Annotated in this window: 95 protein-coding genes and 1 pseudogene (1 of these 96 running past the window's edge); 48 read left to right on the top strand and 48 right to left on the bottom strand. The window is 66.5% G+C overall.

The features are described from left to right. On the top strand, positions 1-1,137 hold the 3' portion of the coding sequence (locus AB0N05_RS06310) for a DUF222 domain-containing protein (RefSeq protein WP_364688211.1). Its footprint begins 366 nt before the window's first position; only the last 1,137 of its 1,503 coding nucleotides appear in the window; the start codon falls outside the window, past its left edge; its stop codon occupies positions 1,135-1,137. Positions 1,138-1,841: 704 nt separating this feature from the next. Further along, positions 1,842-2,222 carry a hypothetical protein gene (locus AB0N05_RS06305; RefSeq protein WP_364688209.1) on the top strand — a complete coding sequence of 127 codons (381 nt, stop codon included), beginning with the start codon at positions 1,842-1,844 and terminating at the stop codon, positions 2,220-2,222. Between the two features lie 17 nt (positions 2,223-2,239). Here AB0N05_RS06305 and AB0N05_RS06300 read toward each other — a convergent pair whose 3' ends face one another. Continuing rightward, on the bottom strand, positions 2,240-3,838 hold the full coding sequence (locus tag AB0N05_RS06300; protein WP_364688207.1) for a PucR family transcriptional regulator: 1,599 nt from the start codon (positions 3,836-3,838) through the stop codon (positions 2,240-2,242). A 228-nt stretch (positions 3,839-4,066) separates the two neighbouring features. Between AB0N05_RS06300 and AB0N05_RS06295 the strand changes: the two genes are divergently transcribed. The 8 genes from AB0N05_RS06295 (at position 4,067) to AB0N05_RS06260 (ending at position 14,233) form a co-directional block, all read left to right on the top strand. Beyond that, complete coding sequence (locus tag AB0N05_RS06295; protein ID WP_364688205.1) at positions 4,067-5,557, top strand: CoA-acylating methylmalonate-semialdehyde dehydrogenase; 1,491 nt, start codon at positions 4,067-4,069, stop codon at positions 5,555-5,557. 12 nt (positions 5,558-5,569) lie between these two features. After that, entirely contained in the window at positions 5,570-6,934 is a 1,365-nt protein-coding gene (locus tag AB0N05_RS06290) for an aspartate aminotransferase family protein (RefSeq protein ID WP_364688203.1), read from the top strand. Positions 6,935-6,981: 47 nt separating this feature from the next. Continuing rightward, positions 6,982-8,469: a gamma-aminobutyraldehyde dehydrogenase gene (locus AB0N05_RS06285; protein ID WP_364688201.1), complete on the top strand. Its 1,488-nt coding sequence runs from the start codon at positions 6,982-6,984 to the stop codon at positions 8,467-8,469. A 221-nt stretch (positions 8,470-8,690) separates the two neighbouring features. Further along, positions 8,691-9,872 (top strand): spermidine/putrescine ABC transporter substrate-binding protein, encoded by a 1,182-nt coding sequence (locus tag AB0N05_RS06280; RefSeq protein ID WP_364688199.1) that lies wholly within the window; start codon positions 8,691-8,693, stop codon positions 9,870-9,872. 2 nt (positions 9,873-9,874) lie between these two features. Then, on the top strand, positions 9,875-10,960 hold the full coding sequence (locus tag AB0N05_RS06275) for an ABC transporter ATP-binding protein (RefSeq protein ID WP_364688197.1): 1,086 nt from the start codon (positions 9,875-9,877) through the stop codon (positions 10,958-10,960). Further along, entirely contained in the window at positions 10,960-11,859 is a 900-nt protein-coding gene (locus AB0N05_RS06270; protein ID WP_364688195.1) for an ABC transporter permease, read from the top strand. Before AB0N05_RS06275 ends, AB0N05_RS06270 begins: the two co-directional genes overlap by 1 nt. Before the next feature lies 1 nt (position 11,860). Then, positions 11,861-12,679: an ABC transporter permease gene (locus AB0N05_RS06265; RefSeq protein WP_364688192.1), complete on the top strand. Its 819-nt coding sequence runs from the start codon at positions 11,861-11,863 to the stop codon at positions 12,677-12,679. Positions 12,680-12,817: 138 nt separating this feature from the next. Further along, positions 12,818-14,233 carry an FAD-dependent oxidoreductase gene (locus tag AB0N05_RS06260; protein ID WP_364688190.1) on the top strand — a complete coding sequence of 472 codons (1,416 nt, stop codon included), beginning with the start codon at positions 12,818-12,820 and terminating at the stop codon, positions 14,231-14,233. A 44-nt stretch (positions 14,234-14,277) separates the two neighbouring features. Here AB0N05_RS06260 and AB0N05_RS06255 read toward each other — a convergent pair whose 3' ends face one another. Continuing rightward, complete coding sequence (locus AB0N05_RS06255) at positions 14,278-14,850, bottom strand: DUF2867 domain-containing protein (RefSeq protein ID WP_364688188.1); 573 nt, start codon at positions 14,848-14,850, stop codon at positions 14,278-14,280. 98 nt (positions 14,851-14,948) lie between these two features. Between AB0N05_RS06255 and AB0N05_RS06250 the strand changes: the two genes are divergently transcribed. The 3 genes from AB0N05_RS06250 (at position 14,949) to AB0N05_RS06240 (ending at position 17,620) form a co-directional block, all read left to right on the top strand. After that, positions 14,949-15,611: an AraC family transcriptional regulator gene (locus tag AB0N05_RS06250; protein WP_364688186.1), complete on the top strand. Its 663-nt coding sequence runs from the start codon at positions 14,949-14,951 to the stop codon at positions 15,609-15,611. A gap of 19 nt (positions 15,612-15,630) precedes the next feature. After that, complete coding sequence (locus AB0N05_RS06245) at positions 15,631-16,107, top strand: Lrp/AsnC family transcriptional regulator (protein ID WP_364688184.1); 477 nt, start codon at positions 15,631-15,633, stop codon at positions 16,105-16,107. 121 nt (positions 16,108-16,228) lie between these two features. Continuing rightward, complete coding sequence (locus AB0N05_RS06240; RefSeq protein ID WP_364688182.1) at positions 16,229-17,620, top strand: aspartate aminotransferase family protein; 1,392 nt, start codon at positions 16,229-16,231, stop codon at positions 17,618-17,620. Positions 17,621-17,876: 256 nt separating this feature from the next. Here AB0N05_RS06240 and AB0N05_RS06235 read toward each other — a convergent pair whose 3' ends face one another. Then, entirely contained in the window at positions 17,877-18,503 is a 627-nt protein-coding gene (locus AB0N05_RS06235; RefSeq protein ID WP_364688180.1) for a metal-dependent phosphohydrolase, read from the bottom strand. Between the two features lie 162 nt (positions 18,504-18,665). On the opposite strand from AB0N05_RS06235, the gene AB0N05_RS06230 reads away from it, so the two are divergent. Then, a complete protein-coding gene (locus AB0N05_RS06230; RefSeq protein WP_364688178.1) occupies positions 18,666-19,583 on the top strand; it encodes an SMP-30/gluconolactonase/LRE family protein in 918 nt (305 codons plus the stop codon). Here the strand turns inward: AB0N05_RS06230 and AB0N05_RS06225 are convergent. Then, complete coding sequence (locus tag AB0N05_RS06225; RefSeq protein ID WP_364689536.1) at positions 19,580-21,046, bottom strand: MFS transporter; 1,467 nt, start codon at positions 21,044-21,046, stop codon at positions 19,580-19,582. The two genes, AB0N05_RS06230 and AB0N05_RS06225, sit on opposite strands and share 4 nt — an antisense overlap. A gap of 53 nt (positions 21,047-21,099) precedes the next feature. Next, a complete protein-coding gene (gene cobA / locus AB0N05_RS06220; protein WP_364688176.1) occupies positions 21,100-22,356 on the bottom strand; it encodes a uroporphyrinogen-III C-methyltransferase in 1,257 nt (418 codons plus the stop codon). 175 nt (positions 22,357-22,531) lie between these two features. Here cobA and AB0N05_RS06215 point away from each other — a divergent pair, with 175 nt between their 5' ends. Further along, the gene (locus AB0N05_RS06215; protein WP_364688174.1) at positions 22,532-23,506 is read left to right on the top strand and encodes a hypothetical protein; all 975 of its coding nucleotides are present in this window, start codon (positions 22,532-22,534) and stop codon (positions 23,504-23,506) included. A 9-nt stretch (positions 23,507-23,515) separates the two neighbouring features. Here the strand turns inward: AB0N05_RS06215 and AB0N05_RS06210 are convergent, their stop codons facing one another. Next, positions 23,516-24,853 carry a DoxX family protein gene (locus AB0N05_RS06210; protein ID WP_364688172.1) on the bottom strand — a complete coding sequence of 446 codons (1,338 nt, stop codon included), beginning with the start codon at positions 24,851-24,853 and terminating at the stop codon, positions 23,516-23,518. Positions 24,854-25,150: 297 nt separating this feature from the next. On the opposite strand from AB0N05_RS06210, the gene AB0N05_RS06205 reads away from it, so the two are divergent. Further along, positions 25,151-26,284, top strand: a complete 1,134-nt coding sequence (locus tag AB0N05_RS06205) for a phosphotransferase family protein (protein WP_364688170.1) — start codon at positions 25,151-25,153, stop codon at positions 26,282-26,284. Between the two features lie 6 nt (positions 26,285-26,290). Further along, positions 26,291-27,397 carry a hypothetical protein gene (locus tag AB0N05_RS06200; protein ID WP_364688168.1) on the top strand — a complete coding sequence of 369 codons (1,107 nt, stop codon included), beginning with the start codon at positions 26,291-26,293 and terminating at the stop codon, positions 27,395-27,397. 152 nt (positions 27,398-27,549) lie between these two features. Here AB0N05_RS06200 and AB0N05_RS06195 read toward each other — a convergent pair whose 3' ends face one another. The 8 genes and pseudogenes from AB0N05_RS06195 to mqo all read right to left on the bottom strand — a co-directional run. Next, positions 27,550-27,705, bottom strand: a complete 156-nt coding sequence (locus AB0N05_RS06195; protein ID WP_364688166.1) for a hypothetical protein — start codon at positions 27,703-27,705, stop codon at positions 27,550-27,552. Between the two features lie 69 nt (positions 27,706-27,774). Next, entirely contained in the window at positions 27,775-28,137 is a 363-nt protein-coding gene (locus AB0N05_RS06190; protein ID WP_364688164.1) for a cobalamin biosynthesis protein, read from the bottom strand. Between the two features lie 323 nt (positions 28,138-28,460). Continuing rightward, complete coding sequence (locus AB0N05_RS06185) at positions 28,461-29,900, bottom strand: cobyrinate a,c-diamide synthase (protein ID WP_364688162.1); 1,440 nt, start codon at positions 29,898-29,900, stop codon at positions 28,461-28,463. Positions 29,901-29,946: 46 nt separating this feature from the next. Further along, the gene (gene cobO, locus AB0N05_RS06180) at positions 29,947-30,567 is read right to left on the bottom strand and encodes a cob(I)yrinic acid a,c-diamide adenosyltransferase (protein ID WP_364688160.1); all 621 of its coding nucleotides are present in this window, start codon (positions 30,565-30,567) and stop codon (positions 29,947-29,949) included. A 204-nt stretch (positions 30,568-30,771) separates the two neighbouring features. Next, positions 30,772-30,939 (bottom strand): hypothetical protein, encoded by a 168-nt coding sequence (locus tag AB0N05_RS06175; protein ID WP_364688158.1) that lies wholly within the window; start codon positions 30,937-30,939, stop codon positions 30,772-30,774. 2 nt (positions 30,940-30,941) lie between these two features. Then, positions 30,942-33,062, bottom strand: coding sequence for a magnesium chelatase subunit D family protein (locus tag AB0N05_RS06170; RefSeq protein WP_364689534.1), 2,121 nt, complete (start codon positions 33,060-33,062; stop codon positions 30,942-30,944). A gap of 343 nt (positions 33,063-33,405) precedes the next feature. Then, on the bottom strand, positions 33,406-33,855 hold the full coding sequence (locus tag AB0N05_RS06165; RefSeq protein WP_364688156.1) for a GNAT family N-acetyltransferase: 450 nt from the start codon (positions 33,853-33,855) through the stop codon (positions 33,406-33,408). Between the two features lie 18 nt (positions 33,856-33,873). Next, positions 33,874-35,418 (bottom strand): annotated as a pseudogene (mqo, locus tag AB0N05_RS06160) (malate dehydrogenase (quinone)); the annotation flags it as partial. A 203-nt stretch (positions 35,419-35,621) separates the two neighbouring features. On the opposite strand from mqo, the gene AB0N05_RS06155 reads away from it, so the two are divergent. Then, positions 35,622-36,620 carry an alpha/beta hydrolase gene (locus AB0N05_RS06155; protein WP_364689531.1) on the top strand — a complete coding sequence of 333 codons (999 nt, stop codon included), beginning with the start codon at positions 35,622-35,624 and terminating at the stop codon, positions 36,618-36,620. On the opposite strand, the gene AB0N05_RS06150 is transcribed toward AB0N05_RS06155, so the two are convergent. From AB0N05_RS06150 to map, 3 genes are all read right to left on the bottom strand, one after another. Further along, complete coding sequence (locus AB0N05_RS06150) at positions 36,600-37,163, bottom strand: alpha/beta hydrolase (protein WP_364688154.1); 564 nt, start codon at positions 37,161-37,163, stop codon at positions 36,600-36,602. The two genes, AB0N05_RS06155 and AB0N05_RS06150, sit on opposite strands and share 21 nt — an antisense overlap. A gap of 64 nt (positions 37,164-37,227) precedes the next feature. After that, positions 37,228-38,742, bottom strand: coding sequence for a cobyric acid synthase (locus tag AB0N05_RS06145; protein WP_364688152.1), 1,515 nt, complete (start codon positions 38,740-38,742; stop codon positions 37,228-37,230). Next, the gene (map, locus tag AB0N05_RS06140; protein WP_364688150.1) at positions 38,739-39,602 is read right to left on the bottom strand and encodes a type I methionyl aminopeptidase; all 864 of its coding nucleotides are present in this window, start codon (positions 39,600-39,602) and stop codon (positions 38,739-38,741) included. The genes AB0N05_RS06145 and map overlap by 4 nt, the downstream gene beginning before the upstream one ends. Positions 39,603-39,735: 133 nt before the next feature. Between map and AB0N05_RS06135 the strand changes: the two genes are divergently transcribed. Next, positions 39,736-40,749, top strand: a complete 1,014-nt coding sequence (locus AB0N05_RS06135; RefSeq protein ID WP_364688147.1) for an LLM class flavin-dependent oxidoreductase — start codon at positions 39,736-39,738, stop codon at positions 40,747-40,749. 60 nt (positions 40,750-40,809) lie between these two features. Here the strand turns inward: AB0N05_RS06135 and AB0N05_RS06130 are convergent, their stop codons facing one another. Then, positions 40,810-41,427, bottom strand: coding sequence for a TetR/AcrR family transcriptional regulator (locus AB0N05_RS06130; protein ID WP_364688145.1), 618 nt, complete (start codon positions 41,425-41,427; stop codon positions 40,810-40,812). 111 nt (positions 41,428-41,538) lie between these two features. On the opposite strand from AB0N05_RS06130, the gene AB0N05_RS06125 reads away from it, so the two are divergent. Beyond that, entirely contained in the window at positions 41,539-42,768 is a 1,230-nt protein-coding gene (locus AB0N05_RS06125; protein ID WP_364688143.1) for an alpha/beta fold hydrolase, read from the top strand. A 25-nt stretch (positions 42,769-42,793) separates the two neighbouring features. Here the strand turns inward: AB0N05_RS06125 and AB0N05_RS06120 are convergent, their stop codons facing one another. Further along, positions 42,794-43,510 carry a GntR family transcriptional regulator gene (locus tag AB0N05_RS06120; protein WP_364688141.1) on the bottom strand — a complete coding sequence of 239 codons (717 nt, stop codon included), beginning with the start codon at positions 43,508-43,510 and terminating at the stop codon, positions 42,794-42,796. A gap of 96 nt (positions 43,511-43,606) precedes the next feature. On the opposite strand from AB0N05_RS06120, the gene AB0N05_RS06115 reads away from it, so the two are divergent. From AB0N05_RS06115 to mraY, 7 genes are all read left to right on the top strand, one after another. Next, entirely contained in the window at positions 43,607-44,722 is a 1,116-nt protein-coding gene (locus tag AB0N05_RS06115; RefSeq protein WP_364688139.1) for a TIGR03364 family FAD-dependent oxidoreductase, read from the top strand. A gap of 28 nt (positions 44,723-44,750) precedes the next feature. Continuing rightward, positions 44,751-45,437 (top strand): phosphonatase-like hydrolase, encoded by a 687-nt coding sequence (locus AB0N05_RS06110; protein ID WP_364688137.1) that lies wholly within the window; start codon positions 44,751-44,753, stop codon positions 45,435-45,437. Between the two features lie 98 nt (positions 45,438-45,535). Continuing rightward, positions 45,536-46,570, top strand: a complete 1,035-nt coding sequence (locus tag AB0N05_RS06105) for a 2-aminoethylphosphonate ABC transporter substrate-binding protein (RefSeq protein ID WP_364689528.1) — start codon at positions 45,536-45,538, stop codon at positions 46,568-46,570. Positions 46,571-46,594: 24 nt separating this feature from the next. After that, the gene (locus tag AB0N05_RS06100) at positions 46,595-47,779 is read left to right on the top strand and encodes an ABC transporter ATP-binding protein (RefSeq protein WP_364688135.1); all 1,185 of its coding nucleotides are present in this window, start codon (positions 46,595-46,597) and stop codon (positions 47,777-47,779) included. Beyond that, complete coding sequence (locus AB0N05_RS06095; RefSeq protein WP_364688133.1) at positions 47,776-48,672, top strand: 2-aminoethylphosphonate ABC transporter permease subunit; 897 nt, start codon at positions 47,776-47,778, stop codon at positions 48,670-48,672. The genes AB0N05_RS06100 and AB0N05_RS06095 overlap by 4 nt, the downstream gene beginning before the upstream one ends. Before the next feature lie 3 nt (positions 48,673-48,675). Continuing rightward, positions 48,676-49,473 carry an ABC transporter permease subunit gene (locus AB0N05_RS06090; protein ID WP_364688131.1) on the top strand — a complete coding sequence of 266 codons (798 nt, stop codon included), beginning with the start codon at positions 48,676-48,678 and terminating at the stop codon, positions 49,471-49,473. A 157-nt stretch (positions 49,474-49,630) separates the two neighbouring features. Next, complete coding sequence (gene mraY, locus AB0N05_RS06085; protein WP_364688129.1) at positions 49,631-50,707, top strand: phospho-N-acetylmuramoyl-pentapeptide-transferase; 1,077 nt, start codon at positions 49,631-49,633, stop codon at positions 50,705-50,707. A gap of 92 nt (positions 50,708-50,799) precedes the next feature. On the opposite strand, the gene AB0N05_RS06080 is transcribed toward mraY, so the two are convergent. Beyond that, positions 50,800-51,174 (bottom strand): hypothetical protein, encoded by a 375-nt coding sequence (locus AB0N05_RS06080; RefSeq protein WP_364688127.1) that lies wholly within the window; start codon positions 51,172-51,174, stop codon positions 50,800-50,802. A 273-nt stretch (positions 51,175-51,447) separates the two neighbouring features. Beyond that, positions 51,448-51,891, bottom strand: coding sequence for a DUF4254 domain-containing protein (locus AB0N05_RS06075; RefSeq protein ID WP_364688125.1), 444 nt, complete (start codon positions 51,889-51,891; stop codon positions 51,448-51,450). Between the two features lie 178 nt (positions 51,892-52,069). On the opposite strand from AB0N05_RS06075, the gene AB0N05_RS06070 reads away from it, so the two are divergent. The 8 genes from AB0N05_RS06070 to AB0N05_RS06035 all read left to right on the top strand — a co-directional run bounded on the left by AB0N05_RS06070 (position 52,070) and on the right by AB0N05_RS06035 (position 70,534). Next, positions 52,070-52,933, top strand: a complete 864-nt coding sequence (locus tag AB0N05_RS06070; RefSeq protein ID WP_364688124.1) for a helix-turn-helix transcriptional regulator — start codon at positions 52,070-52,072, stop codon at positions 52,931-52,933. Positions 52,934-53,080: 147 nt separating this feature from the next. Continuing rightward, the gene (locus AB0N05_RS06065) at positions 53,081-53,476 is read left to right on the top strand and encodes an AMP-binding protein (protein ID WP_364688122.1); all 396 of its coding nucleotides are present in this window, start codon (positions 53,081-53,083) and stop codon (positions 53,474-53,476) included. 37 nt (positions 53,477-53,513) lie between these two features. After that, entirely contained in the window at positions 53,514-66,785 is a 13,272-nt protein-coding gene (locus tag AB0N05_RS06060) for an amino acid adenylation domain-containing protein (RefSeq protein ID WP_364688120.1), read from the top strand. After that, positions 66,782-67,861, top strand: a complete 1,080-nt coding sequence (locus AB0N05_RS06055) for an ATP-binding cassette domain-containing protein (protein WP_364688118.1) — start codon at positions 66,782-66,784, stop codon at positions 67,859-67,861. Before AB0N05_RS06060 ends, AB0N05_RS06055 begins: the two co-directional genes overlap by 4 nt. Continuing rightward, positions 67,858-68,706, top strand: coding sequence for an ABC transporter permease (locus tag AB0N05_RS06050; protein ID WP_364688116.1), 849 nt, complete (start codon positions 67,858-67,860; stop codon positions 68,704-68,706). The genes AB0N05_RS06055 and AB0N05_RS06050 overlap by 4 nt, the downstream gene beginning before the upstream one ends. Before the next feature lies 1 nt (position 68,707). Next, positions 68,708-69,529: an ABC transporter permease gene (locus AB0N05_RS06045; RefSeq protein WP_364688114.1), complete on the top strand. Its 822-nt coding sequence runs from the start codon at positions 68,708-68,710 to the stop codon at positions 69,527-69,529. 84 nt (positions 69,530-69,613) lie between these two features. Then, positions 69,614-70,114 (top strand): peroxynitrite isomerase, encoded by a 501-nt coding sequence (locus AB0N05_RS06040; protein ID WP_364688112.1) that lies wholly within the window; start codon positions 69,614-69,616, stop codon positions 70,112-70,114. A gap of 222 nt (positions 70,115-70,336) precedes the next feature. Next, positions 70,337-70,534: a hypothetical protein gene (locus AB0N05_RS06035; protein ID WP_364688110.1), complete on the top strand. Its 198-nt coding sequence runs from the start codon at positions 70,337-70,339 to the stop codon at positions 70,532-70,534. Positions 70,535-70,547: 13 nt separating this feature from the next. On the opposite strand, the gene AB0N05_RS06030 is transcribed toward AB0N05_RS06035, so the two are convergent. The 3 genes from AB0N05_RS06030 to ispG all read right to left on the bottom strand — a co-directional run bounded on the left by AB0N05_RS06030 (position 70,548) and on the right by ispG (position 74,535). Then, positions 70,548-72,338 carry a penicillin-binding transpeptidase domain-containing protein gene (locus tag AB0N05_RS06030; protein WP_364688108.1) on the bottom strand — a complete coding sequence of 597 codons (1,791 nt, stop codon included), beginning with the start codon at positions 72,336-72,338 and terminating at the stop codon, positions 70,548-70,550. An 85-nt stretch (positions 72,339-72,423) separates the two neighbouring features. Next, the gene (locus AB0N05_RS06025; protein WP_364688106.1) at positions 72,424-73,287 is read right to left on the bottom strand and encodes a GNAT family N-acetyltransferase; all 864 of its coding nucleotides are present in this window, start codon (positions 73,285-73,287) and stop codon (positions 72,424-72,426) included. A gap of 90 nt (positions 73,288-73,377) precedes the next feature. Continuing rightward, positions 73,378-74,535 carry a flavodoxin-dependent (E)-4-hydroxy-3-methylbut-2-enyl-diphosphate synthase gene (ispG, locus tag AB0N05_RS06020; RefSeq protein ID WP_364688104.1) on the bottom strand — a complete coding sequence of 386 codons (1,158 nt, stop codon included), beginning with the start codon at positions 74,533-74,535 and terminating at the stop codon, positions 73,378-73,380. 231 nt (positions 74,536-74,766) lie between these two features. Between ispG and AB0N05_RS06015 the strand changes: the two genes are divergently transcribed. Continuing rightward, positions 74,767-75,396 (top strand): endonuclease V, encoded by a 630-nt coding sequence (locus tag AB0N05_RS06015; RefSeq protein WP_364688102.1) that lies wholly within the window; start codon positions 74,767-74,769, stop codon positions 75,394-75,396. A gap of 28 nt (positions 75,397-75,424) precedes the next feature. Here AB0N05_RS06015 and AB0N05_RS06010 read toward each other — a convergent pair whose 3' ends face one another. The 3 genes from AB0N05_RS06010 to dxr all read right to left on the bottom strand — a co-directional run bounded on the left by AB0N05_RS06010 (position 75,425) and on the right by dxr (position 79,648). After that, positions 75,425-77,074 carry a TerD family protein gene (locus AB0N05_RS06010; protein ID WP_364688100.1) on the bottom strand — a complete coding sequence of 550 codons (1,650 nt, stop codon included), beginning with the start codon at positions 77,072-77,074 and terminating at the stop codon, positions 75,425-75,427. Between the two features lie 209 nt (positions 77,075-77,283). Continuing rightward, positions 77,284-78,486, bottom strand: a complete 1,203-nt coding sequence (locus tag AB0N05_RS06005) for a M50 family metallopeptidase (RefSeq protein WP_364688098.1) — start codon at positions 78,484-78,486, stop codon at positions 77,284-77,286. 22 nt (positions 78,487-78,508) lie between these two features. Next, positions 78,509-79,648, bottom strand: a complete 1,140-nt coding sequence (dxr, locus tag AB0N05_RS06000; protein ID WP_364688096.1) for a 1-deoxy-D-xylulose-5-phosphate reductoisomerase — start codon at positions 79,646-79,648, stop codon at positions 78,509-78,511. A 130-nt stretch (positions 79,649-79,778) separates the two neighbouring features. On the opposite strand from dxr, the gene AB0N05_RS05995 reads away from it, so the two are divergent. Further along, entirely contained in the window at positions 79,779-80,063 is a 285-nt protein-coding gene (locus tag AB0N05_RS05995) for a DUF2631 domain-containing protein (protein WP_364688094.1), read from the top strand. A 61-nt stretch (positions 80,064-80,124) separates the two neighbouring features. Here the strand turns inward: AB0N05_RS05995 and AB0N05_RS05990 are convergent, their stop codons facing one another. From AB0N05_RS05990 to AB0N05_RS05980, 3 genes are all read right to left on the bottom strand, one after another. Further along, the gene (locus tag AB0N05_RS05990; RefSeq protein ID WP_364688092.1) at positions 80,125-80,844 is read right to left on the bottom strand and encodes a hypothetical protein; all 720 of its coding nucleotides are present in this window, start codon (positions 80,842-80,844) and stop codon (positions 80,125-80,127) included. A 256-nt stretch (positions 80,845-81,100) separates the two neighbouring features. After that, positions 81,101-81,781 (bottom strand): hypothetical protein, encoded by a 681-nt coding sequence (locus tag AB0N05_RS05985; RefSeq protein WP_364688090.1) that lies wholly within the window; start codon positions 81,779-81,781, stop codon positions 81,101-81,103. A 262-nt stretch (positions 81,782-82,043) separates the two neighbouring features. Continuing rightward, the gene (locus AB0N05_RS05980; protein WP_364688088.1) at positions 82,044-82,226 is read right to left on the bottom strand and encodes a hypothetical protein; all 183 of its coding nucleotides are present in this window, start codon (positions 82,224-82,226) and stop codon (positions 82,044-82,046) included. Between the two features lie 184 nt (positions 82,227-82,410). Here AB0N05_RS05980 and AB0N05_RS05975 point away from each other — a divergent pair, with 184 nt between their 5' ends. After that, a complete protein-coding gene (locus tag AB0N05_RS05975; RefSeq protein WP_364688086.1) occupies positions 82,411-84,363 on the top strand; it encodes a heavy metal translocating P-type ATPase in 1,953 nt (650 codons plus the stop codon). Positions 84,364-84,421: 58 nt separating this feature from the next. Here the strand turns inward: AB0N05_RS05975 and AB0N05_RS05970 are convergent, their stop codons facing one another. Beyond that, positions 84,422-85,654: an acyl-CoA desaturase gene (locus tag AB0N05_RS05970; RefSeq protein WP_364688083.1), complete on the bottom strand. Its 1,233-nt coding sequence runs from the start codon at positions 85,652-85,654 to the stop codon at positions 84,422-84,424. 24 nt (positions 85,655-85,678) lie between these two features. Further along, positions 85,679-86,338, bottom strand: coding sequence for a TetR/AcrR family transcriptional regulator C-terminal domain-containing protein (locus AB0N05_RS05965; protein ID WP_364688081.1), 660 nt, complete (start codon positions 86,336-86,338; stop codon positions 85,679-85,681). 193 nt (positions 86,339-86,531) lie between these two features. Here AB0N05_RS05965 and AB0N05_RS05960 point away from each other — a divergent pair, with 193 nt between their 5' ends. Continuing rightward, positions 86,532-88,055, top strand: coding sequence for an alkaline phosphatase family protein (locus AB0N05_RS05960; RefSeq protein ID WP_364688079.1), 1,524 nt, complete (start codon positions 86,532-86,534; stop codon positions 88,053-88,055). On the opposite strand, the gene AB0N05_RS05955 is transcribed toward AB0N05_RS05960, so the two are convergent. The 5 genes from AB0N05_RS05955 to AB0N05_RS05935 form a co-directional block, all read right to left on the bottom strand. Then, positions 88,048-89,211, bottom strand: a complete 1,164-nt coding sequence (locus AB0N05_RS05955) for a low temperature requirement protein A (RefSeq protein ID WP_364688077.1) — start codon at positions 89,209-89,211, stop codon at positions 88,048-88,050. The genes AB0N05_RS05960 and AB0N05_RS05955 overlap by 8 nt on opposite strands. A 126-nt stretch (positions 89,212-89,337) precedes the next feature. After that, positions 89,338-90,114, bottom strand: coding sequence for an NAD(P)H-binding protein (locus AB0N05_RS05950; RefSeq protein WP_364688075.1), 777 nt, complete (start codon positions 90,112-90,114; stop codon positions 89,338-89,340). 120 nt (positions 90,115-90,234) lie between these two features. Beyond that, positions 90,235-91,362: a serine hydrolase gene (locus AB0N05_RS05945; protein ID WP_364688073.1), complete on the bottom strand. Its 1,128-nt coding sequence runs from the start codon at positions 91,360-91,362 to the stop codon at positions 90,235-90,237. 72 nt (positions 91,363-91,434) lie between these two features. Next, positions 91,435-93,093 (bottom strand): hypothetical protein, encoded by a 1,659-nt coding sequence (locus tag AB0N05_RS05940; RefSeq protein WP_364688071.1) that lies wholly within the window; start codon positions 93,091-93,093, stop codon positions 91,435-91,437. Positions 93,094-93,217: 124 nt separating this feature from the next. Beyond that, positions 93,218-96,694, bottom strand: a complete 3,477-nt coding sequence (locus AB0N05_RS05935; protein WP_364688069.1) for a protein kinase — start codon at positions 96,692-96,694, stop codon at positions 93,218-93,220. A 188-nt stretch (positions 96,695-96,882) separates the two neighbouring features. Here AB0N05_RS05935 and AB0N05_RS05930 point away from each other — a divergent pair, with 188 nt between their 5' ends. Beyond that, entirely contained in the window at positions 96,883-98,442 is a 1,560-nt protein-coding gene (locus AB0N05_RS05930) for an HD domain-containing phosphohydrolase (protein ID WP_364688067.1), read from the top strand. 54 nt (positions 98,443-98,496) lie between these two features. Further along, positions 98,497-98,925, top strand: coding sequence for a nuclear transport factor 2 family protein (locus AB0N05_RS05925; RefSeq protein ID WP_364688065.1), 429 nt, complete (start codon positions 98,497-98,499; stop codon positions 98,923-98,925). Between the two features lie 161 nt (positions 98,926-99,086). On the opposite strand, the gene AB0N05_RS05920 is transcribed toward AB0N05_RS05925, so the two are convergent. After that, positions 99,087-100,019 carry a helix-turn-helix transcriptional regulator gene (locus tag AB0N05_RS05920; protein ID WP_364688063.1) on the bottom strand — a complete coding sequence of 311 codons (933 nt, stop codon included), beginning with the start codon at positions 100,017-100,019 and terminating at the stop codon, positions 99,087-99,089. Positions 100,020-100,227: 208 nt separating this feature from the next. Here AB0N05_RS05920 and AB0N05_RS05915 point away from each other — a divergent pair, with 208 nt between their 5' ends. The 3 genes from AB0N05_RS05915 to AB0N05_RS05905 all read left to right on the top strand — a co-directional run bounded on the left by AB0N05_RS05915 (position 100,228) and on the right by AB0N05_RS05905 (position 102,687). Beyond that, complete coding sequence (locus tag AB0N05_RS05915; protein WP_364688061.1) at positions 100,228-100,770, top strand: hypothetical protein; 543 nt, start codon at positions 100,228-100,230, stop codon at positions 100,768-100,770. A 44-nt stretch (positions 100,771-100,814) separates the two neighbouring features. Beyond that, a complete protein-coding gene (locus AB0N05_RS05910) occupies positions 100,815-101,660 on the top strand; it encodes a hypothetical protein (protein WP_364688059.1) in 846 nt (281 codons plus the stop codon). Positions 101,661-101,904: 244 nt separating this feature from the next. Then, a complete protein-coding gene (locus tag AB0N05_RS05905; protein WP_364688057.1) occupies positions 101,905-102,687 on the top strand; it encodes a hypothetical protein in 783 nt (260 codons plus the stop codon). On the opposite strand, the gene AB0N05_RS05900 is transcribed toward AB0N05_RS05905, so the two are convergent. From AB0N05_RS05900 to rlmN, 4 genes are all read right to left on the bottom strand, one after another. Beyond that, on the bottom strand, positions 102,672-104,837 hold the full coding sequence (locus tag AB0N05_RS05900; RefSeq protein WP_364688055.1) for a hypothetical protein: 2,166 nt from the start codon (positions 104,835-104,837) through the stop codon (positions 102,672-102,674). The two genes, AB0N05_RS05905 and AB0N05_RS05900, sit on opposite strands and share 16 nt — an antisense overlap. 31 nt (positions 104,838-104,868) lie before the next feature. Then, positions 104,869-105,309 carry a nitroreductase family deazaflavin-dependent oxidoreductase gene (locus AB0N05_RS05895; protein WP_364688053.1) on the bottom strand — a complete coding sequence of 147 codons (441 nt, stop codon included), beginning with the start codon at positions 105,307-105,309 and terminating at the stop codon, positions 104,869-104,871. A 45-nt stretch (positions 105,310-105,354) separates the two neighbouring features. After that, complete coding sequence (locus tag AB0N05_RS05890; RefSeq protein ID WP_364688051.1) at positions 105,355-106,062, bottom strand: hypothetical protein; 708 nt, start codon at positions 106,060-106,062, stop codon at positions 105,355-105,357. 146 nt (positions 106,063-106,208) lie between these two features. Further along, a complete protein-coding gene (gene rlmN / locus AB0N05_RS05885; protein ID WP_364688049.1) occupies positions 106,209-107,321 on the bottom strand; it encodes a 23S rRNA (adenine(2503)-C(2))-methyltransferase RlmN in 1,113 nt (370 codons plus the stop codon). A 174-nt stretch (positions 107,322-107,495) separates the two neighbouring features. On the opposite strand from rlmN, the gene AB0N05_RS05880 reads away from it, so the two are divergent. Together AB0N05_RS05880 and AB0N05_RS05875 are read left to right on the top strand one after the other, a co-directional pair. After that, positions 107,496-107,816: a lipopolysaccharide assembly protein LapA domain-containing protein gene (locus tag AB0N05_RS05880; protein ID WP_364688047.1), complete on the top strand. Its 321-nt coding sequence runs from the start codon at positions 107,496-107,498 to the stop codon at positions 107,814-107,816. A gap of 188 nt (positions 107,817-108,004) precedes the next feature. Beyond that, a complete protein-coding gene (locus AB0N05_RS05875; protein WP_364688045.1) occupies positions 108,005-108,307 on the top strand; it encodes an SAV_915 family protein in 303 nt (100 codons plus the stop codon). Positions 108,308-108,335: 28 nt separating this feature from the next. On the opposite strand, the gene AB0N05_RS05870 is transcribed toward AB0N05_RS05875, so the two are convergent. The 4 genes from AB0N05_RS05870 to AB0N05_RS05855 all read right to left on the bottom strand — a co-directional run bounded on the left by AB0N05_RS05870 (position 108,336) and on the right by AB0N05_RS05855 (position 111,738). Next, positions 108,336-109,214 (bottom strand): phosphatidate cytidylyltransferase, encoded by an 879-nt coding sequence (locus AB0N05_RS05870; RefSeq protein WP_364689525.1) that lies wholly within the window; start codon positions 109,212-109,214, stop codon positions 108,336-108,338. 156 nt (positions 109,215-109,370) lie between these two features. Continuing rightward, entirely contained in the window at positions 109,371-109,928 is a 558-nt protein-coding gene (gene frr, locus AB0N05_RS05865) for a ribosome recycling factor (protein ID WP_364688043.1), read from the bottom strand. A gap of 49 nt (positions 109,929-109,977) precedes the next feature. Next, positions 109,978-110,712 carry a UMP kinase gene (gene pyrH, locus AB0N05_RS05860; protein ID WP_364688041.1) on the bottom strand — a complete coding sequence of 245 codons (735 nt, stop codon included), beginning with the start codon at positions 110,710-110,712 and terminating at the stop codon, positions 109,978-109,980. A 141-nt stretch (positions 110,713-110,853) separates the two neighbouring features. Beyond that, positions 110,854-111,738, bottom strand: coding sequence for a helix-turn-helix transcriptional regulator (locus tag AB0N05_RS05855; protein ID WP_364688039.1), 885 nt, complete (start codon positions 111,736-111,738; stop codon positions 110,854-110,856). A 107-nt stretch (positions 111,739-111,845) separates the two neighbouring features. Between AB0N05_RS05855 and AB0N05_RS05850 the strand changes: the two genes are divergently transcribed. Together AB0N05_RS05850 and AB0N05_RS05845 are read left to right on the top strand one after the other, a co-directional pair. Continuing rightward, entirely contained in the window at positions 111,846-112,730 is an 885-nt protein-coding gene (locus AB0N05_RS05850; RefSeq protein WP_364688037.1) for an NmrA/HSCARG family protein, read from the top strand. 10 nt (positions 112,731-112,740) lie between these two features. Then, positions 112,741-113,268 (top strand): cupin domain-containing protein, encoded by a 528-nt coding sequence (locus tag AB0N05_RS05845; protein ID WP_364688035.1) that lies wholly within the window; start codon positions 112,741-112,743, stop codon positions 113,266-113,268. A gap of 86 nt (positions 113,269-113,354) precedes the next feature. Here AB0N05_RS05845 and tsf read toward each other — a convergent pair whose 3' ends face one another. Together tsf and rpsB are read right to left on the bottom strand one after the other, a co-directional pair. Beyond that, a complete protein-coding gene (gene tsf, locus AB0N05_RS05840; RefSeq protein ID WP_364688033.1) occupies positions 113,355-114,179 on the bottom strand; it encodes a translation elongation factor Ts in 825 nt (274 codons plus the stop codon). Between the two features lie 98 nt (positions 114,180-114,277). Beyond that, on the bottom strand, positions 114,278-115,165 hold the full coding sequence (gene rpsB / locus AB0N05_RS05835; protein WP_364688031.1) for a 30S ribosomal protein S2: 888 nt from the start codon (positions 115,163-115,165) through the stop codon (positions 114,278-114,280). Positions 115,166-115,343: the final 178 nt, after the last annotated feature.

Below are 115,343 nucleotides of genomic sequence, written 5' to 3'. Positions count from 1 at the left end.
GCCGCCGGGGAGATTTCCGCTGATCATGCGCGGGTGATCGCGAAGATCACCGACCGGATCCCGCACCTGATCCCGCGTGAGGACCGCGAAGCCGCCGAGCAGATCCTGGTCGAGTTGGCGCGTTCGGCGTCTCCGGATGACTTGGTGAAGGTCGGTGCGCGGATCCTCGATCACCTGGACCCGGACGGCAAGCTCACCGACGACTCCGACCGTGCTCGCCTGCGCGGGGTGGTGATCGGGCGCCAGCGTGCCGATGGGATGTCCCCGATCAAGGGTGAACTCACCCCGACCCTGCGCGCGCTGCTCGACCCCGTGTTCGCGAAGCTGGCACGCCCGGGCATGTGCAATCCGGAGGATCCGCAGAGCCCGTGGGTGGCCGATGATTCGGTGCCGCGCGAGCAGGTCGAACAGGCCGCCAAGCGCGATCACCGCAGCGCCGCACAACGCAATCACGATGCGTTGCAGGCATTGCTGCGCCCGGAAATGGGACCCACCGAACTCGGCTCCCACCGCGGACTGCCGGTCTCGACGGTGATCACCATGTCCTTGGCCGAGGTGGAGTCCGCCGCCGGGGTCGTCACCACCGCTTCCGGTGGCACGGTGTCGATTCCGGCCGCGCTGAAGCTCGCGGAGAAGGCGCTGCCGTTCCTGGCCCTGTTCGATCATGCGGGCATGCCGCTGCACCTCGGGCGTGGGCAGCGTCTGGCCAACCCCGCGCAGCGGCTCGCGTTGATCGCTGCCGAGCGGGGCTGCACCCGGCCCGGCTGCAACGCCCCCGCCACCCTCACTGCCGTGCATCACGTTTCGGAGTGGGCCGACGGCGGAAACACCGACATCGAAAACTTGACGCTCGCGTGCGATCACTGCCACGCATTGGTCAACGACGGCCCGGACGGCTGGAAAACAGTGAAGCTGGGCAAGGATTCACCGTTCCCGGGCCGCACCGCCTGGATCGCACCGGCGCATATCGATCCGACCGGTACACCGCGCGTGAATCACCGCCACCACTCCAAAGAGCTGCTCGCCCTGGCGAAAGCTCGAATCCGGGTGCGTGAGGAACGCGATGCGCGTGCGGCGTGGTTCCACCGCCGCACTACCGCGCACCGCACCGCCGCGCTGGCCTGCGCCAATATCTGAACACCCTCCCAACGTCACCGCCCGTGACGCCGACACACCCTGTCGGCGGCACGGGCGTTCGTGGTTCGTGTGTCGGCTCGGCCTTCGGCCATCGCTGTCATTAACTGCACCGGTCAAAACCAGCGTCTCGGCCGCTCGTGTCCCAAGCGCACGGCAGTACGGATATAGCGTGGTGGCGCCGCCTGCCGTACCCGACGTTGGCTCCCCAGCCAGGAGCCGTCACCTCTCGTCCCAGCCTGGCTGGAAGGTTGTGGTCCCGTTCCGGGACCAAACCCCAAAAGACAAGAGATACAAGACAAAAGACAAGGGCGCCTGGACGAGAAAGAGAGGAAAGAACTCGAGAACAAGACTCGAGATACCTCAGCCAGGGACACAGGGGGCGGGCATCGGCGTGTCGCAGCGTGTCGACCCGGCCTGTTCATCGAAGGGGGACATGAGCCGGGGTTTTGTCCGTTTACACCAGCCTCATGTCCCCCCTCGATGAGTTCCGCCCCGCGCGCTGGGCGTGTCGGGCGGACGGTGGGGCCATGCCGGGCATTTCGGGGCTGCTCGTTGGGGTTGGTCTTTGTTCTTTGGTCTTTGTTCTTATCTCTTTCTTGTCCAGGCGCCCTTATCTTTTGTCTTTAATCTCTTGTCTTGTTCTCTAAAAGGCACCAACGGCGAGTCGAACGATGGTTCCGGGGTGAGGAACCGAGGATGGTGCGATGGCGATCGATTGGTCGTGGTATGTGCCGAGGTCACTGGTGGGGAAGGCCGTGCTTCGTGGCGTGCTCACCGCTAATCTCGCGGCGCCATTGGCTGCGGCCGTGGTCGCGAGCGTGTATAGGTTCCCGCTTCCGCTCATTGGTTATGGCTATGGCATCTCCAATGCCGTTAACGCGGCATTCGCGAGTCTCTTCTATCTCATCTTCGGCGGTGCACTGGTGCTCGCTGCCCTGGGAGCCGTGGGTGGCCTGGTGGCGGTTCGTATCGCGGCACCCGATGCCGGACGAGTCGCTCGCCTCACGACCGCCATGGCGATCGTTGTGGCACTGCTGGGCGCAACCGTGTTGGCCACGGCGGAATTGATCGTCGATGGTAGGTGAAAGACGCTCTGCGGGGGCTAGAGCTCGCCCGGGACGGTGAGGTCTCGGATTAGGAGGGCGGTGTGTAGGGAGGTTCTGGTTTCGCCGGTGTCCAGGTCTACGTCGAGGATTCGGGAGATTCTGGCTAGGCGGTCGTAGAGGGTGGGGCGGCTTATGTTGAGGCGTTTGGCTAGTTCGGTTTTGTTGCCTGCCAGGTCCAGGAAGTGGCGGAGGGTGCGGGTCAGGTCTGTGGCGTGGTGGATGTCGTGGCGGAGTAGGGCGGAGAGTTCGGTTTCGGCGAAGCGTTGGACGCCTGGTTCGTCGCGGATCAAGGACAGGAGGCCTCGGAGGCGGACGTCGCCGCTGCGGTAGAAGGGGCGGGGGGTTGAAGTGGTCAGGGAGAGGGCTACTTCGGCTACGTGGGCGGCTTGGGCTAGTTCTCGGGCGGCGTCCAGGAGGGAGTCGGATTCTGCGCTTACTCCTATGACGGCCTTGTCTATGCCTGCTACGCGGCGGATTTCGCTGAGGATGGCCGTGCAGACCGTGGTTAGGGACTCGTCCAGGTTGCCGGTTTTCGGGAGGGCGAGGATGAGGATTACTCGGTTGCCGTGGTCGGGGGCGGAGAGGGCTGTTGCCTTGGTCAGGCCTACTCCATGCATTGCCGCGTCCAGGAGAGCGGCGGTGCGGCGTTGGTGGGCTACGGGGTCGGATTCCGTTGCGGCGGAGACGTCTATGGCCAGGGGGAGGTAGCGGGAGCGGCGGGCCAGGCCGAGGGTGGCGGCCAGGGCCAGGGCGTCGCGTTCGTCGGTCAGGCGGCCGGTGATCATGTCGTCTATGAGGCCGGTTTGAGCCTGGCGGTGCAGGCCGAAGCGGTCTCGTTCGATCATTCGGTGCAGGGTGAGGGTTTGGGCTGCGCGTTCCAGGACCATGCGGGCTCGGGTGGTGGGGACACGGTTCGAGCGCAGGATGAGGCGGCCCCAGCGTTGGGTGTGGGGGCCCACGGGGACGACATTCGCGTCGTGGTCTGGGAGTAGGCGGGAGTAGGTCTCCCAGTGGTCCAGCAGGGTTGAGGTGGCGGCGTGGCGGGCTGTCAGGGCCAGGACTCGGTGGGTGAGGTCTTCGAGGACGACTGAGGCGTCGAGCATGCCTGCGGCGGTTTTGACGATTTCGGCGAGGGAAGCGCGACGGACGCTCAGGGCGGTGAAGGTTTCGTGGACGGTGCGGGCGAATTCGAGTTCGGCGTATTGGTCGGCCACGATGACGCGGTGTACTGCCTCGGTGACCTCTACGAAACGGACCACTCGGCCTAGCGCGATCACCGGCAGCTGGAGACGGTCGGCGGTCTCCCCCACTATCGGTGGTAGTTCGTGCACGTAGGTGCCCAGTTCCACGACCAGGCCCGAAACTCCGGCGGCGGACAGGGATTCCAGGTACTCGACGGTGGCGCAATCGCCGGTGGACAGGGCCTGGCCGGTGGTAAGAATCAGTTCGCGACCGACCAGCAGTTTCGCTACGTCGGGGAGTTCGCTGACGTGGACCCAGCGGACCGGGCGGTCCAGCGGGCCACCGCCGATCACCTCGGGCTGACCGGCGCGCACCACCGGCATCGCGAGGACATCGGCGACGGAGAGGAGCACCGACGAATCGTAATACGAAATCCGGAATCGCGTACAGATCGTCGGGGTGTAAATCGGCTGCCATGGCGCAGAGTGGGGAGCGGGCCACCGCAGTCCCGCCCCCGCAACCCCTCCCCGACGGGGCAGGCTCCGACCGCGCCCTCCTCAGAGGTCCGTCCCCGTCGTGCCGGCGCACGGGGGCGGACTTTCCTCTCGCGGCACCCGTCACATCCATCGAATCGAGGAGATATGCAGACCATCGCACACTGGCTCGACGGCAAGCCCTTCGCCGGCGACTCCAAGGCCACCGCACCCGTGACCAATCCGGCGACGGGCGTGGTGACCGGACAGGTCGCGCTCGCGAATGTCGCCGACGTGCGGACGGTCGTCGATGCGGCCGTGGCGGCCTTTCCTGCCTGGCGGGACGCCTCGCTCGCCAAGCGGACGCAAGTGCTGTTCCGGTTCCGTGAGCTGTTGAATGAGCGCAAGGAAGAACTGGCCGCGATTGTCACCTCCGAGCACGGGAAGGTGCTCTCCGACGCGCTGGGCGAGGTGAGCCGCGGGCTGGAGATCGTCGAATTCGCTTGTGGGATACCGCATCTGCTCAAGGGCGGCTATACCGAGAATGCTTCCACCAAGGTGGATATCTTCTCGGTGCGTCAGCCGCTCGGGCCGGTGGCGGTGATTTCGCCGTTCAATTTCCCGGCCATGGTGCCGATGTGGTTCTTCCCGGTCGCCATCGCGGCCGGAAATACCGTGGTGCTCAAGCCGAGTGAGAAGGATCCGTCGGCGGCGCTGTGGATCGCGGCGCTGTGGCGGGAAGCCGGGCTTCCGGACGGCGTCTTCAATGTGGTGCAGGGCGACAAGGTCGCGGTAGATGAACTTCTCGAGAACCCGGCCATCAAGTCGGTCTCGTTCGTGGGGTCGACGCCGATCGCCAGGTACGTGTATGAGCGCGGGACCGCGCATGGCAAGCGGGTACAGGCGCTCGGCGGCGCGAAGAACCACATGGTGGTGCTGCCGGATGCGGATTTGGATCTGGCCGCCGATGCTGCCGTGAATGCCGGATTCGGGTCGGCGGGTGAACGGTGTATGGCGATCAGTGCGCTGGTTGCGGTCGGGCCGATCGCGGATGATCTGGTGGCTCGGATCAGTGAGCGGGCCAAGACCATTCGCACCGGGGATGGCACTCGGGGCACGGATATGGGGCCGCTTGTTACCAAGGCGCATCGGGACAAGGTCGCGTCCTACATTGACGCGGGTGAGGCCGATGGCGCGACGGTCGTGCTCGACGGCCGCACGGTCGACGCCGACGGAGAGGCCGATGGATTCTGGCTTGGGCCTACGATTCTCGATCATGTCGGCACCGAGATGAGCGTCTACACCGATGAGATCTTCGGGCCGGTGTTGTCGATGGTCCGCGTCGACACCTATGACGAGGCGCTCGCGCTCATCAACTCCAACCAGTACGGCAATGGCACCGCCCTGTTCACCAATGACGGCGGCGCGGCGCGGCGGTTCCACAATGAGGTCGAGGTCGGCATGGTGGGCATCAACGTCCCCATTCCGGTGCCCATGGCCTACTACAGTTTCGGTGGCTGGAAGAACTCACTCTTCGGCGATTCGCATGCGCACGGCATCGACGGCGTGCACTTCTTCACCCGGACCAAGGCCGTCACCACGCGCTGGCTCGATCCGAGTCACGGCGGCCTGAATCTCGGGTTCCCGCAGAACCACTGAACGGAGCCTGTGATGACGCTACCGAACGGCCTTACCCCAGAAGCGGCCCGCGAACAGGCAGCCCGCGCTTATGAACTGGATCGTAAGCACGTCTTTCATTCCTGGTCGGCGCAGGCCTCGCTGAAGCCTATGACGATCACCGCCGCGCAGGGCTCCTATGTGTGGGACGGCGACGGGAATCGGCTGCTCGACTTCTCGTCGCAGATGGTGAACACCAATATCGGGCATCAGCATCCGAAGGTCGTCGCGGCCATTCAGGAGCAGGCGGGGATTCTGTGCACCATCGCGCCGCCGCATGCCAATGCCGCGAGAAGTGAAGCGGCGCGGCTGATCTCGGAGCGTACGCCCGGCGAGTTGAACCGGATCTTCTTCACCAATGGCGGGGCGGATGCCGTCGAGCATGCGGTGCGGATGGCTCGGTTGCACACCGGGAAGTACAAGGTGCTGTCGCGGTACCGGTCGTATCACGGCGGCACCGAGACGGCGGTCAACCTCACCGGTGACCCACGGCGGTGGCCGAACGATCACGGGAATGCCGGGATCGTGCACTTCTTCGGGCCGTTCCTGTATCGGTCGCAGTTCCATTCGAGTAATGAGGCCGAGGAATGCCAGCGGGCCTTGCAGCATCTCGAGCAGACCATCGCCTTCGAGGGGCCTGGCACTATTGCGGCCATCATTTTGGAGTCGGTGCCGGGGACGGCTGGGATCATGGTTCCTCCGGCGGGGTACCTCGAGGGTGTGCGTGAGCTGTGTGACAAGTACGGGATCATCTTCATTGCCGATGAGGTGATGGCGGGGTTCGGGCGGACCGGAAAGTGGTTCGCGATACAGCATTTCGATGTGGTGCCGGATCTGATCACCTTCGCCAAGGGGGTGAACTCGGGGTATGTGCCGCTGGGTGGGGTGGCGATCAGTCCTGAGATCGCGGCTACCTTTGATGATCGGGCTTATCCGGGCGGGTTGACCTACTCCGGGCATCCGCTCGCGACTGCTGCGGCCGTTGCGACGATCAATGCCATGGAGGAAGAGGGCATTGTCGATAATGCCGCCGATATGGGTGAGCGGGTGCTCGGGCCTGCCTTGCGCGAATTGGCGGAGCGGCATCCGAGTATTGGTGAGGTTCGGGGGCTTGGGGTGTTCTGGGCGCTCGAGCTGGTGAGTAATCGGGAGACTCGGGAACCGCTCGCGCCGTACGGCGGCACCAGTGCGGCCATGATCGAGACTGTCGCTGCTGCCAAGGCCGCGGGGCTGCTGCTGTTCGTGAACTTCAATCGGCTGCATGTTGTTCCGCCGTGCACGATTACCGAGGGTGAGGCCAAGGAGGGTTTGGCGATTCTCGACCAGGCCCTGACTGTGGCCGATAGTCACCTCGGCTAGCGCGTGTGGTGAAGCCGTGGTGAACTCGACGCAAACATAGGAGCGCAGTGAGTCAGCAAGAACTGCAATTCATCGGCGGTGCACGGCGGGCCGGGTCGGGTGAACTGTTGTCGATCACCGCACCGGCTAGCGGTGAGGTGATCGCTTCGGGGCTCGGGGCGGGGCCTGCCGATGTGGAGGCCGCTGTGGCGGCGGCCCGAGAGGCGTTTCCGGGCTGGGCCGGGTCGACTCCCGGTGAGCGGTCCGACATCATGCATCGGTGGGCGCAGGTTCTGCGGGAGCGGGCCGACGAGCTGGCTGCGGTCGAAAGCCGGAACGCGGGCAAGCCGATTCGGCTGGCGCGGGAATTCGATGTGCCGGGGACGATCGATAACACGGCGTTCTTCGCCGGGGCCGCGCGGAATCTGGAGGGGAAGGCTTCGGCTGAGTACTCCGGGGATCACACGTCGTCGATTCGGCGTGAGGCGCTGGGTGTGATCGGGTCGATCTCGCCGTGGAATTATCCGTTGCAGATGGCGGCGTGGAAGATATTGCCCGCTGTGGCGGCGGGGAACACGATCGTGCTCAAGCCTTCCGAGTTGACGCCGTTGACATCGCTGCTGTTCGCGGAGGCCGCTGCCGAGGCGGGCGTCCCGGCCGGAGTGATCAATGTGCTGACCGGCACGGGTCCTCTTGCGGGGCAGGCACTGGTCGCGCATCCGGATGTGGCGATGGTGTCGTTCACCGGGTCGACCGTTGTCGGCCGTCAGGTTGCGGCTACTGCGGCGGGTGCGGCGAAGCGGGTGCATTTGGAGCTTGGCGGTAAGGCTCCGTTTGTCGTCTTCGATGATGCCGACCTGGAAGCCGCGGCGCGTGGCGCGGTGGCCGGGGCGCTGATCAATGCCGGACAGGATTGCACGGCCGCCACCCGGGCTTATGTGCAGCGGCCGCTGTTCGACGAATTCGTCGGGCGGGTCGCCGATCTCATGGATCAGGTGACGCTGGGGCCGGTGGAGAATTCGGAAACCGATATGGGACCGCTGATTTCGCTGCCGCATCGGGACAAGGTCATCGGCATGGTCGATCGGGCTCGGGAAGCCGGGGCGAAAGTTGTTCGCGGCGGGCGCATTCCCGAGCACACCGATGCGGGCGGGGCGTACTACGAGCCGACGCTCATCACCGGTGCGGCGCAGGATTCCGAGATCGTCCAGCAGGAGGTCTTCGGCCCGGTGCTGGTGGTGCTGCCGTTCGATACCGATGACGAGGCCATCGCTTTGGCCAATGACACGGTCTATGGGCTGGCGGCTTCCGCTTGGTCTCGCAATGTGTATCGCACGCAACGAGCGAGCCGGGAAATCAAGGCCGGTTGCGTGTGGATCAATGATCATATTCCGATCATCAGCGAAATGCCGCACGGCGGTTACAAGGCGTCGGGATTCGGAAAGGACATGTCCACCTACGCATTCGACGAGTACACCAATGTCAAGCATGTCATGTCGGATATCACCGCGGCCGCGCACAAGCCGTGGCATGACGTGATCTTCACGGCCGATTAGCGCGCTCGCCAACGGCCCTTTGAGGGCGGATACCGATACCCATCGGCGTCCGCCCTCAAACGCATGTACGTAGCAGATCCTCATCGCGACAACTGAATTCGTTGCGTAACGCGGAATTTTCAATGGAATCGCTTGTTTCGTAACAGGTTTGTGGGAATATCACTTGGACGCCGCGGCAACGCTGCGCTCTTCGTTCTCCGTCCTGGTGAAGGTGCGACCCCATGAACAACGTGATATCCGCCCGGCCCACCCGCCGCGGCCTCTTCCGCGCCGGTGGCTTACTCGCCGTCGGCGGCGCGCTCGCCGCCTGCGGCACCAAGGGCTCGTCCAAGAATGGCGACCTGGCCTGCGACATCCCCGCCGACACCTCGTCGAGCGAGAAGAAGCTGAACTTCAGCAACTGGCCCGGCTACCTCGACGAAGCCCCCGGCAATGCCGAAATGCACCCCACCATGGCGGAATTCACCGCCAAGACCGGCATCAAGGTCGACTACGTCGCGGATATCAATGACAATAATGAATTTTGGGGCAAGATCGGCGCACAGCTGGCCTCCTGCAAGAACATCGAACGCGATATCACCGTCTTCTCCGATTCCACCGCGGTGCGCATCGTCCGCCAGGGCTATACGCAGCAGCTGGATCCGGCCAAGATGCCGAATTTCGTGAAGAACCTGCACCCCATGCTGCGCGGGCAGTCCATCGACCCGGCCAATAATCATCTGGTGCCGTGGCAGTCCGGCCTCGTGGGCATCGGCGTGAATACCAATGTAACCGGCGAAATCCGCACCCTCGACGAGCTTCTCACCCGGCCCGACCTCAAGGGCAAGGTCACCTGCCTCACCGAAATGCCCGACACCATGGGGCTCATGCTGCACGCCATCGGCAAGAGCGCCGCGCAGTTCTCCGACGACGATTTCGACAATGCGCTGGCCAAGCTTCAGAAGGCCGTGCAGTCCGGGCATGTGCGCAAGTTCACCGGCAATGACTATGTGCAGGATCTGGCCAAGGGCGATATCGCGGCCTGTATGGCCTGGTCCGGAGACGTCATTCAGCTCACCGCGCAGGATCCGAAGATCAAGTTCGTGATGCCGAGCGAGGGCCCGGTGCTGTACTCGGACAATGCCATGATCCCGGTGACCTCCGCGCACGCCGGCAATGCCATGGCGCTGCTGGACTACTACTACGACCCGGCCATCGCGGCGCGGCTCTCGGCCTTCGTCAACTACGTGTGCCCGGTCGCCGGTGCGCAGGAGGAGATGGCCAAGTTCAATCCCGAACTCGCGCAGAACCCGCTCATCTTCCCGACCGCCGAGGCGCAGAAGACCATGCAGGTCTTCATGTCGCTGACCGAGGCCAAGGAGAAGGATTACGAAGCGAAGTTCCAAGCCCTGACGGGGGCGTGATAATGAGCGATCAGGATCTGCGCATCGAAGGCGTCACCAAATCCTTCGGCGAGTTCACCGCGGTCGAGGATCTCACCCTGACCATTCCGGACGGGTCGTTCTTCGCGGTGCTCGGGGCATCCGGGTGCGGGAAGACCACCACGCTGCGGATGATCGCGGGGTTGGAGGAACCTACCAGCGGGCGAATCATGCTGGGTGAGAAGGACATCACGCATCTGCGGCCGTATCGGCGGCCGATCAATACTGTGTTTCAGAGTTATGCGTTGTTTCCGCATTTGAGTGTCGAGGACAATGTGGGATACGGGTTGCGGCGCAAGGGTATTGGGAAGGCCGCCGCGCGGACGCAGGCCGAGCAGATGTTGAAGCTCGTGCAGCTGGAGGGGTTCGGGGCGCGTAAGCCCGCGCAGCTGTCCGGTGGGCAGCAGCAGCGGGTTGCGCTGGCTCGCGCGCTGGTCAATCATCCCGAGGTGCTGCTGCTCGACGAACCGCTCGGCGCACTGGATTTGAAGCTGCGAAGACAGATGCAGGTCGAACTCAAACGGTTGCAGACCGAGGTGGGCATTACCTTCGTGCACATTACGCACGATCAGGAAGAGGCCATGAGCATGGCCGATTCGGTGGCGGTGATGAACGGCGGGCGGCTGGAGCAATTCGGTGCGCCGCAGGATATTTATGATTTTCCGGCTTCGGCGTTCGTGGCCAATTTTCTTGGGCAGTCGAATCTGATCGAGGCGACGGTGACCGGCAGTGGGGAGTCGGTGACTGTGGACGCGCAGGGGCATCGGCTGTCCGTGCCTGCTGAGCGGGCTCGGGTCAGCAGCGGCGAGGCGCTGCTTGGGGTGCGGCCGGAGAAGCTTGGTCTCGCAAGCGATCCCGATCAGGTTCCGGAGGGCCGGGCTCACATCACCGGCACTGTCACCGACACGATTTTCCTGGGTGTGTCCACGCAGTATCTCGTGCAGGCCGGCTGGGGTCAGGAAATGTGCGCGCATGTGCCTAATGCTGGTTCCGGCGAAACGATCCGGCCCGGGGCGCAGGTGGCACTGCACTGGAATCCGGAGCATGCCTTCCTACTCGGGCGGCCGTGATGGCGGCAGTCATTCACACCGGGATCAATACCGCACCGGTCACCACACCGCGTGGAAAGCGCGGCGTCACACCGTATTTGCTGCTGGCACCGGGCATGGTGTTCCTGCTGGTGTTCTTCGCGATACCCACCGTGCAGCTGCTCGCGGCCAGCATGTACGACCGTACGGGGTCCATCGAAACCGGGTATTCGCAGACGTTCTCGCTGGACAACTTCAGCTATGCCTGGAATCTGTATCAGCCGCAGATCTTGCGTTCGCTCGGCTATTCGCTGATCTGCACCGTGCTGTGTGTGCTGCTCGGCTATCCGCTGGCCTATGCCATCGCGCTCAAGAGCGGGCGGTGGAAGAACCTCATGCTGATCGCGGTCATCGCGCCGTTCTTCACCAGTTTTCTGGTGCGGACGTTCGCGTGGAAGGCGATTCTCGCCGATACGGGGCCACTTGTGAGTGTGCTCAAAGCGATTCATTTGCTCGGGCCGGACGGGCGGCTGCTGGCTACGCCATTCGCGGTGATCGCGGGGCTGGTTTACAACTTCCTGCCGTTCATGGTGCTGCCGTTGTACACCAGTCTGGACAAGCTCGATCCGCGGTTGCTGGAGGCTTCGGCGGATCTCGCGCACGGGCCGATGCGGACCTTCGCGCGGGTGACCTTGCCGTTGACCATGCCGGGCATTGTGGCGGGGACGCTGCTGACCTTCGTGCCCGCGACCGGTGACTATGTGAACGCGCAACTGCTGGGCAATACGAATACGACCATGATCGGCAATGTGATTCAGTCACGGCTGCTGGTGGTCAAGGATCTGCCGGTCGGTTCGGCGCTGTCCGTGGTGTTGATGGTGGCGATTCTCGTGCTGGTGCTGCTGTACCTGCGCAAGACCGATACGGATGAGGTGGTGTGAGATGAGCCGGTGGTTGCGCGCCAACGGCGTGTTGATTCTCGGAATTGTGATCTTGGCCTATCTGCTGGCTCCGATCGCGGTGGTGCTGCTGCTGTCGTTCAATCAGCCCGGTAGCCGCAATACGACCTATGTGCTGGACGTGCATGACTTCCACTTCACGTGGCACAACTGGACGAATATGTTCGACCCTGCGGGACTGCGGGATTCGCTGGTCATGAGCCTGATCATCGGGGCCCTCGCGGCGATCATCGCGACCGCGCTGGGCACGGGAGTGGCGTTCGCGCTGGCTCGTTATCGCTTCACGGGGCGCTCCGCGGTGCAGGCGCTCATCTTCCTGCCGATGGCGACGCCCGAGATCGTGATGGGTTCCTCGCTGCTGACGCTGTTCCTGGGTTTCGGTATCCCCTTGGGTTTCTGGGCTATTCTCATCGCACACGTCATGTTCTGCCTGTCGTTCGTGGTTGTCACCGTGAAAGCACGACTGGCGGGACTCGACCCTAGGCTGCAGGAGGCGGCCATGGACCTGTATGCGACGCCCGTGCAGGCGTTCCGGTCCGTAGTGCTGCCCTTGGTGTGGCCGGGCATCATGGCCGCCGCGCTACTCGCGTTCTCGCTCTCGTTCGACGATTTCGTCGTCACCAATTTCACGGCCGGCACGGATCAGACCTTCCCCATGTATGTCTGGGGCATCAATCTGCGTGGCATTCCGCCGCAGGTGAATGCGGTCGCCAGTGCCACCTTCCTGATTTCGCTGGTCTTCGTCATCGCCGGTCAGCTGCGCATGCGCCGCCGCTCGGACGATCGCGCCGCCACCAGCTGATTCACCTCTGAGCCGCCGGGTTCGGGTCACCTTTTTCGGGTGATCCACCGGCGGCTTTCGCACACCCAAGGACCACATATTCCCCCAATGGGGCTGGGCGGCTGGACCGCACAGCAAGAGAGAAGGAGTTGATCGGCCATGCAGGCCAAGGGAAGCAAACTGTGGGCGTCGGCCTTGTCGGAGGCAGCGCCGACGCCGTACTGGACCGACCGGCCGGACCGCCCCACCCCGCTCGAACCGCTCACCACTGCCACCGATGCCGATCTCGCGGTCATCGGCGGCGGCTACAGCGGACTGTGGACGGCGTTGCTGGCCAAGGAGAGAAATCCTGGCACCGACGTAGTACTGATCGAATCGGCCATGTGCGGGCACGCCGCATCCGGCCGCAATGGCGGCTTCTGCGCCGCCAGCCTCACCCACGGCCTCGCCAATGGCGTGGACCGATTCCCCGATGAGATCGACGATCTGGAACGGCTCGGCCGCGCCAATCTCGACGCCATCGAGGACGCCGTGAACCGCTATGGCATCAATTGCGATTTCGAGCGGACCGGCGAAATGGAGGTCGCCATCGCGCCGCACGAAGTCGAATGGCTACAGGAGAGCCATGATTCGGCCGTCTCACTCGGCTATCGCAGCGACCTTTTCGACGCCTCCGAGGTGCAGAATCACGTGCACTCGCCCACCTACCTCGGCGGCTGGTGGGACCGCGACGGCGTCGCCATGCTGGATCCGGCGCGGCTGGCCTGGGGATTGCGGCGCGCCTGTTTGGAATTGGGGGTGCGGATCTATGAAGGCACACCCGTGCAACGCATTTCGAAGTCGGGTAATGGTGCGCTGACACTGCATACACCCCACGGTGAGGTGCGTGCGCCGCGAGTCGCGTTGTGCACCAGTGCGTTCAATGGGCCGCTGGCGAAGGTCTCGCGGCATGTCGTGCCGGTGTACGACTATGCGCTCATGACCGAACCGCTGACGGCGGAGCAGTTGGACTCCATCGGGTGGAAGAATCGCATGGGGCTCGGGGATGCCTCGTATCGGTTCCACTATTACCGGCTCACCAGCGATAATCGCATTCTGTTCGGTGGGTATGACGCGATCTATCACTTCGGGAACAGGATTGCGCCGGATCTGGAGTACAACGAGGCCACGTTCGAGACTCTGGCCCAGCATTTCTTCCAGACGTTTCCGCAGCTGGACGGATTGCGGTTCACGCATCGATGGGGCGGGATCATCGACACTTGTGGTCGGTTCTGCGCGTTCTTCGGGTCGGCGTACAAGGGGCGGTTGGTTTATGCCGCCGGGTATACCGGGCTCGGCGTCGGCGCGACCCGCTTCGGGGCGGAGGTGATGTTGGATCAGCTGTATGGGCTGGATACCGAGCGCACCAGGTTGCGGCTGGTTCGTTCGCGGCCGCTGCCGCTGCCGCCGGAGCCTTTGCGGTCGGCTGGGATTCAGCTGACGCGCTGGTCGCTGGCTCGGGCCGATGCGCATCAGGGGCGACGGAATCTGTGGTTGAAGGCCATGGACTACACGGGCCTGGGCTTCGACAGTTAGACGATGACGGCCCGGCTTCCGCTGGAGCCGGGCCGTTCGTCCGCTCAGGCGTCGGCCAGACGCCAGTCCTTACCGATCGACCGGAGCAGCGCGGGCATGACCACCGCGCGCCGAAGAGGTTGGATGGCAGTCATATAGAACTTTCCGAACAGGCCGTTCGGCTTCACCAGGGAGGTCATCTGGCCGTAGTAGCCGCCGTTTCCGTCCTGGACCCAGCCGACGTGCATGAGCGCGTGCACCGTTCGATTGGCCATCTCGGCGACGTATTCGGTGTCGGTCAGGTACACGGCCTTGAAGGGGACCGACGCGAAGTCCGGACCGCGGGCGGACCGCAGATCCTCGGGTAGGCGATCTCGCAGCGAGGGGACGCGCGCGCCGACGGCGGAATCCGGCTTGTCCAGGCCGAGTAGCGCGCCGAGCTTGAAACGCAGGGTCAGCAGGGAACGGACGATCGGGTTGGCCACGTCGTCACCGGCGGTGAATTGAGTCACGAAGCGCGCCAGACCGTCCGGGCCGCCGGGGGTCGGCATGGCCCACACATCCTCGACTTCGAAGTCGGGCGCGATCTCATGGATGCGCCAGGGGCGGTCGGTGTAGGCGGTATCGGGGAGTCTCATCTGTGGACCTCCAGGCGTTCCGGTGCGAGCATGGATTGATGATCGATCGGCCGAGGTCGTTCTGTATTGAACGAAACGGCAATACCGTGTTCGCCGCTGTGGGTGACGAATTCACCTGTTATGCCGAGACTTCCAGCCCTGCTGGGATGCGGCATCAAAGCCCTGCATGGCAGGTGTTGCTGTCGTGGGACGGGCCGGTGACGGCGGTCGATGAGCGGGGACGGGTGACCAGCGGTGCGGGAGTGCTGGTTCCGCCTCGGCTGCGGATCGCGGATCGGAACGCGGGTGGGATCACCGTGCTGTGGATCGACCCGCACGGTCTTGTGGTTCCGCGGGAGCCGCGAATTCACGCGCTCGAGCGCACTCAGGTGCGACGGTTGCTCGCTGCTACCGACGGGGATCTCGATCCGGCGAGAGTGCGCGGGACGGTGCGACGGGTGCTGGGTGGGCCGGTGAGGCTGGATCCGCGGCTGCGGCGGGTGCTGGACGTGCTCGACGAGGACGTCCCTATAGAGGCGCTGGCCGACGTGGCTGGGATCTCGCCGCGGCGGTTACGGCAGTTGGCCGCACCGGCTTTCGGTGGGTCGCTCACCATGCTGCGGCGGTGGCATCGGCTGCGGGAGGCGGGGTTGCGGCTGCCGTTCACGGCCGCTGCCGAAGTTGCCGCGCAGACCGGGTTCTCGGATCAGGCGCATCTGATCCGCACGTCGGTGGCATTGTGCGGGCGCACGCCCGGCTCGTCGGCGGCGCGGCGCGCATGAACCTGCGAGGATTGCGGGCGTGAGCGATCTGAACGCAAACCGGGGAACTCCGGTGCTCGACGACATCTCCAAGAAGATCATCGCCCAGTTGCAGGAGGACGGGCGGCGGGCGTACGCGTCCATCGGGAAAGCGGTCGGGCTGTCGGAGGCGGCGGTGCGGCAGCGGGTGCAGAAGCTGGCCGACGCGGGGGTCATCCAGATTGTGGCGGTGACCGATCCGCTGCAGGTCGGGTTGTTCCGGCAGGCGATGATCGCGATCACCGTGGATGGGCCCGTGCAGCCGGTGGCGGATTCGCTGGCCACCATCGATGAGATCAACTACGTGGTGGTGTGCGCGGGGCGGTACGACATTCTGTGCGAGGCCGTGTGTCCTGATGACGAGGCCTTGTTGGATCTGGTGTCGAACCATATTCGGGCGCTGGCCGGGGTGCGGCATGCGGAGATCATGGTTTATCTGAAGCTGCGGAAGCAGACGTACAAGTGGGGCACTCGCTAATCAACAACACAGTGGCATTCAACGAAATCCGTTGATGATCAACTTGTAACAACGAAATCGGTTGCTGTGCTGGCTCTCGCATGGGATAACCGAAGGTACACACCACTTCGAGGAGTCCCTGATGACTGCCACCGCCCAGCCCCGATCCGTGACTCCGGACGACGCCTCGCGCGTCGTGCGGGATCACCTGTGGATGCATTTCGCGACACACAACGGGGTTGACGAAGCAGAAGCGCCGCTCATCGTTCGAGGGGAGGGCGCATATCTCTTCGATGCCCGGGGCAAGCGCTACCTGGACGGGCTCGCGGGCCTGTTCGCCGTGCAGGTCGGGCACGGGCGCGAGGAACTGGCCGAGGCGGCGGCGCGGCAGATGCGGGAACTGTCGTACTTCCCGCTGTGGGGGTACTCGCATCCGCCGGCCGTCGAACTGGCCGAGCGACTGGCGAATTCGGCTCCCGGGGACCTGAATCGGGTGTTCTTCACCGTCAGCGGCGGCGAATCCGTGGAAGCGGCATGGAAACTCGCGCGGCAGTACTTCAAGCTGGCCGGGCAGCCCACCAAGCACAAGGTGATCAGCCGGAATATGGCGTATCACGGGACTTCCATGGGGGCCTTGTCGATCACCGGGATTCCGGGTGCGAAGTCGATGTTCGAACCGCTGGTGCCGAGCACACAACGGGTGCCGAACACCAACTTCTATCGGGCCACCGAGCACGCGGATGACTATGAGGCGTACGGGCTTTGGGCCGCTGACCGGATCGAGGAGGCCATTGTCTTCGAAGGGCCCGAGACCGTGGCCGCCGTATTCCTCGAGCCTGTGCAGAACACCGGTGGGTGTTTCGTGCCGCCGCCCGGGTATTTCCAGCGCGTGCGCGAGATCTGCGACCGGCACGATGTGCTGCTGGTGTCCGATGAGGTGATCTGTGCGTTCGGGCGGCTCGGATACGCCTTCGGCGCAGAGCGTTTCGGCTATCAGCCGGACATGATCACCACCGCCAAGGGACTGACCTCCGGCTACTCCCCGCTCGGCGCGGTGCTGATCAGCGACCGGCTCATGGAACCGTTCCAGCGCAATGACACTCCGTTCATGCACGGCTCCACCTATGGCGGACACCCGGTTTCGTGCGCGGTCGCCCTGGCCAACCTCGACATTATCGAGAACGAGGGCCTCTACGAGCACGTCCGCACCAACGAAGACGTCTTCCGCACGACGCTGGAGAAGCTGACCGACCTCCCCATCGTCGGCGAAGTCCGTGGCGCGGGCTACTTCTGGGCCGTGGAACTGGTCAAGGACAAGGCGACCCGCGAACGCTTCACCGCCGAGGAATCCACCCGAGTCCTGCGCAACTACCTCTCCAAGGAACTCTTCGACAACGGCCTCTACTGCCGAGCCGACGACCGCGCCGAACCCGTCATCCAGTTCTCCCCACCCCTCATCTGCGACCGCACCCACTTCGAAGAAATGGAACAGATCCTGCGCGGCGCGCTGACGGGGGCGTGGAAGCTGCTCTGACCGGGTGCTGGTCCAGGCGGCGGGCGTGGGCGTGAATCGTGCTGTGCCACCCCGGGAATTGGGCGATTCCGGACCGATCGAGGTATTCCGAACACGATTTCGAGCACGGCCTCTAACGTGGCGCATGTAGTTCCTGCACTCCAAGCGTCGGTGTGGGACACGGTCCAACCCTCGCCACCTGGTGGCCGGGGTAGCCGTGACACACGTACACCCCGTACTGGCTGCCCAAACAGACAGTACGGGGTCTACGTAGACGCTATTCCGCAGTGAGCTCCGCGAGCTCGGTTGCCAGGTTGGCTCGGGCTGCGGACTCGTAGCGGGCTTGCGCGGTAGGGGTACGGAACAGGTGCTCCTGCTGTGCGAGGCCCTGGAGGACCGCGGCGCGGCCCGGCCGGAACAACTCGTCCGGAACATGGGCATACTCCGCACGGACCGCGGAAGTATATGCGGCGTAACCGGATTCGTCGGCGGCCAGAATCGCCAGGTCCGCGTCGCAGAGGACCGCGCCATTGTTGTCGCCCGGATCGGGATGGTGGCCTGCCGTGAGTCGGACCAGACGCGCCACCTCGGTCACCAGCTCCGGGTTGACGCCCAACGCAGGCAGCATGCGCTCCGCGAGCTGGGCGCTGGCTTCCTCATTATCGGACCGGTCCACGGCGTAGACGGCGTCATGGAAGAAGGCGGCGTAGCGGACCGCGTCGGCATCGGTTGCGTCGGCGGCCAAGTCGTCGATGACGGCGAGCATGGCGGCCAGGTGTTCCACGGTGTGGTATCGGCGGTGCGGTTCCCGATAGCGGTGCACCAGGTCCTCCCCCACCGCGCTCACCAGCGGTCCGGCCAGCTTTGTCCAGCGGTCCAGCAGGTCTGCGTCGAGATTCCCCATTTACGCAGTCTGCCGAATCGGGCGACCGCGCAACAGCCCTCGGCGGCAGTGCTTTTCACCACTGCGCCCGTTATGCCCCGGTTACAGTGAGCCATGCAGCCACGCCGTTGGACGCCACCCCAGGCCACACCCCGCGCCCGCCAAAAGCACAGCGTCCCACCGATGCCACCGCTGCGGCTGCTGAAGTTGCCGGGTGTCGGGCCGGAGGATGTGGTGATCGGGGCCGACGGGCGGGTGCTCACCGGGACTCTTGACGGGTCGATTCTGGCGGTCGATCCGGGGACGGGTGCGGTGGAACAGATCGGTCACACCGAGGGGCGGCCGCTCGGGCTGCACGTCTGCGGCGATGGCTCGCTGCTCATCTGCAATGCCGGGCAAGGGCTACTGCGGCTGGACAAGCCGGGCGGCACGATCGAGGTGCTGGTGTCGGAGGTGGAAGGCGAGCCATTGACCTTCCCCAGCAATGTGATCGCCGCCGACGACGGGACCATCTACTTCTCCGCGTCATCACGACGCTGGCCTGTGCAACAGTGGATGGCGGACCTGCTCGAACATTCCGGCACCGGCCGCCTGCTCCGCCGCGATACCGAAGGCCGGGTCGAAATCCTGGTCGACGGACTGGATTTCGCCAATGGCGTGGTGCTCGCGCCGGACCGCTCCTGCGTGCTGGTCGCCGAGACCGGCGCATACCGGATCACCCGCTATTGGCTGTCCGGCCCGAAGGCGGGAACCTACGACCGGCTCGTGGAGAACCTCCCCGGTTTGCCCGACAATATGTATCTCGGCAGCGACGGCCTGGCCTGGGTGTCGATACCTGCACCGCGAAACCGACTGCTGGACACCCTGCTTCCGCTGCCCGGCATCCTGCGCAGGATCTCCTGGGCGATCCCCGAACAGCTGCAACCGAAGCCGGAGCGGACCGTGTGGGCCATGGCCTTCGACTTCGACGGCACGCTTGTGCACGACTTGCAGCGCGAGGGAACCGATTACGCGATGGTCACCTCGGTCGCCGAACAAGAGGGCGTGCTGTACCTCGGCAGCCTCACCGAATCGGCGATCGCGGTGACGAGCGCGGGTTAGAGGGCGGACTTCTGGGCTTCGTCCTGGGCGTGCTGGGCCTGGGATACCTGGGCCGGGGTGTAGCGCAGGGTCAGGGCGAGGACACCCATGACCGCTGTGCCGATAGCGCAGAGCAGTAGGACGAGGGTGTAGCCGCTGCCCAGGGCGGCGATCTCCAGGGCATTCATATCGGTGACCTTGCCCGTGGTGCCACCCAGCGACAGGGTGCGCGAGAGGGCGACCGGGCTGAGGAGGCCGACGGCGAAGGGGGTGCCCATGTTCATGAACATCTGGCCGACCGCGGAGAGCGGGCCGATGTGGGACATGTCGACGCCGACCAGCACGCACAGAGGCAGGATCACGATGCCGAAGCCGACCGAGCAACCCACCACCAGCAGCAGGATGAGCAGGGTGGGGAAGTATTCGACGGAACCGTCGATGGTGGAACCGAAGTAGAGACTGGCCGACAGCACGGCCGCGGCACCGAACAACAGCCAACGCGGCTGAACGAACTGCACGGCCTTGGAGGCGATGGCGGTGCCGACGCCCGCGCCGAGCGTGAAAGGAATGCTCGCCAAACCGGCCATCAGCGGGCTGTAACCGAGCACATTCTGAATGAAGAGCGCCACGAAGAACGTCGTCGCACCCAGCACGCCGGAGGTCAGGAAGATGGCGATGAAGGAGATCACCCGATCGCGGCTGTCGAACAATGACCACGGCAGCAGCGGGTTCGCGACATGACGTTCCGCGAAGACGAAGACGATCAGCAGGACGAACCCACCCACCAGCGCACTGATGATGAACGGGCTGTCCCAACCCATTTCGGGTCCCTCGGTGGCGCCGAACACAATGGCCACACACGCCAGCGTGCCCAGCACGGCACCGCGGATATCCAGCGAGATGCGGTGGTGCACGGTGTCGCGTAGCTCGTAGATGGCGCCGACCACGATGAGAATGCCGATCGGGACATTGATCCAGAAGATCCAGCGCCAGTCGACCTGGGTCAGCGCACCGCCGACCACCAGACCGCCGACCGAGCCGACACCGACCATGGAACCGAGAATGGCGATGGCCTGATTGCGGACCGGGCCGGGCGCGAAGGTGGTGGCCACCAAGGCGAATGCCGTCGGGGCAGCAATGGCCGCACCCGTGCCTTGCAGCGCGCGAGCCGCGATCAGCCAGGCCTCGTTCTGCGCGGTACCGCACAGCGCGGACGCCAGCGTGAATAGCGCGACACCGGCGATCAGCATGCGCTTGCGGCCGAAGGAGTCGCCGAGCCGACCGCCGAGCAGCATGAGCCCCGCGAACGGGAGGCCATAGGCGGTGACGGTCCACGCGCTGCCCGCGCTGGACAGATTCAGCTGCTCCTGGACTCGGGGCAGCGCCAGAATCATGACGGTGCCGTCGAGCACCACCATCAGTTGGAGCCCGCTCAAGACGAGGATCGCGAGCCCGAACGCCCGCTTGGTCACCGGATACTGCATCGTCGCAGCGGGGTTATCGAGCACGCAGCCACTGTAATGGACACGAGCACGGGTCACTCGGCGGCGGGAGCGCCGGCGGTGAAGGCGGCGGTGGGGCCGATGACGACAATGGCGGGCGGGCGGATGGCTTCCTCGCGGACGCGCTCGGCGACCGTGGCGAGGTCGGCTCGCAGAATGCGCTGGGTGCGGAGGCTGCCTTCTTGAACGACCGTGACCGGGGTGTCGGCGGCACGGCCGCCTTCCATCAGGGCGGCGGCGAACTTCTCGATGCGTTCCACGGCCATGAGCAGGACGATGGTGCCGCGCAGGCGGGCCAGGGCGGGCCAGTCGACCAGGGAGTCCGGGTGGTCGGGGGCCACATGGCCGCTGACGACGACGAATTCGTGGGTGACGCCGCGGTGGGTTACGGGGATACCGGCCAGGGCGGGGACCGAGATGGCGCTGGTGACGCCGGGGACGACCGTGACCGGGATGCCCGCCTCGACGCACGCCTCGAGTTCCTCGTAACCGCGGCCGAAGACATAGGAGTCGCCGCCCTTGAGGCGGACCACGAACTTGCCCGCCTTCGCGCCCTCGATGAGGGTGGCGTTGATGTGCTCCTGGGCCATGGCGCGGCCGTAGGGGATCTTGGCGGCGTCCACGACCTCGACATCGGGGCCGAGTTCGGCGAGCAGCTCGGGCGGGGCGAGACGGTCGGCGACAACGAGATTCGCGCGGGCCAGCAGGCGGCGGCCGCGCACGGTGATGAGGTCCGGGTCGCCTGGGCCGCCGCCGATGAGGGCGACGCCGGGGGCGGCGGGGGCCGAATCATCGGTCACGACACCGGATTGCAGGGCCTCCAGGAAGGCCGTGCGGACCGCGGCGGAACGACGATGCTGACCACCGGCGAGCACGCCCAGGGTCATGCCGTCATAGCGGGCGGTGGCGGGGGTGACCGCGGTGCCGAGGCGGGCATTGTCGGCGCGCACGCAGAACACGCGGCGGCGCGACGCCTCCTCGACCACGGCGGCATTGGTTTCGGGTTCGCTGGTGCAGGCCATGGCGTACCAGGCGTCGGCCAGATCGCCGTCGGCATAGGCGCGCAATTCCAGGGTGATCTGGCCGGAGGTGGCCATGCCCTCGACGGCGGGAGTGGCCTCGCGGCTGATCACGTGCACATCCGCGCCGGAGGCGATGAGCAGTCCGAGCCGCCGCTGCGCGACGGTCCCGCCACCCACCACGACCACGCGGCGGCCACTCAAATCGAGCCCGACCAGGTAGTTCGGGTCGCCCACGGGCTGGTCTTCGGCTGCGGCTGACGTGTTCTGCACAGTTTTCGAGCCTACGGGTTGCGGGTGCGCGGTCCACAATCGCCTGGCTTCCGTTCGGCAACCGATATGGAGTTCACGGGAGGATGCGGGAGTCGGCGCGGTCCGCGTAACAGTGTCAGAACCCCTCGGCCGGTTTCCCCGGATCACCGAACGAAGCTTTCTATGCTTTTCGATTATGAAGCGCCGCGCCGTGTCCGGAATGCTTGCTGTGGTGGCGATTCTGCTGCTGCCCTTTGCCATCGACGCTACGGCCGCGGCCGATCCGTATGTTCCGGCTGCGGGGGTGGAGACGACCTACTCGGGGCCGGGGCCCTGGGCGGTGACGGAGGAGCAGGGTTTCGGCTGCTGCGATTCCACCGGGGCGGCCTATGACATCTGGTATCCGGCGAACTTGGGGGCGGGCGGGTTCCGGCATCCCATCGTCACCTGGGGTGATGGCACCAATGCTCATCCCGGGCAGTACACCTATCTGCTGAATCATCTGGCCTCCTGGGGATTCGTGGTGATCGCCACCGAGAACGCTCAGACCGGTTCGGGTGTCGATATCGCCGGCGCGGTGGATTACCTGCTGCAGCGTGCGGAGGATCCGGCCAGTCCGTTCCACGGCACGCTGAATCCGGATGCGGTGGGGGCCATGGGGCATTCGCAGGGCGCGACAGGGGTGCTCAATGCCCTGCGGCTCTCGGGCGGACGGATCAAAACCGCTGTGCCGCTGGAACTTCCCATTCAGATCTGGTGTGCGACGGGGTCCTGGTGCCCGGACACCCGGCGGCTGGTCGATGGGTCGGTGTTCCTGGTGAATGGCTCGGAGGATTCGATCATCGCGCCGTCGGAGCAGGCGTTGCCCACGCAGGTTGTCGGGTTGCAGTCGATTCGGGCTTACTACGAGGCGATTCCGTCGAGGATCCCGAAGGTGTGGGGCACCTTGGTCGGCCCGAATCACAATGACGTGCAAGGGCAGCCGGATTGCGCCCAGGCGTCGTGGCCCTGCACGACCGGTGTGTATGGCTATCTCGGGTATCCCACCGCGTGGCTGGCTGCCCGACTCATGAACCGCGCCGATGCCCGGCAGGCGTTCGTGCCGGGCTCGGGCGAGTTCTTTCAGGCGAATCCGAACTGGGTCAATCAGATCGGCGATTCCACCGACTGACGGCGGGACTCAGTTGAACCCGGGGTAGTCCTGGATGAGGTGAGTTCCGTTATGCCGCAGCGGCCATTGACTCTCATTGATGAGTTCGAGCGAGATGCTCACCGGACGGCCGTCGAGCTCACCGATCAGCACCAGCCGATCGGTGGCGGGACGATCGAAGGCGAAGGTCGCCACGGGCTTCCCGGTCTTGGGTGACTGCAGGACCACGGTGTTCGCAATGGTGTCGAACTGTGCCGTCATGGGCGCTAGCGCACCGTCCATACGCTGCGCGAAGGCCCGTTCGGGCTCCTCGAAAACAACTCTCCGCCAGCGTGTTTCATCCGTCAGCAGCGGTGGCACCGACTGGCCGTCCCGAGTGAACTCGGTGACCTGCCAGATGCCGTACAGCTCGGACTTGGGGCGACCCGGACCCCATTCGTGATATGCGCGATTGGCCATCATGATTTCCGCCGCACCGAACCAGCACAGCAGAGCCACCTGCGCGATGGCCAGTATGCGCAGCCCGCGCCGACTTCGCACCGGCTCGGGCGTGTCCGATGGTCCGGTTGCGCGACCGGTCAGGAATGCGGTCAGGCGGCGTAGTTCCGGCGCGAGCAGCACCAGGCTCAGCAGCAGGAGATGGCCCGACAGCAGTTTCACCGGAACGTCGAAACACATGTTCAGGATCCACACCTGGGCCATGCTCACCAGGCTGAGCAGCACCCCGGCCATGGCGGTGCGCGGCAGCAGCAACAGCACACCGGCGAGCACCTCCGCCGAGCCCAGCAGCATTTCGTATACCGGCGAGCTTCCCACCTGCATCCACAGCATCGAGGTGGTCGATAGGGAGCCGAGCGGCCGGAGCAGCATGCTCAGCGGCGGCTCGGGCATCTGGTTCGGAACCAGCTTGGCGAAGCCATAGAGCAGCATCTGCCCGGCCAGGACGAACCGGATGAAGAGCAGAAACCAGCCCGCGAGCCTGCGGTATTCGGTGCGCCGCCGGTCCAGGATGGTCCACACCAGCGTGCCGATGACCGAGACGACCAGGATGACGAAGACCAGCATCCACATATAGACCTGGTCGCCACTGCCGGAATCCGTCCGGATGGTGGCATCGGCGTCGAATACGGTGCGACCCACCCAATGCACCAATGAACTCGGCCAGGTCGCGTACTTGTACACCGCGTCGTCCGGCAGCCATTGCCTGAGCGGGCCCAGGAACGAGAACAGCGGCTGCGGGTAGATCAGGCAGAAGAGTCCGAAGTACAGAAAGCTGACGCGGAAGAGAATCCGGGTGGCCGGGTTCCACTTAGGTGCCGGTTCGCCTGTCCGCTGATCGAGATCCGGCTCGGCCACGACCGCACCCATACCTGTCCCACCCTCTCGTCGTCGAAATCGCTTTCTCAACAGTAGGAATCGCGTGATCCCCCGCCATCCAGGATGCCCCTGAGACGGCCCCTGACAAGAGATCGGCGAAAAATACATCCGGGGAATTACGTACTGGCACGAATGAATCCCCCAAAAGTTGGACAAGGCGCCATCCCGGTCACTGGAACTCGCGAAATACGTTCGCCGAATCGCTTCCCGACCCAACTAGAACGCGTTACATTTCACCCACTGTGCCAGCGGGAATCCGGCGCGCTTACCACATTCAGGAGGATCCACATGACGTCTGCCGACGCCGACCCGAACCAGCGACGGCAACTCACCATCTCGGAACGCGACCTCGATGTGCTCGCCACCGACCTGGCCGAGTGGCTCGCAGGCAAGGTCGAGGCCGACGACCATCCGAAGGTCGGCTCGATCACCCGCCCCCAGGCGGGCGGCATGTCCAGCACCACACTGCTGTTCGATGCCGAATGGACCGAGAACGGGCAGCCCGCCGGGGGATCCTTCGTGGCCCGGCTGGCTCCGGAGGACAGTTCCTTCCCGGTGTTCGAGACCTACGATCTCGAGACGCAGTTCAAGGTCATGGCCGGAGTCGCCGAGGCTACCGACGCGCCGCTGCCGCCGCTGTGCTGGCTGGAGACCGATCCGAGCGTGCTCGGCTCGCCGTTCCTCGTCATGCGACGGGTGGATGGCCGTGTGCCCGAGGACAATCCGCCGTATGTGTTCCTCGGCTGGCTGTTCGACTCGACCGCCGAAGAGCGGTATCGACTGACCCGCAACACGGTCGAGGTCATCGCCAAGATCCACACCATCGAGAACCCGGCCGAGAAGTTCCCCATGCTGGCCTGCGAGGGATCCTCGCTGCGCAAGCATTTCGAGGATCAGAAGGCCTGGTACAACTGGGCGCTCGCGAACGACGGATTCCGAATTCCCTTGCTGGAGCGCACCTTCGAGTACCTCGAAGCGAACTGGCCCGCCGATACCGGGGCCGACGTGCTCAGCTGGGGCGATGCGCGGCCCGGCAATATCATCTTCGACGAATACGCTCCGGCCGCCGTGCTCGACTGGGAGATGGCCGCGCTCGGGCCGCGGGAACTGGATGTGGCCTGGCCCATCCTGATTCACCGGTTCTTCCAGGACATCGCGACCCGCTTCGATCAGCCCGGACTGCCGGACTTCTTGCGGCGCAGCGATGTCGAGAAGCTGTACGAGGAATTCACCGGGCACGCGCCGCGGGATATGGACTGGTACCTCACCTATGCCGCGCTGCGGCACGGCATCGTGATGGCCCGCGTCAAGCGCCGCATGATCCACTTCGGCGAGGACACCGACACCGCCGACCGCGACGACTACGTGATGCACCGGCCGCTGCTGGAAGCTCTGCTCGACGGCACCTACGACTGGGATTGAGAGACAATGTCATTGATCGGTCCGCTGGACGAATACCCGATTCATCAGACACCGCTGCCGATGGCTCGCGTCGCCTCCAGCGACAAGAACTTCTACGATCGCAGCTACTTCAATGCCTCCGACCGTGACGGCGGCACCTTCCTGGTCACCGGGTTCGGGGTGTACCCGAACCTCGGTGTCACCGATGCGTTCGCGACCGTGCGGCGGGGCGATGAGCAGCGCGCGGTGCGATTCTCCGATGCGCTCGGGGACCGCAGCACCGATCTTCAGGTCGGCGGCTACCGGCTGGAGATCATCGAGCCGCTGCAGAAGATCCGGGCCATCTGCGAGCACGAGGATCTGTCCTTCGACATGACCTGGGAGGGTGCCTTCCCGATCGTGCAGGAGCAGCCGCACACCATCATCACAGGGCTGAACCGGCCGATCATCGATGCGCAGCGCTTCGCGCAGGTCGGCTCGTGGGCGGGCACCCTGAATGTGGACGGCACCGACTTCACCCTCGACCCCGCCGTCTGGACCGGCACCCGCGACCGCTCCTGGGGCATCCGCCCCGTCGGCGACTCCGATCCCGCCGGGCGCGTGGCGGACGAACCGTCCGAAGGCTTCTGGTGGCTCTACGTGCCGCTGCGCTTCGACGACTACTCCATTATCGTCATCGTGCAGGAGGAGCCCAACGGCTTCCGCACACTCAACGACGCGACCCGGATCTTCCACGACGGCCGCATCGAGCAATTGGGCTGGCCCCGAGTGCATCTCACCTACAAGCCCGGCACCCGCATCCCCACCGCGGTCCGCCTGGACCTCACCACCCCCGACGGCAAACCCCTCGAGGTCGAGGTGGAAGCAGGCACCTTCGTAGCCCTCAACGTGGGCAGCGGCTACGGCGGCGACCCCGACTGGCAACACGGCCAATGGAAGGGCCGCAACTGGTCCGAAAGCGTCCTCTACAACCTCACCGACCCCGCCATAGCCGCCCGAATCCCCTTCGGCGTCGTAGACCACGTAGGCAAAGCCCGCTGCGGCACCGACGAAGGCTGGGGCCTCTTCGAACACGGCACCATGGGCCGCCACGACCCCACCGGCTTCGCCAACTGGGGCTCCGTAGCCCCGTAGCCCCTCAACTGCGAATCCCCTCCCCCACAAGGCAATTCGCCCAGGCCGCCGAGCCCCGCCGACCCCAACCACCGGCCGGGCCCGGCGGCCTTTTCAAGATCAGGGAGCACTGGTGGTGGGAATTCGTCCCAATTCCCACCACCACAGCTCCCTCACCGATCGGGACCGCCCCAGGCGGACTGAATCCCGAGCGCGGTCTCGGCAAATCGCGGCCACTCCTTGGCCCGCTCATGCGGGATCGCCACCCAATCCTTGAACGGCCGCCCTTTCCCCGACGGGTCGAAGAGCTCAGCCCCCGGCAGCGACACCGGCAGACGCGAGCTCCTCAGCAATCTTGTCGAACAGGTCATCCGGAGCAGCCATAGCAGGGTCCTCTCCTAGCTGTTCGGGTCCTCACGACGAATCACAGCAGCAGCCACGGTAACTCCCCCAACCACAATCTTGGGGACCTCGAGCCACTCACTCCGAGCGGCAAGAAGGGCGGCGGCCTCGGCGACGCTGGACGTCCCGAGCGCCACGGCGGTGCGCATCGAGGGGTTGGGCACCGCCACCCCCGCCAACTCCTCCGGCGTGAATACGGTGACGGATACACCGAGCTGCTGCGCCGCCGCCACCAGCCCCGGCTCCCCCGCCCGCCGATCCACGGTCGTGAGTTGTCGAATAACCCTGTTCCCCACCACTTCTCGCACGGCGGCCACAATCGATTCGGCCGCCACCCCCGCCCGCATGCCCACTCCCACCGCCAACTCCCCAGCGGCCGACGCCGACCCTGCTCCACACTCTGGATCTACAGAGGACGCCCGGCTTCCTCTATTGCCCGCCTCGGGTGTGTTGCCGCCCAACGTCGTAGCAGTTGCCACCGACCGCCCGTCACCCGACGTAGCCAACTGAACTCGGTCCCGCGCTGCGACAACCAGCGCCGGTTCGCCCAGCTCGTCGGTCGTGGGCGACATGGCCAACTCGCCACAGGCCGAGCTCATCTGGATGGGATCATCAACCCCGTCACCAGACTGGGGAGGGCTGGGATGCGGCCAATCGTCGCCGGGTGAGGCGGGGCGCAGGGTCACACCGGGGCCTGGGTGTTCGCGTGATTGGCGGCGACGGAGACGAAACGGGCTATGGCGGAGGGGTTTCCGGCGGGGTGGGTGTGGAGGTAGGAGGCGTGGACGTTGTGGAGGGTTGTGCCTTCGCGGACCGTTTCGCCGGAGGGGGCACGCCAGGCCCAGGCTTGTGGATCTGAGGCGGGGGTGGTTAGGCGGGTGCGGTGGAATTCGTGGCCGCGGACTCGTTCGCCGGGTTGCCAGAGAGGGGAAGCGGTGAGGGCGACTGCGTCTCGGTAGCCGAGGGTCAGGCGGGGGCCGAATTCGGCTTCGGCGTTGATTACACCGGCCATTCGATGGCCGTCCAAGGAGCGGGTCAGGTAGAGGAGGCCTGCGCATTCGGCGTGGATGGGGATGCCTCGGGCCGCTTGGTCGGCTATCGCGGTCAAGAGGGGGGTGTGGGCGGCCAGGTCGGCGGCGTGCTCCTCGGGGAAACCGCCGGGGATTACCAGTCCGGCTGTGCCGGAGGGGAGTTCGTCGCGCAGGGGGTCGAAGACTGCTACGCGGGCGCCTGCCGCGGTCAGTAGTTCGCGGTGTTCTGCGTAGCCGAAGGTGAAGGCGGGGCCGCCTGCGATGGCGATTACGGGTGCCGTTTCCGTCGCGGTGCGGGCGGGGTCGGCCAGGTCGGCCGATTGCTCCGCTGCAACGGCGATCGCGGTGTGCAGTTCCTCGGCGGGGTCCCAGGATGGGCCTTGAATGTTTGACGCGGCCAGGGCGGCCAGAGCGGCCAGATCCAGGTGTGCGGCAACGAGATCGGTCATTGCTTCGACTGCCGAGTGGGCGGCGGAGCCGTGTTCGACTGCGGGGATGAGGCCGAGATGCCTTGAAGGGACTTCCAATTCGCTCAGGCGGGGTAGCGCGCCCAGGACCGGGAGGCCTACTCGGGCGCAGGCTGCGCGCAACACCTGTTCGTGGCGTTCGCTGCCGACTCGGTTGAGAATCACTCCGCCGAGGCGGATTCCGGTGTCGAAGGTGGCGAAACCGTGCAGGAGGGCGGCGAGGCTTTGGCTGTGGCCGCGGGCGTCTACCACCAGGATTACGGGTGCGCCGAGCATGGCGGCGATTTGGGCGGTGGAGCCCTCGGCTACGGGGCCGGTGTTGTTTTCGTCGATGCGGCCGTCGAACAGGCCCATGACGCCCTCGACCACGGCGAGGTCGCAGCCTTCGCTGCCGTGACGGTAGAGGGGGACCACGCGGTCCGCGCCGACGAGTACCGGATCCAGGTTGCGGCCGGGGCGGCCGGCGGCGAGGCCGTGGTAGCCGGGGTCGATGTAGTCGGGGCCCACCTTGAAGGGGGCGACGCGGTGGCCGGCTCGGCGCAGTGCGCCGATCAGGCCCGTCGCCACCGTCGTTTTGCCGCTGCCCGAGGCGGGGGCGGCGATCACGATCGCGGGCGTGCTCATCGCGCCGCGCTCGGTTCGGGGAGCCCGGCGGAATTGCTCGCGCGCATCACCATTCGATGCCGCGCTGGCCCTTGCGGCCCGCGTCCATGGGGTGCTTCACCTTGGTCATCTCGGTGACGAGGTCGGCGGCGTCGATGAGGGCTTGGGGAGCGTCGCGGCCGGTGATCACGACGTGCTGGTTGCCGGTGCGGTTGCGGAGCGTGTCGACGACCTCGTCCACGTCGACCCAGCCCCACTTGAGCGGGTAGGTGAATTCGTCCAGCACATAGAAGCGGTGCTCTTCGGCCTTCAGGCGGCGCGCGATCTCGTGCCAGCCGGCGAGCGCGGCCGCGGCATGGTCCTCATCGCTGCCTTGCTTGCGGGTCCAGGACCAGCCTTCGCCCATCTTGTGCCATTCGATCGCACCGCCGACGCCGGTGTCCTCGTGCAGCTTGCCGAGCGTGCGAAAAGCGGCTTCCTCCCCGACTTTCCACTTGGCGCTCTTCACGAATTGGAACACCGCGACATCGAAGCCCTGGTTCCAGGCCCGCAATGCCATCCCGAACGCGGCGGTCGACTTGCCCTTGCCGGGGCCGGTGTGCACGGCCAGCACCGGCAGATTGCGACGCTGACGTGTGGTCAGCCCGTCATCCGGAATGCTGTCCGGCAGTGGCACGCCCTGGGGCATCGTTGCGCTCCTTTTCTTGCCGCGCTGGGGCGCAGGCTTGGAACCACGGTGCCATATGGGTGTGGAGGCTCGGTTCCCGGCCTAGCCATGCACTTTTCGGCCCCGAATGGCGGGAAACTGCCCGCAGGCGGTCCACAGTGCATGAAAATCCCGGACCCACCCCACGACCCCGAGGGAGGCGGCCGGCAGATGGAGACCGCAGACTCACGTCAACGCGTGCACGAGTGCTCTGACTGCCGCGATCACACCTCGGAAGACCCCCTCGACCGCCACGTCAGCCACGGTGTCGACAGCGACATCCTTGGCCGTCTCCTTGGTCTTCTCGGACTTCTCGCTCTTCGTCTTCCACTTGTTGCGGCGAAACAATCTCATACCTATGCCACTCTGCTCGCACGGACCACACCCGCCACCATATCGCCGGTCAGTTCCGCCAATTGCAGGTAGCCGCCGCGCAATTCGCGGGACAGGTCGCGGGCGAGACCGAGCCGGATCATGCCGCGTTCGCAATCCACGACCATGGCGGTGACCGAATCACGAGCCAGCAGTCGGGCGGCGGCGCGAGCGCGCGGCACCGGGTCGCTGCCACCGGTGGCGCGGCCATCGGTGAGCAAGACCACCAGGGGGCGGCGGTGCGGGTCGCGGACGCGTTCACGCTGGACCACCTCGCGGGCCTTCAGAAGTCCCTGGGCGAGTGGGGTTTTGCCGCCGGTACGCATATCGGCCAGGCGGCGAACCGCGATGTCCACCGAAGACGTCGGAGGGAGTACGAGTTCGGCCTCCTGCCCGCGCACGGTGATCACGGCGACCTTGTCGCGGCGTTGATACGCGTCGCGCAGCAGGGCGACGACCGCGCCGGTGACGGCGGAGAGGCGGTCGCGGGAGGCCATGGAGCCGGAGGCGTCGACCACGAAAACCACCAGATTGCCTTCGCGGCCTTCGCGATACGCGCCGCGCAGGTCTTCGGCGAGGAACTCGATGGGGCCGGTGAAGCGGCCACGGGCGCGCTGGTGCGGGGCCGCGGCGAAGATCGTGCCGAGCAGGTGCAGGCCGGTGCCGGTTTCGGGGGTGGACCGCACGACTCGGCCCTGCCGGGTGCGGGCACGGGAGCGGCGGCCGGGTGCGCCTTCACCTACGCCGGGTACTTCCCAGCGCGGCGGTTTTGCCATCGACTGGGCGGGGGCGCCGACACCGCGTTCCCGCGCGGACTGCTTGTCGCCATGAGACTCCGGGCTATCCGATGCGTTGGTCGGTGAATCCTGCCCAGCCCCAGGTGGATTCGATCCATCGTTGGGGAAGTTCGGATCATCGCTGGGCGAATCCGGACCGCCACTCGGGAGATCGTGATCACCTCCGGGTGAGTCCACGCCGCCTCCCGGGGAGTCCGGTCCTTCGCCGGGCCCATCCGGATCATCGTCGGGCGCAGGCCCTTCCGACTCGGCTGAGCTCTGGTCCTGCGGTCCCGCATCATCCTGCGGGACCGCTTCACCTTTTCCCAGGTCGTCGGCACCGCCATCCACATCCGCGCGGGCAGCTTCCTCGGCCGCCTGCTCCATGGCCTGGTCCAGCTGTTCCTCGCTGATCCCCGGTTCATCGAACGGATCTCGCCGACGCCGGTGCGGCAGTGCGAGTTCCGCCGCCACCCGCACATCGTCCTCGGTCACCACGGGACTCCCCCGCCACGCGGCATGCGCTGTCGCGGTACGCGCCACCACCAGGTCCGCACGCATCCCGTCCACATCGAAAGCCGCACAGAGCGCGGCGATCCGGCGCAATTCCACATTGTCGAGCTCGACATCGGAGATCCGATCGCGAGCAGTCAGAATGCGATCCGCCACTTCACGATCCGCCGCGGCATAGCTCTTCGCGAACCCAGCCGGATCCGCCTCATAATCGAGCCGACGCCGCACCACGGCCATCCGCACATCCACATTCCGCGAGGCGACAACATCAACGGTGAGCCCGAACCGATCCAGCAGCTGCGGCCGCAGCTCACCTTCCTCGGGATTCATGGTGCCCACAAGCACGAATCGCGCCGGGTGCGAATGGGATACGCCATCCCGCTCGATGTGCACTCGCCCCATGGCCGCGGCATCGAGCAGCACATCAACCAAATGGTCATGCAGCAGATTCACTTCATCGACATAGAGCACGCCATGATGCGCCGCAGCCAGCAGACCAGGCTTGAACGCCTGCTCCCCATCCCGCAGGACCCGTTCCAAATCCAGCGACCCGACAACCCGATCCTCGGTAGCGCCGACAGGCAACTCCACCAACTTGGCCGGCCGAGCCCCCCGCTCATCCACCACAGGCGGCAACAACTGCGCCAGCGCCCGAACCACAGTCGACTTCGCGGTCCCCTTCTCCCCGCGCACCAGCACCCCACCGATCCCCGGATGCACCGCACACAGAATCAGCGCAAGCTGCAACCGTTCCTGCCCCACCACAGCAGAAAACGGAAACCCGGCTTCACCACCGGACGCCCCACCAGCCTGCACGGACCCGGAATACGCAGCTACAGAGGAAACCGACACGCCCCAACTCTATGCGCGCCACCCCAAACCCCCTCAGCTGCCCTGCACAGAACCCTCGCTCCCCCTCCGCCCTTCGCCATACGCGGGCCGCGTGAATGAAACCAGGCCGCCCCCTCGGCGAGCCCCTGCTCTCACGTACCGAGCCGAACCGTTCCCCATCGAAGCTGGGCCACGGCCATCCCGCACGGCGCAATCATGGTCGCCACGCTGCACCTTCGCGTGCAATCCCCGAAGCGCCCGCTGTGGGTTGCACAGCGGGCGCTTCGGGGATTGGGGGGATATGGGGATATGTCGAGCGGGTGGAGGGTCAGCCTCGGCGCATGGGGATGTGGGGGATGCCGTCTTCTACGTACTCTGGGCCGTCGATTTTGAAGCCGTGTTTGGTGTACATGTCGACGAGGTAGGTCTGGGCGTTGAGGCGGACTGTGGCTGAGCCTGCTTCGGCCAGGGCGGCTTGCAGGAGGCGGGTGGTGTAGCCGTGGCCTCGGGCGGGCGGGGTGGTGCAGAGGCGGCCTATGCGGAAGGACTTGACGCCGTCCTCGTGCTCTTCGAGCAGGCGGAGGGTGCAGATGACCTCGCCCTCGTCGTCGAGCCAGAAATGGCGGGTTTCGGGACCGAGGTCAAGGCCGTCGAGTTCCGGGTAGGCGCATTTCTGCTCGACGACGAATACTTCTACGCGAAGTTTCAACAGCCTGTACAGCGTCGAGGTGTCCAGATCCTGGGCCCACGACCTTTTGAGAGCAACCGTTGACATCATCGAGTCTTGCTATCACAACTACGCGTGAGATGAAACCCCAGCGTGCTTCGGCGTGTTGGCATCCTCCAGGTGAAGGGCCTTATTCGACCACTCCCAGACCTCCTTGTAGAGGGCCTGGTTCTCCGAGAGCTTGTTGCCCAGCGACGGCACCATTTCCTTCAGCTTCGGCTCCCACGAGGCGAATTCGCGGGGGAAGCAGCGCTTCATGACGTCGAGCATGGCGCTCACACAGGTCGACGCACCCGGAGACGCGCCCAGCAGACCGGCGATGGTGCCGTCCTCGGCCGCCACGACCGCGGTGCCCAGCTCGAGCACGCCGCCCGCGCCCTTGCGGCGGATGACCTGCACGCGCTGACCGGCGATGATCAGCTCCCAATCCTTGCCGTCGGCGCGCGGGATGAATTCCTCCATCACGTCCACCCGACCGGCCTGGTTCTTGAGCAGTTCGGACACCAGGTAGTTGACCAGGCTCATCTCGGTCACGCCGACGCCGAGCATGGAGAACAGGTTGTTCGGCTTGACCGACTTGAACAGGTCGGTCATCTTGCCGTCCTTGAGGAACTTCGGCGTCCACCCGGCGTACGGGCCGAACAGCAGACCCTTCTCACCATTGATGACGCGAGTGTCCAAGTGCGGCACCGACATCGGCGGCGCACCGACCGAGGCCTGGCCGTACACCTTGGCCCCGTGCTGGGCGATCAGTTCCGGGTTGGTGGCGCGCAGGAACAGACCCGACACCGGGAAGCCACCGAAACCGGAGATCTCCTTGATGCCCGACTTCTGCAGCAGCGGCAGCGCGCCGCCGCCCGCGCCGACGAACACGAACTTGGCATTGATGACGCGGCTCTTACCGCTGCGCAGGTTCTTCACCTTCAGCAGCCAGGAACCATCGGACTGCTTGGTCACATTGCGGACCTCATGCCCGAAGGCGATATCCGCGCCGGACGCGCCCAGGTAGGCCAGCAGTTCCTTGGAGAGCTCACCGAAGTCGATATCGGTGCCGGAATCGGTCCAGTTCAGCGCCACCGGATCGGCGAAGTCACGGCCCTTGGCCATCAGCGGTAGTCGCCGCGCGAACTCGTCGGCGTCATCGATGAACTGCATGCCCTCGAACAGCGGATGCCGCGACAGCGCCGCATGGCGCTTGCGCAGGTAGTCGACGCCGTTCGCACCGTGCGTGAAGCTCACGTGCGGAATCGGGTTGATGAAGTTCGACGGGTTCGCCAGCACACCATTCTCGACGGCATACGACCAGAACTGGCGCGACACCTGGAAGCGCTCATTGATGTCGATGGCCTTGGTGATCTCCACCGAGCCGTCGGCATTCTGCGGCGTGTAGTTCAGCTCGCACAGCGCGGAATGGCCGGTACCGGCATTGTTCCAGGGGTCGGAGCTCTCGGCGGCAGCGGCTTCGAGACGCTCGAAGACGGTGATCGACCAGTCCGGCTGCACCTGTCGGAGCAGAGCGCCCAGAGTGGCGCTCATGATGCCGGCACCGATGAGGACTACATCGGTCTTTTCAATCGTGGCAGCGTTCGGCACGGTGTTGATCGACTTCCTTGTCTTATCTACGGCAACCCAGCGGCAGTTAGGTTACCCGTCGTTCACCTTGGGCCAATTGTGCCCCGCACAACGTGGAAAGACCGCCACGAAAATCCCGAATGTGAGAGATACCTCCCGGCTGTGTCACAGCGGGAAGGGATTACCTTGGGTAGGTGACCTCTGATACGTCGTCCGCAGCCAGCTCGCCCGCTCCCGCCCAGGCCATCGCCGGGTGGCAACCCGATGTGCTGGGCACGGACTATCAGCAACAGACCCTGGCGCTGGGGCCGGATCCGGACGGTGAGGGCGATGCCTTCGCCACGCTGATCCGCTACACGCCCGCCGACGCGCCGGTCGCGACACGCGCTGTCCTGTATGTGCACGGGTTCACCGATTACTTCTTCCAGGAGCACCTGGCCGAGCACATGGCCGCGCAGGGGTATGCGTTCTACGCGCTGGATCTGCGTAAATGCGGTCGCTCCACGCGGGCCGGGCAGACGCCGCACTTCGTCACCGATCTGGCGCTCTACGACGTGGAGCTGAACCGATCGCTGAAGATCATGCGCGAGGAGACCGGGCTGCCGGTGCTGATCATGGGGCATTCCACGGGCGGGCTGGTCACCTCGCTGTGGCTGAGCCGGGTCAATGCCTCGGGTGACGCTGCGGCGCAGGGCATTACGGGGCTGATGCTCAATAGCCCGTGGTTCGATCTGCAAGGGCCGTCGTACTACCGCTCGGTGGGCACGCCGGTGCTGGAGGGCCTGGGCCGGTTGCGGTCCATGATGCGGCTGCCGCTGGGCGAGATCTCGACCTACGGAGACAGCCTGCACCGCAATGCCTCCGGTGAATGGGATTACAACCTGGATTGGAAGCCGTTGGCCGGCTTCCCCGTTCACGCGGGCTGGCTGCGCGCCATTCGCCGCGGGCATCGGCGGCTACACCAAGGCCTGGATATCGGAGTGCCCGCCCTGATCCTGCGGTCGAAGGTGACCAAGTTCATGAGCAAGTACGGCCCGGCCGCCGATGTGGCGGATGTGGTGCTGGATGTGCGGCAGATTCAGAAGTGGTCGGGCTGCCTGGGTGATCGCACCAATATCGTGCCGATCGAGGGCGCGCGGCACGACGTCTTCCTGTCGTCGGAGGAGCCGCGCACCCAGGCGTTCAGCGAATTGGATTCCTGGCTGAAGTGGCTGGACGCCACCTCACCAGAAGCTGGTGCGTAGCACGATCTCGGTGGCGAGTTCGTGCCCGGCTTCCCCGGCCACGTTCGCGACATCCACCGGTACCAGCCGGAATTCGCCGTAGACGAAGCGGCTGGATGCCTCCGCCACAGTGCGCGGCAGGCGCTTGGTGGCCAGCAGGGTGGTGGGGATCTCCACCGGCGGGCAGGTCGCGTCCGCGATGGTGCCGTCCGCACCCGGTGCGGCGGGATGCCCGCCACCGGCGGCGATCAGGCTCATGAAGCGGCCGAAACCACGCGCGGCCAGCAGCCAGGCCAGGTCCGCACCCGTGCCGCAGCCGACCAGGTTGGCCCACGGCACCTTCAACTCGTCGAGGATGGCGAGGACGGTCTTGGTGTCCAGCCCGTCCTGCGGCTCGATGACGATGGTGTGCAGGTCCGAGGTCTGCAAGCGGGTGCAGACCTCGTCATATACGTCGGCCGGATCGCCCGCATCGGGGAGCAGGAGGACGTGGTGCCGGGACTCAGGTCCTCCGGTTCGCACGGTCCAGATGCGGTCACCGACCGTGATCCGCCGAGATTCCATACGGTCACGCTACATGGCGCGCGGAGGGTCCGAATGCGTCTCGGGTGAACTTATGTGACCGTCGTCACTGGTGAACAGTGAGCGTCGGCAGATCGACGGGAGCGCCGCGGGTGATGAGGCGCTCGAGGGCGTCTTGATCGAGGTGCTTTTCCATCAGGTCGGCCAGCAGATCGAGCTGTTGATTGCGGATATCGGCCACCGAAACGTCGTCGGCGACAAGGAAATCAGGGCGGTTCGCGTGAGCCGCTACTTCTCGGAGCCAGGAGCGGCGGAACTCGTCGGATTCCAGTGCGCCGTGCAGGTGGGTGCCCCAGATCGGGCCGCGCACACTGCCTTCGGGGGTGCCGTTCAGGTGCAGCCAGGGGCGGTCGCCGGTGGCGCGGACTCGGCCGTGGTGAATCTCGTAGCCGTGCACCGGGACAGGACCGGCGGTGCCCTCGGAGCGGCGCAGCACCTTCGGGTCGTCGAATTCGATCTCGAGGTCGAGCAGGCCCAGGCCTTCGACGGTGCCCGCGGCGGATTCGATGCGGTCGTCGATGGTGCGGGCGAGCATCTGGTAGCCGCCGCAGATGCCGAGGATCGGGCCGCCGGTCGCCGCTCGGGCGGTCAGGGCGTCGGCGATTCCGGTGCGGCGCAACCATTCCAGGTCGCTGACGGTGGATTTACTGCCGGGGAGGACTACGAGGTCGGCTCCGGCCAGGCGGGACGGGTCGGTGACCCAGCGGACCGCGACGCCGGGTTCGCAGGCCAAGGCCTCGACGTCGGTGGAGTTGGAGATGCGCGGGAGCCGGATGGCGGCGACGGTCAGCCAGTCGCCACGCAGGGGCGGGCGCGGGCGGCCGACGGGGGCATCGGCGATCGTGCCGAGCGAGTCCTCGGCGTCGATCCACAGCTCCTCGGCGAAGGGGATGACGCCGAGCGTGGGGCGGCCCGTCAGCTCGGCGAGCTGGTCCAGGCCGGGCTTCAGCAGATCCACGTCGCCGCGGAACTTATTGATGATGAAGCCGGAAATCAGCTGCTGGTCTTCGGGTTCCAGGATCGCCACGGTGCCGAAGAGGTGGGCCAGCACGCCGCCGCGATCGATATCGCCGACCACGACCACGGGCAGGTCGGCGGCGCGGGCCAGGCCCATATTGGCCAGATCCGTTGCCCGCAGATTGATTTCGGCGGGCGATCCGGCACCCTCACAGATCACCACGTCGAATTCCGCACGCAGGGAAGCCAATTCCTCGGCCACGATCGAGCGCAGCGCTTGGCGGTGCCGGAAATAGTCCTTGGCTCCGACAGTGTCGACGGCCTTGCCGCGCACGACCAGTTGCGAACGGCGGTCACTGCCGGGCTTGAGCAGCACCGGATTGAATCGCACGCTCGGTTCGAGGCCGCAGGCGCGCGCTTGCAATGCCTGCGCGCGGCCGATCTCTCCGCCGTCCAAGGTGACGACGGAGTTGTTCGACATGTTCTGCGCCTTGAACGGCGCGACCCTGATGCCGCGCCGGGCCAGCATGCGGCAAAGCCCGGCTACGACAACGCTTTTCCCGGCATCGGAGGTAGTGCCCGCGACCAGGAGGGCACCCTTCACGGCAGGGTGAGGATCTCGACGCCGTCGTCGGTCACGACCATGGTGTGCTCGAACTGGGCCGTCCACTTGCGGTCCTTGGTGACCACGGTCCAGCCGTCGTCCCAGATCTCGTAGTCGATGCCGCCGAGATTGATCATGGGCTCGATGGTGAAGGTCATACCCGTCTCGATGACCGATTCCACGGCGGGCTGGTCGTAATGCAGGATCACCAGGCCGCTGTGGAAGGTGGGGCCGACGCCGTGGCCGGTGAAATCGCGCACCACGCCGTAGCCGAAGCGATTGGCGTAGGCCTCGATGACGCGGCCGATCACATTGAGCGCGCGGCCCGGCTTGACCGCCTTGATGGCGCGGGCGGTGGCCTCCTCGGTGCGCTCGACCAGCAGGCGCACCTCCTCGTCCGGGGTGCCCGCGAAGTAGGTCTTATTGGTGTCGCCGTGCACGCCATTGATGTAGGCGGTGACGTCGATATTGACGATGTCGCCGTCCTCGATCACGGTCGAGTCCGGGATGCCGTGGCAGATGACCTCATTCAGCGAGGTGCAGCAGGACTTGGGGAACCCCTTGTATCCCAGCGTGGACGGGTAGGCGCCATTGTCGATGAGGTATTCGTGCACGATGCGGTCGAGCTCATCGGTGGTGACGCCGGGCGCGACCGCTTTACCGGCCTCTTCCAGCGCCTGCGCGGCGAGCTTGCTCGCCAGCCGCATCTTCTCGATGGTCTCCGGGGTCTGCACCCAGGGCTCATGCCCCTCGTTGGCAGTCTTCTTCCACACGTACTCCGGCCGCTCGATGGACTTCGGCACCTCACGAATGGGCGACTGCGTGCCGGGAACGAGAGGTTTGCGGGTGCGCACTGACATGAGGACCAGACTATCCGCCCGAGCCCGCGCCCTCTCCCCCAGCGGGGCAGCTCGCGACCGTGGAATGTTTCCGGACCATGGTCCGTTTAACCGTCTGGTTGACTTGGAAACAACTTCGAGAGAGGCACGCGCTGTGGAACTGGGACTCACGACATTCGCCGAAACGCATCCGGTGGGCGGCGACGGCCCCGTGCCGACCGCGGGCGAACGCCTGCGCCAGGTGGTCGAGGAAGCCGTGGCCGTCGAACAAGCGGGCCTGGACGTCTACGGCGTAGGCGAACACCACCGCAAGGACTTCGCCGCCTCCTCCCCCGCGGTGGTCCTCGCGGCCATCGCCTCCCGCACCGACCGCATCCAACTGACCAGCGCCGTCACCGTGCTGAGCTCCGCCGATCCGGTTCGCGCCTACCAGGATTTCGCCACCCTCGACGGCCTCTCCAACGGCCGCGCCGAATTGATGGCCGGGCGAGGCTCTTTCACCGAATCCTTCCCTCTATTCGGATACAACCTCGCCGACTACGACGAGCTGTTCGAAGAGAAGCTGGCTCTGCTCTTGAAGATTCGCGAGGAAGGCCCGGTCACGTGGTCCGGCAACTTCCGCGCCCCGTTGAATGACGCTGTGGTGTACCCGCGCACCGAGAATCGGCCGCTGCCGGTCTGGATCGCGGTGGGCGGCAGCCCCGAATCCGTAGTCCGCGCAGGCCTACTCGGCCTCCCCCTGGCCATCGCCATCATCGGCGGCCAACCCGCCCGCTTCAAGCCCCTGGTAGACCTCTACCACCGTGCCCTCGACCAAGGCGGCCACGAACCGCAGCCGGTGGCGGTCCACGCCCACGGCTACATAGCCGAAAGCGACGAACAAGCCGTCGCGGACTTCTACGCCCCCTACGCCGCAGCCATGAGCGGCATAGGCCGCGAACGAGGCTGGGGCGCGATGACCCGAGACCAGTTCTCCGCCTTGCGTTCCCAGAGCGGTTCGCTCTTCGTAGGCACCCCCGACTACGTGGCAAGCAAGATCGCCGATATCCGAGACACCCTCGGCCTCGACCGCTTCATGCTCCACACCAGCGTAGGCACCCTCCCCCACGAAAAGGTCCTCCGCAACATCGAACTCCTCGGCGAGAAGGTAGCTCCCCAGGTTCGATGATCAAATAGGGCTGAATCAGGCGGCAACCCATTGCGGGTTGCCGCCTGATTTGTTGGCAGGTCATCGGTTTCGGTGGGCACCGAAGGCGGCGAGCAGCATGGTGGTGAGTTCGTCGAGGTAGGTGGGGTCGGTGGGGGTGCCACCGAGGATGGCGCGCCAGAACAGGGGGGCCATCAGGAAGTCCAGCGCCAGTTCGTGATTCAGACCTGGAGGGAGTTCGCCCCGGGCGATGGCGCGGTCGAGGATTTGGGCGACCTTGGCTCGACGGGATTGGCCCAGGCCGGATTGCAGAGCCTCGGCCAGGGACGGGACTCGGATGGCTTGGGCCAGGAGGTCGGGGATTATGCGGGAGGCCAGGGGGTGGGACAGGCCCGCGGCTGAGATTGCCAGGAAGGCTCGGAGGTCGCTCTCGAGGGTGCCGGTGTCGGGGGGCTCGGCGGCGGCCACCGCGACCTCGGTGACCAGGGAGATGACCAGCTGTTCCTTGGTGGGCCAGCGGCGGTAGAGGGTGGGTTTGCTGACGCCTGCTCGGCGGGCGACTGCTTCCATGGAGAGTTTTCCGTAGCCGACGGCTGCCAACTCTTCGAAGGCCGCGGCCTGAATGGCGGCCGTTACCTGGGGCTGCATTACCGCTGCGCCCGCGGGTTTGCGGGTGCGCGTCAGGGGTTCGTCGGTCACGATTCACAGTTTAGCAACGTCGATACGGTTGCGTTTCGTCGTGGGGTCGGTTAGCGTTCTTCTCATACGACGAAACGGTGTCGTATCGACGTAAAGTGAGAGGTCATAGCCGTGAAGTTTCTGTTTGATGATGAGTCTTTCTCGTATGAAGCCCTTCGGGCGGCGGGGTTCGCCAGCTATGGCGGGGCCGAGCTCGGAGAGGTGATCTCGACCGCCGGGCGGATCGCGGACGGAAATGAGGCCGACTGGGTGCGGGAGTGGGAGGCAACCGCTTGCCGGGTGCACACCATCGGGGATGAGGCGGCAGCCGCGGGGCATCGGGTGAGTGCCCGGGAGGCGTTGTTGCGGGCATCGAATTATTACCGGACCGCGGAGTTCTATCTGCGAGATGATCCGGCGCATGATCCGAAGGCGCGGGCGTTGTCGCAGCTGTCGCGCGATACCTTCGCGCGGGCAACCGAACTCATGGATCGGCCGGTACGGGCGGTGGAGATTCCTTACGAGGACACCACGCTGCCCGGGTATCTGTTCCTGGTGGATGAGTCAGGGGCGGCGCGGCCGACAATCATCTTCAATAGTGGGTTCGATTCCACTTTGGAGGAGTCGTATTTCGCGCTGGCCGCCGCGGCGTTGACTCGCGGGTACAACGTGCTGGCGTTCGATGGGCCGGGCCAGGGTGCGGTGATTCGGGAGCAGGGCTTGCCGTTTCGGCATGACTGGGAGGCTGTTGTCACGCCGGTAGTCGACTTCGCGCTCACGCTGAACGAGATTGACCCGACACGAATCTCGTTGTACGGCTACAGCCTTGGCGGATTGCTGGCCGCGCGGGCGGCGGCGTTCGAACACCGGGTGGCGGCGCTGATTCTCAATGACGGACTGTATGACTATCACTTCGCGCACCAGCGGGGGTTGCCGCCGTTCGTGTCGGAGTGGATCGCGGCGGGGCGGGATGTGGAGGCCGATCAGGTCGGACGGCTGCTCATGGCGCACAACACCACCGCGCGGTGGGCGATGCGCAATGGGTTGTGGACGTTCGGGGCAAGCTCGTACGCGGACTATGTCCGGCGTACCGAGAAGTACACGCTCGCCGACGTGGTGACCGGAATCCATTGCCACACACTGGTTCTCGACGCGGAGAACGACCTGTTCTTCCAAGGTGAAGCGTCGCGCGTCCATGAGGCGCTGACCTGCCCCAAGGAACTGATCGTCGGCACCGAAGCCGAAGGGGCGGGCGAACATTGCGGCATGGGTGCGATGCTGCTGACCAATCAGCGCATCTTCGACTGGCTGGACCGCAGTCCCGCCGGGGTCGGCGCGCAGCAGGCCGCCGCCGTCGCTTGATCGCGGTCAGTCGCGCAGTGCTTGGTCAATCGCGGAGTGTGGCCTGGAATGCGATGCGGTCGCCGCGATACAGCGAGCGGACGCGTTCGATCGGGATGTTCTCTGCGTCGACGCTGCGACGGTGCAGCAGCAGCATCGGCAGCGCGGTGGTGCATTCCAGGAGGGCGGCCTCGCGCGGGGAGGCCAGGACCGTTTCGACCCGTTCGGTGGCGGCGGCGTACCAGATGCCCTTGGCTCGGGTCGCGGCGTAGAGCGAGGTCTCGGGGTTGTAGGACTCATACAGCCACGCGAAACGGTCCAGCGGCATGAAAGTGCTTTCCAGGCCGATGCGTTCACCATCCGCCAAGAGAATGCGCTCGAGGTGCATGACGGGAGTTCCGGGCTCGAGACCGAGCTCCCGGGCGGTATCGGGATCGGCGGGGATATCGGCCCAGTCGACCAGCAGACGGCCGGGAGTGCGGCCGTATTTCAGGGCCCCCTCGGTGTAGGAGCGTAAAGACATGGGCTGCACCATCTTCGGGCGAGAGACCACGGTCCCCCGGCCCTGACGGCGAATCCGCCCCTCCACCAAGAGTTCTCGAATGGCCTGGCGCACGGTTTCCCGCGCCACTCCGCAACGCAGGGCCAGGTCTCGCTCCGAGGGCAGCGGATCACCCTCGGAAAGCTCCCCGAGCAGTGATTCGAGTTCGACGCGCACGCGGTAGGACTTGGGTACGCGCCCGGCAACCTCCGTGGTCTCCATGCCCCACACAGTACCGTAATTGGTCTATACCAATTGTTAACCTAGCGTTTGCACACGTAACACCCCTAGGTCTAGACCATTCGTCACGATGAGCCCATGCGATTGGTCATCATCGGCGGAGGAATTCTCGGCACCGCTCACGCTCTCGCCGCCATCGGACGCGGCCACGAAGTCGTTCACCTGGAGCGCGAGGTCGAGGCGCGCGGCGCCACCGTCCGCAACTTCGGTCTGGTGTGGGTATCCGGCCGCAGCGCCAATGAACTCGGCATCACGCTGCGCTCGCGTGAACTGTGGGAAGAGATCGGCGGCAAGGTGCCCGGCGTCGGATTCCGTCCCGCGGGCTCGATCACCCTGGTGCGCACCGAGGCCGAAATGGCCGTCGCCGAGGCCGCCATGCAGAGCGACACCGCCGAGGCGCGCGGCTTCGAACTGCTCGACCCGGACCACGTCCGCAAGGTCAACCCGGCGCTGCGCGGCAAATTCCTTGCCGGACTGCACTGCTCGGCCGACGCCGCCGTGGAATCCCGGCAGGCGCTGCCCGCCCTGCGCCGTTATATGGAGGCCACCGGGCGCTACAACTTCTTCGCGGGCACCGAGGCGCGCACCATTACCGGCACCACCGTGGTGGATGATCGCGGCCGCCGCCACGAGGGCGATCTGGTGCTGGTCTGCCCGGGCGCGGCACACGCCGGACTCACCCGCGAACTCGTCGGCGATATCCCGGTCCGCCGGGTGCGACTGCAGATGATGCAGACCGCCCCGCTGGGCGAGCCGCTCACCACCGCCGTGGCCGACGGCGACAGCTTCCGCTACTACCCCGCCTTCGCGGGCGAGGAGCTGGACCGCCTCAATCGTGAAGAGGCACAGCCCTTCACCGCCGCCCAGCACAAGATGCAGCTGCTGTGCGTGCAACGCCTGCACGGCGGACTCACCATCGGCGACACCCACGAATATGACGAGCCGTTCAACTTCGATGTGGACGAGGCCCCGTACGAGCACCTCACCGCCGTCGCCGAGGAACTGCTGGGCCGCAAGCTCCCGCAGGTCGTGCGGCGCTGGGCGGGTGTCTACAGCCAGTCCATCGATCCGGGCACCATCGTGACCCGCGCGGAGGCCTCCGACAATGTCTGGGTGATCACCGGCCCCGGCGGGCGCGGCATGACTCTCGGCCCCGCGATCGGCGAGGAAACCGCCGATCTGCTGAACCTCTGACACTCTTCGCCTAGATAAAGGAATCCCTGTGTCCGACAAGCGGATCGATCTCGCGGTACTCGATATGGCGGGCACCACCGTCGCCGATGACGGCCTGGTGATCAAGGCCTTCGACAAGGCCGCCACCAGTGCGGGCATCCCCGTCGAGGGTCCCGAGCGGGAAGCCGCCCGGCAGTACGTGATCGACACCATGGGCCAATCCAAGATCGTCGTCTTCCGGGCGCTGCTCGGCGACGAGGACAAGGCGCAACAGGCGAATGAGGCTTTCGAAGCCGCCTACGCCGAATTCGCCGATGCCGGTGTCACCCCGATTCCTGGTGCGGTGGAGGCCATTTCGGCGCTGCGCGCGGCGGGCATCAAGGTGGCGTTGACCACCGGCTTCAGCCGGGTCACCCAGGACAAGCTGTTGAACGCGCTGGGCTGGAACGATATCGCCGATCTCACCCTCGCTCCCTCCGACGCCGGTCGCGGCCGTCCCTATCCGGACATGGTGCTCACCGCCCTGCTCCGGCTGGGCATCGACGCCGTGGATCGTGTTGCGGTGCTGGGTGATACGAGCAGCGATATCGGCACCGGCCTGGCCGCGGGCGCGCGCATTGTCGCGGGCACGCTGACCGGCGCGCACAACGAGGACCAGTTGCGCGCGGCGGGGGCCACCCATGTGGTGGCTTCGGTCACCGAGTTCGCGCAGCTCCTGCTGGCCGAGCGCGCCTAGAGACTTCCCGTATACCCACCGCCCCTTCGATAGACCCAGTCCCACGAACTGAAAGTTGCAAGCACGTGCGTAATACGAACAACCGCCTCGCACGCACCATCGCCCGCACCGCACTCATTCTCACCTCCGCCACCGCGGTCGCCTTCTCCCTGACCGCCTGCGGCGGCACGGGCAGCGACTCGAGCGACGGGAAGACGGTCACCGTCTATTCCGCCGACGGTGTCGGCGACTGGTACAAGACCCAGTTCGCGAAGTTCAAGGACCAGACCGGGATTTCGGTCAACCTCGTCGAAGCCGGTTCCGCCGAGGTCGTCAACCGGGTGGACAAGGAACAGTCCAACCCGCAGGCCGACGTCGTCGTCACGCTGCCGCCGTTCATGCAGAAGGCCGACAAGTCCGGGCTGTTGCAGACCAGCGGCGTCGACCTCGCCGCCTACCCGGCTTCCGACAAGGACGCCAATGGCAAGTGGGTCACCCTCGCCGGTAACTACCTTTGCTTCATCGCCAACCCGTCGGTCGAGTCCACCAAGCTGACCTGGGACGACCTGCTCAAGACCGATTACAAGGGCAAGATCCAGTACTCCACCCCCGGCCAGGCCGGTGACGGCACCGCCGTGCTGATCCTGCTGCAGCAGCTCATGGGCAAGCAGGGCGCGCTGGACTACCTGACCAAGCTGCAGGCCAATAATGTCGGCCCGTCCTCCTCGACCGGCAAGCTGCAGGCCAAGGTCGACAAGGGCGAGATCCTCGTCGCCAATGGCGATGTGCAGATGAACCTGGCGACCATCAAGGAGAAGGGCTCCAAGTTCAGCGTCTTCTTCCCGGCCGCCGCGGACGGTAAGACCAGCACGGTCGCGCTGCCCTACCTGATGGGTCTGGCCAAGGGCGCCCCGCACTCCGCCTCCGGCAAGAAGCTGATGGAGTACCTGCTCGCGGCCGACGCGCAGAAGGCGCTCACCGATGCCATGGCCGTATCGGCCCGCACGGATCTGAAGGATGCCCCGGCCGCCGCCGGTTCCGTCTCCCCGGCCTCGCTGGTCAAGAACGTCGAGGTGCTGCACCCCGACTGGAACAAGGTGCTCGAGGATCTCGACGCCGATGTCGCGGCCTACACCAAGGCCACCGGCAGCTGATTTCACACCCCAGGAGCAGCAACCATGTCCTCCGCATTGACGACATCCTCGGTGGCCACCAATGCCACCAATGAACCGGCCATTGTGTTCGACCGGGTCGGTGTCACCTACGGCCGTGGCCGTAAAACCACTGTCGCGCTGGCCGATTTCAACCTGCGCGTCGCCGCGGGGGAAACGGTTGCGCTGCTCGGACCGAGCGGTTCCGGCAAGTCCACCGCGCTCAAGGCCCTGGCCGGATTCGTCCGGCCGACCTCGGGCACGGTGCGACTGTCGGGCCGCGACGTCACCGATCTCTCCCCCGCCAAGCGCGGAATCGGTGTTGTCGTGCAGTCGTACGCGCTGTTCCCGCATATGCGGGTGCACGACAATGTGGCCTTCGGGCTCAAGGCACATCGCGTGTCGCGCAATGACATCGGGGATCGGGTGACCGAGGCCCTGGAAATGGTCGGCATGGGGGACTACGCCAAGCGGCTCCCGCGCGAACTGTCCGGTGGGCAGCAGCAGCGGGTGGCGATCGCGCGGGCGCTGGCCATCCGGCCCAAGGTGCTACTGCTCGACGAGCCGCTCGCGGCACTGGACGCGCAGCTGCGGCAGTCCATGCTGGGTGAGCTCCAGCAGCTGCGAAAGGCGTTGCCGGACACGGCGATGCTGTATGTCACGCACGATCAGTCCGAGGCGCTGGCCCTGGCCGACCGGATCGCGGTCATGCGGGACGCGCGCCTGGTCGATATCGACACCGCGCACATGCTGTGGCAGCAGCCGTCCTCGGACTTCACCGCCGCGTTCATCGGTGGCGCGAATCTCCTGCCCTGCACCGTGAAGCATGTGTCGGGCACGGCGGCGCTGGTCACCGTCGGCGAGCACACGCTGCGCGCCGAAGCGCCGCGACCCGGTGTGGGCCGCCCGGATTGGGTGCCCGATGCCGAAGCCCAGCTGTGTGTGCGCCCGCACACCGTGCAGATCGCTCCTCTCACCGAGCGAGATGTGCTGCGCGGCACCGTTACCGCCAGTGTGTGGAAGGGCGCGACCACGCGCCTGCATCTGAAGGTGGCGGGACTTCCGGTCGAGATCACCGCGGATATTCCGGGGCACAGTGAGCTGGTTGCCGATGACATGGTCGGCGTGCGCTTCGCCGATCCGGCGGGTGTGCTGATTCCGCCGACCGTTGGAACACCCGCCGCGGCAGACGAACCCGAGGTGCGGGCGTGACCGCGCTACTCGAAACACCTCCTCTCCCGGATACTCCCGAGCCTCGCCAGGCGCGCCGCTCACTGCGGCCGATTCTGTGGACGCTGCCGCCGGTGCTGGTGGTGCTGCTGATCGCCGTCTACCCGATCGTGCGAGTCCTGCTGGAGTCCACCAAGACCAAGCAGGGCGGGCGCGGCGGCGGCACCTGGAGCAAGGTGCTCGCCGAGGAGTCGTTCCGGAATGCGCTGGGGCGCACCGTGTCCATCGCGGTGTTCTCCACGGCCGGATGCCTGCTGCTGGGCACCTTCCTGGCGATTGTCCTTGCCTTCGTGCCGTTTCCGGGGTCGCAGCTGGTGGGCCGGTTGATCGATACCGTGCTCACGCTGCCATCCTTTCTGGTGACGCTGGCGTTCACGTTCCTCTACGGCACGGCGGGCGCGGTCAATGCGCTGATCCGCAATATCACCGGCAGTCAGGAACCGGCACTGAACTTCCTGAGCACGCCGTGGGGTGTGATCCTCGCCGAGATCACCTTCTTCACGCCGTTCGTGATTCGCCCGCTGCTGGCGGCCTTCGCGCAGATGCCGCGCGAACAACTCGACGTCGCTTCGAGTCTCGGCGCTTCGCCGTGGCGGGTGCTGCGTTCGGTGCTGCTGCCCGAGGCGTGGCCCGCGCTCGCGGCGGGTGGCAGCCTGGTATTGCTGTTGACGCTCAATGAGTTCGGCATCGTGCTGTTCACCGGCGCGAAGGGTGTGATCACCCTGCCCGCGCTCATCTATACCCGCGGCATCGTCACCTTCGATCTGCCCGGTGCGGCCGTGCTGGCCACGGTGCAGATCCTGCTCTCGCTCTCGCTCTACATCGGCTACCGCCTCCTGTTCACCCGCCTGACCGGCACCCGGAAGGAGAACTGAGCCATGCTGGTGTGGACCCGCAACGGCCGGATCGCCGTCATCGCCGTCTTCGCGCTGGTGGTCACGATCGTGTTCGTGGCTCCCATCGCCACCGTCGTGGCCGCCGCCCTGGCCGGGCGGTGGACCGGTCCCCTCCCCTCGAACCTCGGCTTCGCCAACTTCGATCGCGCCCTGTCCGGCCAGGAGTCCGCGAGCCTGTCGGTGAGCCTGCAAACCGCCCTGCTGGCCGGTGGCATCGCCCTGATCCTCGGCACCTGGGCCGCTGTGGCCTCCCGCGAAGCGCCCCAATGGCTTCGCCGCCTCACCGACGCCGTCTTCCACATCCCCGTGGCGGTTCCGTCGGTGGCCATCGGCCTCGGTGTTCTGATCGCCTTCAACGAGCGCCCACTGCTCCTGGGCGGCACCAAATGGATAGTCATCCTGGCCCACACCGTCCTGGTCCTCGCCTACGCCTTCAGCGGCGTCTCCGCGGCCCTGGACCGCCTGGACCCCGGCTACCAGCAGGCCGCCGAATCCCTGGGCGCGGGCCCGGTTCGAGTCCTGTTCCGAATCACCTTGCCGCTCTTGCTCCCCGCCCTCGGCGCTGCGGCGGGCTTGGCCATCGCCCTCTCCATGGGCGAACTGGGCGCGACCATCATGGTGTATCCGGCAACCTGGAAAACCCTCCCCGTCAGCATTTTCGCCGCGACCGACCGAGGCGAGGTCTTCGACGCCGCGGCCAGCACCACCCTCCTGGTTCTGGTCACCCTCGTAGCCCTGGTCCTCCTGGGCCGCCTCAAGGGCCGAGCCGCCGTCCGCTGACCCCGTCGCTGACCACGCGTGAGGGGCGCGGTCAGCGACTTCCCCGGGGTGAGGTGGGGCACGATCCTTGCCGTGGGAGATGCTCGGGGCGTGGGGTTTTGGTTAGCATCTGAGCTGCTCGATGTGTGTCGTGTGCAGGGTGGGATTTGGGGGACTCGTGAGACAGATCATGTTCGCCGCGATGATCGGGCTGGGGGTGTCGATCGCGCTGACACCCGTACTGATCAGAGTGTTCACGGTGCGGAAGTTCGGGCAGGAGATCCGCGTCGACGGCCCGGCCAGCCACTTCGCCAAACGCGGAACGCCGACCATGGGCGGGATCGCCATCCTGATCGGGATGTGGGCGGGGTATCTGGGGTCGCATCTGATCGGGATCCGGTATGACGCCGAGGGATTGACGGTTTCGGGGCTGCTGGTGCTGGGGCTGGCCACCGCGCTCGGCGGGGTCGGATTCCTGGACGACTTCATCAAGCTGCGCAATCGGCGCAGCCTCGGACTGACCGCGTCCGGGAAGTATGTGGGTCAGCTCGCGGCGGCGGTGATCTTCGGAATCCTGGCCATGCGGTTCCCGAACTCCACCGGATTGACCCCGGGCAGCAGGCAACTCTCGTTCGTGCGGGACAACGCGATCATGTCCATGTGGGCCGTATTCTTCCTGCTGCTGGTGTGTTTCCTGGTGGTGGCGTGGTCCAACGCGGTGAACATCACCGATGGACTCGACGGCCTGACCGCGGGATCGATGGGCATGGCGCTGGGCGCGTATGTGCTGATCACGTTCTGGCAGTTCACCCATTCCTGCGCCGCCCTGCCGAGCAAGGGCTGTTACAGCGTGCGGGACCCGCTGGATCTGGCCGTGGTGTGTGCGGCGGGCGCGGGGGCGTGTCTCGGATTCCTGTGGTGGAACGCGGCTCCCGCGAAGATCATCATGGGCGATACCGGGGCGCTGGCGCTGGGCGGACTGCTGGCGGGGCTGTCCATCACCACGCGCACCGAACTGCTCATGGCGGTGGTGGGTGCGCTGTACTTCGCGGAGATCATGTCGGTGGTGTTGCAGGTAGCGGTCTTCCGGACCACGCACAACCGGTTGTTCCGGATGGCACCGTTCCACCACCACTTCGAACTCAGTGGGTGGGCGGAAACCACTGTGGTCATACGGTTCTGGTTGCTGGCGGGGCTCTCGGCGGCGACGGGCCTGATGCTGTTCTACGGCGAGCACCTGTCCGCGCGCAGCTAGAGAACAACACCCGGACGCGACAGTTGGGCCGATACCGAATCCGGTACCGGCCCAACCGTTTTCTCCGGGGAGGGCTCTGTCTGTTGAACTGATCAGCCCGGGGAATCCAGGCCCGCGGTCGCCGACAGCAGCGCGCGGGTGTGGGCATGGTCGGACTCGTGGATCAAGCCCGCCGAGAGTAGGTAGGCCGCGGCCATGCGCAGCGCGGATTGCTGTAGGCCGGTGAGGGTTTCGGTGAGCTCGACGGCCTTGGCCTCGAAGCCGCCGCTCAGTTGCCCGGCGGAGTCGAAGCCGCCGAAGCCGTTGAGGGTCTGCATATCCGCGCCACACCGGACCTCGGGGTCCAGCGCGTCCGCGAAGCGCAGGAAGTTTGCGGCGCACTTGCGCGCGGCCTCGACCTCCATTCGGAAGCTCCCGCCCGCCGCCCGCTGATACAGCTCATCGGCTGTGGCCTCCCCCGCACTCATCGGCCGCACTCCGTTCATTGATTGTGAAATACGTTCTGCACACGCAATAAACAAATGATGTATCAATTATTCTAAAAGAATTCAGGGCGGGCGTGCCGCGCCAGTCGACCACGCGGCACGCCGGGCGGGGCGCCCCGTTGCGCCCGCCGTCTTGGGGCGGGCGACGTCGTACGGGTCGAGCGGGCTACTGGTCCGATAGCGCCACTCGGTTGACGTCTCCGCTGGCGACAATGGTTCTGTAGCAATGCATTAATTGTGTCAATGCATTTGGAATCATTGTTCTGGTAAACGACGCCGGCCTCCGGCGACATCGATTACGAGATCAGTGTAACCGTCCACCAGTTCGGCGAGATGGTACCAGTGTTTATGGGTGTTATCACTGGCCGCGCCTTCATGGTCGATCACCTGATTGCAGTCGACCCAGCTCCTGGCCATGCGGTCGACCACCGCACCGAGGCTTTCGGTATGTATTGCGGCACCGTTACGGTGCTGCGGCAGTTCCTGTTCCACCCAATCGTTGATATCGTCAACCAGTTCGCCGCGGCGGCAGTCGATCTCCGAAACCAGCATGGGGTCCAGCACTTGAGCGCGTCGTTCGTGCAACTCGGCCAGAGCGTGCGCGGAGCGCAGCAGAACACGATCTTGAAAACGCCTGCCTTGGAAGGCGCAAAGCAATTGGGGAGCGGTCGGCAGATCGCCGGCTATCGACATGGTCATCGCGACTCTCCGCATACGCAAGACAACATCACTAATCGCACCAACATGATTGGTCTCCGGATTCAGCTATACCGCTCATCGGATCGGTTGTTCACGAATAGGCTAGCTGGATCATGCTCTTACAAATGCAAGAACGCAATACTGCGTTCTAGGCAGTGCGCAGGGTGAAAGGGTTGTCATGGCAGGCAAGCGCACCGTGCTTACCGTCCGTTTGCGGCGCCTCGCGGCAATGCTCCACGAGATGCGGGAGACGGCCAACCTCAGCAAAGAAGTGGTCAGCGCCAAGACCGGCATCAATGTCACCACGCTGTACCGCATCGAGACCGCTCAGGCCAGGCCACAACGCCGCACCTTGACCGCGATGCTGGATCTGTACGACATCGGCGAGCCACAACGTTCAGATGCCTTGCAGTTGCTGGTGGATGCGCTCCGGCCCGGTATGGCCCGGTCCTACGAGGACGCCGTGTCCGAGGTTTACGGCGCGTACATCAACTTCGAGGCGGAGGCGCTCTCGGCGCGCTTCTTCCAGGCCTCCTACGTCCCCGGCCTATTACAGACCGAGGCGTATGCGGACGCGGTCTACGAGACCTCCATGCCCAAGATCTCCGAACAGGTTCGCGAACAACGCATTCGCGCCCGCCAGGAACGCGCCGGGGTGCTCACCAAGCACGATCCCCTGGAGCTGTGGGTGGTGCTGGACGAGGCGGTCATCCGCCGCACCGTGGGCGGTCCCCTCGTGATGCGCGAACAGTTCTCGCGCCTGCTCGACGACACCAATAAGCGGAATGTGATCTTGCAGATCCTGCCCTTCGACGCCGGTGCGCACCCGGGCATGCTCGGCTCGTTCACGCTGCTGGACTTCCCCGACCCGGCCGATCCGGAACTGGTCTATGTGGAGGGCATCGCGAGCGACGAACTCATCGAGGGCCACCCCGAGGTCCGCCGCTACGGCGTCATGTTCGATCAATTGCGGGCCATGGCGCTGAGCCCGCGCGACTCCATCTCCATGATGGCGCAGACCATGAGCGATCTCGGAACCTGATCTAGAACCCACCCTAGGTGGGGGAAAGCTACACCCTCGGATCGTGATCGGCAGCACTGAGGTCGCTGTCGGATCGAACCCGCGACGGCGAAAGTTGGATACATCCCAACATCACCACGAAGTCGCAGTTCCGAGAGGATGATTACGATGTGCAAGCAGGCCGAATCGCCCGTAGCCACCACCACGGATTGCGAGCTGACCTCCGCGGAGCTCGAGCGCTGGAGCAACCGCCTGGCCCGCATGCTGCTGAGCCGCGGAGCCCGCCCCGGCGTGCGCATCGCGATCGCGGGGACCCCGCAGCTGGAGTCCAGCGTGGCCCGCCTGGCCATTACCAAGACCGGAGCCGCCCTGGTTCCGTTCACCACCGAAACCACCGGCGCCCGAGTCGATTTCGGCATCACCGTCAAGGAAGACCGCGACCGCTTCGCCGACCGCGGCCACTGGCTGGCGCTCGACGACCGTTCCACCCTGGTGCAGTACCTCACCGGCTCCGACGCGCCGCTGACCGACGCGGAACTCCATACGGCGCGGAAGGCCTCCTGACCCCGCCGAATCTCATAACCCCGCAGGATGTCCCAGTATGGCTTTCCGCTCCGACCGGTCCGATTCCACTCCTGCACTGCCCGCGGACGCCTTCGCCTTATCGGCGGCCCAACGCGGCATCTGGTTCGCCCAGCACTTAGCCGGTGACACCCCGATCTCCATCGCCCAGTACGTCGAGCTCACGGGCGCGATCGATGCCGGGCTGCTGTCGGACGCGGCACGGCAGGCGGGCCGGGAATTCGGCACCGGATACCTGCGGCTGCTCGAAATCGACGAACTGCCCTGGCAACTCGTCGACACCACCCTCGACGACACCATCGACACCATCGACCTCGGCAATGCGCCCGATCCGGAAGCGGCCGCGCGGACCTGGATGCGCGCCGAATACACCGCACCCCTGGATATGACCCGGGATCGGCTGTGCACCATGGTCATGCTGCGCCTGGGCCCGGACCGCTGGCTCTGGTACTCGCGCTTCCACCACATTCTGCTCGACGGCGTCGGCGCGCTGACCATGCTGCAGCGCACCTCCGAGATCTACAACGCGGCCATCGAGGGCCGCGAAATTCCGCCCGGTAAGGCCGAACCGCTGCCGAGGATCGTGGAAGCCGATGCGGCATACCGCAATTCGGATCGACTGCTGGCCGACCGGGAGTACTGGCGCACCCACCTGCAGGGCATGGCCGAACCGGTCTGTCTGGGCCGCCGCACCGGGGCGGTCGACGCGCACCCACGACTGCTCAGCGGCGCACTGCCGGAGCAGACCGCATCACTGCTCGATGCCGTCGCCGCGGAACTCTCCACTAGCGCCGCGCCCGTGGTGGTGGCCGCCTTCGCCGCGTATCTCGGAGCCATGACCGGCAGCGGCGAAATCGTGCTGAGCCTGCCGGTTTCCGGCCGCACCACCGCCACACTGCGGCGCTCGGGCGGCATGGTCGCCAATGTGGTGCCGCTGCGACTGCGGCCCGCACCCGCCGCCACGGTCGGCGATCTGATTCGCGCCGCACAGGGTGAACTCACCGCGGCGCTGCGCAGGCAGCGGTATCGGCAGGAAGACATCATCCGCGATCTCGGCTGGGCCATGGACGAAGTCGCCGGATTCGGGCCGACCGTCAACCTCATGCTCGCCGACACCCGCATCCGCCTGGGCGGGGTGACCGGCCGGTTGAACGTGCTCACCTCCGGACTCATCGACGATCTGTTCGTCAATGTGTATCCGGGCGTCGGCGGCGAACAGACCCATATCGACTTCCAGGCCAACCCGAACCGCTACGACGACCATGACCTCGTCACCCTGCACGCGCGCTTCCTGGAATTCCTGCACCGCTTCCTGGCCGCCGGAGCGCAGGGCCCGCTGTCCTCGGTGGCGGCGCTGACCGATACCGAGCGCGCCGAACTGGTTCCGGCCCGCGGCCGCACCGGAGCGCGCCCGCGCACCCTGCCCGAGATCCTGCACTCCGGTGCCGCCCGCGCGCCCGGCGCGATCGCCATGCGCGTGGACGGCACCGTCTTCACCTATCGCGAACTCACCGAATACACCAACCGGCTGGCGCGGGTACTGATCGCCCACGGCGCGGGACCCGAACGGGCCGTGGCCATCTCGATTCCGCGCTCGGCGGAATCGGTGCTCGCCATGTGCGCGGTGGCCCAGACCGGCGCGGCGTTCGTACCCATCGATCCGAGCTATCCGGTCGATCGCATCGAGCACATGATCACCGACAGCGGTGTGGTGGCGGGCGTAACCGTGGGGGCGGCGCGCACCGCGCTGCCGGATCGGGTGCGGTGGCTGGTTCTCGACGACGCGGAGACCGAGAGGGCCATGGCGGCAGCCGATGCCACGACGGTCACCGATGCCGATCGCCTGGCACCCGTGCGGGTGGATCAGCTCGCCTATCTGATCTATACCTCGGGTTCCACCGGTCTGCCCAAGGGTGTGGGCGTCACCCATCGCGGCCTGGCCAATCTGGTGACCGGGTCCGGGGCCGCCTTCGGGGTGGGCTCGGATGCGGTGATGGCACACGCGGTTTCGCCGAGCTTCGACATCTCGGTGGAGGAATTGCTCGTCACCTTCGCGGTCGGCGCGACCGTGGCCGTGGTGCCGCCCGCCGCCTACGCGGGTGAGGAGCTCGCCCGCGTCTTGCGCGCGCTCGAGGTCACCCACCTGAATGTGACTCCGGCCGTGGCGGGTTCGCTGGAACCGGACACCCTGCCGCGCCTGCGGACCGTGGTGGTCGGCGGCGATTCCTGTCCGCCGGAACTGCCCGTGCGCTGGGCCGGACGCTGTGTCATCAATGGTTACGGCCCGACCGAGACCACCGTCACCGCCACCTTGAGTTCCCCACTCGCACCGGGTGATCCGATCACCGTCGGCGGCCCTTCGCGCGGTGTCAGCGCGGTCGTGCTCGATCCCTGGCTGCGGCCGGTGCCGCCCGGCGTGATCGGCGAACTGTATTTGGGCGGGGCGGGATTGGCGCGCGGCTATCACCAGCGCATCGGCCTGACCGCGCAACGCTTCGTCGCGAATCCGTTCGCGGCGGGCGAGCGCCTGTACCGCACGGGCGATCTGGTGCGCTGGCGGCGGCGCAATGGCCGCCCGGAACTGGAATACACCGGGCGCGGCGATACCCAGGTGAAGGTGCGTGGCTTCCGCATCGAACTCGGCGAGGTGGATGCGGCGGTGGCCCGGCACCCGGGGGTCGAAGTGGCGATCACGGTGGGTGCCGCCACCCCGGGCGGCGCGACCGCGCTGGTCTCCTATGTGCTCGCGGCTGATTCGACGGTCGACCCCGAGGCCGTGAAAGCCACGGTGGCGCAGCAGCTGCCGGCGCATATGGTGCCGTCGGTGGTCATGGTGCTGGGCACGCTGCCGCTCACCCCGGCGGGCAAGGTGGATCGCCGTGGCCTGCCGAAGCCGGAGTTCCGCACCGAGTCCGGGACCGGCCGTGCTCCGGCCACCGAGCGCGAGCAGCTGCTGGCGGGGATATTCGCCCAGGTGCTGGGCCTGGAATCGGTCGGCGCGGACGATAATTTCTTCGCTCTCGGCGGGGACAGCATTGTCGCCATTCAGTTGGTCGCGCGTGCCAAGACCGCCGGGCTGGGGTTGCGTGCGCGAGATGTGTTCGAGCACAAGACCGTTGCCGGACTCGCGGCCGTGGCCACCGATGCGACCGCCTCGCAGGTTCGGGAATTGCCGGGCGGGGCCATCGGCCCGGTGGCGCTCACCCCGATCGCGCACGCCATGCTCGCGCAGGGCGACACCTGGCCCCGCTTCGCGCAGGCTGTGCTCATTCCGCTCCCCCGCGATGTCGACCGATCCCGGTTGAGGACGGCGTTCCAGGCGCTGCTCGATCGGCACGATCTGCTGCGCAGCACGCTCATCCACCCGGAGGCTCCGGACACCGGCGCCGCCGAGCCGACCTGGATCGTCGGCGAACCCGGCTCGGTCGAGGCGGGCGCGCTCATCGACATCGTCACCGCCGCAGCGGATAGCGACGGCGAGGCGGAACTGCAGCGCGCGGCCGATCTCCTGGACCCGGCGGCCGGAATCGTGGCCCGCTGCGTGCTCATCGAGCGCGAGGAGGCGAATCCGCTGCTGTGGGTGGTGTTGCATCACCTGGTCACCGATGGCGTGTCCTGGCGCATCCTGCTGCCGGATCTCGCGACCGCGTGGGCGGGCGGCGAGCTGCCACCCGTGGGGACCTCGTTCCGGCGCTGGGCGCACGCACAGGTCGAGCAGGCGGCCGAGCGGGCGGCGGAATTGCCGCTGTGGCAACGTATTCTGCGGACACCCGACCCGGCGCTGGGCATCCGGGGCCTGGACCCGGCGCTCGATACCGCGGCCACGATGGAGCAGTTGCAGACCGTCATTGATGCCGAAACCACCTCGGCGGCAGTCGAACTCGTGCCCGAACGCTTCCACTGCGGCGTGGACGACGCACTGCTCACCGCGCTGGCCATGGCGGCGAGCCGGTGGCGCAGGACCCGGCACACCCTGCTCACCCTCGAAGGGCACGGCCGCGAGGAGTCGATCCTGCCCGGCGCGGATATCTCCCGCACCATCGGCTGGTTCACCAGCGTGTACCCGGTCGCGCTCGACCTCACCGGCATCGATCTCGACGACGCCTTCCATGGCGGCCCGGCCGCGGGCGCGGCGCTGAAGTCGGTCAAGGAGCAGCTGCGCGCCATCCCCGACAAGGGCGTGGGCTTCGGCATGCTGCGCTACCTTCACCCTGCGAGCGCCGCCGAACTGGCCGGATCCCCGACACCACAGCTCAGCTTCAACTACCTCGGCCGCACCGGAGCGGGAACCGGCGGCACCGAGGCCGAGGAAATCCCTTGGCTGCCCAGCCGATTCGCCGCCACCCACGATGACCGCGCACCCCTGGAAGCGGTCATCGACATCAATGCCTTCCACACCGACGCCGGTCTCGAGGTGACCTGGGCCTACGCCAGCCACCTGCTCGACGCCACCCAGGTGCGGGAGTTCGCGCAGCTCTGGGCGCAGGCGCTGACCGCCCTCGGCGCCCATGCCCGGCGCGCGGGCGCGGGTGGGCACACGCCGTCGGACTTCCCGCTGATCAGCGTGCGGCAGCCGGACATCGACGCCTGGGAGCGCGACTATCCGGCCCTCACCGATGTCTGGCCGCTGTCCCCCTTGCAGTACGGCCTGCTGTTCCACGCCCGCTACGACACCGACACCGCCGACGGCTACACCGTGCAAACCCGGCTCTCGCTGGCGGGCCGCGTGGATTCGGCTCGGCTGCGCGGTGTCGCGCAAGCCCTGCTCGACCGGCACGATGTGCTGCGCGTCGCCTTCCTCGAAACCTCCGACGGCCCCCGCCAGCTCGTGCTCGGTAGCGCCGAACTCCCTTGGCAGCAAGCCGATCTCACCGTCATCGAGGAACCCGCCGAACGCCAGCGGGAGGTGGAACGCCTGATCGCCGTGGACGCGGGCACCCGCTTCGACCTGGCTCGCGCGCCGCTGCTGCGCTTCACCCTGATCCGCACCGACGCCGAGGCGTACACGCTGCTCATGACCAATCACCATCTGGTGCTGGACGGCTGGTCGACGCCGCTGGTGGTGCGCGAGCTGCTCTCCGGGTATCTGGCCGCGGTGACCGGGCAGGCGATTCCCGCCACACCCGTGCCCTCCTACCGTGAATTCCTGTCCTGGCTGGGCGAACAGGACGATGCCGCCTCCATGGCCGCTTGGACCGAGGCCCTCGCGGGCGTGGATTCGCCGACCCGCGCCATCCCGACCCTGGCCGGGATCAGCTCCACCGAATCCGGCATGGTCTCGGTCGATCTCACCCCGGACGCGCTGTCCCGGCTCGAGGCCACGGTGCGCGGCGCGGGCGCGACGGTGAATACGGCGGTCCAGGCCGCGTGGGCGCTGCTGCTGGCCATGCTCACCGGCCGCACCGATGTGATCTTCGGCGGTACCGTGTCCGGTCGCCCGCCGCAGCTCACCGGTGTCGAGGACATGGTGGGGCTGTTCATCAATACCCTGCCCGTGCGGGTGCGGCTGCATCCGCAGGAGCGGGTCGGTGAGCTGCTGGCCCGCGTGCAGGCCGAGCAGGCGCGGCTGCTGGACCATCAGCATGTCGGGCTCGCGGCCATCCATCAGGCCGTCGGACTGTCCGAATTGTTCGACACCCTCACCGTGTTCGAGTCCTACCCCATCGACCGCGAAACCCTGTCCCAGGCCATGGATATCGCGGGCATGCGGATTCTGGATGTCTCCGGCACCGATGCCACGCCGTATCCCCTGAACCTCATGGTGATTCCGCAGCGCGCCGCCGACGGAGCCGAAAGCCTGCGCGTCACCGTGAAATACATGGCCGACGAGCTGCCCGAGACCGGCGCGCGGCGGCTGCTGGACCGCTTCGTGTACCTGCTCGCGCAAATCGCCGAATACCCGGACCACCGGGTCGCCCAGTTGCAGCACTGCGAGCCCGCCGAACGCCGGGCACTGCTGCCGGTGCGCGGTCCGCAACCGGTGCCGCTGCGCACCCTGCCCGATATTCTCGCCGCCGGAGCCCGGGTGGACCCGGACGCGATCGCCATCAGCTCCGGCTCGCTCACCATGAGCTATCGGGATCTCGACACCTGGTCCAATCGTTTCGCGCGGATCTTGTTGCGCCGCGGTGTCGGTCGTGAGGTGTTCGTGGTGCTGGCGCTGACCCGATCGGTGGAATCGGTGGTCGCGGTGTGGGCCCTCGCCAAGACCGGGGCCGCCTTCCTGCCGCTGGATCCCAACTATCCGGTCGAGCGCATCGAGCACATTCTCACCGATTCGCGCGCGCCCATCGGGGTGACGGTGTGCGCGGTCGGCGACAGCCTGCCGGGCACCATCGACTGGCTGCTGCTCGACGACCTCAACACCATTCGCCGCGTCATGACCGTCTCCGACGCACCGATCACCGATGCCGAACGCGGCGGGCCGATCACCCTCGACCAGGTCGCCTATCTGATCTACACCTCCGGCTCGACCGGCAAGCCCAAGGCCGTGCTGCTGAGCCATCGCGGACTCGCCAATCTCGCTGCCTCACAACAGAGTCTGCTGGATCTGGACGAGACCTCCAGCGCTCTGCAGGTCGCCTCCCCCAGCTTCGACGCCTCCGTGCACGAACTGCTCATGGCGCACGGTGCGGGCGGGCGGCTGGTGCTCTCGCCGCCGGATGTGTACGGCGGCAGCGAACTCGAAGAGCTCATGCGCGCCGAGAAGGTCACCCATGCGGTGATCACGCCCTCGGTGCTGGCCACCATGAACCCGCGCGGCCTGGCCGACCTGCGCTGCCTGTCGGTGGCGGGCGAGGCCGCCGGAGCCGAACTGGTGACCGCCTGGTCCGCCGACCGGCGCATGGTGAACCTGTACGGCCCCACCGAATTCAGCGTCTGGGCGACCGGCCCCGGCGAACTGCGCGCCGGGGAACCGATCACCATTGGCGCACCGATTCGCGGCGCGGCCGCCATGGTGCTCGACACCTGGCTGCGGCCCGTGCCACTGGGCGTGACCGGCGAGCTATACCTGACCGGCCCCGCCCTGGCACGCGGCTACTTCAACCGATTCGCGCTCACCGCGGGACGATTCGTCGCCAACCCGCACGGCGCGCCCGGCACGCGCATGTACCGCACCGGCGACATGGTGCGCTGGGTGGAGGTCAAGAGCCCCGACGGCGTGGAACTGGAACTGGAATACCAGGGCCGCAGCGACTTCCAGGTCAAGATTCGCGGGCTGCGCATCGAACTCGGCGAGATCGACGCCGTCCTGGCCGCCGACGACCAGGTCGAATACGCGGCCACCATCGGCTGCCCCGGACCGACCGGGCAGACCGTGCTGGTGTCGTACGTGGTGGGCCCGCCCGGCCAGCCGGTCGATACCGAACTGCTGCGCACCCGGGTCGCGGCCTCGCTGCCCGGCTATATGGTGCCCAGCTACATTCTCGAACTCGACGAGGTGCCGCTCACGCCGGTCGGCAAGCTCGACCGCACCGCGCTGCCCGAACCGGATTTCACCAGCCTGCTGGAGCGGTATCTCGCGCCCCGGACTCCGGTGGAAACCGCTGTGGCCCAGGTATTCGCGGAGGTCCTCGGGACCGAACGGGTCAGCATCGACAGGTCGTTCTTCGAGCTCGGCGGCAATTCGCTCAGCGCCACCCGGGTGGTGGCGCGCGTCAATGCCGCGCTGGGCGCGACCGTCGCGCTGCGTGATCTGTTCGACGCGCCGACCGTGGCGCAGCTGTCCGCGCGCGTGATTCCCTCGGGTGACCTGCCCGGCCGTCCGGCCCTGGCACCTCGCATCCGGCCCGATCGCGTGCCGCTTTCCCCTGCGCAGCAACGCATGTGGGTGCTCAACCGCCTGGACCCGAGCTCGGCGGCCTACAACATCACCGCCGCGCTGCGGCTCACCGGCGACCTGGACCCCGATGCGCTGCGCCGGGCCGTCACCGATGTGGTGGCCCGGCACGAGACGCTGCGGACCATCTACCCCGCCGATGCGGACGGCCCGCGTCAGGTCGTGGTGAGCGTCGAGGCCGCCGCCCCGGACATGAAGGTCATCGAGACCGAAGACGGTGCGCACCTGCACAATCGGATCGAGGAATTCACCGGGACGGGCTTCGACCTCACCCGGGAAGCACCGCTGCGGGTAGGCCTGCTGCGCGTGGACGCGGCCACCCACGTGGTGGTGCTGGTCGTGCATCACATCAGCGCCGATGGCACGTCCATGGCACCGCTCGCCACCGATCTCATGACGGCGTACCTGTCCCGGCGGCTCGGTGTCGATCCGGGCTGGTCGCCGCTGCGCGTGCAGTACGCCGACTACTCGCTGTGGCAGCGGGAAATACTGGGTGATGACCGCGATCCGGAATCCGTTGCCGCCCAGCAAGTTCGCTACTGGAGCGAGCGACTGGCCGCGACACCCGATGTGCTGGAGCTGCCCGCCGACCGGCCCCGCCCGGCCGTGCAGAGCATGCGCAGCGCGGATCTGCCGTTCACCATCGAGCCCGAATTGCACAGCGCCCTCACCGAATTGGCCGCCAAGACCGAGACCAGCCTGTTCATGGTCGTACATGCCGCGCTCGCGGTGCTGCTCTCCCGGCTCGCGGGCACGCCCGACATCCTGATCGGCACCGCCATGGCCGGACGCGGCGAGGCCGCCCTGGATGACCTGGTCGGCATGTTCGTCAATACCCTCGCCCTGCGCACCGCCGTCGACCCCGGCGGCAATTTCCGCGAATTCCTCACCGGCGTCCGCACCTCGGACCTGGATGCCTTCGCGCACGCCGATGTTCCCTTCGAGCGCCTGGTCCAGGTCCTGGACCCGCCGCGCTCCACCGCCCACCACCCGCTGTTCCAGGTCTCGCTGTCGCTGCAGAACTTCATCACCCCGGCCCTCGAATTCCCGGGCCTGCGGGTGGAAGTCGAACCGATCGAACGCGATGCCGCGCAATTCGACCTCACCTTCGAACTGCGTGATCCGGGCACGGCCGCCGCCGGGCTGGACGGCGTCCTCAGCTATGCCCTCGATCTGTTCGACCCGGCCAGCGCGGCACGACTGATCACCCGCTGGCGGCGCGTACTCACCGCCATCACCGCCGATCCGGATATCCGGATCTCCGATATCGACCTGCTGGACGACTCCGAGCGCACGGCCCTGGTGCCGTTGCGCGGCGTGCACGGTGCCGAGACCACCACCCTCGCCGAGCTGCTCACCGCGACCGCCGCCACCCGGCCGGATCACCCGGCCATCATCGCCGACGGTCGCAGCATCAGTTACTGGGATCTGTACGCGGAGTCCGACCAGCTTGCCGAACAGCTGACCTGGTCCGGCGCGGGACCGGAAACGGTGGTGGCCCTGGCGCTTTCCCGTGGCCCGGAACTGCTCACCGCACTGTGGGCGGTGGCCAAGACCGGGGCCGCGTTCCTGCCCATCGATCCGCGCCTGCCGCTCGAGCGCATCGATCTCATGCTGTCCGACTCCGCGGCCGTGCTCGGCATCACCACGGCGGCGCACCGGCCGCTGCTGCCCGATCGCGTCCAATGGATGGTCCTGGACTCGGACGACGAGCGCACGACCTCGGTCCTCAAGACCGGCACCATCCGAATCGACGATCATCTGCGGGGCGGCGTCGGTGTCGGACCGAATCCGGAAACCCGCCCGGACAACCCGGCCTGGCTGATCTACACCTCCGGATCGACCGGTACGCCCAAGGGCGTCTCGGTGTCACATCGCGGCATCGCCGATCTGGTTGCGGCACAACGGCATCTGCTCGGTCTGAACGCCAACTCCCGGGTATTGCAGGTCGCCTCGCCGAGTTTCGACGCCTCCGCCTTCGAGGCGCTGATGGCCTTCGGCTCCGGCGGCACCGCCGTGGTCGCGCCGCCGGACGTGTTCGGCGGGGACGCGCTGGCCGCACTGATCGCCGAACACCGGGTCACCCACCTGGTGATCACGCCGTCCGCGCTGGCGACCCTGGACCCCGCCGTGGTGACCAGCGTGCGGGTGCTCGCGGTCGCCGGTGAGGCCATCGGGCCGGAGCTGGTGGCGCGCTGGGCACCCGGGCGGATGCTGGTGAATCTCTACGGACCCACCGAATTCACCATCTGGGCAACCTCTTCCGAGCCGCTGCGGCCCGATAGGCCCGTCACCATCGGCCGACCCATCCGCGGTGCGGCCACCCTCGTGCTCGACGACCGGTTGCGGCCGGTGCCCATGGGCGTGGCCGGGGAGCTGTATCTGGCCGGGCCCGCCCTGGCGCGGGGCTATCACGCGCGACCGGGCCTGACCGCGGGGCGCTTCGTGGCCGACCCGTACGGCGCGGCGGGCGAACGCATGTATCGGACCGGCGATCTGGTGCGGTGGTCCGGGCAGCTCAGCCAACCCCGGCTGGAGTACCTGGGGCGCACCGACTTCCAGGTGAAGGTGCGCGGACAGCGCATCGAACTCGGCGAGATCGACGCGGTGCTGGCCCAGGCCGAAGGCGTCGAATTCGCTGTCACACTGGGTGTTCCCGGACCGGGCGGGGCCACGGCGCTGGCCGCCTACCTGCTGCCCGCCCCGGGTACCGAGCTGAATGTCGCGACCGTGCGCGCTCACGCCGATGACCGGCTGCCGGGCTATATGGTCCCGGCGGCATTCGTTGTGCTGGAGTCGATTCCGCTCAACTCCGTCGGCAAACTCGATCGCAACGCCCTGCCGGAACCGGTATTCGAGGCCGAGACCGAATACCTCGCGCCCTCCACGCCCAGCGAGACCGCGCTCGCGGAGATCGTGGCCGAACTGCTGGGCCGCGACAAGGTCGGGGTGCACGACTCCTTCTTCGCGCTCGGCGGCGACAGCATCCTCGCCATTCAACTGGTGTCCCGCGCCCGCCTGCGCGGCCTCGAACTGAGCCCCCTGCAAGTATTCGAGCACCGCACGGTCGCGGCCCTGGCCGCACTGGCCGACAGCGCGGGCGAGGCGATCGTGCTCGAGGAGCTGCCCGGCGGCGGAGTGGGCCCCATGCCGCTCACGCCGATCATGGAATGGATGCTCGAGCGCGGCGGCGACTTCGGCCGCTTCGCACAGACCGCGGTGCTGGACCTGCCGCCGGGCATCACCCGCGAACAGCTCGTCACCACGGTGACCGCGGTCGTCGATCGGCACGACATGCTGCGCGCCCAGCTCGTGCACGACGAGAGCGGCGAGCTGCCGCTGTACACGCGCCCACCGGGCGCCGTCGATGTGGACGCGCTGCTGCACCGCATCGAATTCGATGCCGCCGATACCGTGGAACTGCGGGAATACGCGATCAGCGAGGTCGACTCGGCACTGAACCGGCTCGATCCGACCCTCGGCACCATGCTGCAACTGGTCTGGTTCGACCCGGCCGGTCCGGCCTCGGCCGGTCGCGGCGGCCGATTGATCCTGGTGGCCCACCATCTCGTAATAGACGGTGTGTCCTGGAGAATCTTGATTCCGGACCTGATCGCGGCATGGGCCCAGGTCAGCGGTGGTGCCGCGGCAATCCTGCCCGACACCGGCACATCCATGCGACGCTGGGCGCATGCCTTGCGCGACGAGGCGCACAGCCCCGTCCGGGTGGCCGAACTCGACTATTGGCGCGATATCGCCGCCACACCGGACGCACCGATCGGCGGACGCGAACTCGATCCGCGGATCGACCGCGCCATCGGGGTCCGGTCGGTGGATATCGAGATTCCCGAACCTGTGACCACGGCACTGCTCACCACCCTGCCCACCCTCTTCGACGGAACCGTCGAGGACGCCCTGCTCGCGAGCCTGGCCGTGGCCGTAACCCATTGGCGGACACTGCTGTTCAATACCTGGACCACGCGGGGCGAGCCGCTGCCGGGCAATGATTCGGTGCTCATCCGCCTGGAAGGACACGGGCGGCAGCAGGAGGTCGTACCGGGCGCGGACCTGTCGCGGACCCTCGGCTGGTTCACCACGCTCTACCCCATGCGGCTCGAACTGCCGGACCTCGAGATCCACGAAGCGCTGGCGGGCGGCCCCGCCATGGGTGAGGCCATTCGCGCCGTGAAACACCAGCTCCTGGCCGTACCGGATCGCGGCATCGGCTTCGGCCTGCTGCGCTACCTCAATGCCGAGACCGCCGCCCGGCTGCCGAAACGCATGCCCGGGCGGATCGGGTTCAACTATCTCGGCCGCTACGCCACCGCCGATATTCCGGCCGGACTCGAAGGCCTCGGCTGGCTGCCCACCGACCAGCTCGGCGACCTGCACGCCACCGAACATCCCGATGTGCCCGTGCACGCGGAGATCGAGATCAATGCGGTCGTCATGGGCGACCGCCTGCAAGCGACCTTCACCTACCCCGAAACCCTGCTCCGGCGCGCGGAAGTGGCCGCGCTCGCCCAGCTGTGGTCCGAAGCCCTCACGGCCGCAGCCGATTTCGCCGCCACCCCGGCTGCACAGGAGGCCGCCGAGACCGAGGCGCGGTACGTCGCGGAACTGCGGCGCAAGGCCGAACTCGCTGCCGCACGGCCGGATTCGCCCTCCGGCATGGGCCTGGACGTGGTCCTGCCCATCCGCCCCGAGGGCGAGGAACCGGCACTGTTCTGCATCCACCCCTCCTCCGGCATCGCCTGGACCTATCTCGGCCTGGCCGACGCCCTGCGCCCCGGCCGCCCCATCTACGGCCTGCAAGCCCCGGACCTGTCCGGTGAACCGCACGCCGAATCCATCGACGACTTCGCCGAACGCTATGTCCGTGAGATCCGCCGCCTGCAACCCGACGGGCCGTATCACGTACTCGGCTGGTCCTTCGGCGGTCTCATCGCGCACGCCGTCGCGGTCCGGCTCGCGGCCGAGGGGGCACAGGTCGGCACCCTGGCGCTGCTGGACGCCGATCACACCGATATCGACGGCGACAGCATCGAAAAGCTCACCGCCGGTTCCTTCGTCGCCGCTTTCGGGTCGGTCTTCGGCATCACCGATATGCCCGCCGAGGCCACCGCCGAGGAGGCCGCGCAACTCATCCAGGACCGCACGGGCGGCGTGCGACTGGTGGACGCGCTCACACTGGAGCGCATGGCGGCCTCCTACAACGCCTCCGCCCGCACCCGCACCGGCTACCAGCGACCGGTATTCCACGGCGACGCACTGTATTTCAGCGCCACCGTGGATGCCTTGGAGGTCTTCGGCCCGCAGGGCTGGCGGCCCTGGATCACCGGCGAGATCGCCAATCACGACATCGAGGTCGGGCACGAAGAACTGACCGCGCCGCATGCGCTGGCGGTCATCGCCCGCGTCCTCGACGAACACCTGGGAGAGACACAGTGAGTAGCCAACTGGTCGACGGCGTGATCGCCGAGAACGTGGAGAAATCCTTCGGCGCGGTACACGCCTTGCGCGGCATCACCTTCAAGGCCGCGCCCGGCGAAGTGCTGGGCATTCTCGGACCCAATGGGGCCGGAAAGACCACCATGGTCAATATCCTGTCCACCCTCATCGCCCCCGACGCCGGGCGCGCACAGGTCGCCGGGCACGATGTCGTCACCGAGGCCGCCGCGGTGCGCCGCAGCATCATGCTGACCGGCCAATTCGCCGCCCTCGACGATGAACTCAGCGGTTACGAGAACCTCGTCATGTTCGGGCGGCTGATGGGCCTGCGCAAACGCCCCGCCCGCGCCCGCGCCGACGAACTCATCGAGGAATTCGACCTCACCGCCGCCGCCTCCCGCCGCGTGGGCACCTACTCCGGCGGTATGCGCCGCCGCATCGATATCGCCTGCGGACTGGTGGTGCGACCGGAGGTGGTGTTCCTCGACGAACCCACCACCGGCCTGGATCCCCGTAGCCGCCAAGGGGTGTGGGACCTCGTCGGCGGCTTCCGCAAGCACGGCATCACCACCCTGCTCACCACCCAGTACCTCGAAGAGGCCGACGCGCTCTGCGATCGCATCATCGTCATCGACCACGGCATGGTCATCGCCGACGGCACTCCCGACGAACTCAAGGCCCGCACCGGCGGCAGCTACTGCGAGATCGTGCCGCTGCGCCTGGAGGACCTCCCTGCCATCGCGACCGCCCTGGACGATCTGCTTCCCGCCGCCAATCGCGAAGCCCTGCTCGGTGATTCGGATCGCCTCGCCATCCCCGCCCCCGACGGCGCGAAGACCCTCGCCGAGGCCCTGCGCCGCCTCGACGCCGCGGGACTCGAACTGGTCGACATCGCTTTGCGCCGCCCCTCCCTCGACGATGTGTTCCTGGAACTCACCGGCCACCGCGCCGAACAGGAACCCGACGACGAACCCAGCATCCGGCGGACGACCACCGTGTCACTGCCCTCCGGCGGCACCGATCTCCAGAAGCCCACCGGCACCAGGGAACCCGCCACCGACCGGACCCGCTCATGACCGCCGTGAGCGCGCCCGCCGACGGCTGGCTCACCAGCACCCGCGCGACCCCCGCGACCCTGCGGCAGTGGTGGGTACTCACGCTGCGGCTCATCATTCCGGCGGTGACGACCGGGGAGATCCTCACCGCGATCGCCGCGCCCGCCACCTTCAGCGTCAGCTTCTACATCCCGCTCAATCGCGTAATGACCTTCGCCGGAACGGGATTCAGCAGTTACGCCCAGTTCCTCGCGCCCATCGTGATCCTGCAAGCCGCCGCGTTCACCGCCATCTCCGCTGCCTTCCGCGCCGCCACCGATATGGTGTCCGGCCTGGACCGGCGCTTCGACGCCATGCCCATACATCCGCTGGTGCCGACCGCGGCGCGCATGTCCGCCAATGTGTTCCGCCTCCTGATCGGGCTGGTGTCCGCGGTGGTGTGCACGCACCTGATCGGGTTCCGGTTCGTCGACGGCACCGCGCACACCCTCGGATTCCTCGCGCTGGGCCTGCTCATCGGCATCGCCTTCAGCCTCGGTGCGGACGTCATCGGCACCGTCACCAAGAGCCCGGAGGCCACCACCCAGATGCTGGTGCTGCCGCCGCTGATCCTCGGCATGCTCTCCACGGGCCTGGCCCCGGCCAAGCAATTCCCGCACTGGGTACAGCCTTTCGTGCGCAATCAGCCGGTCTCCCAATTCGCCTACGGGCTGCGCGCTCTGGGCGGCGACAAGCTGGGCAAGGCGGGCGAGGTGACCTGGTCGCTCATGGGGCCGCCGCTGCTGTGGGCCGCCGCGATCATCGTGGTGTCGCTGTATTTCACCGTCCGGCTGAACACGCCCCGCCAATCAAAGAAACGGTCGTGACATGGCCACCATCGAGACCATCGACCCCGCCGACACCATCGCAACCACCGAGACCTCCATCCCGGCCCTATTGCGGCACACCTGGATTCAGACCCAGCGGCTGCTGATCCGCTGGGGCCGTGACCCGATCACCCTGCTCGAGACGCTGATCGTCCCGTGCCTGCTGCTGCTCATGCTCAATATCGTGGTCGGCACCCAGATCGAGAAGTTCTCCGGCCACAGCGCCCTCTACGGTTCGGTGCCCATGGTGACCCTGGTGGGCGCGCTGTCCGGCACGGTCGCCAGCGGTGTCATGCTCGGCCGCGAACGCAATGCCGGGCTGCTCGCCCGCTTCTGGGTGCTGCCCGTGCACCGCGCCTCCGGTCTGGCCGGGCGGATTCTGGCCGAGGGCTGCCGGATCTTCCTCGGCACCGTCGTCATTATCGGATTCGCCATGCTGCTGGGCTTCCGGTTCCGCCAGGGTGTGCTGCCCGCGTTCGCCTTCCTGTGGATTCCGGTGCTGTTCGGGCTGGCCTTCGCGACCCTGGTCACCGCCATTGCCGTCTTCACCGCGAAATCGACGCTGGTGGAAGCGATCGCCATCCTGTCCTCACTGCTCATGTTCTTCAGCACCGGTTTCGTGCCGCTGGGCGCGTACCCGCAGTGGATCGCGCCGGTGGTGCGACATCAGCCCATGTCGGTCGCGGTCGACACCATGCGCGCACTGGCCGAGGGCGGACCATTGGCCGGACCGCTGGTGCAGACCCTGGCCTGGTCGGTCGGACTGATCGTGGTGTTCGCGGTCCCGGCCGCCTACGGATACCGCCGCGCGAGCCGCCGCTGAGATCCAGCCCCCTTTCGGGAAATACGCGATTTTCAGCGCGTCGACCGCCCGCCGGAATGCGCGTGGCGGATTAAGCTGGCCGCCGTGCTCGAACCCCAGACTCCCGTTGCCCCCCACCCGGATATCGCTCACCTGGCCCCCTTGCTCGGCACCTGGCGCGGACGCGGCCAAGGCGAGTATCCGACCATCGAGTCGTTCGAGTATCTGGAGGAGGTGGAGTTCGGTCATGTCGGCCGACCCTTCCTCACTTATCGCCAGCGCACCCGCTCGGCCGACGGCAGTAGGCCCATGCACGCCGAGACCGGTTATCTGCGCGCTCTCCCCGACGATCGCATCGAGCTGATCCTGGCCCATCCGACCGGCATCACCGAGATCTGCGAGGGCACGCTGGTCGCCGACGGTGCGGGCCTGCGCCTGGAGCTGGACTCCACCTCGATCGGCCGCAGCAGCACCGCCAAATCGGTGACCGGACTCGGCCGCACCCTCACCCTCGACGGCGACACCCTCAGTTACACACTGCGAATGGCCGCGGTCGAGCAGCCATTGCAGCATCACCTCGCGGCGACCATGCAGCGGGCGAACTGAAGATGAACTTCTCGGTCACAATGCGTGTGTGACCTGGGGCACCATTTCGCGACAAGTGTGCCGAGTCACACTTGTGTCTTGCTTGGGGCATGTGAGGCGGATTACCGTCTCTTTCACTGGCAAACAATCAGCCAACCCTAATGAGCATCAGCACTCCGCTGCGTCAGCCACAGCACTGACCGATCGGGTCGCCTGACTCATCCCCAAACAAGGGAGTAGGACATGAAGCGTTCGGCCCTTCTGCTACTCACCACGGCGGGCATGATCCTCGCTGGCGCAGGTGTGAGTGAAATGATCGGCGATGAATCCGCCGCCGGCCCGCCCGCCAAGGCGCTGGCCCAGCAACGCTACATATCCGACGCCAGCACGGGGGAAATCCATCAGGCCGCGTGCACTCGGCTAGATCCTGGACAACGCTGAGCAAACGCTCCGATCAATAGCCCGCGGGTAGCGCGGTGACCATGTCCCGGGTGACCGCGACCGCATTGTCGGAGCTCCCGCCGCGCACCACCAGGGTCGCCCACGCCAGATCCCCGCGATACCCGATGAACCAGGAGTGCGAGCCGCCGTCCACCTCGGCCTCACCGGTCTTGCCGTACACCTCACCCTGATCCACGATGCGCTCGGCGGTTCCGCCGAGCACCACCTTCCGCATCATCATGCGCAGCCCATCCACCACCGCCGGGGACAATCCCGGCCGATCACCCGAGACCCGGGTGGGATGACCGGAGATCAGATACGGCACCGGCGCGGAACCGTGCGCGACCGTCGCCGCCACCATGGCCAGCCCGAACGGGCTCACCAGCACCTTGCCCTGACCGATACCGTCCTCGGCGCGCTGCACCAGATCCTCGTCCTCGGGCACCTTGCCCGACACCGTCGGCAGCCCGACCACCGAATAGTCCGGCCCGATGCCCATGGCGGCCGCGGCGGTGCGCAGATCGGTGCCCTCCAGCTCCGAGGCGATCTTGGCGAAGGCGGTATTGCAGGACCGCTCGTAGGCCGTCCACATCGGCACATCGCCGACGCCGAAGAGGTTGTAGTTCGGAATGGTGCGTTCCCCCACCACGATTCGGCTCGGGCACGGCACCACCGTATCGGGGGTCATCCGCCCGGCGGTCATGGCCGCGGCGGCGGTCACCGTCTTGAAGGTCGAACCGGGCGGGTACAGCCCCGAGGCCGCGACCGGGCCGTCGGAATCGGCCGCCTCGTTCTGCGCGATGGCCAGGATGGCACCCGTGGAGGGCTGCATCACCACCATCATGGCCTGCTCGTCGCGCAGGTCCACCGCCCGCTGCGCGGCATTCTGGACATTGCGGTCGATGCTCAGCGAGAAGGACGGGGAGGTCTGCGGCGCAATCTCTTTCAGCACATCGGTGTCCACCCCATTGGAATTGACGGTGACCACGCTCCACCCGGCCTTGCCGTCCACTTCGTCGATCACGGTCTTGCGCACCTGGGTGAGCAGGTCCGGGGCGAAGCGGCGGTCGGTGGGGACCAGATCCCACTCCTTGGTGAACGAGATGCCCGGCAGGCCGAGCAGATCCGTCTTGACCTCGCCGAACTCCCACTCGGACAGGGACGCGACGGTGAAGACGCCGCCATCGGCCCGGCGCGCGCCGTCATTGATGAACTCGGGCGTGATCCGATCGTCGATGCGGGCCAGGACCGCCGCCAGGGCGGCCGCTACGCCCGTCGCATCGGACGCTGCGGACTTTTTGAAGACCACCCGGTATACCGAGCCCGGAACCAGCACATCGGTGCCCGCACGCTCGTTCACGCGCGCCCGCGCGGCGGGGGTGGTGCGCAATTGCAGGGTCTGCGTATTGCCCAACTGCGGATGGATATCCGCCGAGGTCCAGCGCACCTGCCAGCGACCGTCGCTGCGGCCCATCTGCAATTGACCGCGATAGGACCAGACGCGGTCCTTGGGCATATGCCACTCGTAGATGTAGTCCACGACGGCGGTGTCGCCGGTGACCCGGGTGTCGCCGGTCCGCGCGACCAGACGTTCGGCCTGCAATTGATCCCAGGCCGATGTCATTGCCGCACCGGACTTCTCGGGCTGGCTGGTGAGTTCGGCGGCCGCGTCGAGATCGTGGCGCGCGAAGGCGGTGACGAAGGCGTCCGCGGCCTGCGCCGGACCCTGTGGACCGGAGGAGCAGCCGACCGTGGCAACCGAGACCGCGGCGGCAATCATCAAGGTGAGCACCCGTGTTGACATCGGCACAGATGCTAGAGCCAACTACTGGCAAACCTGCGCGACACACTGCAAGGGAACGGATTTCAGGGCAACGTCACAGCAACACTCAGTCGAGCAGCACTGTCGCGAATGTCGCGATCTGCCGGAATCCCACCTTCTGATAGGCGCGGCGCGCGACCTCGTTGTAGCAGTTCACATACAGGCTCGCGGTGCGGCCCGACGCGACAACGACATTGGCGACGGCCGCCGTGCCCGCCGTGCCGAAGCCCTGACCGCGCCGATCCGGATGCACCCAGACGCCCTGAATCTGGCCGGTGCGCCGCGAGAGCGCCCCCACCTCCGCCTTGAACACGACCTCGCCGTCATCGAAACGCGCCCAGGCCCGGCCGGATTCGATCAGACTGGCCACCCGGCGGCGATAGCCGCGGCCACCATCGCCCGCACGCGGATCGACGCCGATCTCCTCGGTGAACATGGCGACGGCGGCGACCAGATAGCGGTCGATCTCCTCGGGCCGCACCCGGCGCACCCGCAGATCCGGGGTGACCCCGGCGGTCTTGTCCAAGGCCAGCAGCGGTTGATCATCGCGCAGATCGCGCGGCGGACCCCACTGCTCGGCCAGCAATTCCCACAGCGGCAGTGCCAGTTCGCGGCGACCCACCACGGAGGAACAGATGCGCGGCCCGCGAATGGCACGCTCGGCGAAGGCGCGCAGATCGGCGTGAGTACCGCGCAGCGGCACCAGATTCGCGCCCGAGAAGCACAACGAGTTCTCGGGTCCGCCGCGACTCCACAGTTCCCCGTAGACGCCACGGCTGTCGAGACCGTATTCCTGCAACCTCGCGGCCACCATGCAACTCGCCACCGGGTCGGTGTCGAGCACGCGTAAAACCTGCGTCAGATCGCGGTTCGCAAGCTGACGAGCTCCGGACGGTTTGGCCCGGCGAGTCGGCTCCAGCACACTCCGCACGTTCACAGCCTGCCAGAAGTTGTGAAAACGTGCCGGACTATCGGCCGCGATGGTGCGCCGACCCCGGCTGACCAGGGGCGGCGCGGTGCGCTAGCCAGCGCTGACGACCGGCGAACCGGTCCCGGCGGCCTCGCCCATCTCCTCGGCGAGGCGCATGGCCTCCTCGATGAGGGTTTCCACGATCAGATGCTCGGGCACGGTCTTGATGACCTCACCCTTGACGAAGATCTGGCCCTTGCCATTACCCGAGGCCACACCCAGATCGGCCTCGCGGGCCTCGCCCGGACCGTTCACGACGCAGCCCATGACGGCCACGCGCAGCGGCACCTCCAGGCCCTCCAGACCGGCGGTGACGGCATTGGCCAGGGTGTACACATCGACCTGCGCGCGACCGCAGGACGGGCAGGACACGATCTCGAGCTTGCGCGGGCGCAGGTTCAGCGACTGCAGAATCTGATCGCCGACCTTCACCTCCTCGGCGGGCGGCGCGGACAGCGAGACACGAATGGTGTCGCCGATGCCCTGCGAGAGCAGCGCGCCGAACGCGGTCGCGGACTTGATGGTGCCCTGGAAGGACGGACCGGCCTCGGTGACACCCAGGTGCAGCGGGTAATCCGACTGCGCGGCCAGCTGGCGGTAGGCCTCCACCATGACGACGGGGTCATTGTGCTTGACCGAGATCTTGATATTGCCGAAGCCGTGATCCTCGAACAGCGAGGCTTCCCACAGCGCCGACTCCACCAGCGCCTCGGGGGTGGCCTTGCCGTACTTCTCGAGCATCCGCTTGTCGAGCGAACCGGCATTCACGCCGATGCGGATCGGGATGCCCGCCGCGGCCGCGGCCTTGGCGACCTCGCCGACGCGGCCGTCGAATTCCTTGATATTGCCCGGGTTCACGCGCACCGCGGCACAACCCGCGTCGATGGCGGCGAAGATATAGCGGGGCTGGAAATGGATATCGGCGATCACGGGGATCGACGACTTCTTCGCGATGATCGCCAGCGCGTCGGCGTCCTCCTGCCGGGGGCAGGCCACACGCACGATGTCGCAGCCGGATGCGGTGAGTTCCGCGATCTGCTGCAGAGTCGCGTTCACGTCATGGGTCTTGGTGGTGGTCATCGACTGCACCGAGACCGGGAACTCACTGCCCACTCCGACCTTGCCCACCATCAGCTGGCGGGTCTTGCGTCGGGGCGCCAGGACCGCCGCCGGCGCGGACGGCATACCTAAAGCGATGGCACTGCTCACGATCGCTTGCCTACTTTCATCGAGTCCTCACACCCTTCCGGTCCCGAGCTTACCGAGGCCCGAATACCGGTTGCCCTGTGACGGCGGCGACAACGGTACACATCCCGGGTGTTCGGTTCGGAACCGACGGGGGTCTACACCATGTATTCGTTGCTGATCATGCGAAGGTTTACGATCCCAAAAGTGAAGGTAGCGAACCCGAATCCCTGGCCTCGCACAGCTGAAGAGGCTATGGCGCTGCAGGATCGGCTGCGTTCGAGCGTGATCGCGAGCAACCCTCGCCCGCCGGTATTCCGGACGGTTGCCGGACTTGATTCCGCCTACGATGAGCAGGGCAATGTGGTCGCCGCCATAGTCGTGCTGGATGCCCGGACCCTGGAACCGGTCGAGACCGTCACCGCGCGCGGGACCACCGATTTCCCCTACGTACCGGGGCTGCTGGCCTTCCGGGAACTGCCCACCACGCTGACCGCGCTCGAAAAGCTCACCGTCACACCGGATCTGCTGGTGTGCGATTCCCAGGGATTGGCTCATCCGCGCCGATTCGGCTTCGCCTGCCATCTCGGACTACTGACCGGTCTGCCCAGCATCGGTGTAGCCAAGAACGCCTGGGGCGAATTCGACCCACCCGGCGACGAGCGCGGCGCGTTCTCCGCAATCACCCTCGACGGCGACGAGGTGGGCCGCGCGCTGCGCACCCGGACCGATGTGAAGCCGGTATTCGTGTCGATCGGTCATCTCATTGATATCGAAACCGCGTGCGCGCAAGTGCTCTCGCTCACTCCCCAGTACCGGCAGCCCGAGACCACCCGGCTCGCCGATCGGCTGTGTCGGCAACTACTGAAGGAACTGCCCGCCTGACATTTGCCCGGCGGGCCGCTCGTCGGAATCAGATGCGCGCGCCCTTCTCCCCATTGCACTTGCGGCACAGGATCTGCAGATTGTCGACGCTGGTCGCGCCGCCCCGGCTCCACGGGATGATGTGATCGAACTCGAGGTAGCGATCGTCGCTGCACTGCACGCATTTGCCGCCATCGCGCTGCCAGACACGGGACTTCACATCCTGCGGAATCGCGCGGGAGTCGCGCGCCCCGGGAGCCAGGACCAGACGCTTGGCCACGCGCAGCGCGCCCTCGAGCACCGCGGCGACATACTCGGCATCCGGCACCCGATAGGTGCCGCCGCCGCGCGCGGTACTCGCCTCGATGACCACGGTGTCGTACTCGTTCCGGATCGACACCATCTTGGCCCAAGCCAGCTCGGTGCCCGCGCCGGTGCCGACGAAGCGGAGCTTCTTGCTGCTGCCGATCAGGCGGCCGCTGACGAACTTCGGCCCGCTGGCCAGATACCTGATCTGGGTGGCATTGACGTCGAGGTAGAGCAGCTCGTCGGCTTCCAGATGCAGATCGGGACGCTCGACCCGGGGCAGGTCACCGACCTTGACCTGGGTCAGTGACCGGCCGCGCAGCATCCGCTGGCGCAGGCCGTCGATATGCGCGCGAGCGACGGTGAGATCGACGAGCGACTCGAAGATGGCGATCGAGCCCTCGAACTCCTCCAGCTCCTCCTGCTCGATCTCGCCGTCGGCGAAGGCGAAGGCCACCACGCGTTCCAGGTATCCGACGGCGAGCGGACGCAGCGCCTCGCCACCCGTGACGTCGCTGATCATGTTGAAGCGCAGTTGAATCCAGAGTTCGTCCCAGCGCGGGCCGCGTGGGCCATCGGTGAGAAGTACCTGCCAGGCCTGGCCGCGCCAGGTCTCCAGCAATCGGTTGACCTCGGATTCGCATGCGCGGCAGGGCGGTGCGGCACCGAAGCGCGGGACTCGCTTCTGCTGGCCGCAGCGCAGACAGGCGTTCGGGTCATTGCCGGGCACCGCGCGCCGATAGTCCTCGGTCCAGGCCGAGCCACTCCACCAGCGCAACCGCGCGGGATCGGCCGGGGCCGGATACCAGCCCGCGGGCATGGTGGATTTGGGTTCGGGAACGGGCGGTGGAGGCGTTACCGGGAGCACCGGCGGCCGCGTGGGCTCCGGCGCATCGTCATCGACATCGACGCCGAATTCCTCTGCCAGCCCACGCAATCCGCTGGCCCAGCCCTGTCCGACGGCCCGGAACTTCCAGTCGTCATTGCGCCGGTAGAACTCGCCGAGCACCATGGCCGTCACGGCTTCGGTGCCCTGGACTCGGTACCGCAGCAGCGGTCCGCCCGCATCCTGCACGGTGAGCACCAGCCCCGAAACGTCTTGGAACGAGCCGGGTTCCACCGATCCGGCGATCACCACCTTGTTCACGTCCGGTTCGATGGCCGAGAGCTCCAGGCGCAGCGTGGCACGCCCGGCCGCGGCGGCCTCGAGCACCACCGCTCCGGACGGATGCTTGGGCGCATTGAAGAACACGAAATCATCATTGGACCGGATCTTCCCGGTCTCGGCCAGCAGCAGGGCCTGTGGGTCGACCTCACGATCCGAACCCCACTCCAGCACGAGCGACACCGACGACGCAGCCACCGGTGCATTCGCTCCGCGGGTCAATTCCACGACGCAAACACCATTCCTTCACGCAGAGATGCACGAGACATCCACTGCGCCAGGAACTTAGGATCCGACCGCTACCCACACCCGAGCCCAGTAGCGGTCCCTGCGCTCACCCTACCCACCGCCACCGACAACAGCCGGGCCCAGCGCCCGCACCGGCACGATTTGTCACCGGGCGGGCCTATTGCGTCAGCAAGGAAATGCTCGAAACCTCAGGGGAACAGCTTGATCGGGTTCACGATATCGGCGACGAGCGTCAAAATCATGTACGCGCCGCCCAATACGACCACCACGTACGTGGCCGGAAGGAGTTTCAGGTAGTCGACCGGAGCGCCGGGCGGCAGGCCCTTGCGACCGCGCAGGGTATTGCGCAGCTTCTCGTAGAGAACCACCGCCATATGCCCGCCATCGAGCGGCAGCAGCGGCAGCAGATTGAACGCGCCCAGGAAGAAATTCAGGCTGGCCAAGGTGAGCACGAACAGGCTCCACACCCCGTGCTCGGCCGTCTCGCCACCGATCTTGCTCGCGCCGTAGACGCTGACCGGAGTCTCCGGATCGCGCTCGCCGCCCGCGATGGCGTGCCACAGATCGACCACCTTGGCGGGCATCTTCGCCAGCGACTGCACGGTGCGGACCGCGATCTCACCGGTGAACGCGCCCGACGCCGGAATCGCGGCGAGCACGTTGTATTTGACCGGACCGTAGCTGTCCGGGCCGACGCCGATCTTGGCGACCGTCTTCGGGGTGCCGTCCTTCTCCGGATAGGACACCGCCTGCTCCGGGGTCACCGGAACGGTCAGCACCTGGTCATCACGCTTGATCGTGTAAGTGAAAGGGCCGGTCTGCTTCTCGGTCTGCTCCCGGAATTCCTTCCAGGTCTTGATCGGGGTGCCGTTCAGCGCGGTGACCTCATCACCGCGCTGTAGCCCGGCACGCTGCGCGGGACCATCGCCGGTGCAGGGCAGCAGCTTCTGATCGGGACCCATATTGGCGACACAGTTCATCGCGCCCAGCTGCGCCGTCTCGGGCTGGTCGAAGCGCGGCAGTCCCCAGACCACCGCGAGCAGCATGATCAGCAGGAAGCCGAGGAAGAAGTTCATCAGAATGCCGCCGGACATGACGAGCATGCGCTTCCAGGTGGCCTGCCGGTACATGGCCCGGTCCAGATCCTCGGGATCCAGCTCGTCCAGGGCGGTCATGCCCGCGATATCGCAGAAACCGCCCAGCGGCAGCGCCTTCAGGCCGTATTCGGTCTCACCCCGCTGCCACGAGAACACCTTCGGGCCGAAGCCGATGAAGTAGCGCCGCACCTTCATGCCGGTGGCCTGCGCTGTCCACATGTGGCCGCATTCGTGCAACGCGACCGACGCGGTGATACCGATGGCGAACAGTGCGAAGCCAATCGCGTAGACCATGCGGTGTCGAACCCTCCTGCTGTCAGCCGCGCACGATCGTGCGCGCGGTTTCTCGCGCCCACGAGTCGGCCGCGAGCACCTCGTCCAAAGTACTGGGTTCTCCGGTCCACCGGTCGGCGGACTCCACCACCCGTGTCACGGTGCGCACGATGTCGGGGAAACGGATCAGTCCGTCGAGGAACGCCTGCACCGCGATCTCATTGGACGCGTTGTAGACGGCCGTCACACAACCGCCCGCCTTACCGGCGGTCCGAGCGAGCTCGACGGCCGGGAACACCTCGTTGTCCACCGGTTCGAAGGTCCAGGTGGAGGCGGTGGAGAAGACACACGCCGCCGCCACGCCCGACACCCGATCCGGCCAGCCCAGCGCCAAACCGATGGGCAGCTTCATATCCGGCGGGCTGGCCTGCGCGAGGGTGGAACCGTCATAGAAGGTGACCATGGAATGCACGATGGACTGCGGGTGCACCGTCACGTCGATGTCGTCATAGGGCACGCCGAAGAGCAGATGCGTCTCGATCAGCTCCAGGCCCTTGTTCACCAGCGAGGCCGAGTTGAGCGTATTCATCGGGCCCATGGACCAGGTCGGATGTGTCTTGGCCTCGGCCGGATTCACCGATTCCAGCATCTCGGTGGTCCACCCCCGGAACGGCCCGCCCGAGGCGGTGAGCACCAGCTTGGCGACCTCGTCGGCGCGCCCGCCGCGCAGGCACTGCGCCAGCGCCGAATGTTCGGAATCGACCGGCACGATCTGGCCCGGTGCGGCCGCCCGCGTCACCAGCGAGCCGCCCGCGACCAGAGATTCCTTATTGGCCAAGGCCAATCGCCGCCCGGATTCCAGGGTGGCGAGCGTCGGTTCCAGGCCCAGCGAACCGACCAGCGCATTGAGCACCACGTCCGCGTCGGTGCGCCGCACCAATTCCGTCGCCGCGTCCGGGCCCGCCAGTGCCACACCGAGTTTCGCCGCGGCCGCCTCGTCGGCAATGGCCACATTGCGGGTTCCGGTGGCGGCGATCTGCTGTGCCAGCAGTTCGGTATTGCCGCCACGCGCGGCCAGTCCGACCACTTCGAAACGGTCGGGGTTGGCGGCGATCACCTCCAGCGCCTGGGTACCAATCGAACCGGTGCTGCCGAGCAGCAGAACTTTCACAACGTCGGACACGCGCTCATTCTCCCCTGCCGCAACTCACAACCGAACACCTGCCGCCTCGCCGCCACCCTGCTGGCTACGACGCCCGGTCGTATGCCACCATATGGCTGAGTATTCGATTCGAGCCATATAAGGAGCGAAAGTGGCCGCCACGGAACTGGAACCCGCCCACAGCGCCGGTGTAGTCACCAAGGTCGATACCGCCGAGGTTCCGTCGGCCGCCTGGGGCTGGAGCGGTGAATCGCGTCGTTCCGCCCGCATCGCCGGCTGGATCGTCGTCGTCATCCTGCTGGCCATGCTGTTCGAAGGCCCGCAGGGCGCTTCGTCCGGCTCGGGCCACACCGGGTACATCTTCCTGATCTGCTTCGCCGTCGCGCTCGCGTTCATCCTGATCCGCGACTCGATCCTGCAGCGCAAGCCGCGCTAGCTGATAAACGAGAATCGGGCCGGGTCGCTGTATGCGACCCGGCCCGATTCTCGTTGTGCGACTAGCTGTTCTCGGCAGGGTTGTTGATCCGCTGCACGAAGCCGATGCCGACGATGATCGCGGCCGGAACACCGACCAGGACCAGGCCGCTGGCAGCACCCAGGGCGATGCCGACTCCGGCGCCCGCGATGCAGCCCGCGACGCCGCCCGGACCGGACAGCACGGCCACACCGAGGATGACGCCGCCCGCGGCGCCGATCGCGCAGCCCAGGCCACCGCCGATAATGGTGCCGATCAGGGTGCCGATGGAGGTGGCGATGCCGAACTGGGTGGCGGCGGCGGACACCGCGTCATCGAAGCTGGACTGCTGCGCGCTGGTCACCTCGTGCAGCGGCAGACCGGCCGGACCCGCGGCGACCTTGCTCGGGGTCAGCACGGCGCGCAGGCCATCGACGGTCGCATTGATCGGGTAGGTGACGTCGTTCATGGAGTAGCTCAGCGGGAACTGAGTGACGACATTGCCCGCGATGTCACGAACCTGGAACTGGCCGTTGTCCGTGGTCATGGAACCGGCATCGGTGGTCAGGGCGATGGAGTCGCCCTCGAGCTGCGTGTTCCAGTGGATGCCCGGCAGGAGCTGGCCGATGCCCTGGTTGACGCCATCCAGGAAGGACGGGATGACCGGAGCGGCCGGGGCGGTGTCGGCGTACGACGTGCCGGTCGCGACAGCCAGTGCGCCGATGACCAGAGCCGAGGTGGCGGCGAACTTCTTGAGCTTCATGCGTTTTCGTCGCTTTCTTACAGCGGGCGCTTCCCTTGCTCGGGAGCGAGGTCCTCATCGAGCACCCGCCATAAGAGTCACTTGTAAATGTTGCTTAATTGTTGCCTAAATGTGGCAAACCCGAGTCATCAAGCATGATTTCGTTACAGTTCATGTTCATTGGGTCTGTTTCAAGCCTATCAAGCAAACCTTCAGTTCGCAGCGCAAGAGCCCGCCCCCATCATGCGATGGGGGCGGGCTCTGTGTGCGAAAGGGCTTAGTTGCCTTGCTCGGCGGGGTTGTTGATCCGCTGCACGAAGCCGATGCCGATGATGATCGCGGCAGGCACACCGACCAGCACCAGACCGGCGGCAGCGCCCAGCGTGATGCCGGTAGCCGCACCGGCGAGGGCACCGGGGATACCACCGAAGAGGCCTCCGATCACAAGACCGAGCGAGCCGCCGATAATGGTGCCGACCAGGGTGCCGATGGCGGTGGCGATGCCGAACTGAGTGGCCGCCGCACCGACTGCGTCATCGAAGCTCGACTGCTTCGAGCTGGTGACCTCGTGCAGCGCCGGACCGGAGGCAACCTTGCTCGGGGTCAGCACCGCACGCAGGCCCTCGACGCTCGCATTGATCGGGTACTCGAGGTCGGCCACGGTGTAGCTCAGCGGGAACTGGGTGACCACATTGCCCAGGTTGTCGCGCACCGCGAACTGGCCATTGTCGTTGGTCATGGAACCGGCATCGGTGTCGAGCACGATGGAATCACCCTCGATGTGGGTGTTCCAGTGGATGCCGGGGACGAGCTGGTTGATGCCCTGGTTGACGCCATCAAGGAAAGAGGGAAGAACGGGAGCCGGGGCCGGGGCGGTATCGGCGTGAGAGGTGCCGGTCGCGATTCCCAGTGCGGCGATGACCAGAGCCGAGGTCGCGGCAACTTTGCTGAACTTCATCTTCGTCGGTCTTTCCTTGCGCGGGCACTTCCGTTTTCGGGAGCGGGGGGCTTTTCAAGCGCCCTAGGCAAGTGTCCAGTAGATCGTTGCTGAAATGTAGCCTGAGAATGGGCTGAGAGCCCATAAACGGGAGTGATCTACGTCAAACGGCCTCAAATGTCTTGCGATAAACAGACTTTCGACCCGTTATTCATGGACGTGAATGACTATGATCTGCCCCACATATAGCCAAAAGCTCTGACAGACTCGGGGCGTCCGCCCGTCATTCGGCCGAATGAGCCCCGCTGTCCGCAGGCTTCGCGGGCTGCGTGGGCTGGGCGGGACGCACCCGGATCACGCCGGAATCCAGATCGAGCTCGACCGGGCGAAGAAGCTGGCCATCGCTGCCGCCGCTGCCGTCGTCCTGAAGCTTCTGACCGGGGAAGAGTTCGCCCATAATGCCCATTCCCCCACAATAACCGCGGTCTCGGCGGGCACCACCATGAAAGTGACATGCATTAATGCGCATATGTTGATGTTATAGTTCGGACATGACGCCAGCAGCAAATGGACAGTTACGGGCTGATTCGAGTGGTCGATCGACCGAATCCCCAGGTCATGGGCATGACAATCCTTGGCTGGGTAGGCGAATGGAGATGATCTTCGCCCTGGCCTCGGGTGTCACCTATGCCGGAGGCATGGTCGCTCGCTACCTGGTGGACTCCCCGTCGTGGGTTGCGACGGTGCTGTTCGGGGCCACCTATTTCTTCGGCGGGTTCTTCACGATTCGGACCGCGTACTACTCGGTGCGGCGCGGGCGGTTCGAGGTCGACTTCCTCATGCTGGTCGCGGCGCTCGGGGCGGCGGCGGTCGGGAAGTGGGCCGAAGGGTCGGTGCTGTTGTTCCTGTTCAGCCTCGGGCATGCGCTCGAGGAGTATGCGATGGGGCGGGCGCAGCGGTCGATCGAGGCGCTGGGCGAGCTCGCGCCCGAAACCGCGCTGGTACGACGGGGGCCGGATGAGGTTGTCGAGGTCGCGGTCGATGAGCTGCAGATCGGCGATGTCGTTGTGGTGCTGCCGAATTCGCGGTTGAGCGCGGACGGCATCGTGGTGGCGGGAACGAGCGCCATCGATGAGTCCTCGGTCACCGGGGAGAGTATTCCGGTGGAGAAGCGGCCCGCCGACGAAGCCGAGCTGGTATCCGGGCGGACCGTGCCCGAGTCGCAGCGGGTGTTTGCCGGAACGCTGAATGGGTCGGGGGCACTGGAGGTTCGGGTGACCAGCCGCGCCTCCGATTCCATGCTGGCGCGGGTGATCGCCATGGTTCGCGACACCGACACCGCGAAATCGCCCACGCAGAGATTCATTGACCGGTTCCAGATCGTCTATGTGCCTGCGGTTCTCATCGGGGTGGCGGCGGTGATCGGCTTCGGCATGTTCGCCCTGACCGAGCCGTTCGCCGACAGCTTCTATCGCGGCATGGTGGTGCTGGTGGCCGCGAGCCCCTGTGCGCTGGCGATCGCGACGCCGAGCGCGGTGCTCGCCGGGATCGCCCGTGCGGCTCAGGCCGGTGTGCTCGCGAAGGGCGGCGGACCCTTGGAGTCGCTCGGCCGCGTCCGCTCGATCGCCTTCGACAAGACCGGCACGCTCACCTGGGGCCGTCCGCGCGTGACCGATATCGTGCCCGCGCGCCCCGAATTGCGTGAGGCGCTGGTCAATACGGTGTACGCGGTCGAATCCTTCAGCGATCACCCACTGGCGACCGCCATTACCCGCGATCTCGCCCCGGAGGTCCCCGAGGGCATCACCACCATTGCGACAGCGGTGAATTCGGTGACCGGCCGCGGTGTCACCGCACTGGTGGACGGCCGGACCACCGAGATCGGCAACACCACGCTCTTCGCCGAAATCGATACCGAGCCCCTCCCGGACGATCTTCGCGCCACCGTCGATGACCTGCACTCCCGCGGTCGCACCACCATGATCGTGCGCCGCGCGGGCGTCTACCTCGGTGTTCTCGGCGTCATGGACACCCCGCGCGCGGAGGCCGCTCCGGTCATCGCCAAGCTGCGCGATATCGGCATCGAGAACATGGTGGTCATCTCCGGCGACAATCAGCGCGTCGCGGATGCCGTCGCCGGTGGCCTCGGCTTGGATGCCGCGCACGGCGGCCTGCTCCCCGAGGACAAGGTCACCATGGTCGGCGATCTGAGCGCGCGCGGCGGCACCGCCATGGTCGGCGACGGCGTGAACGACGCACCGGCCATGGTCAATGCCTCGGTCGGAATCGCCATGGGCGCAAGCGGTTCCGCGGTCGCCCTGGAAACCGCCGATGTGGCGTTGATGAGCGACGATATCGGCCGTCTCCCCTTCGCCATCGATCTGAGCCGCCGCACGGCCCGGATCATTCGCCAGAATCTGACCGTTGCCCTGGTGATCGTCGCGGGCCTGGTCCCGGCCACCTTGATCGGTCTCCCCATCGGTCCCGCCGTCTTCATCCACGAGGGCTCGACGCTGCTGGTGGTCGCGAATGCCTTGCGGCTGCTGCGATTCCGGCGCGGCGGCGAGCACGAGGGCATCGACCACGAGCAGCGCCCGGACTAGTCGGCGGACTCCTGCTGTGTGGTGCAGGGCCCTTCCGGGCAGCTTGCCTCGCGGCGAACTATTCCGCGTCGGGTCGGGCGAGGCCGCGGAATCGGACGCGGTCGTGGCGCAGGGCGGTGCGGAGACCCCGGCGTGGCAGTGGGCGGGCGGGGTCGAAGGTGGTGCGGCCGTGGAATTTTCGTTCGGAGGCGGTTTCCGGGGCGTCGTCGGCGGTCGCGGTGAGGAAGCTGTCGGGGAGGGAGAGTTTGTGAATTGTGCGCAGGACCAGCAGGTATTGCCGGGGCAGCGGGCCGGTGGTGTACGGGAGGTCGTATTCGTCGCACAGGGCGCGCACCTGCCGGGCTATTTCGGCGTAGCGATTGCTGGGCAGGTCGGGGAACAGGTGGTGTTCGATCTGGTGGCAGAGGTGGCCGCTGAGGAAGGCGAGGACCGGACCGGCGTCGAAGTTGGCGCTGCCCAGCATTTGTCGGAGGTACCACTCGGGGCGGGTCTCGTCGGCCATGGATTCGGGGGTGAACTTCTCCGCGCCGTCGGGGAAGTGACCGCAAAAGATGACCAGGTAGGCCCAGATATTGCGGAGGATGTTCGCGGTCAGATCGGCGGTGAGAGTGCGCCGCCAGCGACGGCCGCTCAAGACGGGGAAGAACAGGTAGTCCTTGCCGGTCTGGCGGGCCATCTTGGCGATCATGGCCTTCTTCTGCGCGGATTTCTCCGCCTCGGTGGCGCAGCGGTCGCGTTCGGAGTACATGCCGTGCAGCGCGATGCCCCATTCGAAAGTGGCTGCCAGCAGCAGATTCTGGAGGGGGGCGAGCAGCAGGCGCGGAGACCAGCGCTGGTCACGGGTCACCCGCAGCACGCCGAAGCCGATATCGTCGTCTATCCCGACCACATTGGTGAACATGTGATGGCGATAGTTATGCGAGTACTGCCATTGCGCGGAGAGCCCGGCCATATCCCATTCCCAGGTGCGGGAGTGGATTTCCGGATCGTTCATCCAATCCCATTGGCCATGGCAGACATTGTGGCCGATCTCCATATTCTCGATGCTCTTGGCGGTGGCCAGGGCGGCGGTGCCGAGCAGCCAGCCGGATCTGGTCCGGGTGCAGGCGATCACCAGTCGCGCGGCGGCGTCGAGACCGCGTTGAAAGGCGATGGTGCGGCGAATATAGGTGGCGTCGCGGGTGCCGCGCCGGTTTTGGATATCGGTGCGAATGGCGTCCAGTTTGCGGCCGAGCGCTTCGACATCCGCCGGACTGAGGTGGGCGTAGGCGGCGACCTCTGTGATTGCCATGATCGGTCCTAAGTGTTTGCGGCCTCAGAGTGTTGCGGCGAGGCCGTTGAGCAGAATGTCGAGGCCGCGTTCGAGTTCGGCCGCACCGTCGTAGTGGGCCAGGAGGGGTGCGAGTTCGCGTAGCAGCGGGAATTCATTGACGGGCAGGCGATGCAGTCCGAGCCGGAGTACCTCGTCGGTCTCCTCCGGACGTTCGACGACTTCCTGCAATTCATTGAGGATGTGGCCGTAGAGGAATCCGAACAGCGCGCGGTAGATGTGCAGGGCGGTTTCGCCGGAGAATCCGGCCTGGGTGAGCAGGGTGAGAATGTCCTCGAGGGGCCGCACCACGGCGGGCGGGCGCTGGCCGAGCGGGGTGGCCAGCGGGCGGGTGACCAGGAGCGCCACCACATGCGGATGTTCCAGGGCCAGGGCGCGAAAATCCCGTGCGATGACCCGTAATTGAGCGGTCCAGTCCGAATCCTTCACATCGACCGACAGTTGCGCGAACACGATCTCGGCCACGCCGTCGAGCACCGCGGCCTTGTTCGGGACGTGGCGGTAGATCACCATCGGATCCCGGCCCACGGCCTCGGCCAGGCGGCGCATCGAAAGTCCTTCGACGCCATCACGATCGACGATTGCCAGCGCCGCGCTCAGCACGGCCGCCCTGGTTACCGGCCCGCCGCGACCTGCGGCCCTCACCCGATCAGGGTGAGTGCGAGGGGTCTTGCGGTCGTTAGGTTCAGCCATGGTGACGGGCTCCGCCCTGGTCAACACTGTTGATAACCACTGTAGACCTACAGCGTTGACACCGTGTCGCTCCGCGCGGACTCCCGGCATCTGCGAGACTCGGGCCACCGATCGCCGGGCCGGTAGCGGAAGGTATTCATCAGCGATGACTGTGTGGACGAGACGGCAGCTGCTGCGCGGCGGTGTCGGATTGCTGGGTGGGATGGCCGCGCTGGGCGGTCTGTCGATGTCGGCGCGGGCGGCACTCGCGCAGCCCGCGGCGGCCGGATCGCGGCTGCGGGATATCGAGCATGTGGTTGTCTTCATGCAGGAGAATCGCTCGTTCGACCACTATTTCGGGTCGCTGTCGGGGGTGTGCGGCTTCGATGATCCACTCGCCCAACGGGATCCGCGCACGGGTCGCTCGGTGTTCGAGCAGTACGACCCGTTCGTATTCGACGGTTCCGGTGGGACCGTGCTGCCGTGGCATCTCGGGGTGCGCGCGTCCTCGGCGCAGAATCTGAGCGATGTCGACCACAGCTGGCAGGCGCAGCACGCGTCGGTGGCGGCGGGCGCGAATGACCGGTATGTCGCGAGTCATGCGCTGGATATGGGGACGGCCGCGAGCAGTAGTCATCCGGACGGCGTACGCAATGGTGGTGCGCGGGTGATGAGTTACTTCACCCGTGAGGACCTGCCATTCCATTACGGGCTGGCCGATGCGTTCACGATCTGCGACCGCTATTTCTGTTCGGTGATCGGGCCGACGAATCCCAATCGGCTGTATCTGATGTCGGCCACCATTGATCCGGAGGGCACGCACGGCGGGCCGGATGTGGCGAATCTGCGGACCGGGTTCAGCTGGACCACCTATCCGGAACGGCTGCAGAACGCCGGAATCGACTGGTACGTCTACCGGGAGCGTGACGATTTCGAGGACAATATGCTCGATCACTTCGTCGCCTTTCAGGACGAGGGCACCGAGCTGTTCCGGCGCGGGCGCTCCACCATTCCGGACGGTCAACTGCCGCAACGACTTCGAGCGGATGTGGAGAGCGGCAACCTCCCGCAGGTGTCCTGGATTGTCGGGCCGGAGTGGAGCACCGAACACGCGGCACAGCTCCCGGCCGCGGGGGCGTTCTATCTCGAGCAGATCCTCGAGGCCCTGACCGCGGACCCGGCCGTCTGGCGAAAGACCTTGCTGATCCTGACTTATGACGAGAACGGCGGCTTCTTCGACCATGTGCCGCCGCCCCTGCCGCCGCCGGGCACTGCGGGCGAATATCTGAGCGCCGCCGCGCTCGCGAACACTCCGGAAGCGACCGGGATCGCCGGGCCCATCGGTCTCGGTCCGCGGGTTCCGACCCTGCTGATCTCGCCTTTCACCCGCGGCGGTTACGTATGCAGCGATACCTTCGACCACACTTCGGTGCTGCGTTTTCTCGAAACCCGTTTCGGCGTGGAGGTTCCCAATCTGAGCGCGTGGCGTCGCGAAACCTGCGGCGACCTGACCTCGGCGCTGAACCTCTCCGGCGCGCCGAACCTGATCCTCCCTCAACTTCCGGACACCGTGGCGCTGTGGGAGGAGGCCCGCGCCCAAAGTAGTCTTCCCGCACCGCAATTGCCGCCGGAGCAGTTCATGCCCCGGCAGGAACCCGGCTCACGGCCGCGGCCGAGCGGCCTTACTTAGGTTGTGGCATCCGGACCAGGGCCAGGGGACGTCCCGTCGACACCACCCAGTACTCGAAGCCGTTCAATGCCGCGATCACCGCGGCGACGAGGGCCAGGATCGCGATCGGCGGCAGCAGCGGTGAGGCCGCGGTCAGCACCGCGAGAAGCAGGGCCACAGAGGTTCTGCCGACGGTCGGCGCGCCGAACATGCGCCAGCGGGTGAAGACAAAACCCGAGACGAACAGGGTCGCGCCCATGGGCAGGAGGTAGCCGGTGGGGCCGTGAGCGTGTTCGGTGGGGTGCGCGACCATACCGCGCGCGCCCACCGCGACCAGGACCAAACCGACGACCATGAGCAGATGGCCGTAACTGAGCACGTCTCGCACGACCACACCGCGCAATTGGTTGGTGCGCAGGGAATGTTCGACGGCCGCGAAACCGTAGGCGAAATACAGCCACCACAGCCCGCAGGCCAGCAGGAAGATCAGCACGATGCTGAGCCAGGACGACACCCCGAGATGCGTCTCGGCCGCCTGCGAACCGACGGACGCCACCATCTCGCCGAGCGCGATGATGACGAAAAGAGCGAACCTCTCGGGCAGGTGAGTGGCACCGAACTGCATGGCCTGGAGTCGGCGGGCGAACAGCGCCGGACCGCCGAAGGCCAGCAGCACCGCGGCGATCCAGATCCCATTGCGGACTCCGCCTTCCGGGCCGATCCCCGCGCCCAGCAGCATCAGCGCGGCGACCGCCGTGACGGTGTAGGGATTGAGCCACATGCCGAAGCCGCCCGCACCCGCGAATGCGCCCTTGCGCCGCATCTCGTTCCACAGCATGAGCCGCAACACCAGATGCGCCGAGGCGAAGATCACCGGTTGCGCGTGCCCGTCGAAGGCGTGCGGTGCCGTGATCGCCATGAAGAACATGCACAATCCGCAGGCGAACAGGAACATTCGCTGCCGGTTCGAATCCTCGACCCCGTGCACCGCCAGCGTGGTGCCCACCCACGACCACCACATGACGGCCAGCAATAACACCGCCTGCCCGACGGCCGTCCAGGTCGGATGCCCGACGGGCAGATGCGCGGCCTGCGTCACGGCGAAGACCAGCACCAGATCGAAGAACAACTCCGCCCAGCTGGCCCGTTCATGCGCCTCGTGTTGAGGTTCGGTCACACCGATACTTCCTGACTAGCCGGATCGAGCGCGTTCACTCTATCCGTCCCGGGGCGTCCGCACCCGTCGCGGAATTCAGCTGGGCGCGGAATTCCTCAGGGCATCGCGAGTTTCCGAACCGAGAGTTCAGCGTGCGGCCGGGTAGGCGGCATCGAGCCATTCGGCGAAGGTCGGACCGGCCAGCCGGGCGTGAGCGGCGGGAAGCAGTGCGCCGCTTTCGAACTGCTCGCGGTCCGGGTTGGCTGGATCGCTGACCTCGACGACCCGCGCCGGGTGACCCAGGCGCGCGGCCAGCAGGGTGGCAGCGCCCGCCATGGTCTCGGGCTGCGGGCCCGCGACCTCGGGGAAGGGTGCGCCGGTGGATTCCGGTGCGGGATTCACGGCCAGCTCGACCAGGGACTCCGCGACCGTGCGGGCCGCGACCAGCTGGGTGCGCATATTCGGCAGGTAGGCGACATCGCCCTGGGTGCCCCACTGGGTCATGACCTCGACCAGCTCGTTGAACTGCGCGGCACGCAGGATCTGCACGGGGAGTGGACCTTCCAGCAGCGCCTGCTCATGGGCGAGCTTGGCGGCGTTGTAGCCCGCCACCGAACCGTCGATGCCGATGATGGATACGACGACCAAGCGTGCGACGCCCGCCTTGCCGCCCGCCTCATGCAGGTTCCGTGCGGCGGCGAGGAAGAACTCGGTCGCGATGTCCTTATCGGCGGACGGCGTGCTCGATGCGTCGATGACGACCTCGACACCCTCGAGGGCTTCGAGCAGGCCCGCGCCCGTCTCGATATCGACGCCGGTGGACCGGGAGAAGGCGACCACCTCGTGGCCCTGCTCGTTCAGCACATCGACCACGTGCTTGCCCAGTCGCCCGGTCGCTCCGGCCACCGCGATCTTCTTCGACATGTTCCCGCTCCTCACACTGGTTCGCGGGCGCTGATGCCCGCTTCGATAAGAGGACGATGCGGCCAGCGGGAGTGTGACATCCGGGCGTTTGCGCAGGTGGCCGTCTCGGCTGAATCGATATCAGCGGCGGGCGCGGGCACCTTCGCGCAGTGGGCGAAATCCGTCGGCGCGGAACGGGCCCGGGGCGGCGGGTACGGCAGCCTCGGTGCTTCCGGCTAGTAGGCGGCGGAAGAATTCGTGGGCCCATTCGGCGGTGATGACGCTCATCATCCCGGTGATGTCGAAGGTGCGGTTGGGTACCTGGCCGGTGCGGACCACCACCATGTCGAGACTCGGGATCACCGCGACTATCTGGTCGAACATTCCGCTGAACAGGTAGGCGTCGGCGGGGGCGGAGGGCACGATGGGCCGGTCGAGGATCGAGCGGGCCGGGGCTCGGCAGGTGATGGTTCCGGTCTCGGCGGCGTTGAGCCACACCAGGAATCCGTAGCCGGGATTGGTCGGCGCGGGGGTGTGCAATTGGCGGACGAAATCGGTGGTGAGCAGTTCGTGGTCGTCCCATTTGCCCTCGCGGAGCAGGACGTGTCCGAGCCGGGCGAGATTGTGCGCGCTCATCAGGGCGAGACCGGCCCAATACGGGTGTCCGGCACGGTCGTCGATCACCCGCCACTCCCGCCGCTCGATGCCCAAGGGCGCGAACAACTCCCGTTGCGCGAACTCGGTGGACGGCATGCCGGTGGCGCGGGTAATCACATGGCCGAGCAGACTCAGGGGCGCTTGGGCGTATTCGAAATAGATGCCGGGCTCATGCTCGGGCTTGGCGCTCAGGGCGACACCCACCTGGTCGAACAGGGGCACGCCCAGCTCCCGCCCGGGGCGAAACTGCAGGCCTGAGCTCTGATTCAGCAGATTCCGGACAGTGATATCGCGGTACCGCGGCCCGGCTTCGGGCAGATGGCGTCCCACCGGGTCATCGAGTTCGAGCAGTCCGAGGGTGATCGCGCGGCCGGTGACCATGGCCAGCACGCTCTTGGACGCGCTCCAGACCGGCCGGATGGCGTGGGACCGGGTCTCGTCGCGGTCGCCCGCGCCGATCAGGTAGCCGTGCCGGTAGACCCGGATGGAGCGGGTGAAGCGGCGCTCGGTGAAGTCGATTGCCGCCAGTACCGCGGCGGGGTCCAGTCCGGCTTGCGCGGGCGTCGCGCGTGGGAATTCCGCACCGGCGGCCGGGGTGTCAGCGATCTTCACGAAGCCGACTGTAATCAACGCCGGACAATCGCGACAACACTGTCAATTTGAATGCTGGTGGGAGGAGGGACGCTAGTCGCAGCAGTGGCGCTCGGTGGTGCGGCAGTAGCAGGAGGCGGTGATGGGGACGTCGGCGTGGGCGATGGCGGCGGCCAGCTCGGGGGCGATGGCCTCGGCTTCGCCGAGTTTGCCCAGGCGCTGCAGGCATTCGTGGTAGCCGTGCAGGCTCCAGACATTGGCGGGGTGGCGGGAGGCGCGCGGGAGGGTGTCATCGAGGCCGAGGTCGGCGCGGTAGACGGCTTCGGCCGCGCTGAGGTCGCCTTGTTCGAGCAGGAGTGCGCCGTAGGCGTGGCGGACCGGTTGCATCCAGCCCCAGGGCTCGTCGTAGGGCAGGTTGTCGTCGAGGTCGATGGCGCGGCGCAGGGATTCGAATGCGGTGTCGTAGTTGCCTTTTCGGTATTCGAGTTCACCGTCCAGCATGGCTTCGGCCACGGCGAGGATATCGCGGCAGGTGTTGTTGAACAGCGTCCGCGATTCCGGGACCCGGTTGCGCGCGGCCCGCAGGAGCTGCTGTTGTTCGGCGGCCTCGGCGACGCGGTCGGTCGCCGAGAACGCGACGCCCTTGGCGTAGTGCAGCATTGCCGTGGTGACGCAGTAGAGTCCGGCATCCGACGGCATGGGCAGGTCGATGATCGACTGCCACTGCCCGAATCGGATGAGCACGTGCACCCGCATGCTCGCGAACGACTCCAGCCAGTCGGCCATGGGCGGAACCCGCACGCGCAGCAGGTCTTCCGGAATGGAATCCTCCAGCTGGGCAACGGTTTCCAACGCCGTCGACAATCGGCCGAGGAACATCGCGCCGTAGATCTTGAAGTGCAGATTGTGCGCGCGGTAGAGCGTGTAAGTATTGAATGCGCCTTCCCGCAGCACGTACCTGTCATCCGCGGCTATGGCCGCCGAGTTGGACGACACCACCGCCTCGTAGTCGCCGCACAAGATATCCAGATGCGTCGGCATATGCTCGAGATGTCCGGAGTCGGGCACCAGCCCGCGCAGTCGATTCGCTTCCGGCAGTGCGTCTTCGGGCGTCGGCGACATCTCCATCAAGTGGATGTACATATGCAGCGCGCCCGGATGCCGGTGTCCGGCGGTGCTGCCCAATGTCCGGTCGAGAGCCGCCTTCGCCTCCAGGGTGAACGCGCCCGCCGCGGGACGGCAGGTGTGCTGATCCCACAGCGCCCAGGGCGTCACATTCATCAGGGCGTCGGCGAACAGGGTCGCGACGTCGGGATCGTCGGGGAACCGCTCATACACCGTGCGCATGGCATTGGCGTAGGCCAGGTTTCGATCCGACCCGTCCCCCTCGAGCCGTCCCGCCGGAAACCGTTCGGCGCTCGCCTCGATCAGCGCGCGCTCCACCGGCGTGGCCGTGGCCGCGGCCTGTTGCGCCTGCCGGGTCAGTTCATCGGTGCGCGCGACCGCGTCGGCCAGCTCCGACTCCTCGAACAGTTCCCACGACTTGTTGTAATTGGGGCCCGAGGCGAACGCCATCCCCCAATACCCCATGGCGCAGCCCGGGTCCGCCTCGACAACTCGGGCGAAACACCGCACGGCCTCTTCATGGTTGAACCCGTAACACCAGATCAGCCCCCGATCGAACCACTGTTGCGCGACCGGTGACGAGGTGCTCACCGGGCGCGAATATGTTCCGAGATCGAAGTACTCCACGACCAATCTCCTGCCTCGCAGCGACGGTTCCGCAAAGCATAGCCAGGGATTCGCGCGTGGTCCGCGCGAACGACAGCCACCGAGACCTCGGCACGAGCGCGGCGGCTACCGGGCCCTCGCCCGGCTAGATCTTCTGGGCGGCGTCGGCTTCGACAAGGGTGCGCAGGAAGGCGGTGGGGACCTCGGGCCAGTCCGGGTTCCAGCGGCCGGTGAGGCGGTCGTCGTGCAGGGCGGCGAGGGTGGCGACCACGTGCGGGCCGCCGTCGAGGATGTAGCGGACCGAGCCGTGTTCGGCACATTGGGCGGTCACGGTGGCGAGCAGGGATTTGGCCTCGCCGGTGCGGCCCGCGGAGGCCAGGCAGGCCACCAGGAGGCGGCGGGCCTTGAGCAGTTCCCTTGGGCGGTGCACGGATTCGAGGCGGTCGACCCAATCCTGGGCCCAGGTCCAGGCGAGTTCGGTGCGCTCCGGGGAGGATTCGGCCAGGAGCAGGCGGATGGCGGTGAATTCCTCGTAGAGCACGGTGAATTCGTCGATCGGGTCGGCCGGGGTGCGGCGGTGCTCGTAGTCGATGACCGGCAGCGGGCCGAACTCGGGATGCGGGGGCAGGCCCAGGCGCAGCCGCTCGTTCTCGACCTCGGCGCGCAGGCGGGGCAGGGACATCGAATGTGCCACGCGCGCACCCTCGTTCAGCCTGCGAATGGCGGCCGCACGATCGCCGAGCAACGCCTTGACGCGCGCGCCGACCACATAGCGGGCCAGCTTGAAATCGGTGACACCGGCGTCCGCGCCCAGCTTGTAGCCCTCGTCGAGCAGGCGCTCCGCCTCGGCGATCTCATTGCGCTCGTAGAGCAGTTCACCCAGCAGGGATCCGGCCAGGCGCGCGCCGTAGGAGTGGCTGCCACCGGACTGCTTGGCGATCTTCAGCGCGCGGCGGAAGTACTGCTCGGCCCGCTCGATATCGAGTTGCAGGCTGGCCCCGATGCCGAGGAAACATAATCCGTGAATATTGTTGTAGAGGCCCTTGTTTCGCCGCATGTACGGGGCGGACCACTCCTGAATGCGCACCGCCTCGTCGAAGTCGTAGCGGTAGCCCGCGGCCAGGCTCGCCACATTCGCGCCGATGGCCACCACATACGCCGATAATTCGTCCGCCATGGCGAAGCAGGGCGCGAGCATCTCCTCCACGCCGGTGATCACATCGGCGCGGACGGTCACCACCGAGTGCAGGACGCCCGCCTCGGCGCGCAGGCGCGCGGTGACCTCGGGGGCCATGCCATTGCGGTCCAGGGTCGATTCCGCCAGGCGCAGTGCGCGTTCCGCCGGTCCGGCGCGGTGCAGCAGAATATTCGCCCAGGCCAGATCCAGTTGCAGGCGCGGATGCGTTTCGATGACGGCCGGGGGCAGCTTGCTCACCAGGCCGATGAGGCTGGCCATCTGCCCGTATTCGAGCAGGGACATGCCGTCGCGTTCGACGATCTCGACGGCGGACAGCTCGTCACCGGCCAACAGGGCATGATCCACCGCCTCGCTGACATGCCGATGCTCGGCGAACCATCGCGAGGCCGCCCGGTGCAGGTCGTCGATGCGTTCGGGCAGATCGTATTCGAGCCGCTGGCGCAGGAAATCCTGGAACAGGTGGTGGTATTGGAACCATTTGCCGCCGTCGAGGCGGCGCAGGAACAGGTCCTGCTGTTCGATCTGTTCCAGCAGCGCCTGCCCGTCCGGGACGCCGGTGAGCGCGGAAGCCAGTTCACCGCAGGTGCGTTCGGTGATCGAGGTGGCGACCATGAAGTCGAGCACCTCGGGTTCGAGGGTTTCCAGGACATTCTCTGCCAGGAATTCGCCGATGGCGTGGTGGCGGCCGGTGAGCTGCCCGATCAGCTGGCCGGGATCGTCGCTCTCGCGCAGGGACAGATCGGCCAGGCGCAGGGCCGCGACCCAGCCGCCGGTCGACTCGGTGAGATCCTCGACATCGCTGCGATCCAGGTCCAGCCCGCCCAGTTCGACCAGCAGGGTGTAGGCCTGGTCCACATCGAAACGCAGTGCGGCCGTATCGATTTCCACCAGTTCATCGCGCGCCCGCATGGAGCTCATGGGCAGGCCGGTCTGCTTGCGGCTGGTCACCACCACGCGCAACACCGGGCTACAGCTCTCGATCAGGAAGCGCAGCGCGGCCAGGGCGTCCGGATCCGAGACCCGATGCCAGTCGTCGATGACCACGGTCAATTGCTCACCGCGCCGGTCGATATCGTTGATCAGCGAGGTCAGCACGTACCGCCCGGCCTCGTCACCGTGCTCCTCGAGCAGCTCGCCGAGTTCCCGCGCCAAGCCGGGCCGGACCGCGCGAATCGCCTCGATCAGGTGCGAGAGGAACCACACCACATTGTCGTCGTCATTGTCGACGGTCAGCCAGGCCACCGAACCGCCCACGGCGGTCTCGGCGGCACACCATTGCGCGGCCAGGGTGGTCTTGCCGAAACCGGTGGGGCCGTGGATGACCGCGAGCCTGCGGTCTCGCAGTTGCAGTTTCTCCAGCAGACGCGGGCGCTGGACCAGCGCGCGGGTGAGGGTGGGTGGCCGCAGGCGGGTGGCGGGCACCGGCGGGGTGATGCCGGTGGCGGCGGTGCGTACCGTGCTGCGCCGCCGCCCGGATCCGGTGAGTGTCGTTTGCGTGCGCGGTTCGAGCGAATCCGCGACCGGGAGCGGGATCGGCACCTCGTCGGGTGCGAGCCCGTGCCGCTCCTGAATCTCGCGCAGCTCCGCACCGAATTCGGCTGCGCTGGAATGACGTTCGCCCCGATCGCGCGACATGGCGCGTTCGATGACGCCGGTCAGATCGGACGGCAGGCCCGAGTCGCCGATATCCGGCATCGGATGTTTGGTGATCCGCACGAACTGCGCGACCAGTTGTTCCCCGCTCTGCCGCTCGAACACCGCGTGACCGGTGGCCGCGCAGAACAAGGTGGAGGCCAGGCTGTAGATATCGGCGGTCGCATCCGGGATCTGCCCCTGCAAGACCTCCGGCGCGGTGTAGGCGGGCGAGCCGGTCACGGTGCCCGCGGTCGTCTCGAAACCGCCTGCCAGCCGGGCGATTCCGAAATCGGCCAGCTGCGGCTCCCCGTATTCGGTCAGCAGGATATTGCCCGGCTTCACATCCCGGTGCAGCAGCCCGCGCCGATGCGCCGTCTCCAGCGCCCCCGAAATCTTCACCCCGATATGCAGCACGTCCTGCCACCCGATCGGACCGTGCTGCTGAATGCGCGCATCCAGGGACCCGTGCGAGTGGAACGGCATGACAATGTAGGGCCGCCCGGTAGCCGTGGACCCCACCTCGAACACCGTGATGATATTCGGATGCCCCGACAGCTTCCCCATGGCGAGCTGCTCACGCACGAACCGTTCCAGACTCTCCGATTCCAGATCCGCCGTGAGCACCTTGATGGCCACTGTGCGATCCAGCGCGACCTGAAAGCAGCGATACACGACCCCGAACCCACCCCGCCCGACCTCGGCGGGCCCCATGAATCCGGCAGCCTCCAGCTCCGCAACGAACCCGGAGGTCAGGTCGCGTTGCGTCGAGAACGGATCGACATGCACCACAGCGACCTCGATACGAAAACGAGCCAGTTACCCCGAGCATAAGCCGATGACCGTGATTGTGCGGCCCCTCGCCTCGAAGGATTCCAGGTTCGCACCGCGACACAGGTCAGGGCCGGAATCGATTGACCTCGCGCCCATATCGCCCGGTTCCGTGATCAGCCGGAATACCGGCGGTAGCCTCATTCGCAATGACGGACCATGCGGAATCGGAGTTCCGGCTGGCCGAACTGATCGCCTCGCTGTCACTGGCGACCGACCTCGGTTTGGGGCAGCCCGAGGAGCATGTGCTGCGCCAGACGGTGATCGCCACCCGCCTGGCCGCGGCGGCGGGGCTGTCCCGGGAGGAGCAGGCGGCGGCATTCTATGTCTCGCTGCTGGCCTGGGTCGGGTGCGTGGCCGACTCGCATGAGATGGCGCAGTGGTTCGGTGACGATCGGCAGCTGCGGGCGGACAGTTATTTCATCGACAAGGCGGGGCTGCCGATGATGCGGTTCCTGCTCGGGCGGCTCGGGCCCGGTCAGCCGCCGCTGCATCGGCTCACCATGGCGGGGCGGTTCCTGGCGGGCGGATTCCGGGATGCGATGAATACCTTCGTCACGCACTGTCAGACCACCGCCGATATTGCCGAACGCTTGCAACTGCATGCCGATGTGCGAGGTGCGCTGCCGCAGGCGTTCGAACGCTGGGACGGCAAGGGCCTACCGGACGGGCTGCGCGGCGCACAGATCTCCGCGGTGATGCGGGTGGTGCAGATCGCCGATGATGCCGAAATGTATTGCCGGGTCGGCGGATCGCGCGCGGCGGTGGACATGCTGCGCGCCCGCGGCGGCACCGAATTCGACCCGGATCTGGTGGATCTGTGCGATCGCTACCGCGCCGAAATCCTCGACGATATCGATACGGTGGACGCCTGGAGCGTGGTCATCGACGGCTGCGCGGCCCTGGACCGGCCGCTGCCGGAGGCCGATCTGACGGCCGTGCTGGAGATCTTCGCCGACTACGCGGACCTGAAAGCCCCTTGCTTCCTTGGCCATTCGCGGGCGACCGCGGCGCTGGCAGGCGAGGCCGCCCATCGCACCGGGCTCTCCGCGGACGATGCCGAACTGGTCACCCAGGCCGCATTGGTCTGCCGCCTCGGCACGATCGGCGTCTCCACCGGCATCTGGAACAAACCCGGACCGCTGTCCCGGTCCGAATGGGAGCGCGTCCGCATGGTCCCGTACTTGACCGAGCGAGTGCTGGCCCGCAGCCCCCGCCTCGCTCGAGTGGGTGCGATCGCAAGCCTGTGCCACGAACGCCTGGACGGCTCCGGCTACCCACACGGCTTGTCCGGCAACGCAATTCCCTTCCCCGCCCGACTCCTCGCCGCCGCCGAGATGTATCAGGCACTAGGCGAAGACCGCCCACACCGCCCCGCCGTCCCGCCCGCCGAGCGGACCACCGTACTGCTGGCCGAAGTCACCGCGGGCCGCCTCGATGCCGAAGCGGTGCGCGGCGTCCTCGCCGCAGCCGGACACCACGTCCCCCGCCGCCCCCACCAGATCGCCGGACTCACCGCCCGCGAACTCGAAATCCTGGAACTCCTGGTCCGTGGCCGCACCAATAAGGAAATAGCCCGCCAACTCTCCATCACTCCCCGCACCGCAGGCAGCCACATAGAGCACATCTACACCAAAATCGGCGTCACCACCCGCGGCGCGGCCGCCATGTACGCCATGCGGCACGGCCTCATCACCGCCGACCACTGAAGATCGGGTATTCACCCGATGCGACGCATTCCCCCCGCGCCGTAAACCATTGGTATGAACGCAATCACCTCCCAATCGCCCGACGCCGCACCCCCGTCCGACGACACCGGCTGGCCCGTAGCGGGCCTCTTCCTCGAAGCCCTCACCAACCGAGACTTCCCAGCCTTGACCGCCTACCTCCAACCCAACGTCCGCTTCCGCGGCCTGGTCCCACCCGGCCCCTTCGACACCACCGGCGTCGACGCCGCGATCGACCGCTTCCAGCACTGGTTCGGCGGGGAAGATGAATTCGAGGTACTCGAAGCCACCGCCGGCCGAGTCGGCTCCCGCCTCTACCTCCGCTGGCGAGTCCGCATGCACCCCCCGAACACCCCCGACGCGGCCCGCATTGCCGAACAACACGTCTTCGCCACAGCCGGCACCCGCATAGAATCCCTGGACCTACTCTGTTCAGGCTGGACCGCCGAGCATCAGCCCGACTGAGCGCCCTGGCGAGCGCGCGGCCTTCGTTGTCGTCGAGTACCGAGAGCAGGGTGCGGAATCGCTCATGGTTTTCGGCGAAAGCCGGGAAGTTTTCACGGATTTCGGTCCTTTCCGGTGGGTCGAGGCGCGACCGCCGCATCCACGTGCGCCGTGGTCGGCGGTCATCCGGGGACGTCCGCGCCGTCGGCGACCGCCCGCCACTTACCTGCCCAGCTCGCCTCACGATCGGCTGGTGGCAGTGCGTCGAGTCCGGCCAGCACCTCGCCACGCGCACCATTGCGCTGGCCTGCGATCCACAGCACCCGCCCGCGTTGTAGTCCGAGAAATCCGGGAGTAAGCCAGTACGAGTACGGTGGCGGGTCGCGGTAGTCCAGGTGCCCGGCGGCGCGGTCGGCCTTGGGCAGGGCGCGCAGCGCGGCAGCGGTATCGCCGAGTGCGGCAAGGTATTTCGCGCGCGCGTACAGGTCGTAGACGCGCAGCATCGGATGTACAGCACCGATCGTGAGGGCGTCGTCGACGAGGTCCAGGGCTCGGGCGGGCGCACCGGCCTCACGCAGCGCGTAGGCACGGAAGCTGCGTGCGTGCGCCCGCTGGGAGGGGTCGCCTGTGGTGTCGGCCAGGACGATCGAGTCGGCTAGTGCCTTGTTCGCGAGGTGCGGGTGCCCGCTGGCGAGTTCGAGCCAGCCACGGAACCGCGCCGTCTCCGAGGCGAGGGGGGCCGCGGTGTCGGTGTGGCCGGCCAGCACGCGTGCGAGGCCGTCGAGGCCGCGGGCCATCGCGACCACCAGGTGAGCGCCCGCGGTGTCCTCGAGTCGCCGCGACCGCGCCAGAATCGTCTCCACGTCGGTGAGGGTTGTCGCGCCGGGCGTGGCCAGCCGTGCCACGTCCACTCCGAGACCGAGCACCGGATCCCCGAGAATGTCGCGGTACGCCTTCAGTACCGGCGCGGTGACCGGTTTGGTGCCGGTCTCCACCATCGACAGGTAGCTCGGTGCGAACGCGGTCCGAATCGCCATCTGCCGCAAGCCGATTCCGGCGACAGTGCGCAGCTCGCGCAGCAGCGGCCCAGTCACCGGGGCGGCGTCGGTGAACACCAGTGAACACTAACTCGGACACCCCGGTCATGGCGCGGGTTCATGCTGAGTGTGCGCCCCCGCTCGGGTGCGCTGCGAACACACTGATCTGGGGAAAGCCGATGCGTCAGTCCATGATTCACACCCGACGCCGTGTCGACCCCTGTGCACCGGCGACGGCGCTACCCTTGACGGCACACCAGTATCCGCAGCGAGAGGTCAGAGGCCCATGAGCAGCTCCGACAATGAGGATTGGTACGACGAAAAGGCTCAGCATGATCCGGCGTGGTCGGCGTGGTGCCTGCAACGCTGCATCACCGAACGCATCGAGGCCCTGTTCACCGACACCCTGCCCGCACTGCCGCACGAGCTGCTCCACCGGGTCGGGGCGATGCCCAGCGGTGACCGGTTCGCCGACGCCATGCTCGACTGGTTCGACGTGTTGATACCCGAATGGTTCGCGACTCGCGCGGCCGTGGAGAACCCGGCGAACTTCACCGCCGTAGACCGGGTCGTCTCCTACCTCGGGGAGGCCCTGGTGCGGCGGGTGGGCGGCATCTGGGTCAACATCCCCGGCATCGGCTCACCGGTGTACGACGCGTTCGGTCCGGCCGTCACGTTCGACTTCAGCGACGACCCCAGCTATCCGCTGTGGGATCTGCGCAATGCGGGCGAGGACGGTCTTTTCCTCACCAGCACGATCGGCGGTCTCATCGCCGATCGTGACCACCGCCATTCGACCAGCCCGGTCTTCGCTGACAAACACCCCTAACTGAATCCTTCGGGGGTGCGGCACCTTCGGGCAGGGGTGACACCATGCCCGAAGAACTCGACCCCCTCAAACGTGCCCGGCTCGAACGAGAACGCCAGGACCGCGCTGAGAAGTCACGGGTCCGCAAAATTCATGAACGCGCCGACAACTATCACACGGGCCGCGCGCACGAGCGGGGTGAGACCCCCGAGCGCGGCTACCAGCGTGAGGTGACGGTCTCCACGGAATTCGGTCCGCGAAAGCTCGATTCGGCCAACCTCACCGAACGTAAGGCGACCGAGTACAAATCCGGGCGGCAGTTGAAGGACCCTAAAACTCTGATCCAGCTCGAAAAGGAACGCGAGCTGATCCAGGCCGGTTGGCAGATCACGTGGTCGATTCCCGCAGACACCAAAATCGACCCGTCGATCCAGAAAAGTTTGAACGCGCTCGCACGGGATCACGCCGACAGTTTCACGGTCGAACGCCCGACCCGCGAAGAGGTCAACCGCGCCATCGCCTTGGGTAAGCAGCTCGAGCGGTCCGCCGGTAAGCAACTCGAGCTGATCGACAGCCAGCAGCTCCATAGGGAACAGAACGCCAGAGACCGTGTCGCGCGCCTCCAGGAGATCGCCCGCACCCGCGAAGCCGCCGACAAGGCCGTACAGCAACAACGCGAACTCGACGCGGCCCGCGCCCGCGAGGCCGCCCAACTGGCCTACGAACGCGGCCTGCACCGCGAGCTGCCCGGCCACGTCGCGCAGCTGATCGCGAGGGGTATGCCCGCGCCCGGGATCGAGATAGCGGGCGCTCCTGACGCGGACAGCGGCCACACCCGAGCCGGGAACGAGGCCCGTGCCCGCACCCGCGAAGCCCGGACAAAGGAGCCGGTGGCGCGGACCATCAGCTGAACCGGTCACGATTGCCAGATGGACACGACTCCCCGAGGTAGCGCCGCGACAAGGCCGCCGCGCGATCAGCCGTAATATCTCAAGGTAATCCAAACACCTTCGCATCCAACAGTTTCCGCCTGTCGCAGTCGAGCATTAGCCACAGGCCACAGACCCGTCGGCGCGGTTCGCCCCGAGGAAGGCTTGCCGTCCGATCGCCGAAACTCCAGTGACAGGCACCCGGCAGTGCAGGTACTTTGCGCCAATGGCCGACCTGTTCCTGGTGGAATTCGGCGACGACGAGGAGCGGGCTCGTCGCCGTGCGGAGGAGGCCGGCGAACACGCTCGGCGGCGGCAGCGTTACGCCGAGCATCTCGCGTGTGAGGCCGGGATCGATTCGGCTACGGCCGAGCGGGTTATAGATGTGCTGTTCCGCCCCGCCGCCAGAGGTGACGAGCCTTGCCAGTGCGGATGCCACCCACGGTTGTCGTCGATGCACGGTGATGGCCTGGATTGCCCTTGTTCCTGGTCGGAGGAGCGGCGGATTGCCCAACATCGGAACTGGCTGGATCGATGGCACAACAGCGAAGCGGCCGAAGAGTTGCGTCGAGCACACGAACAGGAGGAGGCGCAGATCCGAGAGTGGCTGGCCGGCCAGGCCGACGTGGTCGCCGAACGGACGACCTCGATGGCGCCGGAACAGTGGCACGGCGATGTCGACGGGCACAGCTTCTACTTCCGTGAGCGACACGGGAATTGGCGCATCGAATTGGACCTCCGGGACACCGGGCACTTCACCCAACGCATCATCGACTTCTCGGATTCATCTGAACCGATAACCGAGCAGGTGGCACTCACCGAAGGCAACGTCATAGCCGAAGGGATCGACACGCAGCTCGGCGAAACACCGGTCGAACACATCGATTTCATTGTGCGTACGATCCGCGACCACCTATGGCAGCAGCGATGTGATCACGCCGGATCCCTTTTCTACTGCCCGAAATGTGGGGAACGGGCGTCCGGGCCCGATACTCACCCCGGGGAATGACGGCGATCTCCTGTGATCACCCGGCTTTCGTTTTCGTCGAGGACCCGGAGCAGGCTGCGGAATCGCTGATGAGTCTCGGCGAAGTCCGGGAAGTTTTCACGGATTTCGGCGGCGGTTATTTCAGGCGGGTCGAGGCGGGTGATCCATACGATGGAGGGGACTGCGCCTTCTCTCAGGTATGCGGACAGTTTGTGGTGGCCGTCGATGACGAATCCGCTCCACTGGTGTCGACTGATGGTTCGCAGCCCGATCAGCGCGGGGCGCACTCCCTGGCGGATCTGCTCTCGATACCGTTGCACCGCAGTCTCATCGGCGGGCGGCCAGGCTTCGGTGGGAACCAGGTAGACCTCGTCTCCCGGGTAGAACCACTGCGGGGCGTCCGGTTGGACATCGATCACGATCGCGCTGGGCATCGTGCGCGTGTGGACCATCCCGGGAGTTTCCTGCCAGACGGGTTCTGGGCCGCGCAGCTCGTATCGTCCCGGGGTGAGCAGCTCGAGTAGTGGTCGCAGCGCCACGCGCAGTGGTGCGGTGGTCTCCCCGGTTATGGTCAGATCCCGCAGTGCGGCCATGGCTTCCGGTCGTGGCGGCCGGTCCGGGGCGCGGGCGACCAATCGGCCTATGGACCCTTCATATGCCGTGGTGTCGAGGTCGGTCACCTTCCCGGCGATACGCAAGAGGCAGTGGCTGCTCCAGCCCCTGGGGATATCCAGGGCGTGCCCGATCCCTCGGACATCGATCACTCCGCTGCCGTCGGTGACATCGACCTCCTCGATTCGTGCCCCGGGCTGTCCAGGCGGCCACATCCGCAGAATCGCGGTGCGGGCATCGGGCGGCAGTCCCGGCAGCTCGAGTAGCGGCGTTCCGAACTCCGTCAGATGCTCACTGATCGGATGGCCTTGTGTCGCAAGGGTTGCCAGTGCCCACAGGTGCCCGGGGGCACGTTCGTCGACCATCCGCAGCAGTGCGACGGTCGAGGCCGGGTCGTCCGCGAGCCGTTCGTAGGCCGCGCGGGCGACTTCCACCTCCGAATCGGCCAGTGCGGCGCTGAGGTCACCTCCGCTGAGCGATTGCAGCCGTACGCCGAACAATCGGCGGTCCATGGTGGCACCGCTCAACATGAGTTCGCGAGCGGAGTCGACACCGAAAACCGCACGCATGCCGTGTGTCTCGATGATCAGGTCGATGGCGCGCCGGGCGTCTTCGCGGGAAGGACCCCATTTCGCGGCCGCCAGCTCGATCAGGTGGTCCACCGCGTGGAGATCGCGGAATCGCCCATTGGCGCGGGTTATCGCCGATGTCAGGGATCGGTACCGTGCCGTCGGCGCGGAGCGCAGCCACGCACGGAGCGCGGCGGTGTGCGGCCCATCGTCCGAAGCCACGAGCACGTCGAGCGCAGCGCCTCTGACCTCCTCCTCCGCCCGCTCATCCCGGACGACGTCGAGCAGCCGCGCTGCCCGTACCGGGGTCATTCGGCCGGTCAGGGCCTTCACGCACGAACCACGCCGCCACCATGGTTCACGGGTGTCGAAGATGGTGTCGACCAGCACGTCGCCGGGCACGGCGGCCAGCGCGGTACAGATGTCCTCGATGGGGCGGCGCCACAGCGACGCCGACGGGACAAGCGCATGGATACCGGTGAGCTCGGCGCACAGGAACGAGTACAGATCCGGATAAGTCACCCGCGGTGGCAAACCGAAGGTCGTGCCCGCCGCGAGCGCGGGTTCGTCGCCGATATACATGTAGACGCTGTGGCCGCCACCCGCCCGCAGGTCGTGATCACCGATCATCCGAAAGGCGACCGGCTCGTTCGCGACACCCAATTCCCCGCCGGTCCGGCTTTTCAGAAACCACCGTTCGGCCTCGTCGAGACCGCCCTCCCAGCGCGGGCCCACGCCCAGATCCTGCGTGCCGAGCAGACCGGAAGTGCCCAGGTATCGATCCCAGCCATTGGCAATGGACAGGAACTCCCGATGCTGAGGGTCGAGTTCCCCCCTCAGCCGAACCTCGGCCGCACGCAGCTGTGCCTCATCGGCACCCGGATTCGGGTATGTGAACGATCCACCCTCGAAAGGCGAAAATCGCTCCCGCTGTTCGACAAATCGGTCGATAAGCTCCCGCCACGCGGCCCTACCGATTGGTTCACCCACCGCGGGATTATCACACGGCATCTCGGGCGCACTAGGTCTCCGAAGGCTCTTCCAGTATCACGACCGGAATCTCACGTGAGGTCCGCAGCTGATACAGCGCATAGTTGGGCGCACGGCGCACGATGCGCCGCCACAGCTCCGCCCGCTCGGTGGGGTCCGCGGTACGAGCCACCATCGGGCGCTCGACCCCCGAAATATTCACCGTGACATGCGGATCCGCACACAGATTCCGATACCACTGTGGATGTCGAGGCTCGCCGCCGAACGAGGCGATCAACACCACTCGATCGTCCACCGGCAATGGCGTACTCAGCATGGTGACCCGGGGTTCCCCGCTCTTGCGCCCCACCGTGGTCAACCGCACCACCTTGGTTCCCGGAATACCGCCCAGCACACGGCCATTCGTGCGATCGAACACGATCCGATGAGCACCACCGGCCATCCGCGACAGCACCGTCACCAAACTGTCCATGCCCCACAGGATAATCCGTCTCAGACAATTAGGGCATCGGAATCGTCAACGAGGTGGACCCGGGTATGGGCCGGGATAGGGCGCGTAGGTGGGCGCGGGGCGGAAGTAGGTGCTGGACTGCTTGGTCCACAGGAGGATCAGGGCGGCGAGGCCGACGAACCACGTCACGAAGCCGAAAATGGTGGAGATCACCGGGGTGTCGGATGTGGGCAGGAAGAAGCTGACCACGGTGAGCAGCATGGACAGGGAGTAGAGGCCGAAGAATACGGTGCTCGTGATCCGTGCCCAGTTCTTTCCGGCCCGGTTGGCGAACGCCATCCAGATCCAGAGGCCGATCGAGATCAGCGCGATCACGATGCCGAAGCCGAACGAGACCTTCACGATCGTATCGACGTTGCTCTGAGTCAGGGTGCCGTCGGAGCTCTCGGAAGCCTTGTCCCGCACCGTCGACAGCTGCGTGAAGCCGTACAGCGTGCTGAGCAGCGTCAGCACCGCACCGGCCAGCATGAGATAGAAGGCGTTCATGACCGACTGCGGTGGCTTCCGCTCCCCGGCTGCCGGTCCACCGGGATACTGCGCCATCCCCGGATAAGGCTGATACGCAGCGGGATCCTGATACGGCTGCGGCCCGGACGCTGCCGGGTACGGCTGCTGCGCGGGCGGATACGGGTGCGGGTACGACTGCTGCGCGGCCGGATCCGAATAGGGCCGTTGCGCCGGATCTTCATTCGGCTGCGGTGGTGGGTAGGTCATCGTCGCTCCCCTCAGCGGTGTCTCTGTCGGAGCAGATCGGGCAGGACTGCGGCGACTAGCCGCAGCTCCGAACTGGGCAAACTACTGACGAAGATACTTTCGCAGCCGATAGTATCGCCGTCGGAAGTATCTGCGATCGTACGGCTCTAGCCCTCGGCGGCGAGCTGGCCGCAGGCGGCGGCGATTTCCTGGCCGCGGGTGTCGCGGACGGTGCAGGGGACGCCCTGCTCGTTGACTCGGCGGACGAATTCGCGCTCAACGGGTTTCGGGGAAGCGTCCCACTTGCTGCCCGGGGTGGGGTTCAAGGGGATGAGGTTTACGTGGACTCGGGAGCCGAGGGCCTTGTGGAGTTTCTTGCCCAGCATGTCGGCGCGCCAGGGCTGGTCGTTGATGTCTCGGATGAGGGCGTATTCGATGGAGACTCGGCGGCCGGACTTGTCGGCGTAATACTTTGCGGCGTCGAGGACTTCGGCGACCGACCAGCGATTGTTGACCGGCACCAGGGTGTCTCGGAGTTCATCGTCCGGAGTGTGGAGGGAGACAGCCAAAGTCACCGACAGGTCCTCGTCGGCGAGCTTGCGGATGGCCGGAGCCAGGCCGACGGTGGAGACCACCACATTGCGCTGGGAGATGCCGAGGCCGTCGGGGGCCGGGGAGGTGATGCGGCGGACGGCGTTCACGACTCGCTTGTAGTTGGCGAGGGGTTCGCCCATGCCCATGAAGACGATATTGGAGAGTCGGCCGGGGCCACCCTCCACTTCACCGTCACGCAGGGCCGCGGCTGCCGCGCGAACCTGGTCGACGATTTCGGCGGTGGACAGGTTGCGGGTCAGGCCCGCTTGACCGGTCGCGCAGAAGGGGCAGGCCATGCCGCAACCGGCTTGGCTGGAGATGCACAGGGTGGCGCGGTCCGGATAGCGCATGAGGACCGACTCGAGCAGGGTGCCGTCGCCCGCTTTCCAGAGGGTCTTGCGGGTGCTGCCGTCATCGCAGGAGATGTGGCGGACGGCGGTGAGCAGGGGCGGGAACAATGCCTCGCCGACCTTGGCGCGCATGGCTTCGGGCAGGTCGGTCATCTGCTCGGGATCGGCCAGCAGCCGCCCGTAGTACTGCCGCGCGATCTGGTCCGCCCGGAACTTCGGCAGCCCCAGCGCCTCCACGGCCGCCTTGCGCTCGGTGGCGTCGAGGTCGGCGAGATGCTTCGGCGGCATGCCACGGCGGGGGGCGTCGAATACGAGGGGAAGCGGGGCGGCAGTCATAACCCGCCTATTCTTCCATCCGGAAGGCCCCTGTAGGCCGTCGGGGTGAGATGCGCTCGTCACACCCGGCCGAGATGCGTCGAAACCTCGACAGCAAACTCGTGGCAGAACGACATATGCAAGATAAGCGGCAATATACGTGCACTGGTCATAGCCATCAGCAATGATCAAGCAATGACCACCGACGCCGTACCAACCTCCGGGGCGGACCCGACCCCGAGCAAACCTGCCAAGGGCAAGCATGCGGGCGTGATGAAGACCCGCGCCGGTTACGCCTGGATCGGCCTCGTGATCGCCGCCGTTCTCGGCATTCTGGTGTTGATCTTCATCCTGCAGAACCTGGAACAAGCCAAGGTCGACTTCTTCGCCTGGCAGTGGAACCTGCCGATCGGCGTGCTCGTCCTGCTGTCCGTGTTCATCGGCGCGCTCTCGACCGCGCTGGTCGGCGGCTACCGCATCCTGCAATTGCGCCGCGCGGCCAAGAAGTCCAACTAAGACCGGCACGGTCGTGAGCCGGACCACACGACCGTCAAGAGAACGCCCACAGCTGCCACCGTGGGCGTTCTGATTGTGTAAGGACCCGGTCCCGCATCCCCGCAACCGACCTACGTTCGGCACCGACGCCACCGACGAGGGTGGCGGTCAGGTTCAACGAGCGACCCGGTGAAGGGGATGTTTCGCGAATGGATGAAGAGCGAGAAACCTGCGTCGTTCCGGTGCATGTGTCACGCCGCCTCGAGGCGACCGTGCTACAGACCGGACGACTTCCGCAGGGCGGGCGAATCGGCATCGCTTTCAGCGATCCGGATCACCTGATCGCCGCAATGGGAAGCAGGCAAGGCTGGATTCGCCTCTCCCCCACCGCGCTCCGCGCGATGTTGCGACCGCTGGGCGTCTCGAACATTCAGTTCGATCCGATCCTGATCGGACCGGATCTCCCACTGACCACGGATTGTCCGCGCACCCACGCGACGGTCGCCGCGTAAGTAGCTGAACCAGGCCGCGCTGCTCGACTCAGAGCAGCGCGGTCAACACCAGCCAGGCCACGAAGGCCGACGGTAGCATCGAATCCAGGCGATCCATGATGCCGCCGTGGCCGGGCAGCAGCGTACCCATGTCCTTGATGCCGAGCTCGCGCTTGACCTGCGATTCGATGAGATCGCCGCTGGTGGCGACCAGCACCAGGCCCACGCCCAGCAGCACGCCGATCATCGAATTGGCTTGCAGCAGCAGCGTCACCGTCAGCAGGCCGCCGATGACCGAGAACACCAGCGAGCCGCCGAAGCCCTCCCAGGACTTCTTCGGGCTGATGTGCGGCACCATCGGATGCTTGCCGAACAGCACGCCCGCCACATAGCCGCCGACATCGGAGCAGACCACCAGGATCATGAAGGTCAGCACCCGCAGGTTGCCGTCGTCCTGCAGCAGCAGAAGCACCGCGAAGGAGGCCAGCAGCGGCACCCAGGCGAGGGTGAAAATGCTGATCGCGGTGTCGCGCAGGTAGTTTCGCGGCGTCGCCTGCAGGCCGTGGTCGAACAGGCGCCACACCATGACCGTCAGCGCCGTCGCACCGAACGCGCCGAGCACGCCCTGCGGTCCGGCCGGCCACGCCAGCCAGATGATCGCCTGCCCGCCCACCAGCAGCGGAACCCGCGGCACCAGCACATCGGCCTCACGCAGGCGCTTGGCCACCTCCCAGGTCGCCACCGCCATGGCCACCGCGATCACGCCGATCAGCACCTTGGGCGCCCACAGCAGAATCGCGATGAGAGACAGACCGAGTGCGAGTCCGACCGCCAACGCGGCCGGAAGATTGCGCCCCGCCTTGGACGCGGGGGCCTTGCCGTCGCCCGACGCGGCAGCGGTATCAGCCGCGGTGTCCTCGACCGGCACGGAGGCATCCTCCACCGGCACGACCGCACCCTGATCGGGCGGCGTCGCATTGCCGGCGGCGGCAGTTTCTTCGGCCACGATTGTCCCGTCGCTCACTTGTCGTCCGTTCGTCCCTACCCCCGGCCGGACCGGGCCGGAACTTTCGAGCAGCCAGGCCTAGACCTCGAGCAGCTCGGCTTCCTTGTGCTTCACCAGTTCGTCGATCTGATGGACGTACTTGGCGGTGGTCTTGTCCAGATCCTTCTCGGCACGACCGACCTCGTCCTCACCGGCCTCGCCGTCCTTCTGGATGCGGCCCAGCTCATCCATGGCCTTGCGGCGCACATTGCGGATGGAGACCTTGGCGTCCTCACCCTTGGAGCGGGCCTGCTTGCCCATCTCGCGACGCCGCTCCTCGGTGAGCTGCGGGACGCTCACCCGGATGATGTCGCCATTATTGGTGGGGTTCACACCCAGATCCGAATTGCGGATCGCGGTCTCGATCGCGTTCATCTGGGACTGCTCGTACGGCTTGATCACCAGCATGCGCGGCTCGGGCACCGTTATGGACGCCACCTGGGTGATCGGGGTGGGCGAACCGTAGTAGTCGATGACGATCCGGGAGAACATGCCCGGATTCGCGCGACCGGTCCGAAGGGTTCCCAGGTCGTCCTTCGCCACCGCGACGGCCTTCTCCATCTTTTCCTCGGCGTCGAAGAGCGCTTCTTCAATCACGGCGTTTCCTCCACAGCGTCATCGTTCTACTCATTCGGCTTTGCAGCGGTCACGAACGGACCAGGGTGCCGATCTTCTCACCGGCGACCGCGCGGGCGATATTGCCCTTGGTCAACAGATTGAACACCAGCATCGGCATCTGGTTGTCCATGCACAGGCTGAACGCGGTGGCGTCGGCCACCTTCAGGCCGCGCTCCAGGACTTCCTTGTGCGTGATCTCGGTGAACAGGGTGGCGTCCGGATCCTCGCGCGGGTCCGCGGTGAAGACACCGTCGACGCCCTTGGCCATGAGCACCACTTCCGCACCGATCTCCAGGGCGCGCTGCGCGGCCGTGGTGTCGGTGGAGAAGTACGGCATGCCCATTCCCGCGCCGAAGATCACGACGCGGCCCTTCTCCAGATGCCGCTTGGCGCGCAACGGGAGATACGGTTCGGCGACCTGACCCATGGTGATGGCGGTCTGCACTCGGGTGTCGATCCCCTGCTTCTGCAGGAAGTCCTGCAGGGCAAGGGAATTCATGACGGTGCCGAGCATGCCCATGTAATCGGAGCGAGCCCGCTCCATACCGCGTTCCTCGAGCTCGGCGCCACGGAAGAAGTTCCCTCCGCCGATGACCACAGCCACCTGGACACCCTCGGAGACGACCTCGGCGATCTGCTCGGCCACGGCCTGCACCACATCGGGATCGAGACCGACCTTGCCGCCGCCGAACATCTCGCCACCCAGCTTGAGGAGCACTCGGCGATAGCCCTTGCGGTCGGGCGCCGTATCCGGGTCCGTCATCGGTCTCCTTGTCTTCGGCGGTGATGCGTATGACGCACATGAAAAGACCATCCCGGCGCAATGGAATGCACGGGACGGCAACAAGCTTTGTCTATCCTGCACCACGACGGGTCACGACGGTGCGGCGACCCTCGATACCGCTCACGAATTCGTGACATCGCGACCCGAATCTTCCGCTGCCAGCAGTGCGGCAATACGCCTCGCCGCCTCGGCGCTCGCGGGAACCTGCACGACCATCAGCAGGCTCGGGTTCTCCACCGGGCGCAATTGGAACAGCTCCAACTCGACGACGCCGATTCCAGGATGCTCCACGCTGATCCCGGCCGGGCGGAAACGGTGAATCGGGTATTCCGACCACCAGCGGCGGAACTCCGGGCTGGCGACATTCAAGCCGTGCACGAGCGCGGCCAGGCGCGGATCGCCCGGGCGGCGGCCCAGGGCATCGCGCAATTGGCTCAGCACCGCCTGCGCGGCCGACTCCCAGCGCGGCATGCGCTGCCGATTCACCTTGTCGGTGAACATCATCCAGAGCAGATTGCGTTGATGCGGGGCCACGTCGAGCGGGTCGTGGCGGACCCGCACGTAGGCGTGATTCCACACCAGATAGTCGAAGGCGGCGTCGTAGATCGCGGCCGGATTGGGCATCACCGCGTCGACCATTCGTTGCAGCCGGGATCGATCCGCCTCGGTGGGCTGCTCGTCCGGCTCGGACAGACCGGCCAGGAAACGCAGGTGCCGATGCTGATCCGCGTCCAGGCGCAGCGTGCGAGCCAGGGCGTCGATGACCTGACGGCTGGCATCCACCTCACGACCCTGCTCCAGCCAGGTGTACCAGGTCAGGCCCACCCCGGACAGCTCCGCGACCTCCTCGCGCCGCAAACCCGGCGTGCGGCGGCGGGCCGGATCGCCATAGGGCCGCAGGCCGACATCGTGGGGTTGCAGGCGGGCCCGCTGCGCCCGCAGGAACTCACCGAGCTGGGCGTGCCGCGCCAGCGCCGGATCAGGACTGCCTTTGCCGCTTACCATTTCGCTTTTCCCGTGTACAGGTACCTGGGTAGCAGTATCGCCACCAGGACAGGTTCGCGTGCGGCTTCTTACGGTGATCAGCAGATCGCGAACGGTGGGAGCATGGCGTGACTGAGCACAGGGGACCGGTACTGGTCATTGGGGCAACCGGCAGGCAAGGCGGGGCGGCCGCCCGGGCATTGCTCGAAAAAGGCTGGACGGTAAGGGCTTTCGTCCGCGATCCGGAAGCGCCCGCAGCGGTGAAACTCGCCGAGGCGGGCGCTCAGCTCGTCACCGGCGACCTCGACGACGAGGATTCACTGCGCGCCGCCATGGACGGGGCCTACGGAGTCTTCCTCATGCTGACCATGATGCGGGGCGTCAATATCAGCCTGGAAGCGGTGGCGGACGAAGAGCGGCACGGCAAGACCATCGCCGATCTGGCCGCCAAGGCTGGGATCTCGCACCTGGTCTACAGCTCGCTCAATGGCGTCGATGCCGGTTCCGGCATCGAGTACTACGACGCCAAGGAGCACATCGAGGCATACATCCGGTCGTTGAACCTGCCCGCGACCATGCTGCGGCCGGTGTCGTTCATGGACAATTTCGCCACCTACAACCGGCCGCAACGGCACGGGGACGAGCTGGTGCTGGCGCTCGCGGTCGACCCCGATGTGCCCATGCCGCTCATTGCCATCGAGGACATCGGCAAGTTCGCGGCCATCGCGTTCGACCGGCCCGAGGAGTTCCTCGGCCAGGCCGTCGGGCTCGCGGGCGACGTCCTGACCCCCAACCAGATCGCCGAAACCCTTGGCCGCCACGCCGGATTGCCCGCCCGCGCCGTCCAGGTCCCGATCGAGCAGATCCGCGCCTTCGACGAACAGGTCGCGAAAATGTTCGCCTACTTCAACGAACACCCCGCCAACGCCTTCGACGTCGAAGCCCTGCGCGCGGCACACCCGGACCTGATGACCCTCGAAACCTGGCTGCAGGCCACCGACTGGAAACTCTAAGGGGCTCACCATGACCGATGGACTACTCGCCAGCAACGGCCTACTCCTGCCGCCCGGCGCGGGCGACAAGGTACAACCCACCATGACCCTCAAGGTCGGCGCGGACCGCTCCGACGTCTGGTCCGCCTTCGAAGCCGAAGTCCCACCGGGTTTCGATGTGGGCGCGCACTGGCACGGCCACGCCGAGGAGATCTTCTACGTGGTCGAGGGCGAACTCCAATTGCTGGCCTTCCACCCGGCCGCCGAACCGGTCGGCGACTGGACCACCTGGGAGGCCGAGGACGGCATGACCGTGTTCCGCGGCGGCCCAGGCGCTTTCATGTATGTCCCCGCGGGCTGCCCGCACGCGTTCTTCAACCCCGGAACCAGCACCGCCAAAATGCTTTTCATGGTGACCCCCTCCGGTCACGAGCAGTACCTGGCCGAGCTGAGCGAACTCCTGCTCTCGGGCGAGGCCACCCCGGATCTCGTCGGTGAACTCCGACTGAAGCACGACATCCACCAGCTGACACCGCTCCAGAGCCGCCCGATCAACTGATCGGCACCGCATAGGAAACGCATACGAAAAGGCCCCTCGGACATCGACTTGCGATGTGCGAGGGGCCTTTCGATGCTGTCAGGCGATTACGCCTGGCCGACCTCGAAACGGGCGAAGCGGGTGATGGTGACACCGGCCTCGTCCAGGAGGGCCTTGACGGTCTTCTTGGAGTCGGTGACCGAGGACTGCTCCAGCAGGACGACGTCCTTGTAGAAGCCGTTGACGCGGCCTTCGACGATCTTCGGGAGGGCGGCCTCGGGCTTGCCCTCTTCCTTGGCGGTGGCCTCGGCGACGCGACGCTCGGCCTCGACGACCTCGGCCGGAACCTCGTCACGAGTGACGAACTTGGCCTTGAGGGCGGCGATCTGCATGGCAGCGGCACGGGCGACCTCGGCGGCGGCATCGCCTTCGCCGGTGTACTCGACCAGCACGCCGACGGCGGGCGGCAGGTCGGTGGCGCGCTTGTGCAGGTAGGTGGCGACGGGTCCGGTGAAGGACGCGACGCGACGCAGCTCGAGCTTCTCGCCGATCTTGGCGGCCAGCTCCTGCACGGCCTGGTCGGCAGTCTTGCCACCCAGGTCGACGGCCTTCAGGGCGTCCAGATCGGCCGGGCGCGCCTTGGCGGCCGCGGTGGCGATGCTGGTGGTCAGCTCCTGGAACTCCGCGTTCTTGGCGACGAAGTCGGTCTCGGAGTTGATCTCGAACATGACGCCGTCCTGCGCGGCGACCAAGCCCTCGGCGGTGGCGCGCTCAGCGCGCTTGCCGACGTCCTTGGCGCCCTTGATGCGCAGGTGCTCGACGGCCTTGTCGAAATCGCCGTCGTTCTCCTCGAGCGCCCGCTTGCAGTCCATCATTCCGGAGCCGGTGAGCTCACGGAGCCGCTTCACGTCAGCGGCGGTGTAGTTCGCCATCTGGGGCGAGCCTCCTCAGTGTTGGTCTGTGGTTGTCACACCTTGCCGCCCGCATCCCAACGGGAAGGGGCGGCAAGGTGAACTGACGTCGAAGCGACTTAGACGTCGGCCGGAGTGGCCGGCGCAACCTCGGCCTCGGCCGGGGTCTCGACGGTCTCGGCGGCCGGGGCCTCCGCGGCCGGGGCGTCCGCAGCCGGGGCGTCGGCAGCCGGAGTCGCCGAAGACAGCAGCTCCTGCTCCCACTCGGCGAGGGGCTCGCCCGCGCCGGCTTCCGGCTTCGAGTCGCCACCGGCGCGCGAGGCACGAGCCTGCACACCCTCGGCGACGGCAGAGGCGACAACCTTGGTCAGCAGCGCGGCCGAACGGATCGCGTCGTCGTTACCCGGGATCGGGTAGTCGACCAGGTCGGGATCGCAGTTGGTGTCCAGGATCGCGATGACCGGGATGTTCAGCTTGCGAGCCTCGCCGACGGCGATGTGCTCCTTGTTGGTGTCGACAACCCAGATGGCCGAGGGAACCTTGGCCATGTCCCGGATGCCACCGAGGGTGCGCTCGAGCTTGTTCTTCTCACGCGTCAGCATGAGGATTTCCTTCTTGGTGCGACCTTCGAAACCACCGGTCTGCTCCATCGACTCGAGTTCCTTCAGGCGCTGCAGGCGCTTGTGGACGGTCGAGAAGTTGGTGAGCATGCCGCCCAGCCAGCGCTGGTTCACGTAGGGCATGCCGACGCGGGTGGCCTCGGAAGCGATCGACTCCTGGGCCTGCTTCTTGGTACCGACGAAGAGGACGGTGCCACCGTGGGCGACAGTCTCCTTGACGAACTCGTAGGCCTTGTCGATGTAAGTCAGCGTCTGCTGCAAATCGATGATGTAGATGCCGTTGCGGTCGGTGAAGATGAAACGCTTCATCTTCGGGTTCCAACGGCGGGTCTGATGCCCGAAGTGCGCGCCGCTGTCAAGCAGCTGCTTCATTGTTACGACAGCCATAGCTCCCGTACTACCTTTCTTTGCTGGTTCGCACAGAGGTCGGCGACCTCTGTCCTGGCGCCCGCGGCCACCGGACCCTCCGAACAATGATTCAGGGGACCAGCCGGCGACCCTTCGATCTGGGCGCGCGAAGTCGGCATGCGTTTACGCAAACCGCGAGATCAGTTTACGCAGCGGG

This window comes from Nocardia sp. NPDC051030, assembly GCF_040683015.1.
In the GTDB taxonomy this organism is placed as follows: Bacteria; Actinomycetota; Actinomycetes; order Mycobacteriales; family Mycobacteriaceae; genus Nocardia.
The sequence above is the reverse complement of the archived record's forward strand: the minus strand, read 5'-3'. Positions and strand labels throughout refer to the sequence as shown.

What these genes read in the sequence shown, in the direction of transcription:
- AB0N05_RS05930 (WP_364688067.1), top strand. Translation starts at nt 96,883, where the DNA reads ATGACGGACCATGCGGAATCGGAGTTCCGGCTGGCCGAACTGATCGCC.
- AB0N05_RS06115 (WP_364688139.1), top strand. Translation starts at nt 43,607, where the DNA reads ATGCGATTGGTCATCATCGGCGGAGGAATTCTCGGCACCGCTCACGCT.
- AB0N05_RS06225 (WP_364689536.1), bottom strand. Translation starts at nt 21,046, where the DNA reads ATGCAGTATCCGGTGACCAAGCGGGCGTTCGGGCTCGCGATCCTCGTC.
- AB0N05_RS06080 (WP_364688127.1), bottom strand. Translation starts at nt 51,174, where the DNA reads ATGAGTGCGGGGGAGGCCACAGCCGATGAGCTGTATCAGCGGGCGGCG.
- AB0N05_RS06205 (WP_364688170.1), top strand. Translation starts at nt 25,151, where the DNA reads ATGACGTCTGCCGACGCCGACCCGAACCAGCGACGGCAACTCACCATC.
- AB0N05_RS05970 (WP_364688083.1), bottom strand. Translation starts at nt 85,654, where the DNA reads ATGGCAATCACAGAGGTCGCCGCCTACGCCCACCTCAGTCCGGCGGAT.
- cobO (WP_364688160.1), bottom strand. Translation starts at nt 30,567, where the DNA reads ATGCCCCAGGGCGTGCCACTGCCGGACAGCATTCCGGATGACGGGCTG.
- AB0N05_RS05990 (WP_364688092.1), bottom strand. Translation starts at nt 80,844, where the DNA reads ATGAAGCTCAAGAAGTTCGCCGCCACCTCGGCTCTGGTCATCGGCGCA.
- AB0N05_RS05910 (WP_364688059.1), top strand. Translation starts at nt 100,815, where the DNA reads ATGCCCGAAGAACTCGACCCCCTCAAACGTGCCCGGCTCGAACGAGAA.
- rpsB (WP_364688031.1), bottom strand. Translation starts at nt 115,165, where the DNA reads ATGGCTGTCGTAACAATGAAGCAGCTGCTTGACAGCGGCGCGCACTTC.
- AB0N05_RS06015 (WP_364688102.1), top strand. Translation starts at nt 74,767, where the DNA reads ATGGCGCTGCAGGATCGGCTGCGTTCGAGCGTGATCGCGAGCAACCCT.
- AB0N05_RS05845 (WP_364688035.1), top strand. Translation starts at nt 112,741, where the DNA reads ATGACCGATGGACTACTCGCCAGCAACGGCCTACTCCTGCCGCCCGGC.
- AB0N05_RS06005 (WP_364688098.1), bottom strand. Translation starts at nt 78,486, where the DNA reads ATGGTCTACGCGATTGGCTTCGCACTGTTCGCCATCGGTATCACCGCG.
- AB0N05_RS06060 (WP_364688120.1), top strand. Translation starts at nt 53,514, where the DNA reads ATGGCTTTCCGCTCCGACCGGTCCGATTCCACTCCTGCACTGCCCGCG.
- AB0N05_RS06045 (WP_364688114.1), top strand. Translation starts at nt 68,708, where the DNA reads ATGGCCACCATCGAGACCATCGACCCCGCCGACACCATCGCAACCACC.
- AB0N05_RS06290 (WP_364688203.1), top strand. Translation starts at nt 5,570, where the DNA reads ATGACGCTACCGAACGGCCTTACCCCAGAAGCGGCCCGCGAACAGGCA.
- pyrH (WP_364688041.1), bottom strand. Translation starts at nt 110,712, where the DNA reads ATGACGGACCCGGATACGGCGCCCGACCGCAAGGGCTATCGCCGAGTG.
- rlmN (WP_364688049.1), bottom strand. Translation starts at nt 107,321, where the DNA reads ATGACTGCCGCCCCGCTTCCCCTCGTATTCGACGCCCCCCGCCGTGGC.
- AB0N05_RS05895 (WP_364688053.1), bottom strand. Translation starts at nt 105,309, where the DNA reads ATGGACAGTTTGGTGACGGTGCTGTCGCGGATGGCCGGTGGTGCTCAT.
- map (WP_364688150.1), bottom strand. Translation starts at nt 39,602, where the DNA reads ATGTCAGTGCGCACCCGCAAACCTCTCGTTCCCGGCACGCAGTCGCCC.
- AB0N05_RS06185 (WP_364688162.1), bottom strand. Translation starts at nt 29,900, where the DNA reads ATGAGCACGCCCGCGATCGTGATCGCCGCCCCCGCCTCGGGCAGCGGC.
- AB0N05_RS06075 (WP_364688125.1), bottom strand. Translation starts at nt 51,891, where the DNA reads ATGACCATGTCGATAGCCGGCGATCTGCCGACCGCTCCCCAATTGCTT.
- AB0N05_RS05950 (WP_364688075.1), bottom strand. Translation starts at nt 90,114, where the DNA reads ATGTCGAAGAAGATCGCGGTGGCCGGAGCGACCGGGCGACTGGGCAAG.
- AB0N05_RS05855 (WP_364688039.1), bottom strand. Translation starts at nt 111,738, where the DNA reads ATGGTAAGCGGCAAAGGCAGTCCTGATCCGGCGCTGGCGCGGCACGCC.
- AB0N05_RS06210 (WP_364688172.1), bottom strand. Translation starts at nt 24,853, where the DNA reads ATGGGTGCGGTCGTGGCCGAGCCGGATCTCGATCAGCGGACAGGCGAA.
- AB0N05_RS05960 (WP_364688079.1), top strand. Translation starts at nt 86,532, where the DNA reads ATGACTGTGTGGACGAGACGGCAGCTGCTGCGCGGCGGTGTCGGATTG.
- AB0N05_RS06175 (WP_364688158.1), bottom strand. Translation starts at nt 30,939, where the DNA reads ATGAGATTGTTTCGCCGCAACAAGTGGAAGACGAAGAGCGAGAAGTCC.
- AB0N05_RS05925 (WP_364688065.1), top strand. Translation starts at nt 98,497, where the DNA reads ATGAACGCAATCACCTCCCAATCGCCCGACGCCGCACCCCCGTCCGAC.
- AB0N05_RS06265 (WP_364688192.1), top strand. Translation starts at nt 11,861, where the DNA reads ATGAGCCGGTGGTTGCGCGCCAACGGCGTGTTGATTCTCGGAATTGTG.
- AB0N05_RS06070 (WP_364688124.1), top strand. Translation starts at nt 52,070, where the DNA reads ATGGCAGGCAAGCGCACCGTGCTTACCGTCCGTTTGCGGCGCCTCGCG.
- AB0N05_RS06150 (WP_364688154.1), bottom strand. Translation starts at nt 37,163, where the DNA reads ATGGAATCTCGGCGGATCACGGTCGGTGACCGCATCTGGACCGTGCGA.
- tsf (WP_364688033.1), bottom strand. Translation starts at nt 114,179, where the DNA reads ATGGCGAACTACACCGCCGCTGACGTGAAGCGGCTCCGTGAGCTCACC.
- AB0N05_RS05890 (WP_364688051.1), bottom strand. Translation starts at nt 106,062, where the DNA reads ATGACCTACCCACCACCGCAGCCGAATGAAGATCCGGCGCAACGGCCC.
- AB0N05_RS05880 (WP_364688047.1), top strand. Translation starts at nt 107,496, where the DNA reads ATGACCACCGACGCCGTACCAACCTCCGGGGCGGACCCGACCCCGAGC.
- AB0N05_RS05875 (WP_364688045.1), top strand. Translation starts at nt 108,005, where the DNA reads ATGGATGAAGAGCGAGAAACCTGCGTCGTTCCGGTGCATGTGTCACGC.
- AB0N05_RS05975 (WP_364688086.1), top strand. Translation starts at nt 82,411, where the DNA reads ATGGAGATGATCTTCGCCCTGGCCTCGGGTGTCACCTATGCCGGAGGC.
- AB0N05_RS06295 (WP_364688205.1), top strand. Translation starts at nt 4,067, where the DNA reads ATGCAGACCATCGCACACTGGCTCGACGGCAAGCCCTTCGCCGGCGAC.
- AB0N05_RS06305 (WP_364688209.1), top strand. Translation starts at nt 1,842, where the DNA reads ATGGCGATCGATTGGTCGTGGTATGTGCCGAGGTCACTGGTGGGGAAG.
- AB0N05_RS06035 (WP_364688110.1), top strand. Translation starts at nt 70,337, where the DNA reads ATGAAGCGTTCGGCCCTTCTGCTACTCACCACGGCGGGCATGATCCTC.
- AB0N05_RS06065 (WP_364688122.1), top strand. Translation starts at nt 53,081, where the DNA reads ATGTGCAAGCAGGCCGAATCGCCCGTAGCCACCACCACGGATTGCGAG.
- AB0N05_RS06050 (WP_364688116.1), top strand. Translation starts at nt 67,858, where the DNA reads ATGACCGCCGTGAGCGCGCCCGCCGACGGCTGGCTCACCAGCACCCGC.
- AB0N05_RS05980 (WP_364688088.1), bottom strand. Translation starts at nt 82,226, where the DNA reads ATGGGCATTATGGGCGAACTCTTCCCCGGTCAGAAGCTTCAGGACGAC.
- AB0N05_RS06215 (WP_364688174.1), top strand. Translation starts at nt 22,532, where the DNA reads ATGAAGCGCCGCGCCGTGTCCGGAATGCTTGCTGTGGTGGCGATTCTG.
- AB0N05_RS06200 (WP_364688168.1), top strand. Translation starts at nt 26,291, where the DNA reads ATGTCATTGATCGGTCCGCTGGACGAATACCCGATTCATCAGACACCG.
- AB0N05_RS06100 (WP_364688135.1), top strand. Translation starts at nt 46,595, where the DNA reads ATGTCCTCCGCATTGACGACATCCTCGGTGGCCACCAATGCCACCAAT.
- AB0N05_RS05985 (WP_364688090.1), bottom strand. Translation starts at nt 81,781, where the DNA reads ATGAAGTTCAGCAAAGTTGCCGCGACCTCGGCTCTGGTCATCGCCGCA.
- AB0N05_RS06165 (WP_364688156.1), bottom strand. Translation starts at nt 33,855, where the DNA reads ATGATGTCAACGGTTGCTCTCAAAAGGTCGTGGGCCCAGGATCTGGAC.
- AB0N05_RS06240 (WP_364688182.1), top strand. Translation starts at nt 16,229, where the DNA reads ATGACTGCCACCGCCCAGCCCCGATCCGTGACTCCGGACGACGCCTCG.
- AB0N05_RS06275 (WP_364688197.1), top strand. Translation starts at nt 9,875, where the DNA reads ATGAGCGATCAGGATCTGCGCATCGAAGGCGTCACCAAATCCTTCGGC.
- AB0N05_RS06235 (WP_364688180.1), bottom strand. Translation starts at nt 18,503, where the DNA reads ATGGGGAATCTCGACGCAGACCTGCTGGACCGCTGGACAAAGCTGGCC.
- AB0N05_RS06230 (WP_364688178.1), top strand. Translation starts at nt 18,666, where the DNA reads ATGCCACCGCTGCGGCTGCTGAAGTTGCCGGGTGTCGGGCCGGAGGAT.
- AB0N05_RS06260 (WP_364688190.1), top strand. Translation starts at nt 12,818, where the DNA reads ATGCAGGCCAAGGGAAGCAAACTGTGGGCGTCGGCCTTGTCGGAGGCA.
- AB0N05_RS06120 (WP_364688141.1), bottom strand. Translation starts at nt 43,510, where the DNA reads ATGGAGACCACGGAGGTTGCCGGGCGCGTACCCAAGTCCTACCGCGTG.
- AB0N05_RS05905 (WP_364688057.1), top strand. Translation starts at nt 101,905, where the DNA reads ATGGCCGACCTGTTCCTGGTGGAATTCGGCGACGACGAGGAGCGGGCT.
- AB0N05_RS06255 (WP_364688188.1), bottom strand. Translation starts at nt 14,850, where the DNA reads ATGAGACTCCCCGATACCGCCTACACCGACCGCCCCTGGCGCATCCAT.
- AB0N05_RS06280 (WP_364688199.1), top strand. Translation starts at nt 8,691, where the DNA reads ATGAACAACGTGATATCCGCCCGGCCCACCCGCCGCGGCCTCTTCCGC.
- AB0N05_RS06030 (WP_364688108.1), bottom strand. Translation starts at nt 72,338, where the DNA reads ATGTCAACACGGGTGCTCACCTTGATGATTGCCGCCGCGGTCTCGGTT.
- AB0N05_RS06090 (WP_364688131.1), top strand. Translation starts at nt 48,676, where the DNA reads ATGCTGGTGTGGACCCGCAACGGCCGGATCGCCGTCATCGCCGTCTTC.
- AB0N05_RS05915 (WP_364688061.1), top strand. Translation starts at nt 100,228, where the DNA reads ATGAGCAGCTCCGACAATGAGGATTGGTACGACGAAAAGGCTCAGCAT.
- AB0N05_RS06270 (WP_364688195.1), top strand. Translation starts at nt 10,960, where the DNA reads ATGGCGGCAGTCATTCACACCGGGATCAATACCGCACCGGTCACCACA.